A 115,343-nucleotide genomic window follows, 5' to 3' on the forward strand; every position below is an offset into this window, starting at 1 on the left:
GAACTTCCGTCCGCAGAAGCCAGATTGGCAATCACCGTCGTTGTCTGACTGATGACCGTGCCGCCACCGGTTACGGTGAGCTTACCAACGCCTGCTTCGCCAACGACCATATCCCCGGACATGGTCCAGTGGCTGTCTTCACCGGAAACCAGCGCGGTTCCCGTCGTGCCGAGGTCTTCGGCCAGAACGCCTCTCGCGCTGTAAAGCTCGCTGGCGCCGAGCACCTCCAGATTTCCACCGCCGCCAGCTCCTGAAGACGACCCGCTCACAAAAACGGTGTCGGAAGTCGTGAGAGTGGAAGAGTTATCGAGTTTGAGGGAGCCATTTCCAGTCCCGCTTCCGCCAATAAGGACGTTCTTCGACGATGCCGTCGTGCCGTGCAAAAGGGAAAGGTTACCCACGCCGCTGCCACCGATGGAGACATCACCGTCATTCTGCCATTTCGCACCGATGAAACTTGCGGTGCCGGACGCGCCACTGACAGCGCCGAGAAAAACTGAATCTGTCTGCAAGCCGCCCTGCACTACCAGCGTGCCGGCCCCTCGCGCGGTGCCTATCAACAATTCACGGGCTTTGGCGCTCGTCCCTATCGTAATGACCGGGCCGTAGGTATCGATCATCACATCATCGCTGGCACCAGGCACGCGGCGCGACGGACCCCAGTCCGCGTCGGCAAACCAGTCACCCCCATCGGACCCCGTCCAGAGCAACGTTTCGGCGATAGCCTCCGATGTAGCGGCAAGCGAAAATATAAAGAAAAAAAGACCCGCCGTACCGCAGACGAAAAGCCTGCTTGGCGTCAAGGCACGCATTTCCGCTGTCGGACAGGTTTCCCCTTCCGAAACATGGCAGAAACAAGCGGACATTCAGTCTCCCTAACCCGCGCGACGTGCGGTCTTCCTTTGATCGAGCGAATCATTTTGTGAATCAGATCAACTACGCCAGTTTGAAAGATGATTTCCAGTATGAACAGCGCAAAGCGTGGTTTTTACTGACAGACGAAACAAAAACGGAGCACGACAGGCGTGCTCCGTTAAATAAGCAACAGATGGCTGGAGTAAATCTCTGCCGAGATCGAACGGGAAAATCCCGTTCTGCCTACTGCTTTGAAAACCGCCCGAAGGCTCCGCCTGAAAAGCACAGGGGATCGCCATCGCGGTGGGCGGCACGCAGCACTTCGCCGACGATGATGGTGTGATCGCCCGCATCGTGGGCTGCCGCCTGCCGGCATTCGAAACGGGCGAGCGTGCCCGGAATGACCGGAACGCCCTCGTCGTTGATTTCCCAGTCAAGATCGTCAAATGCGCGGCCGTTGCGGGTGAAGCGGGCGCTCAGCACGTCCTGATCTGCGCTCAGCACATGGATGGCGAAATGCGTTGCGCCGCTGAAGGCCGGATAGCGCGATGAATTTTTGGCAGGCGACCACAGCACCAGCGGCGGATCGAGCGATACCGACGCGAAGCTGTTGACCGTCATTCCGATCGGCCCTTCGGGCGTCGTTGCCGTCACCACCGTCACGCCGGTGGTGAAAGCGCCGAGCGCATTGCGAAAGCTGCGGCTGTTTTCGCCGCCGGGAACAAATACATGCTCATTGGGCATTTTGATCGCTTCTGCGACTGTCATCACGGCACCTCGCTTCCAATTGCAAGTGTGTAAAGCTCAAACCAGGTCTGGCGGTCGATGGTGACGCGCAGGGCATCGGCCGCCGTTTTTATGCGCTGAATATTGTTGGTGCCGAGCACGGGCACGATCTTTGCCGGATGCCGCAGCAGCCAGGCGATGGCAACGGCAGTGGCATCGACGCCCTGCTCGTTGCCGATGCGCTGCAGGGCAGCCATGGTTCCACCATGCGCACCGGAAAACAGCGAACCGCCGCCAAGCGGCGACCACGCCATCGGTGAAACGCGCTTTTCCTGCAGGAAGGCCAGATCGCCATTGGTGAAGTTATCGGTCGCAAGCAAGCTCATTTCGATCTGGTTCGTAACCAGCCTATTGCTCATAGCCGATTGCAGCAGGGCGAAATCCCACGGGCGGAAATTGGAAACGCCCACGGCCTTGACCTTGCCGGACGCTACCAGTGCATCGAGCGCCTTGCCGGTTTCTTCGGGATCGATCAGCGGATCGGGCCGGTGGATCAGCAACAGATCGACACGATCTGTGCCCATGTCACGCAAGGAGGCCTCGACTGAAGCGTTGATATGGCCAGCCGTGGTATCGTAATGCTTGACGCGGGCGGATGAGTGACGCCCGGCTGGCGCCACGATGCCGCATTTCGTCACGATCTCGATCTTGTCGCGAAGGGATGGAGCTGCCTTGAGGCCGGCACCCAGAATGGCTTCCGCCGTGTATCCACCGTATATATCAGCCTGATCCATGGTGGTGATGCCCTGCTCCAGGCAGGCTTCGATCTTTGCCTGTACATGGGAAGGCGAAGTATCAGCATCGTCGCCGATGCGCCACATGCCGTAAACGATGCGGCTAAGTTCCAGGTTTTCAGAAAGAGCGATACGTTCCATCAGTGGCGTTCCCCGTTGCCCAGCGGCGTGGCAGGTGTTTCAGAAGGCACCCGGCCGTATGCATGCGGCAGGGAGCAGGTTTTCATTTGCGGCAGGACCTTGGTTCCGAAGTGTTCAGCCTCGTCGAGATGCGGATAACCCGAGAGGATGAAGGCGCGAATACCCATTTTCTGGTATTCCTCCAGCGCCGAAAGGACCTTGTCGGTGGAGCCGACGAGCGCTGCACCACAGCCGGAGCGCGCCCGGCCGATGCCGGTCCACAGGTTTGGTTCGACATAACCGAACTTGTCGGCCAGTTCTCGGGCCCGCGCCTGATGCGATACACCGAGTGAGCCGCTGTCGTGGGCGCGGTTGCGGATCAGCTGGCCATACTCGTCATCGAGCTTCGAAACCAGATGCTCGGCATATTCGCGCGCTTCCTGTTCGGTATCGCGCACGACCATGTGGACTCGCAGGCCGTAATCCAGCGTGCGGCCATGGGCTGCGGCACGCTCATGGGCAGCGCGCATGCGGTCTGCGAGCTGGTCTTTCGTTTCGGGCCACATCAGATACACGTCGCATTGCGCGCCGCACAGCTCCAGCGCATCCGGCGAATAACCGCCGAAATAGAGCAGCGGACCGCCATTCTGCTGGTACGGACGTGCAGGCTCGGTGGAGACACCCTTGAACTGGTAGATCTCGCCGTCATGGTCAATCGTGTCACGGGTCCAGGCCTGGCGCAAAATCTGCACGACTTCATGGCTGCGTTTGTAGCGAAACGCGCTGTCAGCCACCTCGCCGGGAAAATCGGAGCTGATGACGTTGAGCGTCAGGCGGCCCTTCAACATGTGATCGAGCGTCGCCACCGTACGCGCCAGCATGATCGGCTGCATTTCGCCGCAACGGATTGCAGCAAGGAAATTGATGCGGTCACTGATCGGAGCGCAACCCGCCACGAAGCTCAACGTGTCCTGGCCGACCTGATAGGAAGAGGGGCAGAGAATGTTGCGAAAACCGAGTTCCTCGGCCTTTTTGACGATATCCGAGCAATGTTCGAAGCTGGAGCGCAGGCTGCCATCCGGCACGCCCAGATAGGCGTAATCATCGGAACAAAGGGCAGAAAACCAGGAGACCTCGGCAGCATCGAGATCAGCGGATGTAACGGGTACGACGGTCATGCAATTCCTCCTCAAGGCGCTCTCGTTTTTCTTGCATAACATCAAGAAATATGTAAATCAATGATGTATCAATTTTTGTTTTGCGGAGGGGATGGCATCATGAAACACACGGGCGGCAGCCTGCCTATGTATTTGCAGATCGCCGAAATGCTGGTGCGCGAAGTCGCTGCGGGCCGTCTGACAGATGGTGAAAAGCTTGCTCCCGAAAGGGATATGGCAGCCGATCTCGGCATTGCTGTCGGCACGCTTCGCAAGGCGCTTGCGGAGTTGCAGGAGCGTGGACTGCTGGAGCGTGTGCAGGGTTCCGGCAATTATATCCGCGCGGTCAGCGATCCCCAGAGCGTTTATGCCTTCTTCCGGCTGGAGATGATCGAGGGCGGTGGCCTGCCAACGGCGGAGGTGCTGGATGTTGCGCGCCTTGCCAAGCCATCCACCCTGCCCGCCTTTGGCACATCGCCGGAAGGCCACCGCATCCGCCGCCTGAGGCGTATCGCGGGGAAACCGGCGGCAATCGAGGAGATCTGGCTAGACGGTTCCTATGTCGACACGATTACCATCGAGAACCTGTCGGAATCGCTCTATCTCTACTATCGCACCCGCCTCAATCTCTGGATATCGAAGGCAGAAGACCGCATCGACCTCGGGGAAGTGCCAGAATGGGCGCCTGCACAATTCGGCCAGAAACCCGGCGCGTCGGTGCCGCGGGTCCTTCGCCTGAGCCAGGGTCAGGACGGAGCCGTGGCTGAAGTCTCATGGACATGGTTCGACCACACCGTCGCACGGTACGTTTCACGCATACGTTGAAAACGCACGAAATTCGCGTGATCCACATGGACAGAGAAAATTGACCGCAGGCAAGGAAGCCGCGACCTGCCACGCAGGGGTTTTCGTTGAAATATTTCTACAAATCAAAGCTTTGCCGGTTTTTGATTTCTGTCAGAAATAAAATTGATACACTATTGATTTCCTTTTGACGAAAGGTAATATCACGGGCCTAGGGAGACAGGCGTTTGGCCGTCCCACGATATCGCCGGACGATCGGGATGATTTTTTCGAAAAGCGATGCGTGGATTTGAAGGTTGATGCCGGGTTTGCGTTCATCCGATTTTGGACGCCCCGGACGTGAGGAGGAAAAGATGGCTTCAGTCAGCCTGCGCAAGCTGGACAAGAGTTACGGTGCCCTGCGCATCGTCAAGGGTATCGACCTTGAAATCAACGATGGTGAATTCGTGGTTTTCGTCGGCCCCTCCGGCTGCGGAAAATCCACGACGTTGCGCATGGTCGCCGGGCTGGAAAGCATCAGCGGCGGTGAGGTGATGATCGGCGACCGCGTTGTCAACAAACTGCCGCCGCGCGAGCGTGACATCGCCATGGTGTTTCAGGACTACGCGCTTTACCCGCACAAGACGGTGCGTGAAAACATGGGTTTCAGCCTGAAGGTACGTGGTGTAAGCGCCTCGCAGGCCAATGCCAGCATTGATGAGGCAGCGAATATGCTGGGCATCAGCCATCTGCTGGACCGTCGTCCGGGCCAGCTTTCCGGCGGCCAGCGCCAGCGCGTGGCCATGGGTCGCGCCATCGTGCGCCGCCCGCAGGTGTTCCTGTTCGACGAGCCGCTTTCCAACCTCGACGCAAAACTGCGCGGACAGGTTCGCACGGAAATCAAGCGCCTGCACCAGCAGCTCGGCACCACCATCATCTACGTGACGCATGATCAGGTGGAGGCGATGACGCTGGCTGACCGCATCGTCATTCTGCGTGGCGGCGATATCGAGCAGGTGGGCACGCCGGACGAGGTCTATAACCGTCCGGAAAGCGTGTTCGTCGGCGGTTTCGTCGGTGCGCCTGCCATGAATTTCGCCCGCGCCAGAGTGACCGGCGACAGGCTGACATTTACGGACGGCAACTCTCTTCCACTGGCAGCAATCAGACCGTCCCGTGAAACGGCGCTCGATGGACGGGAGGTCATCGTCGGCATTCGCCCTGAACATTTCGGTCCTGCCGGGGGATTTGACACACAGCTCTCCGTCAAGGTGCAGGTGGTGGAGCCTTTGGGGTCGGATACGCTGGTGCATTTCACCCTCGGTGATGCGGCGCTGACAGCGAGAATGCCGCCAGAGATGAAACCGGCTCCGAATGAGGAACTGAAGATCGGCCTCGACCCATCGAAGGTGCACCTGTTCGACGTGACGACGGAACGCTCCATTCAGTGACAGGATCGGGCCGCCACCGGCCCGGCTTCAAGATTTCAATAACGGGAGGAAAACATGAAATTCAAAGCCCTTACGGGAGCGGCGCTCTGCGCAACGATGCTCAGCTTTTCGGGACAGGCCTTTGCCGACGCCGAACTCAAAATCTTCGTTTCCAGCCAGCATCAACCCGACGTGTGGCGCAAGGCGCTCGATCAATATGAGGCGAAGACGCCGGGCGTGAAAGTCGTGATCGAGACCGGCGGTAACACCTCCGAAATGCAGGCGCAATATCTCAACACCGTCATGTCTGCCAAGGATTCGAGCCTTGACGTGCTGATGCTCGATGTCATCCGTCCCGCACAATTCGCAACCGCTGGCTGGACCAGCGATTTCTCCGGCAAGGACTTGTCCGCCTACCTGCCGACCTATGCAGAAGCAAACACCGTGAACGGCAAGATCGTGGCGCTGCCGGCGTTCGCCGATTCCATGTTCCTCTACTATCGCAAGGACTTGCTGGACAAATACGGCATCCAGCCGCCGACCACCTGGGATGAGCTGAAGGAAGCCTCAAAAAAGGTGATGGAGGGCGAAAAGAACCCCGAACTTCAGGGCCTCTCCTTCCAGGGTAAGGCCATCGAAGGTGCGGTATGCACGTTCCTGCTGCCCTACTGGAGCGAAGGCAAGTCGCTGGTTCAAAACGGCAAGCTGAATTTCGACAATCAGGCGGCCGTGGATTCGCTGAAGCTCTGGAAAAGCTTCGTCGACGAAGGCATTTCCAAGAAGAACATTTCCGAAGTTGCGACCGACGACACGCGCAAGGAATTCCAGGCGGGCAAGGTTCTCTTCGCCGTCAACTGGTCCTACGCCTGGACCCATTTTCAGGGCAAGGAATCCCAAGTGAACGACAAGGTTGGCGTCGCCCGGTTGCCGGCCGTCAAGGGCGGAGAGCAGACGACGTGCCTCGGCGGCTGGGAATTCGGCGTTTCCGCCTATTCCAAGCAGCAGGACGAAGCCAAGAAACTGGTGGAATATCTGTCCAGCCAGGATGTTTCGAAGTTCATGGCCATCAATGCCGCGCTGCTGCCCACCTATGCCTCGCTCTACAAGGATGCTGATGTGACCAAGTCCATCCCTTGGTTTGCGGATGCTCTTCCGGTTGTTGAAACGGCAAAGGCCCGTCCGGTCACACCGCGTTACAACGAGGTCAGCGAAACGATCCGCACCACCGTCAATGGCGTGCTTGCGGGCGTGATGTCGCCGGAAGACGGCGCAAAGCAGATGGAAAGCCGTCTGCGCCGCGTATTGCGCTAAGCCCTGTGGCCGGGGGCGGCATGCAGGACATGCCGTTGCCGGCCCGTTTGGCCGAACCAGTGAAAATCGCCTGAACGGCGCGCTAAACGGGCCGGGACTTAACCGGTCTGATCGGGAGACGATGACGTGAATTCAGTTGCGGGAGTGGCAGACGTGACGATGCCGGAGAGAACAATGGTCAGGGTGGACGAGAAACCGCAGCCGCGCTGGACGCGGTGGCTCGATCTCGGTGACCGGTCGCTTGCCGTGCTTTTGCTGGCGCCTGCAGCCATTCTTCTTTCGCTTATCATCGTTTATCCGGTGGCGCGTCTCGTCTACACCTCGTTTTTCAGCCTTTCGCTGACATCGGGCCTGCCGGCGGAATTCATCGGCTTTGAAAACTACACGGCGATGCTCGATGACCCGATTTTCTGGGAAACGACCTGGAATACGGTGCTGATAACGCTGATAACGGTGCCGGGAGCGCTGTTCATGGGCCTGGGCCTTGCGCTCCTCGCAAACCTGCCGTTTTCGATGCAATGGCCGATGCGCCTGTCGCTGCTCATCCCCTGGGCGCTGCCTCTGTCGTTCGCCGGCCTCATCTTCGCGTGGTTTTTCCACTACGAATACGGCGTGGTCAACGATGTGCTGAACCGGCTGGGCTTTGAAGGCATCATCTGGTTCAACTCCCCGAACTGGGCCTTTGCGGCCATCTGCCTGACCATCATCTGGAAGACCTCCTCCTTCATGGCACTGATGATCCTTGCAGGGCTGCAAACCATTCCGCGCTCGCTTTATGAAGCCGCCGATGTGGATGGCGCCGGCAAGCTCAGGCAGTTCTTCGAGATCACGCTGCCGCTCCTAAAGCCCTCGATCGTCGTTGCTCTCATCTTCCGTACGATTACGGCGCTGCAGACCTTTGATATTCCATACATGATGACCGGCGGCGGCCCCGGCACATCAACCACGACGCTCGCCATGTACATTCACCAGAACACCGTTTCCTTCCTCGATCTCGGTTACGGTTCGGCACTGGCGGTCATGATGTTTGCGCTCTCCATGTGCGTCACCGCCGTTTATCTCCGCATTATCAGGACGAAGGACTGATCCCATGAGCACCGTTGCGACCTCCTCCGGTCTGTCCTCCTTCTTCTCCGGCAAGCCGCTGCGCTTCATTGCGGCCTCCATATTGCTGGTCAACGGCCTGTTTCCGGCAATATGGATCCTGTTCACCTCGCTGAAAACCGAAGCGGAACTGACGGTGAAACCGATCACATGGTTTCCGCATGCGCCGACGCTTGCCAATTACATGCAGGCCTTTTCCGACCAGCCGTTGCACCTCTTCCTGTTCAACAGCTTCATGGTCGCGCTGCTTTCCACGGCACTCACAATTCTGATTTCGGTGCTGGCAGCCTATGCGCTGGCGCGGCTCGATCTCAAGTACCGGGCGCTGATCCTCTCGCTCATCATCGCCGTTTCCACATTCCCGCTGGTAACGCTGCTGGTGCCTCTGTTCGAGATCATGCGTGCGCTCAACCTGCTCAATAGCTGGACCGCTCTTATACTGCCTTACACCGTGCTCTCCCTGCCGGTCTGCACGCTGATGCTGGTGTCCTTCTTCGAAAGCATCCCGCGCGATCTGGAAAACGCCGCCATGATTGATGGCTGCACCCGCATCGGCGCGCTGTTCAAGGTTGTCGTGCCGCTATGCGCGCCAGGCGTCTTCACCGCCGGTATTCTCGCTTTCGTGAACGCCTGGGACGAATTCCTGCTGGCGCTTTCCTTCAATTCCAATCCGGCACTGCGCACGCTGCCGGTCGGCATCCAGCTTTACCAGGGTGAGTTCGCTTTCCCCTGGCCCGTCATCTCGGCGGCGCTGGTGGTCGGCATCGTCCCGGTTGCGATCCTGATCGTCATCTTTCAGGAACGCGTCGTCTCCGGTCTCACCGCCGGCGGTCTTAAGGGTTAAACAGGTATAGTCATGCAATTCGAAAAGACCAAAGACGGCTTCACGCTTGCGATTGGCAGCCACACCATTCTTTCTCATTCGCCTGAGAACCCGGCTTTCTTCGCCGGTTTGGGCAAGGAGCGGATGGATATGTATCGCGGCAATTTCGATATCGAGGACTATGTCATCGAACGAACTGCGCTGCGCCACGCCGAAGTCAGTGGCGACAGCGTTACGCTGTCTTCCGCACCCGGGCAGGCCGCACGCCTTCATCTGGCGCTGGATGGAAATGCCATCAGGGTCACGGCGCTGGATGAAACCATCAATCGGCTGTGGCTGCGGATCATCGCAGATGAAGACGAACATGTCTGGGGCGGTGGCGAACAGATGTCCTATTTCGACATGCGCGGCCGCCGCTTTCCGCTCTGGACCTCCGAACCCGGTGTCGGCCGCGACAAGACCGCTGAAATCACCTTCAAGGCTGACGTCAGCGGCAAGGCGGGTGGCGATTATTACAACACCAATTACCCGCAGCCGACCTATCTGTCGTCGCGCAAATATGCGCTGCATGTGGAAACCAGCGCCTATTCGGTCTTCGATTTCCGCGACGAAGATTTCCACGAAGTCGAGATATGGGCGATCCCCGAGAGGATCGAGTTTTTCACCGGCGATCGTTTCACCGATATCGTTTCCGCCCTCTCGCTGCGGTTCGGACGCCAGCCGGAACTGCCGGAGTGGGTCTATGGCGGCGCGATCATCGGGTTAAAGGATGGCGGCAACTCCTTCGCCCGGCTGGAAAAAATCCGCGCTGCCGGAACCAAGGTCTCCGGCCTGTGGTGCGAGGACTGGGTGGGGCTTCGCCAGACATCCTTCGGCGCCCGGCTCTTCTGGGACTGGCAGGCCAATGAGGCGCGTTATCCGCATTTGCGTCAGAAGATCGCCGAGCTTGCCGATCAGGGCATTCGTTTTCTGGGATACGTGAACCCCTATCTCTGCGTCGACGGCCCGCTTTTTCCGGAGGCGGAGGCGGCCGGTTATTTCGCCACCGGCGCGGACGGCAAGACGGCGCTCGTGGATTTCGGCGAGTTCGATTGTGGCGTGGTCGATTTCACCAATCCGGCCGCAGCCGAGTGGTTTTCCGAAGAGATCATCGGCAAGAACATGCTTGATTTCGGCCTTTCCGGCTGGATGGCCGATTTCGGCGAATATCTGCCGATCGACATCACGCTATCGAACGGCATCGACGCCAAGCTGATGCACAATGCCTGGCCGACGCTCTGGGCAGAGGTCAACGCCAAGGCCGTTGAAAGCCGCGGCAAAACCGGCGAAGCGCTGTTCTTCATGCGGGCGGGCTTTACCGGTGTGCAAGCCCACTGCCCGCTGCTGTGGGGCGGCGACCAGTCTGTCGATTTCTCCCGCCATGACGGTCTCGTCACCGTCATATGCGGTGCGCTGTCCTCCGGTCTTCTCGGCAATGCCTATCACCATTCCGATATTGGCGGTTATACCAGCCTGTTCGGCAATGTCAGAACCCCGGAACTCATCATGCGCTGGACGGAGATGGCAGCCTTTACTCCTGTCATGCGCACCCATGAGGGCAATCGCCCGCGCGACAATCTCCAGATCGATCAGGACGAGACGGTTCTTGGCCATTTTGCCCGCATGACGGCGATCTATGTCGCACTCGCCCCCTATCTGAAATCGCTTTCCACTGAAGCGGCCAAAACCGGCCTGCCGGTACAGCGCCCGCTTTTCCTGCATCACGAGAACGACCGGCAGACCTATGCCATTCAGGACAGCTATCTCTATGGGGCCGACATGCTGGTCGCACCAGTTTGGAAGGCGGGGGAGACGCAGCGCACGCTTTACCTTCCGGGCGATGGGGAATGGATGCATCTTTGGAGTGGCGCGCGGTATTTTGGCGGGCACGAGATCACCGTGGAGGCTCCGATAGGCCAGCCGGCTGTGTTCTACCGCGCTGAAACGCCCTTTACTGCGTTATTTGAACAGCTTCGCAATATCGCTTGAAGCATCACCTTCCGGCCATTTCCAAAAAACGCCGCAAATATTGCGGCGTTCAACCGATGCTCTAACAGGCCTCGCTAAACGGCCATCAGCCCGTCAGGCGTGGTGATGTAATGGCTTTCTTGAACAGTACCGTCATCGCGTCGCTGATGCCCTGGGACGGGCTGACTTCGAAGTACAGACCCGGGGAAGCGCAGCTCTGCATGCGTGAGCCGATTTCCGCCTGAAAGGGCTTGATCCAGCTATTATACCAGTCATTCGTCGGCAGCGGCAGATAGGTGGTATAAAGCACCGCGATACGAAAACCCTTTTCCTTCAGTTTCGTACAGTCTTTGATGTCGATCGGCTCCTGACAGCGGCCTCCTGTCAGTTTTTTCGTACAGGAGGACGGCTTGTAACTGTCGCCCACCCCGTCTGAAACAAAGAAAATAACCTTATCCGGATTTGCCGAGCTTGCGCCCGTGCCCGAACTGCCGACCTTATCTCCAATCTGGATCAGTGCCCGGTCGAAATCTGTTTGCTGGTCGTTGTTGTATCCCTGATAGGGGATTGACATCAGGTTGATTTCACCAGCTTTTTTCTTTGCTGCGTCGAGATCCGAGGTTAGCGAAACGACCTCAAGCAGCTTGGTATCTTCCGCCCGTTCCCCAAAGGTATAGACGGCCATGCGATATTGATTGCTGCTTTTGCGCGTGGACTTTGCCGTGTCCATCAGGCTGGCGGTTGCCTTGGCAACCACGTCGATACGCGTTGTAACCCCGAGTTTCTTGGCCTTGAAGTAATAGCTGTTCGGGTCTGCCACGCCGTCCTTCACGATGTGACAGGCAAAAGCGCATTTATCGCCAGTGTTCGCAACCAGGGTGGCAACATCCGTGGGTGTCGCGCCCACTCCCATGGAGGGCGTATTATCAAGCAGAAGATAGAAATCGCTGAAGGTTTCCGTTTCGTATTTGGCCGTGGCCGTGCCGCCAACCGAAACGAAATCCTTCCCCAGAAGCCCTGAGAGGGTCGTGCTGACTGACGCCTTGAAGCTGACGGACGACTCGACCACATTGCCGTGCTTGATCACCGAAACATCGACAGAGGTAATGGTGTAGTCCGCGTCGCCGCGCTGATTGCCATCGAAGAATGCCCGGGCTTCTTCATTGCCGACGGGAATGACACCGTCCCCCGACATCTTCTTTGCCGCCTGAACACTTGCGGACATATCGGCGACTGCCGCCAGAGCCGCGGAATCCGCCGCCTGCTGCAGATCGGCTTTGACCGACATGCCGCGCGTAATATCGAGCGCCACACCGGCAGCCCCGCACAGAGGCACCATGAGCAGCGCGGTCAGAATGCCAAAATTTCCAGATTTCTCTCGCCAGAAGTTTTTCAAGTTCGCCCCCAACCAATCTGGGAGCTGAAGCTAATACAGCGGAATTGAAAAGCGGTTTCAATAAATAACTAATTTTTGATAAACTTAATATAATCAACAACTAATATGTTCGCGGCAAATGCGCCAATATTCTCGTTAACTTTCAACGTTGACATTACTTCAAAACCCTCCTAGCAAAACAGTCTCTTCCGAGGGGAGCACCAGACGGTGCTGAGATGGCGATGAGCCGGACCCTTGAACCTGATCCGGGTCATGCCGGCGTAGGAACGGAAACTGTAGCGCGTTTGCGGTACTGCCCTTTCTCTTCTCCGCTTTGCCCGGATCTCCGTGATCGCCACAGCTGGAGACCGAACGATGATGATGAAACATCCTTCCCTTCGTATACGGTACGGCTGCGTCTGAGCCCCGGCCGATGCGTGCCTCCCATGCGCTGAAGGGCGTCGTCCTTATTCTGATTGTCTGGCAGCTGGGCATCTGGCTGTTTGCACCGCCCCGCTACATCCTGCCCTCGCCCGCCGATGTTGCCGCAGCACTCCTGCGCCAGCCAGCCTTCCTGTTCGGACAGGCCATGGTGACATCAGGTGAAATGGCTGTCGGGCTTGCGGCTGGCATTGCCGCCGGCATTCTCGTTGCCTTTACGATTGCCGCCGTCCCGCGTTTTGGCCGCCTCGTCTGGCCCATGGTTCTCGTGTTGCAGGCATTTCCGGTCTTCGTGCTGGCCCCCATTCTCGTACTCTGGTTCGGTTTCGGCATGGCCTCGAAAGTTGTCATGACGGCGATCATCATCTTTTTCCCCGTCGCTTCAGCCTTCACCGACGGCCTCAATCGCACGGATCGGACAATCCTCGATGCCGCCTCGCTGACGGAGGCGAGCCACTGGCAAATCCTCACCCGGCTGCGTGTGCCGCTGGCGCTTCCCTCACTCATTTCCGGGCTGAGGGTCGCAGCTCCGCTCGCCCCGCTCGGCGCGGTCATTGGCGAATGGGTGGGCGCCTCCGCCGGGCTCGGTTTTGTCATGATCCAGTCCAATGCCCGCATGCAGACCGACACAATGTTCGCCGCCATGACCATTCTCGCCGTCATGGCGGTGCTGCTGCGGCTTGTCGTCGACCGGGCAACGGCCAACCTCGCCCCCTGGGCCAAAGAAACAGACCATCTCATTCCTTTCAAACATTTGCGGAGACTTTCGGCACCATGAAACGAACTCTTCTTTCCCTCGTCGTCGCGGCAGCAAGCGTGCTTTCGCCTGTGCAATCGCAGGCGGCCGACAAGCTTACCGTGTTGCTGGAATGGTTCGTGAACCCGGACCATGCACCGATGGTGATTGCCAAGGAACGCGGCCTGTTCGCAGATGCCGGGCTGGACGTTGAGCTGGTTCCGCCTGCGGACCCATCCGCCGTGCCGCGTCTTGTCTCGGCAAAACAGGCCGATATCGGTGTACACTACCAGCCGAACCTCTATCTCGACCACGATGCAGGGCTGCCGCTCGTCCGTTTCGGCACGCTGGTCGAAACCCCGCTGAACACCGTCACCGTTCTGGCCGACGGGCCGATCAAGAGCCTGAAGGACCTGAAAGGCAAGAAGGTCGGCTTCTCGGTTTCCGGTTTCGAGGATGCGATGCTGAAGCGCATGCTGGAGAAGGAGGGACTGACAAAGGACGATGTTGAACTGGTCAACGTCAATTTCTCACTCTCGCCATCCCTGATCGCCGGCAAGGTCGATGCCACGCTTGGCGGTTTCCGTAATTTCGAACTGACGCAGATGAAGCTTGAAGGCCACGAAGGCCGCTCGTTCTTCCCCGAGGAACATGGCGTGCCCGCCTATGACGAGCTCATCTTCGTCACCCATCGTGATCTCGTGAAAGACAGCCGCCTGCCGCGTTTTCTCTCGGCCGTTGAGCAGGCCGCGATTTTCATCACCAACCACCCGCAAGAATCCTGGCAGCTTTTCATCAAGGCCTATCCGAACCTTGACGACGCGCTGAACAAACAGGCGTTTTTCGATACGCTGCCGCGTTTCGCCAAACGTCCAGCCGCACTCGATCGCGCCCGCTACACACGCTTCGGCACCTTCATGCAAGACATGCAACTGATCAAGCAGGCGCCGGCGGTGGAAGACATTGCCGTGGAGTTGCAATGACCATGGCAAACAGTTTTCCGACTGCGGCGAAGGCCGCAGAGATCCTCGAAAGGGTAAGGCAGACGCGCCCGCGCGTGCATTGCCTGATGAACACCGTGGTACAGAAATTCACCGCGGACGGCATTACCGTTGTCGGCGGCATACCCTCGATGACAACCTCACTCGAAGAAATCGGTGCTTTCGTCACGAAAGCCGATGCGGTGACGATCAATCTCGGCACGCTCGACGCCGACCGGCGAAAAGTCATTCGATTTGCCGTCGAGATCGCCCGCGCGGCTGGCAAGCCGTGGATTCTGGACCCCGTGCATTGCGACTATTCGCCATCGCGACTGGCGTTCGCGCGTGACCTGATCTCGCTTGGACCCACCATCGTGCGCGGCAACAGCGCTGAGATGAGCCTGATCGGTGCTGTTCCGAACGCCATCAGGATAGAGACCGGACCTGTCGATAACCTGCGCGACGCCACAAGGAGCGTCAGAATCGTCAACGGTCACCCGTGGATGGCGAAGGTGACAGGCACGGGTTGCCTATCGGGTGGCGTCATCGCCGCCTTCATGGCGGTGGAAAAAGACGCACTGACGGCCGCCGCCGCCGCCCTCGCCATCACGGGTGTCGCAGCCGAACTGGCAGCGAAAAACGCCAAAGGCCCCGGCACATTCGAGCCGGCATTTCTGGATGTGCTTTCAGAAATTTCCGGCGAAGACATAATAAACCATGCGAGGATTGAGCATGAACAAGGTTGATTACCGTCTCAACGCTTTGGTCGATGCGAGCCTCGGCGATGTTGCGCCCTTGGGCGAGCTTGCTCTGGCGGCCGCACTCAACGGCGCGACCATTCTGCAATATCGCGACAAACACGCCTCCACGCGGGAGATGATCGAAAACGCCCTCGCTATTCGCGAAGCCATTGCCGGCACGGGCGTGCCGCTGGTCATCAACGACCGGGTGGATGTGGCGCTCGCCTCTGGCGCGGACGGGGTGCATCTCGGCGCCGATGATATGGATGCCAAAACCGCCAGACGCATCCTTGGAGATAAGGCGATCATCGGCCTTACCGTCAAGAACCGCGCCGATGCCGAGCGGGCGGCCTCCATGCCCGCCGATTACGCCTGCATTGGTGGCGTGTTCGAAACCGTTTCCAAGGTCAATCCAGACAAGCCTGTCGGCCTTGACGGCTTTACGACGCTCCGCACTCTGCTCCGCGAATTGCGGCCGGGCATGCCGGTGGGCGCCATCGCCGGTATCGATCTTGCCCGGGTGCCGAACGTCATCGCCGCCGGTGCGGATGGTGTCGCCGTCATTTCTGCAATCTTCCGCGCAAACGATATTGCCAGCACAACCAGGGACTTCCGCGCGGCAGTCGATGCAGCGCTGAAAGCGAGACATTCATGACAGCAATCGCATTGACCATCGCCGGCTCAGACAGCGGCGGCGGCGCGGGCATTCAGGCCGACATCAAGACTTTCTCGGCACTCGGCGCCTATGCCGCCAGCGTCATCACCGCCATCACCGCGCAGAACACCAAAGGTGTGACGGCAGTGGAGGATATTTCCGTCGCCACCATCGTCGCGCAGATGGATGCGGTTTTTTCCGATCTTGCCGTCAATGCGGTGAAGATCGGCATGGTATCGCGGATCGAAACCATCGCGGCCATAGCTGCAAGGCTTCGGCAGCAGCCCCAGCCGGTGGTGCTCGACCCCGTGATGGTTGCGACCTCCGGCGACCGTCTGTTGCATGCGGATGCGATCGAGACATTGCGGCGCGACCTGCTGCCGTTCGCCACCATCGTCACGCCGAACCTGCCTGAAGCAGCGCTTCTCACCGGGTTGCCGATTGCAGACACCGAGGCGGAGATCACCCGTCAGGCCGAGATGATCCTGAAGGTGGGCGCGAAAGCCGTGCTCATCAAGGGCGGCCATGGCGACGGGCCACAGAGTACGGATTATCTGTTTGCAGACGGCACCGTGCAGGCGCTTTCCGCTATGCGAGTGGACACGAAAAACGACCATGGGACAGGATGCACGCTGGCGGCAGCGATTACGGCTCATTTGGCCAAGAGTTGTGAATTGCGTGAGGCGGTTGGTCTTGCGAAGGACTATCTGAATGGGGCGCTTGACGCTGGTCGGGGGCTTGCCGTCGGGGACGGTCGGGGACCGGTGCATCATTTTTATCGGTGGTGGGGGTGACATCGACATGCAGAGTGAGGGGCTTACCCCCCTCTGTCCTACCGGACAGAGGGGCAACCGCATATTCCGCTGCGTAATTGTCTTCTCGAAAAAACTACTCACCGCGCCTTCGGCGTCGCCAGCACATTCCTGATCGCAAAACTCGAATGAATCCGCGAAACACCCGGCAGCTTCGACAGAATCTCCTTATGGATGCGCTCGAAATCGCCCGCACTTTCCGCCTCACATCGCAGGAAATAATCCGACCCGCCCGTCATCAGGTAACATTCGCGAATTTCTGGATAACGCCGCACCGCGTTCTCAAACCTGTTGAGAAAATCCTCCGTCTGGCGGTCGAGCGTGATCTGCACGATGACCGAGATCACCTCGCCGCCGGCAAGGCCGCTGGTCAGCGCCGTATAGCCCCGGATGATACCCTCCCGTTCCAGAATATCGACCCGGCGAAGGCAGGCAGAGGCCGAAAGGCCGACTTCCGCAGCAAGTTTCGCATTGCTGATGCGGGCATTGAGCCGGAGCAGGCGGATGATGTGGCGGTCGGTCGCGTCGAGTGACGACATAGAAAATTCCAATATGACAATGAAAGTTGCGTAGTTTGCATTTTTATCGCATCTTATTCGAACAATAGCCAAGAAATTCGACAATCGTTGCAATACTCTCATATGATAAAAATGAGGGTGAACGACCATGGACATGCAGATCAGCCGCCAGCATGCAGCGGGTGGTGCAAGCGGCCATCTGACCATCGATCTTGGCGCATTGCGCGATAATTATCTCGCGCTTGCGGCAATGGCACCCACATCGCAGACGGCAGCGGTCGTCAAGGCTGACGCATACGGCCTCGGCGCGGATATCGTCTCGCAGGGGCTGTTTGACGCGGGCTGCCGGAATTTCTTCGTCGCCCATATCGATGAAGCGCTGGCGCTCCGGCTGCGTCTTTCAGCGGAAGCGCGGATTTTCGTCCTCAACGGGCTTCAGCCCGGTAACGAAACCTCCTGCGCAGCCATGGCCGTCACACCGGTTCTGAATTCGCTCGAGCAGATCGCCCAATGGGCGGCCCACGCCAAAAATCTTGGCAAGACATTACCCGCCGCAGTGCAGATCGACACCGGCATGTGCCGTCTCGGCCTCTCTCCCGAGGAGCTTGAAGTCCTCGCCTCCCGGCCGCAACTGCTTGATGGTATCGACATCGCCTTCGTGATGAGCCACCTCGCCTGCGCCGACGAGCCGGATCACCTCTCCAATGCCGCCCAACTCTCTGTGATGCGAAAAGCCGCTGTCGCTTTTCCTGATGTATCCGTCTGTTTTTCCAATTCCGGCGGCATCTTTCTGGGCAACGACTATCACAACTCCCTGCTACGCCCCGGCATCGCGCTTTATGGCGGCGCGCCCTCCGTTACCCGTCCCAACCCGATGAAACCGGTTGTCCGGCTTGATGTCGCCGTTATTCAGACCCGCGACGTTCCCGCCGGATCGCTGGTCGGTTATGGCGGCTCATTCGAAGCGGCCAGGCCGACGCGGCTTGCGACGATCGCTGCTGGTTATGCCGATGGCCTGCCGCGATCGCTCAGCAATCGCGGTGCGGCATGGTACAATGGCGTTCGCCTGCCCATTGCTGGTCGCGTTTCAATGGACAGCATCATTCTCGACATATCCGCCCTGCCCTTGGGAACATTGACGCAAGGCAGCTTCGTGCAGATGATCGGGCCTGACCAGACGCTGGAAGACATTGCCGAGGACGCGGGCACGATCGCCTATGAAATCCTGACCGGCCTCGGACGCCGTTACCGCCGCAATTATATTCAGCCGGGCGAAACCCCGGCCGTCGCTTCAACATCTGTGAGCCATAAGTGAGACGATCATGAACGTCACTATCCTCGGAGCCGGCGTCGTCGGCGTGACCTCCGCCTGGTATCTGGCCAAAGCCGGACACAAGGTGACGGTGATCGACCGCCAGCCGGCCGCAGCACTTGAAACCAGCTTTGCCAATGCCGGCGAGGTTTCCCCCGGCTATTCCTCGCCATGGGCCGCGCCCGGCATTCCGATGAAGGCCATGAAATGGCTGTTCATGAAACATGCCCCGCTCATCATCCGCCCGACCGCCGATCCGGCGGCGTGGCGCTGGATGAGCCAGATGCTGCGCAATTGCACATCGGCGCGTTATGCCATCAACAAGAGCCGCATGGTGCGCATTGCCGAATATAGCCGCGATTGCCTGATGGCGCTGCGCGACGAAACCGGGATAGAATACGACCAGCGCATGCAGGGCACTCTGGAGGTTTTCCGCACCCAGAAGCAGTTCGATGCCATCGGCAAGGATGTGGACGTGCTGACGGCAGGTGGCGTGCCTTTCGAAATTCTCGACCGCGAAGGCTGCGCCGCCATCGAGCCTGGCCTTTCTCCTTCCAGGGAAAAGATCGTCGGCGGCCTGCGCCTGCCCGGTGATGAAACCGGCGACTGCTTCATGTTCACCACCGAACTTGCGCGCATGGCTGAAGAGGCGGGTGTCACCTTCATCTACGATACCGGCATCATGCGCCCCATCGTCGAGGCAGGCCGTATCAAGGCCGTGGAGACCACCAAGGGGCTGGTGGAAGCCGATATTTTCGTCGCCGCGCTGGGCAGCTATTCCCCGCAATTCGTCCGCCAGCTCGGCCTTACCCTGCCGGTTTACCCGGTCAAGGGCTACTCCATCACGGTTCCGATCGTGAAGGAGGAACGCGCGCCCGTTTCGACCGTGATGGACGAAACGTTCAAGGTGGCGATCACCCGGCTCGGCTCGCGGATCCGCGCCGGTGGCATGGCGGAAATCGCCGGTTTCAGCAAGGATCTGCCCGCAGCAAGACAGGAAACTCTGGCCCATTCGGTGGAAGACCTGTTCGGCGGCGCAGGTGACCAGAGCAAGGCGAAATTCTGGTGCGGCCTGCGCCCGATGACGCCGGATGGTACGCCTGTCATCGGCGCCACCCGCTACAGCAATCTTTATCTCAACACCGGCCACGGTACGCTTGGCTGGACCATGTCCTGCGGCTCGGCCCGTGTGCTTGCCGATCTCATCAGCGGGAACAAGCCCGAGATAGACACGCACGATCTGGCACTCAGCCGTTACGCAGCCTGAAGTGCGACATGGCGCTTATCCCCGTCTTAAGGGCGGGGATGGTGGCCGCTCAAAGTGCCAGTGCATCCTTCAGCGCCAATCCTTCCTTCATGCGAAGGTCGAGATCGGCCTCGATGTGATCGAGGTGCTGCAGCATCAAGGCACGGGCCTTTGCCGCATCCTTCGCCTCCAGTGCATCGAGCAGGTCGGCATGATCGTTGTGGCCGCAGCTTGAAACGCCCGAGCGCCCGTAGAGCGCGATAACCAGCGACGAGCGGGCGACCAGTTCGTCCATGAATTTTTCGAGGATGGCATTGCCGGCAAGCGAGGCCAGCATCAGGTGGAAATCGCCTGATGCCTTGATTTCCGCGCGCCTGGCGTGCGGGCCGCGCTCATGCTGGTGGCGGCTTTCCTGAACCAGATGCTCTCTCAGCTGCTTCACCGCCGCAGGCGTGATCTTTTCGATTGCGGCGTCCAGAACGCCGGGCTCGATCAGCCGGCGCGACGCAAAGACCTGCCGCGCTTCGTCCGGTGTGGGATTGGAGACAAAAGCGCCGCGGTTGCGCTCGGCCTTGACCAGTCCTTCGTAAGCCAGCATCTGAAGAGCCGCCCGCACCACCGTGCGGCTGACATCGAACAGCGTTCCCACTTCCGATTCCGACAGCTTCGTTCCCGGGGCAAGCCGTCGGTCGACAATGGCGTCGCGCAGCGTATCTCGAATAGCCTGGGCACGGTCTTCGTGGGATGAATCGGAATTGACGGTTATATGGGCAAGGCTCATGGAATTGTCCTGTTTGAACTTGAGTTCTAGCGCGAAGCGCGGCTTGCGCAAACAGGAATTGCGAGCTGTCGCCAGCCGCCACAATTCATTCAGCGCCCGTTCAGCAGGCGCGCTATATTTCTTTAACCATCGAATTTGCAACTGGCAGCGCCCTGCCATCCGGATGGAAGAAGATCATGTCGTCCTTTGCAGCTAAAACCGTTCTGGCTATCGCCGCCGCCGCCGCCACCATCGTGCCCTTCAACAGCGCATCCGCCGATGACTGGGGCCGCCGCGACCGTCGCGATGCCGCTATTCTGGGTGGCGTGCTTGGCCTTGCCGCCGGTGTCGCCGTTGGCTCAGCCCTTTCCCGCCCGGCACCGGTAGACGACGAGCGCGTCTATATCGACCCGCCGCGTCGCTATGAACCGAGCTATGTGTACGAAGAGCCGGACTACCGCTATTATCAGCCACAGCCGCAGCCCGTTTATCGACCCGCTCCGGTCTATCGTCCGGCACCGGTTTACCGTGCCCAACCGGTCTATGACAATAATTCCGGCTACTACCAGCAACGCCGTACCTACCGCACCATCGAGCCGTGGACGAACGCCTGGTACGATTATTGCTCGCAGCGTTATCGCAGCTTCAACGGCCGCTCCGGCACTTATGTCGGCAATGACGGCCAGCGTCATTTCTGCGTAGCGGGTTGATCTGGGACAACGTCTGCGCAGTTATCGCTGTTAATAATCAGGCCGCGGACGGAAACGTCCGCGGCTTTTCATTAAGTGTCGCCCCAGATCCTGCGGCACCTCAAGCAGCGCCGCTTTTCACATAATCCGCCCGGTTGATGCCGTGACGTTGCAGCTTGTCGTAAAAGGTCTTGCGGGCAATGCCGAGTGTCGCAATGGTTTCGGCCACGTCGCCATTAGATTGCACAAGCGTTTCGCGAATGATCTGCGCTTCTATTTCATCCATTCGCTCCGGCAGGGTGCCGGAAGCCGGAATGCTCGATTGCGAAACAGTCGTGGTGGCCGCATCCATCTCCAGCCCCAATACTACCCTTTCAGCGAAATGCCCGAGTTCGCGCACATTGCCCGGCCAGTCGTAGTCGTTAAGGCGGCGGGAAACGCCGGCGCTGATCTGCGGCACCGGCATGTTGAATCGGTTGGCGGCCTTGGTGACGAAGTGCGAAAACAGCAGCGGAATATCCGCCTTGCGTTCGCGCAGCGGCGGTATCGACAGCGTCACCACATTCAGCCGGTAATATAGGTCCTCGCGAAACGTGCCACGCTCGGCCGGGTCGCCGAGATCCACCTTCGCCGCCGCCACCACGCGAATATCGACCGGTCGCTCCTCATTTGAACCGAGTGGCGAGACCTCGCGCATTTCCAGAACGCGCAACATCTTCACCTGTACGGCAAGCGGCATGCTTTCGATCTCGTCGAGAAACAGCGTGCCGCCGCTTGAATGTTCGATGCGACCAACGCGTTTTTTCTGCGCACCGGTGAAAGCACCCGGCTCATGGCCGAAAAGCTCGCTTTCGATCACCGTTTCCGGCAGCGCACCACAATTCAGCGCCACAAAATTGCCCCTGGATCGCTTCTTGCTCCAGCGATGCAGCGCCGTTGCCACCACTTCCTTGCCGCTGCCCGTCTCACCTGCCACCAGCACGTCTACATCCGTATCAGCAATGTGCCGGAGCGTGGTGCGCAGGCGTTCCATGGCGGGCGTCTGGCCAATCAGCGGCAAATCGTCCTCGGCTTGAGCACTCGCCCGGCGAAGCGCGCGGTTTTCCAGCACGAGGCGGCGCTTTTCCAGCGCGCGGCGGGCGCTTTCAACCATGCGTTCGGCGGGGAATGGTTTGGCGATGAAATCATAGGCGCCGTTGTGAAGGGCATCGACCGCCATCGGCACATCACCGTGGCCAGTGATGAGGATAACCGGCAGATCGGCATCAATCCTGCGGACATGGTCGAAGAACTCAAGCCCGGTCATGCCGGGCATGCGAACATCGGTGATGACGACGCCGTCGAAATCCTCGTTGAGCGCTGCAAGTGCCTGTTCGGCGCGGGAAAAGGAGGTGACGGGCAATCCGTCGAGTTCCAACGTCTGCACCATCGCCTTGCGCAGCTGGGAGTCGTCATCCACCAGAAATATGGTTCCACCTGCCATCATGTCATGCTCGCTTCAGATATACGGAAAAAGACGTGCCTGCCTCGCTGCTCGTTACCTCAATCCGCCCGCCATAGTCGGAGGCGATATCGTTGGAGATGACGAGACCAAGGCCTAGGCCGCTTTCCTTGGATGTATTAAAGGGCGAAAAAAGTTGGGCGCGGATCGCTTCGGGAATGCCGGTCCCATTGTCGCTGACCGAAAGCAAGACCATGTCCCCTTCCTCGCGCACCCGCACCTCGACACGCGCCGCATCAATCGCTTCAGTGGCTTCCAGTGCGTTTTGCAGAAGGTTGATGAGAATTTGCTCGAGCCGGATGCGGCTGCCAAGCACCTTCAGGTCCTGATCCGGCAACACGATATCAAGTGCATCCATCTGTCCGGAAAAACGACTGCGCAACAGCATCACCGCGCCTTCGATGACCAGTTTGAGACTGACCGGTTCGGCAGCGGTGCGGCCCTTGCGCGCCAATATCTTCAGGTCGCCGGTAATCGTGCCGATGCGATCGGTCAATGCCGCGATGTTTTCGAGATTTTCGTTGGCCTCCGCCATGCGGTCGCGTTTCAGCAGGGTGCGGGCATTGTCGGCAAAGGCGCGAATCGTCGCTACCGGCTGGTTGATTTCGTGGGCAACGCCCGCCGCCACCTGCCCTAGAATGGAGAGACGGTTGGCCTGCACCAGCTCGTGCTGCACGTTGCGCAATTCACCTGTCGTCTTTTCGTGCAGGGCAATTTCCGCCTGAAGATGGTCGCGGGTCCTCGTCAGGTCACGGGTGCGCTCCTGCACCTTCATTTCCAGCTCGGTGCGGGCGCGCTGCTCCTCTTCCTTTTCCCTCAGCGCCTTGTGCCTGCGCCACAGCCACAGAGCCGAAAGCGCCATAAGCGGCATCAGCGTTGCCAGCGCCACCACCCTGCCCTCGCGAATGGCGGCGTTCAGCGCCGGTGCCACCGGCTGCAGATAATGCAGTGTCCATGAGGTCGTCGGCACCGGCGTTTCCAACCGCAGATAATCGCCGCGCTCACTTGCCGGGTCATCGACACGGACGAGCGGAACGCCGTCGCTCGAGAGTCGCGCCATCCGGAACGGCAGCGTCGTAAGCGCCTCGTTACCGAATTGCAGGCTTTCGGAAATGGCTTTGCGTCGCGCCTCGTCAATCGGCGCTACGGTCTTGAAGCGCCAATCCGGCACGCTCGTCATCAGCACGACGCCGTTCCTGTCAACCACATAGACCGGTTTGCCGCCGATGTTCCAATCCGCCTCCAGACGGTTGAACTCCACCTTGGCGATGACGACGCCGAGCGGCCGACCGTCTGCGGCATCGATGCGGCGCGAGATATAAAGGCCCGGCCGGCGGCTGACATTGCCAAGCGCATAATGTTCGGACATGCCGGTATTCATCGCCGCCTGAAAATACTCGCGGAAGGCATAATTGGAGCCGACGAAGCTGTCGGCCTGTCGCCAGTTACTCGAGGCAATTGTCAAGCCGGTCGGTCCGGTCACGTAGATGACAGAGGACTGCGTACCTTCGATCAGCCCCTCCAGCTTGCGGTTCAGCCGGTCAATGGCAGGCGCGCCACCGCCATCCAGCGCAATCGCAAGGTCGGGATCGCCGGACAGAACCAGCGGAATGGCGCGCGGCCGCTCCAGCGCAACATTCAGAAGCGCGATCTTGAGTTCGGCATCGGTGGAGGCCTCGGACGCGGCGGTGCGTATTGCCTGGTTTCGCGCAAAGTCATCGGCAACCAACAGAACTCCCAGGCTGACGAGCAGCCACAAGCCCGCCAACGCCAGCCATTGAGCGCGCCGTCGTGCCTGGGAATAAGAGGCCTGATCTTCTTGGGTCATGCGGCAATTGTGCGGATTTACACACAGACCGCAAGAGGTTTTGTCCGGATATCCGCACATACACCGGCGAGCTGATACGGCGTCAATAAAAAGTACTTTGTAAATCAGCCAGTTACACCAAATAAGCAAGTCTGGCATGCGTATTGCACATGACTCCTCAATCGGCGCGAAGCCGTCAACGACACGGCGATCCCGGGAGGCCAATTAAGGCAGGGTGAGGCCGAGGAGGAAAAAACATGATCGATACAACAACCGTGGCGGCAGGCCACGCCAAGCAGCCATTCTACAAGCACCTGTATTTCCAGGTTCTGGTCGCCATTATCGCCGGTATCGCACTTGGCCATTTCTATCCGGCCTTTGGCGAACAGCTGAAGCCGCTCGGCGACGGCTTTATCCGTCTCGTCAAGATGATCATCGCTCCCGTCATCTTCCTCACTGTCGCAACCGGCATCGCCGGCATGAACGATATGAAGAAGGTTGGACGCGTGGCCGGCAAGGCCATGATCTACTTCCTCGTGTTCTCCACCCTCGCGCTCATTGTCGGCCTCATCGTCGCCAACACTGTGCAGCCGGGCGCCGGCATGAACATCGATCCGGCCACGCTGGATGCCAAGGCCGTCGCGACCTACGCCGACAAGGCCCATGAGCAGACCATCACCGGCTTCCTGATGAACATCATCCCGACCACCATCGTCGGCGCATTTGCCAGCGGTGATATCCTGCAGGTGCTGTTCTTCTCCGTGCTGTTCGGCATCGCGCTCGGTATCGTCGGCGAAAAGGGCAAGCCCGTCACCGATTTCATGCATGCCATGATGTATCCGATCTTCAAGCTGGTCGCGATACTGATGAAGGCCGCCCCCATCGGTGCCTTCGGCGCCATGGCATTCACCATCGGCAAATACGGCATCTCGTCCGTCACCAACCTCGCGATGCTGATCGGCACCTTCTACGTCACATCAGCACTGTTCGTGTTCGTGGTCCTCGGCGCTGTCTGCCGCTATAACGGCTTCTCGATCGTCGCGCTTATCCGCTACATCAAGGAAGAACTGCTGCTGGTTCTCGGCACCTCGTCTTCGGAAGCCGCCCTGCCGGGCCTGATGAGCAAGATGGAAAAGGCGGGCTGCAAGCGCTCCGTCGTCGGTCTCGTCATCCCCACCGGTTATTCCTTCAACCTCGACGGCACAAACATCTACATGACGCTGGCTGCCCTCTTCATCGCACAGGCGACCGGCATCCACCTCTCCTTCGGCGAACAGATCCTTCTGCTGCTCGTGGCCATGCTCTCCTCCAAGGGTGCTGCTGGCATCACAGGCGCTGGCTTCATCACGTTGGCCGCAACGCTCTCCGTCGTGCCGTCGGTTCCGGTTGCCGGCATGGCGCTCATCCTCGGCATCGACCGCTTCATGTCGGAATGCCGCGCACTCACCAACTTCGTCGGCAATGCGGTCGCCACCATCGTTGTTGCCCGCTGGGAAGGTGAACTGGATCAGGAACAGCTCGCCCGCGTTCTCAGCGGCAAGGAAGAATTCACCGGCATCGCCGATGTGGATTCGCTTCCGGGTGCGGTTCAGCCCGCCGAATAACACGACCTCCCAAGGTCCAGCCTGTCCCGGTTCGTCCGGGCAGGCTCTCGAATGAAGGCCGGCGCATCAGATCGATGCTCCGGCCTTTCATCGTTTGAAGCCCTTCCAACCGTCGAAAACGGTTTTTATCGCCGTGCGGATGTTATAGGCCAGATCGAGCGAGAACGAATGCGAAAAACGGAGTAGGCCCTTATGAAGAACCTGTTTCTGGCCTGGCAATTCTGGGCGCTGCTATCGGCGGCCTTTGCGGCATTGACTGCGATTTTTGCGAAAATCGGCATCGAAAACGTCAATTCCGATTTCGCCACCTTCATACGCACCATCGTCATTCTCGCTGCCGCTGGCCTGATGGTTTATGTTACCGGCAACTGGCAGCAGCCCTCCACCATTTCGGCGCGTACCTGGACCTTTCTCGTGCTTTCGGGGCTGGCGACCGGCGCATCTTGGATATGTTACTTCCGGGCGCTGAAAATCGGCGATGCCGCCCGCGTCGCCCCCATCGACAAGCTCAGTGTCGTGTTCGTCGCCGTCTTCGCGGTTCTGTTTCTGGGGGAACGGCTGTCGCTGCCCAACTGGCTGGGTGTGGTGCTAATCGCCTGCGGCGCGGTGCTTGTGGCATACCGGGGATAAGGCAAGCCCACAGCGGTGCCCGGCCGGACGAACCGGCCGGGACATTCGCAAAGTCATCAGGCACGTGCGGCCGCAACCTTGTCCAGTCCCCGCTTAACGCCAGCGAACAGCTCATCAAGCTGCTCGGCCGTGATGATTAGCGGTGGGCAGAAGCAGATCGATTCGCCGATCGGACGAGTAATCACGCCCTCATCCTCAATGCCGGCGGCAATGGCGAGCGTCGCATCGCCCGGCTTCGTACCTTCCCACGGCTTTATCTCCAGCGCGCCAAGAAGACCGACGCCGCGCGAGGAATGTACCAGCGGATGGTCGGAAAGCGCTTTCAGATGATCGAGGAACTTGCCTTCCAGCCTCGCGACATTACCGACCAGATCGCGCTCCTGAATGATCTTCAGGTTTTCGAGACCGACGGCCGTCGCGACCGGGTGGCCGGAGGCGGTATAACCATGACCGAAGGAGCCGATCCGGTCGGATTCGTCTGCGATCGGCTGGTAGAAACCGTCATTCATGATGATCGCCGACAGCGGCATGTAGGATGAGGATATCTGCTTGGAAACAACAAGCACATCCGGCTTGATGCCGTAGGTCTCGCAGGCGAACATCTTGCCGGTGCGGCCGAACCCGCAGATGACCTCGTCCACGACAAGCAGAATGTCGTATTTCTTCAGGATCGCCTGCACACCTTCCCAATAACCTTCAGGCGGCAGAAGAACCCCGCCGGCACCCATCACCGGCTCGCCCCAGAAGGCGGCAACGGTTTCCGGGCCTTCGCTGAGGATCAGATCTTCGAGTTCCTTCAGAATACGCGCGGTAAAATCCGCCTCGCTTTCACCTTGCTTGCCGAAGTGCACATAGGAGGGGCAGGCCGTATGCAGCATGCGGTCCAGCGGCAGGTCGAAGCTTTCATGGTTGCGCGGCAGGCCGGTGATCGAGGCCGAGGCAATCGTCACGCCATGATAACCCTTGATGCGGCCAATGATCTTCTTCTTGTCCTTTTTGCCCAGCGCATTGGAGCGATACCACACCATCTTGGCAACGAGATCGTTCGCCTCCGATCCCGAAGACGTGAAATGGACCTTCGACATCGGCACTGGTGCAAGCTCGATCAGCAACTCGGCAAGATCGACCGACGGGCCGTGCGTCTTGTAGGAAAAGGTGTGGTAATAGGGCAGCTTCTGCATCTGCTTCGTCGCAGCGTCCACCAGTCGCTGTTCACCGAAGCCAAGCGCCACAGACCAAAGCCCTGCCATCGCCTCGATATAACGCTTGCCGCTGCTGTCGGTCACATAGATGCCTTCACCACTTTCGATGACCAGACCACCGGTCTTTTCGAATTTACGCAGATTGACGTTTGGATGCATCTGGTAGGCGATATCGCGTGCCTCGACGGAATTCGGCAGAATGGTCATGGGATAAAGGCTCCGTTTCGGTTGGATGGGCTGAAGCGTCAGACGTGCTGGCCGCCATTGATGAGAATTTCTGCGCCGTTGATGTAGCTCGACTGCTCCGAGCAGAGGAAGTAGATGGTCTGCGCCACCTCCGCCGTGGTGCCTAGCCGCCCGAGCGGGACCTGCGCTTCCACGAGTTCAGCGGTTCCGGGTGAAAGTATGGCGGTGTTGATTTCGCCGGGCGCTATGGCATTGGCGCGCACGCCGCGCGGGCCGAATTCATGCGCCAGCTCCCGTGTCAGAGCTGCAAGTCCCGCCTTCGATGCGGCATAGGCGACGCCCGCGAAAGGGTGCACCCGCGAGCCGACAATGGAGGTAACGTTGACGATGCAGCCTTTTGCCGCCTCCAGTTCCGGCAGAAGCGCACGGGCAAGAAGCGCCGTCGAGACGAGATTGACGTTGAGCACCCGCGTCCAGATCTCCGCCGTTGTGTCGGCAACGCCAAGGCGGCTACCGCCTTCGCCCTTCGGCGAGATTCCGGCATTGTTGACGAGTGCGGCCAGCTTTCCTTCCGGCAGGCGCGAGCGCACCTCGTCGGCCAGATCGTCGATGCGGGACAGGTCCTCCAGATCGGCCTGGATATGGCTTTCGCGCGCAGATGGCCAGCGGCATTCCTCCGAAAAGGGTTGTCGCGATACGGTCAGGATTCTCCAGCCTTTTTCCTGAAACAGCTTGACGGTGGCATGCCCTATTCCGCGGCTCGCACCAGTCAAAAGCATAAAAGGAACAGCCATGAAAGAACTCCTTTGCCATGCGAACCGTTGAGCCGGTCGCGCATTCAGCCCGCATGTTAGAGTGCTGCGACCCGCTGACAAGGGCTATTTTGTCGCGGTGCACGAATGGTTGCCGCGTCACGGGCTAATCCCATTTGATATAGGCCTTTCACCCGAAGGGAATATTTGAAGCCGGCCATTTGCTCATAAAATGCAATCTCCCGAATCTGTGATCCGTATTGGGAGGGGGACGAATGCGTATCGACATCATCGACACCGACGCCGGCTTCGAGGCAATCCGGCAAAACTGGGAAACGGTGTTCATGGCCGATCCCCATTCCCGACACTTCCTGTCCTGGGGCTGGCTGCGGGATTACATGCCGCGCCGCAAGCGCTGGTTCATCCTGGCGCTCAGGGAACGTCCCGAAGGCTCGCCCTATGTGGCATTTTTTCCGCTGCGCATCGTCACCGAACCGGACAAGAGAACCGGCCGCTTCCACGACAGCATCGTCATGGCTGGCAATGCCGCGGCGGATTACACCGGCTTCATTACCCTGCCGGAATATGAAAATAACGCGGTTGCCGGTTTCTGTTCCTATATTCGGCAGCAGAACTGGACCGAACTCAAGCTCGACTATCTTTCCGGCCCACCGGAGCGGCGCGACACGATGATCCGCGCGCTTCAGGGGCCGCTCGTCATGTTTCGCGACAACATGCCGACCAACCCCTATAACATCAACAATTGCATCTGCCCGGTCGTGGCCCTGCCGGACACGTTCGACTCCTATCTCGACAGCCATATGAGCAGCCAGTCCCGGCAAAAGCTCCGGCGCTTCATGAGGAAGGTGGAAGGCGGTGACGAATACCGCATCACCTTCGCAACGAGAGAAACAATCAAGCGGGACATGGGCATCCTGTTCGATTTCTGGCGCATCCGCTGGGCGCCCCACAAGGGCAAGGAGCGCACCGAACTGTTGATCGGTGCAACACGGCAAATGCTGATGGATGTCTATATACGCGGCGATCTGGAAGTGCCGGTCCTCTGGTTCGGCGACCAGCCGCTCGGCGCGCTTGCCAACATCATCGACCGGCAGAAAAAGTCGGTATTGTTCTACATCACCGGTCGTGACGAGAACTGGAAGACCCCCTCACCCGGCCTCGTGCTGCACGGACACTGCATCCGCAGGGCGATCGAACAGGGTTTCAAGACTTATGATTTCCTGCGAGGCAACGAGCCGTACAAATATTTCTTCGGCCCGGAGGAGCACAAGCTCAGCTGCACGCTGTTCCGCACCCGCTCGGGCGACAATCTCGGCGGCAAGCTCCACACGCGCAGCATACGCTTCGTCTACGAAGAGGGCCTCAAACTTTACAAGACGGGCAAGAAGGCGGCCGCCAACATCGCCTTTTCCCAGGTGCTGTCAGCCGCGCCCGATCACCTTGGCGCACAATTCGGGCTGGCCAATCTGACCTTCGACCGCGGTGAATTCCGTGAGGCGGAAATCGCTTTCCTCGGTCTCCTCGGCAGCGGTCAGGACCCGGTTCTGCTGTGGATGCGCATAGGCGAAGCGCGGTTGGCGCAACGACAATATCATGAGGCGTCCGAAGCATTCCGTCAGGTGACCAATCGCGCCCCCTTCCACCGCGAGGCGCTCTACAAATGCGCCGTGGCGCTGATTGCGGCCGAAAGAACGATGGAAGGCGCCGAAATCCTCGACAGATTGCAGCATTACCATTCTGACGACGCTACGCATCTGGAATATGCCGAAAAGGCGCGCGCAGCCCTTGCCCGGCTGGAACTGAGAAAGGCCAGGATTCCGCTGCCTGCCGATGTCATCACGCTGAGCGCCAGGCCAAAATCGACGGGCAAGCGCTGGCGTCCGCCAAAGGTTTTGCATTGAACGTAATGACCTGTAAGTTGCGGCAGAAAAAATCGGCCGGACGACTTGCAAGGGTTTTTTATGTTTCTGACCAACAAGGATATGCTTGACCTCATCGAGCTGCGCCATGATCTGCACCGCCATCCGGAAATTTCCGGCGAGGAGAAGGAAACAGCGCGGCGTATTCGCGATTTCCTCGAGCAGGCAAAACCGGATCGGATGTTCACCGATCTGGGTGGTCATGGCGTGGCAGCGGTCTATGACAGCGGCAAAAGCGGTCCGGTAGTCCTCATCCGCTCGGAACTCGACGCTCTGCCCATTCAGGAAAAAACCGACGCCGAATACCGCTCCGGCACAGATGGTAAGGGCCATCTTTGCGGCCATGACGGTCATTCCACCATTCTGACGGCGCTTGCACTTGGACTTTCCAGAAAGCGCCCGGAAACCGGCAGCGTCGTACTGCTCTACCAACCGGCGGAAGAGACAGGTGCGGGCGCGGGCGCCGTCATCGCCGATCCGCGCTTTGGCGAGATGAAGCCGGATTATTCCTTTTCTCTTCACAATCTTCCAGGCCTGCCATTCGGCCATGTCAGCGTGGTGGAAGGGCCGGTCAACTGCGCATCACGCGGCATCAAAATCCGCTTCTCCGGCAAGACCGCGCACGCCTCCTCACCGGAGCATGGCGTCTCGCCGATGCGGGCGATATCTGAGTTGATGCCGGCTTTGACCGATCTCGGTTCCGGCTTTCCACCGCAACCCGATTTTTCGATGGTGACAATCACCCATGCCGTGATGGGTGAAGCGGCCTTCGGCATTTCTCCGGCAGATGCGGAAATCTGGGCGACGCTCCGGACGCTGACAGACGACCGAATGGAAAAACTCTGCGCGGATGCGGAAGCGCTGGCAGAAAAGGTGGCCGAAGAACAGAAACTGACACTCGATATCGCCTATGACGATGTTTTCCTGCATTGCGAAAATGCGCCGGAAGCCGTCGACCATATCCTGCGGGCGCTGACTGCGGAGAAAATTTCCCACGGGTCGGAAGGTTTGCCGATGCGAGCCTCCGAGGATTTCGGAAGGTTCCGCGCCGTCTCGTCATCGGCCATGTTCTTTTTGGGTGCAGGCAAGGACTATCCCAACCTGCACAATCCCGACTACGACTTTCCGGATGGGCTGATCGATATCGGCGCACGCATCTTCATGCGCATCATCCGCAACCTCACCGACGCGGGGTAAGCAACGGCAGCCCATTGCCGCCCAACGCCATCAGCCGCCCTGGGGCCCTCTGCTCGGCCGGGCGGCACGGACCGCTGCCAGTCCCCTGATGCCCTCCTTATCGCCAATGGACGTCAGACTTTCGAAAATCTGCGCAGCATCGGCGTAGCGGTTCATGGCAAGATAGGAATAACCGCGCAATACCATGAGATCGGTGCGCTCATCGGCAAGCCGCGCACGCTGATCAAGCAGGAGAAGCGTTTCCGCATAACGTTTGGACTGGAAGGCGGAAACCGCCCTGTCGGCCAGGATTGAAACCTGCAACTCAGTCGCGCGCGGGCGGTCCATGCGCGATTTCGTCGCCGAGACAGCGGCATGGTCCGTCAGCCCCATGCGCAGATAGGCAAGGCTCTGGCCATAGGCCGCATCGCTTTTAACAGTCGGCTGGCCGCCGGCAATGGCGGATTCGAAAGCCTTCAGGGCTTCCGCCGGCCGGTTGGTCTCCATCAGGCACCAGCCGAGATCAAGCGCCTGCTGTGCGGGCAGGCGCTGGGGATCGGGATAGACCGCGCAGGAGCGTGGACGTGACGAGGCACTTACGGTCCTCTGCGTCTGCGCTGGCAGACGCGCCTGCTTGCGCGAAGGTTCCGGAGCCGGCTGCTGGACAGACGGCTGGCTATAAGCCACCACTGTCTCAGGCTGCGGCGCATAGGGCGCGGGTGCCGTTGTCTGGGAAGCTGTGGCGACAGGCGGTGCGGTGACGGGCGCTATCTGCTGCGCGGACTGGTCCACCATACGTGCCGTTCCCACATCAGCGATGCGTTGCGAGCGGCTTGCCCATTGCTGCTGTATGCTGCGCAGACCGGCGAGATTGCGCAGATCGTGATAGCTGACTGCCATGCCATAGGCCGACGGTTCGTCATCGGCTTTCCAGCCAAGCGCAGTGCTGAACCATTGCAAGGCGAGCGGCGTCTGCCGGAAAGCAAGCGAATACCAGCCGAACTGCTGCGCGGTCGCCGCATCCTTGCGAGTTATTGTTTCAGCGGCGATGCGCTGCAGCACATCCGGCGGCAGGACCACAGGCGGCTCAAGCGCCAGAAGATTGGCTGTCGCGGCAAGATAGGTCGCAAGCCCGTCGTCCGAAGCGGTGCGCCACTTATACATGACGTCCTCAGCTTCACGTGGCTCGTTGCGGTCGATCAGCGCCAGCGCCAACCCCTGTGATGCAGACGCGCTGTCTTCCTCTTCCCGCGCCTTGCGAAACCACTTTTCCGCCTCCGCCATGTTCTTCTGGCGGATATTGTACCAGCCGAGCAACAAGGCATCGCTTGCAAGCTTGTCGGTCTCGGCAAGCCTTTCAAGCCGCATCAGATAGGCGGAAGGAACGGAAATTCCCTCCTTCTCCCCTGCCTTGGCCACGAACTGGCGGGCGAGATCGTTCTTGACCGGTTCGAATTCCAGCTGACCGTCTGCGTTGGGCTTTTCCTTGGCAAGCAAATCGCCGATCATCTCCGCCGGCAAAAGCGCGGACGCCTTCTGCACCGTGGCGAGCCTGTCGCTTGGCGTCGTGCAATTGTTGAGAATGTAGAGATAGGCGTCGCGCGCCCGTCCCATGCGGTCGGTATTGGCAAACGCATCGGCAACCCGCCACAGGACATCCACCTCGCTACAGGTCAGCAGGCCGGGATTGCTGGCGGCCGCGTCCACCACTGTCGAATATTGCTTGAGATCGGAAGCGTTGACGAGCCGCTGGCGAGCCTCGGCGAGGGAAAGCATGCCGGTCAGATTGTCGGGAGGCTGCCAGCCGGGTTCCGCCTGCTGGCGGTCGGCGATCGCCTTTCTGACCTCGGCGTAACGGCCGTCGCTATAAAGCTGCCACATGGCATCGAGCCGGGGATCGCCGTTAACGGGAATGGCGAGCGGATCGGCAGGCGGTGTCCAGTTGGGATAAAGCGTGCGCAGCCTCGCGATTTCGGCCTGAAGCCGCTGGGTATCGCCCTTGGCCGCGAAATAGCGCAGCGCGCTGAGATCGACCTCGGGCATGTCTGATGACGCCGGCTGGGTCTGGCGGGGTGCGGGCGCCTGCGCCATTTGGGGCTGCGATATCTGTCCACCCGTCTGTGTCTGCGTAACCGGCGGTTGCGGATCAGTCGCCGGCACCGTTACCGCTGGCGTCACGGGTTGGGTTAGCTGCGCCATCTCGCGATTTTTAAGGAACGCGTTGATCTGGGCCGGATTGGCTGCCGCTGGAGAAACGCGCTGCGCCGCACGGTTGTCGCCAACCGCCGAAGTATGAATGTCCGATACACGTCCGAGAATGGTGTCGCGCCAGTGGAAGGCGGCGAGAGCAATCAGAAGCAGGATGAGAGCCGAGGTAGACAGCGGTTTGTTCATCGGCACTCCCCGTTATTCCTTGCCAGAAACGACAATGCCAGAAGATGCAATGTAGAAGGATAATAAAGCGTTGGCTGAAAGCCTTTCAGTTCGGCAGGCACAGCCGGGCCGCCGCCGGCGCAGGCCGCGAGCGCCGGAATGATGCGATAACCGGGATCCGACAGAACGTCCTTGACCGCGCCGCTCTTGAGATCGAAGGTTCCCGCAGCACCGCTTTCCAGCGTCATGCCGTTTTTCAGGCGGTCAAGCAGCTCCGGCGAGCCCATTTTCGCCCTTGCAAGATAAAGCGGAATCCGCACTGCATTGTAACCAAACTCGGGCGGAAACGCCGATGCCGGTTGCGGTTTCGTCTTCATCGACACCCAGTCGGCGGGCAGTTTCCTGTCGCTGAAAGCAAACGTACCGATCTGCGCCACGCCGTCGTCGGCAAGCGCCTTCCAGAGTGGCGATGGTGCGACGAGATTGAGGACCGGAAATGCTTCGAAAATCAGATAGGAAGGATTGACCACCGGGCCGTCGCCCCGGTCAACCTCGCCAAAGCCGCTGGCGGCGGGCAAAAGCAGCGTTCGCCCGCCGCGCTGAACGACAGTTTTCTTGAGGACGGCCGATGCGATGGCCGCCGATGCCTCGGCATAGTCCTGCCGGTTCCACTGCGCGGCAGCCAGCGCCAGCGCGTAGGCAATCAGAATATCGCCATCCGTGGCATTGTTGATGTCAGTCACATGCGGTCTGGTTCGCGGATCCCATTTCCACGCTGAGAGATCGTCGTCGCGCACCAGGAGTTCCGTGCGGGTAAAACTCCATATCAGCTCGAAGTCGGCAATGTTCTCTGAAAGAACGGCAAGCCACATGCCGTAACCCTGGCCTTCGCTATGGCTGATATTGCCGTTACCGGTATCGATGATGCGCCCGCCGGGATCGAGAAACGCACTTTTATAGGCCGACCAGGCCTCAGGCGAGACAGATGCGGCGCGGGCAATCGAGATGCTTGAGATCAACGCCATCAGCGACACGCAGAAAATGCCGGCAAGTCTAAAAATCCCACGCCTCATCGGTGTCGCCCCATCATACGCAGCATCGCGAAGGTGGCAAAGCCCAGGAGCGACACGAACCCGATGAATGCCAGCGAATAGGAAAGAACATTGGAAGACAGCCAATTAGCAGCGATCAACCTCCAGTTCGAGAGGGAAAACGCCCGCGTGACGTAGAAATACGGCTGCCCCACCTCGACCGTTTCGATCTTTTCTGCACCGGCATCGTAAGCTGCGACCCGCCCGGTGACGTCGCGCCAATGGTTTTCACGCACCATCGAAGACATGCCGTCACGAAGCTCCGCCGACGTCGGGGCGGTAGCCAGCGTCCAGACCCCTTCGCCGGAAGGGCTTAGACCCTGCACCAGCATGAAGGAGACATTGCCGGGCGGCGCATAGGGCTGCTCGGCCGCCGGCAGGAAACGCAGCGTATCGGAACTCAGATCAAAATTCCGCTTCATCCACTCCTCAAAGGAGGAAACCTGGCCTTGCCAGATGCCGCCGTCCACCCGCTCTCGCCAGTCATTAAAGAGGGTTTCGCTGTTCTGCGCAGGCGGCTGAACGCCCGTTCCCATTTTCCAGGATATCTGGCTGGAAGGGACAAGATTGAACTGGCTAATCAGCGATTGCGGGAATTGCGAAATCGTCCCGACGAACAGGGCGTCACGGTCCCCGATCACCAGCGGCGATGCGACGGTCTCGACATTGATCGGATATCCAGCGGCGCTTGCCAGCCGGCTGACCAATGTCGCCGCCGCCGACATGGTGTCGGTATCGAAACGATCAAGCGACAATGCGACGGGATTTGCGGCAAACCTGTAGGGCTGCCCGGCACCGGACATCGCGGCGAGATCGGGCTTGCGACCGATCTGCGCGTAATCGGGAATATGGATTTCCGATGTGTCGAACAGGGCAAAACGCGGGGTCGTGCTGGCCGGCGCTCCCGGCGCGCAGACCTGATCCTGCGCCGTCATCAACACGGCCTCGATGGTGATCTTGTTCGGGCCAGGCTTGAAGTGGCGCATCGTCACATTGATGGGCAGATGCCGGAAAATGCCGCCACCATTGTTGGAGATCGGCACGGTCGAGGCGATCTCGTCATTGACGTAGATGTCTATATGGCTACCGGGCAGCACCTGCGAGGAATAGGCGGCATCGAGCAGCATGGCCGCCTCGCCATAGGCCGATGCATAAAAGTCGGCGGGCATGCCGACGTAGAATTCGTTGCGGAAACGCCGTCCACCAAATTCGCTGCTCTCAAGCCCAAGCTCGGAAAGCGCGATGCGACGGTCCGACATGACGAGCGGTACATCCGGCGCATGCCAGCTGCGGGTGGAAAAGGTCGTTCTCTGGGCACCGGGCGTACGCGAGATCGAGGAAAACAGCGTCTCAATCGCCGCCTGTACCGCCTGCGGGGTGGGACCGCTGACGAAGAGCGGCGAGAGGCCACCCGGTTCAGTTGTATCGAAGCCGGCAAAAGCACCCGCCGACGCCTCGGGCGGCACCGCGCCGGTGAAGCCGGCAATCTCGCGTGCGGTGCCGACAAGAACTACCAGCGTTCCCGCCTTGCGTTCGGCGGAGGGTGCTGCCACGAAACGGATCGTCTGGTTCGGCATCTGGGTTCGGAGTGCCAGAGCCTGAGAAAGGCGCAGCAGCGAATCTGCAAATGCCGGATTGCCGAGCGCAGGTGCAACGATCTCGATCGACGTTGCCGCCTTGGCGTCCGGACCGGTTGCCTGGATATCGTCGATATTGGTGAAGTTGCCCGCGACATCGGCGTTAAAGCCGATATAGGTGTTCGCCGGATTAACATCGGTCCACAGATCATAAGTGGACTGGATCGTGCAATCGGTTCTGTGGCGCTGCTGCACGCCAAGCGTCACGACATTCGCGCCCACCTGCAGGACACCGGGTGGAATTTTCAAGGAAACATTGCCCTCACCGTCGGGCGCCTCAATGCGCGCCGTATCCAGCGGAACATTGTTGAGGCTGACCTGGAAATTCGAGTCTTCCGGCGCGACCACGATGGCGTTCTGATAACCGATATTCAGCGAAACGGCGGCATTCACCTGCTCGGGCGTTAGATAAATGCTCCACTGCCGCCGATCCATTTCGCCGGAAAGGCTGAGCTTTTCGTAAGGCAAGATGTACCGGCGACGGCTATCCGCCGCGGGTGACGATGCCTGAACGGGTGCGGGTCTCGCCTGACCCTGCGGCGGCATGGATACGGGTGGCGTCAGCGGCCGCAGCGGCGGTTGCGGCGCAGGTGCGGGCTGCATTACCACAGGAGGCTGGCCCACTGCAGGCTGGGTCGATTGCTGGGCTGGCTGCGGCTGGCGCGGTACAGCTGGGGGAAGTGTCGGCGGCAGCACAGGTGCCGGGGCTGTCTGTGCAGGCTTCTCCGGCGACATGTCGAAAGGTGAGGACTGCGCCATCGCACCGGTTGCGACGACACCCAACATCAGTGCTGTCAGTGAACTCCTGATCGTTTTACCGCCGGTCATTTTACAACTCCGGCAGGTTTGACGGTTTTGGAGGCGGGCCGGAGCGCCTTGGCCAGATAGAACAGGCCGCGCTGCGTCTGGAACAGAGATATCGCCAGAAAGATCGCCGTGCCTCTGATGAGGCCGGGGTTCTTGCGGCGCACGCGCTGGAACTCGCTCCATTGCTCGGAATTGGCGAAGATCAGGTCGGCGATCAGGCGATGATCGATGGCGCGCTGCGGCGAGAATGTGCAGCCTATGGAAATGAAACCGTCGCTCCGGACCGTGCGGACCACATTGATGGCCATGGTTTCCGGCACGCCCTCGCTATGAGGCTTCACCCTAATGATCGCTGTCGTGTTCTTTTCGATAGCGGTGGTGCTGTCGAAAAGATTGATCAGCAGGCCATGCACCGACACGTTGTCGATGGAGGCCGGTACCCATGCGTCGCTACCCTCAAGCTTGACCTCGCAGCGCCGCTTGACGGTGATGCGCCGCGACGCCGATTTTTCGCCGCGCTCGGAGACGACGCCAAGCGCACATCCCGCGAAAATGAGGTTGAGCAGGTTCCACCCGCCGACGACGAGTGTGACGTCCGCCTTGTATGGCTCTGCATAGATGCGCCAAATGGCAAAGGCCATCGCAACCAGCAAAAGTGCGAAAATGACGAAGAACGGGCGGCTGATTTCCGAAAGCCGCGCCTCGGCGATGGATTCGTCCTTCGCCGTCACCTTAAAGGTCGGCTTGCCGGGATTGAAGATCACCGACACGACGGCTGGCAGAAGGTGGACCGTCTGCACATATTCGTAGAGTTCAGAAATCCACGGCCAGCGGAAGCTGCCATAGAGATAGTTCTGCATCATCAGGTTCACGAGCATATACGCGGCCGTATAAGCCAAAAACTCGCCGCCGGAAGCCACGAAAATCTGAAGATCGAAGAACAGGTAGAACAACGGCGCAAACAGGAAGATCGTGCGCGGGAACGGGAAAAGCCAGAACAGCGTCGACGACATGTAGCAAAGACGCTGCGTGAAGGAGAGACCACGGCGGAACAGAGGCTGGCGAAAGATCAGGATCTGCATCATGCCCTGCGCCCAGCGGCTACGCTGGCCGATGAAGCTTGCGAAGGTGGCCGGTTGCAGCCCGGCGATCAGGGGCTTGTCGACATAGACGCTGTTCCAGCCGCGCGAATGCAGCGCGAGCGCCGTTTCGCAGTCCTCGGTGATGCTGACGCCGCTGAACCCTTCTGTATCCAGCAGTGCCTCGCGCCGCAGCACGGCGGCGGAACCACAGAAGAACGCACCGTTCCACTTGTCGAGACCGCGCTGGATGATGCCGTAAAACATCTCGTTTTCGCTCGGCATCGTCTCGAAGGTGCGCAGATTGCGCTCGATCGGATCGGGATTGACGAAGAAGTGCGGCGTCTGCACCAGGAAGAGCCGGGGATCTTCCTCGAAATAGCCCACCGTTTCCAGAAGGAAATCGCGCGCGGGCGCATGGTCGGCGTCAAACACCGTCACCAGTTCGCCGGTGGAATGGGCGAGGCCGTTATTGAGATTTCCGGCCTTGGCGTGGACGTTGCGCTCGCGCGTCAGATAACGCACGTCGAGGTCCTCGCAAAGCTTCTTCAACTCCTCATGGCGGCGCTGTGCCGCCTGCGCCTCGACGATATTGCTGGCATTGCGCTTCTGCACCGAGCCGCCATCGTCCAACAGCCAGACGGTGAACTTGTCGGCCGGGTAATCCATGTTCTTGGCCGCCGCCAGCGTATTGGCGAGAAGCTCCGCGTCCTCGTTGTAACTCGGCACGAAAACATCGACCGTCGGCCGGTAATCGGGCGAGCCAGGCCGAGTCTTTCGGGAAGGCAGCGGCATCGACACGATGACGAGGCTGAGACCCAGCATCACGACGCTGTACATTTCCGCGAGATAAAGCAGAAAGCCGGGAATGAAGTTTTCGAGCTGGTTGACGGGCGGCAGCGTGCTCGTGGTGCGCCAATAGACATAGCGAAGCACGATGGCCGTGCCGAAACCAAGCGCCACGAGCCGCCAGGCTCCCTGCCCGTTGAAACTCTTTATTGTTGCGAGAAGGACAAGCGAGATCGCCGTGGCGACCAGGTGCGTCTGCAGGCTGACCGGCATCGTGACGATGGCCAGAACGCAAAGCGACACAAGAAACCAGACAATGATTGTGATGGCCTTGTTCATCCCGAAACTTTCCGCTCTCTTCCCCGCCCGGAATTTTTACCGGGATCTTTTACAATGCCCTCTTCTGCTGTTGCTCCAGCCATCACCTGCATCCCGGAGGCGCTGTCGAACCGGACAGACATGTGGGCGACGGAATAGCCACCTGCGGAACCTGCGTCGGCTGCTGGCTCTCCACCTGCACGCTGGCCGCGCGCCTGCCGACTACAGCAGGCCTTGCGGGCTGGGCGGGCGCGCCAACGGATGCGGGTGACGGAATACTGACTGCCGCCACCGGCGGTAGCGGCTGCGCCGTCGGCTGAACAGGCGTGACGGGTACGGCAGCACGGCGCACGGGTTGCAATGGTATGCTCGCAGTCACTTCACTGCCGGGCCGCATCGGCACCTCATTGGTCTTCATGGGATAGACCGGATGGCCCAGCCGCCCAAGGTTCTGATCCACCGCCTGCGGCGTGCCATAGGGGTTCCAGCTTTGCGAGGCATAGGTGCCGGTGATCGTGTAATTATACATGACCGTCAGAAGCTGCTCGACGCTTGCCCCCGACTGGCAGAGGCGCAGTCGCACCTTGATACGCCCCAGGTTGCGGAAATCCTGCCGCATGCTTTCGGGCGAGCGGATGTCCTGCCAGCCATAAAGGCAGGTATCGATGCCTCGGCCCTTGCCGGCCGCATAAGAAAAGGCGCCGTAACCGTTCTGCAGATAGTTCGCCGACATGACGATGTTCTCACCCGGAAACTCCGAGCGGATTTCCCGCGCGACGGAGGATGCCTTAAAGCCGGAGAAAGCCAAAGCATCGCGATCGGTGTCGCCGGCTTGCTGCGGACCGAAGAACTCGGCCTTGATGTAGTTCTGTCCGGGCGTAGCGGCTTCGGCGCGCAATACGACCTGCTGTGCCACGGCATTGGAGTAGGTGCGATTGACCACGGTGACGATTTCCGGACCGCCGGGCGGTGGGAAAACCAGTGCTTCGGACGCAGACAACATCTTTGCGCCCCCGAACGACCTGACGCCCGAGGGAGTATTGCAGCCCGAAAGAACTGCAATAGAGAATAGCAATGAAGTAAAGGCAGAAAATTTCACTGCCCCGTGCCCCTTTATTTCCCCAAGCCCTAACAGGTTAAAAGGAGACCGAATCACTAATGACCAGACCATTGTTACGAAATACTGGAGGCAGGCGAATAAGCAATATCAAATTTATATTGTAATTTCTGATGCTTTGTGGCCTCCGAATCGTTTCGGATCCCTTCTTTGCCGGACGAGACGACGGAACCAAATCGCGCTGGTGCGGGTTCGCTCGGCGTGAGTCGATATTTTTACGGTTGCAGCGCAATATGTCCCATGGTCTACTTGCGTTTATAATGACGTATTTTTATTGATCACTTTTTTCATTCAACTGTAAAAACAGAGAGTTGACGCATGACTGTGCAATTTCCGAGTATCTCGCAGGCGCTTGCCGAAGAGATCGGAACCTTACGGAAATGGCTTGAAGAGGACGCACTGCCGCTGTGGTGGGAGGTTGGCTCCGCCCGTCCGGACGGCGGTTTTTACGAGCGCCTCGGCCAGGATGCGAAACCGGTTTTTTCTGATGACCGCCGCGCCCGCGTGCAGCCTCGTCAGGCCTATTGTTTCGCTGCCGCCGGCCAGAACGGCTGGCAGGGTCCGTGGAAGGATGCGTTGCTGCATGGGCTGAGCTGGTTCGAAAAGGTCTATCGCCTCGATAACGGCCTTTACGGCAACCTCGCCGACCAAACCGGCAAGCTGATCGATCCGTCCTTCGATCTCTACAATCAGGCTTTCGCGCTTTTCGCCGCAGCACAGACGGCCGCAGCCCTTCCCGACCGCAAGGACGAGATGCGTGCCCGGGCGCTCGAGATCCTCGCCGTCCTCAATCGCGACTACAAACACCCCGTCGCCGGCTTTGAGGAAGCGAACCCGCCGCGCACGCCGCTGTGCTCCAATCCGCATATGCATCTTTTCGAGGCGATGCTTGCCTGGGAAGTGCAGGACCCCAAAGGTCCATGGATCCCGCTGGCCGACGAGATCGCCGGCCTTGCACTCACCCGCTTCATCGATGGCACCAATGGCGGGCTACGCGAATTCTTCGGCCATGACTGGATGCCGTTTGAAGGCGAGAAGGGCCGCATCATGGAGCCCGGTCACCAGTTCGAATGGGCCTGGCTTCTGGTGCGCTGGGGCAGCCTGCGCAACAATGGCGAGGCAATCGCCAAGGCCAAGCGCATGTTCGAGATCGGCGAAGCGCATGGCATCTGCCCACGCCGCAAGGTCGCGATCATGAGCTTGTACGATGATTTTTCGGTACATGACGGGCTGGCACGGCTCTGGCCGCAGACGGAATGGCTGAAGGCAGCCTTGCGCCTTGCCAGCGTGACCATTGGTGAAGAAAGACAGCGTTATCTTGCCTCGGGCCTGAGGGCCATCGGCGCGCTGCAGCCTTTCCTCGACACACCGGTCAAAGGGCTTTGGTTCGACAAATGGCCGGCCGACAAGCCGATGCTGGACGAACCGGCACCGGCCAGCACTTTCTACCACATCGTCTGCGCCATCTATGAGGCTGAGGCCGTACTCGCCTCCAGCCATTAGAGTCCGGGCGGGCGAGCGGGCCGGGCGTCCGCTCTACCCGCTCCAGCCTCAGTTAAGCCGCGCCGGGCGCACAACGCGCCAGTCGGGCTTGCCGAGATTGTGCGGCCATGGATGCACGTCCTTGTCGTTGAAATAGACGACCTCTTCCAGCTTGGGAAAATCCGCCTGTTTCAGCGTCACGTCGTTCATCCATGGACGGACGTAGGAATCGCCGCCTTCATAACCCAGTTCAGCAACCCAGACCGGTTTATTGAAGGTTTCGACAAGCCCATAGCCCTTGCGCAGGAGATCGGTGAACTTCTGCGGCCCGCCATATTCGATCTTGTCATAGTCCTCTAGACCGAAGACCGAGAGACCGACCAGGTCCGCGTAATTGTCACCAGGATAGTAAGCGCGCAGACCGTCAAGACCTTTCGGCGACCACATCACCTTGACGCCAGGGACCGCCTTGCGGGTCATGTCCACCATGCGTTTGTAGGCCGTGATATAGTCCTGCGGGTTCCAGCCCGACCACGAGAAGCGGCCGGATGTGTCTTCCATTTCCTGTCCCCAACGCAGGATCAGCGGGCTCTTCATTGCGGACATGCGTGCGGCGATCGCCTGCATGTTCTTGTCGTAGTCGCCTCCCATCACCTTGCGGCGCAACTCGTCGGAGGTGAGCCGCCAGTTGACGTCCCATGACCAGGGTTCGACCGTGATCAGCACGTTACGCTTGCGCTCCAGAGCGTAAGCGTCTGCGAGCGCGAGGCTGTCGAGATCCACGTCCTCCCAGGGCAGGAACAGATGTTCCGTCGCCACCCCGGTCTGGCCGGTGAAATCGCCGTGCGGATCGTAGGCGCCGAAGCGTATACCATCCGCGTGCAATGTCGGACGTTTGTCGGCAAGCGTCTTCATGCCCGTGGAGCCCATGGGCGCGACCCCCTGGGCATCCAGTTTGAATATGGGGTACATGCTGGCTGAAGCAGCAACAGCAGCCCCGCTTGCAAAGAGCAGTCTTCTTCTTGTTATTTGCATGACACTTTCCTCCTACCTCGTCGCAGTCATCGCCTTGCCGTAGGCGGCGATTTGCGGGGTGACGTCGTCCTTGCGGACAAGTTTCAGGAATTCATCTCCGGGCCGTGGCGGATTATGCCGGAAGACGTACCAGGGCCCGCCCTGCTTGCGCTGGTAAAGCACCTGACCGATGCGACCGTGGTCGAAACACGTGTCGGCCTTGCCGTTTCCGGCATCGGTTTTCCAGGTAGCGCGCATGCACAGCGTACCTTTGGCATCGACGGTCCAGCGGCCTTCACCGACGGCCTTCTTGCCTTTCTCTTCAGTCAGGGCGATGAACTTGCGGCCATCGGCGATGAAGCGTCCGCCACCAGTCTCCCATTTCCAGGTCTTGTCGTAATACATATCTACGACTTCGCTGGTCCGGAGCGGTTTCGGCGTCTTCGTGCCGCCCGCGGCGTGGACGGCACTTGGCGCGATCACCGCAAGGCAGAGTACGAAAGCGGAGAACCCGCATTTGCTTATTGTTGTTCTCATCACAGCCTCCTCCTTCTATTGTCCGACCCTATTGTCGGCCAGCATGATTTCTCCGGTTGTCATGACCGGTGGCGGCACCATGGGCTCCGCCTGCATGTTTCGAATTCCGGGCATTCCCGGCAGTACGATGCGCAGTTTCAGACGCACCGATCTCGCTCCCTCCACGCCAGCACCGGCCACGGTGAACCGCGTTTCGGTGAAGCTGACATAGGGTTGCCCGTGCGACAGGGCCTCCAGCCCACCAATCGCATGGGAGCTGAGTTCCGCGGCACTACCTGCCACAAGCAGTAACGAACAGGCGGCAACCGTCGCCCCACCGCGCAATGCCGGCAGCCGTGGCAAGCCGTTTTCCATGGTGTGTCGGACGAGAAGAAAAATCGAAAGGCCCGCGTAGATCGCCACATTGATCGCGGCGAAGACGAAGAAACCTTCCGCAGCGTTTTCACGCGGCGCCAGAACCATTGCGAGAAGGCTTAGTGCCGCCAGAACCATGTAAGGCGCGATTACGCGCAGCGGCAGCGGCGGTTTCGCCTGCGTGCCCTTGGGTGTAATGCGAAAGTCGACGAAATCACCACGGATCGTATCGCGTATCGCCGCAAGCACACCCATCAACGACCAGGGCCAGCGCAGGAACAGAAACACGATGGCTTCCCACCCGAAGAGTTTCGCATCATGCGGGCGAAAGGCCCCCGTGGCCCGCCAGAAAAAGGCGAACACGATCATGATGAGTGAAATCGGCAGGAAATGCGCCAGAAACACTGGATAGGAGGCATTGACGAGTACCTGGCCGCTCAACAGTGCAAAAGCGGGAAGCACGAACATCAGTGCCATGAAGCCTGAAAACAGGGGATACCAGAGCTGTGAAAACAGGAACTGGAATTTCAACCGCAAGGGAAGCTTCGGCACGTAATGCCGCGAATATTGCAAGAGGATGGTCATCAGACTGCGTGACCACTGGAATTCTTGCACCACGAGATCGGTAAAAGTCACCGGCCCGTCGCCATGCGCGATTGCGTTGACAGCGTGGACGCCGCGCCAGCCGCCCGCGTTCATCAAAAGCGTGGTGGAATGGTCCTCGGCAAGCTCGGGTCCCAGACCGCCCACCTCACGCAGGGCTTTGGTGCGCACGGCATAATGCGAGCCGATACAAAGCGGCGCCCAGCTGTTGTTGTAACCCAGCTGCAGGGCGCCGTGCAGGCTTGCCTCGGCATAAAGCCTGCCACGCGCAGCCCAGCTCTCCTTTGCATTGGCATCGCAGATGCTTGGTGCGGAGACATATCCAACCGCCGGATCGGCGAAAGGACGGATGATTTCACTCAGATAGTCCGGTTCCGGAACGTGATCGGCGTCGAATTGCGCGACGAAATCATAACGCTCATACCCGTAATGATCGTAGAAATAAGCGAGATTGCCTTCCTTGCAACGGGTGCGGCGAGGCCATGTCTTGCGGTGATAATCGACGACACCCTTCCGGGTCGAAACGAAAACGCCGTGCGCGCCGCACCATTTCAACGTTTGCGCATCCGGGTCCTCATCCGCAAGCCACACGTCAAATTCCAGGCCCTTCTGCTCCAGCATGGCCTGCAGCGTCTTTTGTACTACGGTAAAAGGCTCCGACGGCGCCTTGGTTACAACCATCGCCACCCTGCCTTGCGGCAGAGGAGAGCGCCGGTCGATGACCCTGGCGTTCAGGAAGATGAAGATGAAATAGGACGGCAAAAGCGTGATCCACGCGAGTGTTACCGTAACGATCGTAAAATACGGCCAGTCGATGACCCGATCCCGGTCCAGCCACCAGATCCAGAAATAGGCAAGCGTCACCAGCCAACCGCCAATGCCGAGACGATAGGCCATGCGGTTCCAGCCGGTGAAGACGGGCAGCATTGGCAATTGGCCCGCGACGGGACGCGATGATGGTACGGAAGGGGTAGAGCGAGCTTTCATGACAGCACCTCCAGCCCGAAGCCGGGACCAGCCGTGCGGATGATGGTGTCTATATCGGAGCGCTTCGGCGCAAAGCCGAGGGTCGCCCTCGCTCTTTCTATATCAGCGAACAGGGCGGGCGGATCACCGGCGCGCCTTGCGCCGAAATGCACCGGCACTTCCTGTCCCGTGACGCGATGGATCGCGCGGATGATATCCCCGACCGATGTGCCGTGGCCGGAGCCGAGATTGACACGCAGGGTCTCGCCGCCATCGGCAAGATAGTTGACGGCGGCCACATGGGCATCAGCCAGATCGCTGACATGGATGTAGTCGCGGATACAGGTGCCGTCGCTGGTGTCGTAATCCTGGCCGAAGACGTCAAGTTGCGGCAGCCGTGAGGCGGCAGCCATCAGTGCCCGGGGGATCAGATGGGTTTCCGGCTCGTGGCGTTCGTAAAGTTCGCCATCCGGGTCGGCACCCGCCGCATTGAAGTAGCGCAGAGCGACGAAACGCATGCCATAGGCGGCAGCGTAATCATCGAGCGCCATTTCGAAAATCAGCTTCGTACGACCGTAGGGATTGACCGGCATCTGCGCCGTTTCCTCGCGGATCGGTAATTGCGGCGGCACGCCATAGGTGGCGCAGCTGGAGGAAAATACCAGCCCGCCGATATTCTGGTCGAGACAGGCATCCAGAAGCGCCAGACTGCCGCCGACATTGTTGCGGTAATATTTGCGCGGATCCTCGACGGATTCGCCGACATAGGCATTTGCGGCGCAATGGATGACGAAGCCTGGCGAGAACTCCTTGAGCGTGGCCTTCAAGAGACTACGATCGAGAATGTCGCCTTCAATGAAGGGACCCCAGCGAACTGAATCCGCGTGACCCGTCGAGAGATTATCGTAAGCAATGGGCTTGAAGCCGGAATGCGCCAGCGCCTTGCAGATGTGGCTGCCTATGAATCCGGCCCCGCCCGTGACGAGGATTGTACGGGACATCTCATACGGCCTCCGCAACCTTCTTGCCGGCGAGCAGCGCATCGAAATAGACGATGGTTTTCTCCAGACCGGTTTCGAGCGGTACGCGCGGTTGCCATCTGAGCATTTCCTTGGCACGCGAAATATCGGGACGGCGCTGCTGCGGATCATCGATCGCAGCGGGCAGATGCACGATGCGCGAGCGGGAATTCGTCATGCGGATGACGATATCGGCCAGCTGCCGCACCGGAATTTCGCTCGGGTTGCCGAGATTGATCGGTCCGGTGCAATCCTTCGGCTTGGCTGAAAAACGCAGGAACCCGTCGATCAGATCATCGACGTAGCAGAAGGAGCGCGTCTGGCTGCCGTCGCCATAAATGGTGATGTCCGAACCCTTCAGCGCCTGGACGATGAAGTTGGAAACCACCCGCCCGTCATCGGGGCGCATGCGCGGCCCATAGGTGTTGAAGATGCGCCCAACCTTGATATCGACGCCATAAAAGCGGTGATAATCGAAAAAAAGCGTTTCGGCGCTGCGCTTGCCCTCATCGTAGCAGGCTCGCGGCCCGATTGTATTTACGTTGCCGAAATAGCTTTCCGGCTGCGGATTGACGAGCGGGTCGCCATAGACTTCCGATGTCGAGGATTGCACCACGGTTGCACCGCATCTGCGAGCGACTTCGAGAACGTTGACCGCGCCGAGCACATTGGTAAGCAGGGTGCCGACTGGATCACGCTGGTAGTCCGGCGGCGAGGCCGGCGACGCGAAGTTGAAGATCAGCGAGACGTCGATGTCATAGGGCTTGCGGACATCATGCTCGACCATCAAAAACCGCTTGTTGGCTTGCAAATGCTCAACATTCACGGTCCGTCCAGTCGAAAGATCGTCGAGACAGATCACCTCATGACCGCAAGCCAACAGACGTTCGCAAAGATGGGAGCCAAGGAAACCAGCCCCGCCGTTGACCAGAACGCGCTGGCCTGGCCGCCACTCGGAATAGATTGTAGCGCCGTTGTCATGGTCGTTGGGAACGAAATTACGCATTACACACTCCTCCCAATGAGGAACCAGCCCGGCTGATTCGACTTGAACTAGATCAAACTCCAGATTGCAGGATATTTCGAATATCACCTCCGGTTTTTATTTCTTCTGGAGGTTTTAATATTTGGATTCGGTATATTTCAACTTTTATGATAGGCGCGTCATAAAACAGGTCAACTTTATTTTATCGAAATATTACAATTGATTACCCCGAATTACTCGTATTAATCACTCGATTTAATACTTTTTAACTACGCCTCCATTATGCCTTTCTTATTGAGCATTAGCGCAAGCTTCGCTCAACCAGTCGGGACTATTCTGGTTTTGTAAGGCTCGGTCCACCGGGGCAAAACCACCCGGCGAGATGCGACAGCTAGTCGATTTCAGGGGACATACATCATGAATGAAATGCCTTATTCCCATAACAGCAAAGCGGCCCGCCGCTGTCGTTTTGCACTTGTTGCCGCCGCACTTGCGACGTTCACTTTCGCAACGGCCTCGTGCTCCGTCGTTGAAGATGCCGTTCTGATCAAGACCGCATCTGCTAATACGGCAACGATCAAGAGCCGGGTTGCTCCAGCCAAGGCGTCCTACGGCTATGACAAGACAGGCAACGCAGCCGTCACGCTTGTTGCCGATACTTACGACACACCGACGATATCGCCGCGGCATTCCTATTCCGGTTCGTCTCCCTATATCTGCTCACCGAGCGGATTTGGTCAGAAGTCCCGCTGTTTCCTGAGGCCCTGAGCCTCAGGCATAACCTCTGCTTGAAACTGGCGTCCTTGCGGCATCAGGCCCGCCAGATGTTCAGTTTCTCCAGCCGGAGATAGCCGCGTCGTCGTCCTTGTGAAAGAAGCGCGACGCTGCCTCCGTTCGGTTGCGCACATTCATCTTCTTGTAGATGTTGCGAACGTGCACCTTCACGGTATTCTCGGACAGGTGAAGCCGGTCGGCGATGATCTTGTTTTGCGTTCCCTTGCAAAGCAGGTCGAGGATCTGCACCTCGCGCGTCGTCAGCGCCGCCATTTCACTCTTGCTGACGGCAAGAGCGTCGGCGCGGTTGGCGATCACGGCGTTGCTTTGAACGCTTTTGCCGTTCACGGCCTGGGAATAGGGGGTGAGCTTGCCGAGAAGGGCAGCGGGGAAATGCTCCCCGCCCTTCATGAGGAGATCAACCGCCGCCATGAAAACATCGAGCCGCAGATTAAGCGGCAGCACGCCATCGATGATACGCATCCCCACCAGCTGCTTCAGCGGCTCCTCAAACTTGTCGATGGTTTCGACGACAAGTGCAATTGGGGCATCCGGATGCTTTTCGTGGACTGCCGAAAGAACGCTATGAAGCCGCTCGCCCGACATACGGTACGGCAGGACTAGCCGGACATCGGCGCCATAGTCATCGTCGATCGTTGCCGAGGACATAACGCTCATCACAGCGAATGTAGGGAACTTTTTGCCCAGCGCCTCCACGAGGCACTCGGAAAACAGGTCCGGATCCGCGATGATCAATAAAGTTCCATTTATAGGCGCAACGGCTCCACTTTGTTTTGCCGCATAATCTGAAGTTCCCATGAACATCGACGTCTCCCCTAAAGCGCTACGCATTACGTTCTTTTTGGTTGTGTGCTCTGTCATTCGCCGGGATACCCCTAGAAACAAATGGGGCAACTCCCGCTTCACGCCATGTCAACTATCATTAATTACCCGTTAATTAAGGAGGCTAATACGAAAAGCTGTGCAAAGAAATGGCCCAAATGGGTTATTTCTTGCAATTGACGTACAAAATTGGTTACGCCCGTAATGAATCGTTGAGCCCGGAACCAGTGTAAAAACAAACACATCGGAAAAGCTTTCGCTCCGGTTTTGCAATCCGGGAAAATATAACTTTTGGTTGATATCCCTTTACATACCTGCCCGGCAAACGAGCTTCCGGAATGTGCCATTTCGGGATAGGGACCCTTCTCACCGCCATTGACTATATTTTTAGAAAAAGCAGCTTTTCCCGGCCTGAGCGCAATTATTTGCGTCTGAACCGGCGGCAAATCTCCATGCGACCGCCTTCCGACATATATATTGGTGGTAAGGGTGCCGATATGTTTAGCCCGAATTGATAGCTAGGAAGCGCGATTTTTCTGCTGCACAGTCTGACCGTCGCTGCAAACAGTGACCGATGGAAAGACAACCCCGGCCTTTGACGTGTGTTTGCAAACGCCGGTTCCTTTTCAAGACATAACGAAAGCAAAAAGACGAAGCCACCGCGCTCCCAACGGAGCGAGGAACGGATTTGTGCGCCTTAATACCGAGTAGCGCACAAGGGCTGAACGAGAAGAGCCCGGTTACGGGCCGATGCCAAGCCGCAGATGAGACGTACCGAGTGCATCTGCAGAACATCAATCTTTGTGCAACGCGGAGCAAGCGCGAAAAAATCCCGTTTTAGATGAGAGGGATTTCGAAAGCTGCTCCGAGCTTTTTCGGAGGAAATCGAAATGGGTTACAATCCACAGCCTGCGGGCGACGACATCACCAAGATTGGCGCGCTTTCGGAGGGTTTCGCCAACACCTCGACCAATGACGCGACGGTGGACGACAGCAATGTCGGCACCGCAAACGGTGAAAACCGCAACAACGACAACAGCGATAACAGTGACAACAGCAACAACAGCACCAATGTGGATGTTGATGCCCAAATCGACGTCGCAGTGGGCAACGGCGACAATCGCGACAACGACTATGACTGGAGCTATGACAGCAAGTCCTACAGCGACAACGACACGACCACAAAGACAAGCACCGAAACCAACACCGAAATCAAGTCGGATTACGACTGGAGCTATGAAAGCAAGTCGTACAGCGACAACGACATCAACGTGAAGACGGTCACGGATACGGACACCAAGACCTTCTCATATTCCGACAACGACACATCGACAACAACAACGGCGACGTCCGGCAGCTTCAACTCTGCCGACAGTTTCTACAAGTCGGATGACGACTTCGGCAACATCGCCGGCGTCAAGGATGTCGGCAATCTCGGCATCGCTGGCGGAGACCTCACCTTTAACCTCGGTGACGACTTCTCCTTCACACTTGATGTCGACAATATCCTCAACAGCTCGCTCAACGGCGAAGGCAACGACACGGGCTTCAGCCTTGTGCAGGCCAACCACCTGGCGGATCAGGATCAGGCCTGGGATGTCAGGATGGACAATGGTGGTGCACAGAACCACCTGAGCGCGAATGCCGGCGACGCCTTTGGCGCAGAAGGCATGGACGGCAAGGGATGGGACCTCAAGGCTGGCGACGACGCTGCGGGTACCAGCACTGCAGATGCATCGGCTATCCTTGCAAACTCCGGCTTCCATCTGGAACTGGTGCAGGGCGCCAACATGCTCTCCAATGCCGTTGATGTCTCGGTCACAGGCGGTAACTCGCATGTTTCCGATACCGGCGAGGACAGCGGCTCCTGACGAGTACCTCTCTATGAAAAAAGCTGCACCGGCATTCGCCGGTGCAGTTTGCGGTTGAAGGACCGGGTTTGCGCGAAGACGAAGCACCGCCTCTTGGACGTGTGCCGCCCGCCGCCCAGGCTCTGCCGCGATGATCAGGGAGGGACCTGCAATGCAAATCGACAGAATTTCAGACATGATTGCGCATTTCATCGGCCTGTTCGACACGGTGATCGAGGAAGCGCGTCTAAGAAGCAACTATGCAGAAGGCACGGCACACGCGAACCAAGACCGGTTGTCGGATGATGACGCGGCAAGACTGCTAGACAAGAACTACGACTTGCAGCTTCAGGATTACGATCCCGGCGTTAAATATCGCGCCGGCTATTACGACTTCGACTATCTGCAACCGCATTTCGCTCGCATGGTCGAACACGACATGCAGCAGCTTGCAAATGCGATACCGGTCGATATGTCAGCCGCGCATTTCCGTTTTCCGGGCAGTGTCTCCTTTGAGCAAGAACGCGAACTGGTGGTGCACACCGGCCCTGGCTCGGTTATCGCGCATGTCACGCAGGTCAATATTCTTCAGGACGACGACTATCTGAACATGACGGACGGCCCCAATGTGGCGCGCGACACCAGTTTCGTGACCCAGCGCACCGTCGAGTTCTACAACGAAGCAGCCGTCTTCACGCCCTTTTCCGTTTTCCAGCGCACCGACAGCTACGACGCGTTGCAGGCGCTCGCCAAATCAGCACATGATTATATCGACCATGCACGCGAAAATGACGTGACGTCCCTTGGAACCGGCGCGGAACAGGATTTCGTTCTCGCCGGCAATGACATCAACGGCCTCTACATCAATGGCTCCATGGCAAGCGAAAAGCCAACGCTCGACGACTTCATGCCGGATCGTGGCATTGCCAAGCCCGCTGAAGAGCCGGAAAAGAGCGATGTTTCGCTGCATGAGGATAGTCCCGCCGGAAACAGCCTCGATGTAGCTGCCGGCGCAAATGTCGTCGCCAACATAGCAACGCTGGTCAATACTGCCGTCATGGCCTCCGTCACCACCGTCATGGGCGATTATCACCAGATCGACGCAATCACCCAGGCCTATGTCTATAGCGACCGCGATGAGGTCGATTCCGTTTTCACGCAGTCCCAAGACCATGACGCAACCGCCGCCTACAATATTGCGACCTTCTCACGCAGTGTCTATCCGGGTGCGGAAAGCGCCGACAGCAGCCACGATAGTGGTGAACCACCAATATTTCCCACTGCCTGGCGTGTCAGCGTCCTCGAAGGAGACGTGTCCTTCGTCCACTGGATCGAGCAGTACCAGTTCATCAGCGACAACGACACACTGACGGTTACCTCTTCGGGCGCCAGCGTCAGCTTGCTGAGCGGTGGCAACGCTGCCCTCAACATCGCAAATTTCCTCGGCATCGGCATGCAGTACGATCTGGTCATCGTCGGCGGCAATGTGCTGGACATGAACCTCATCAGCCAGATCGCCGTGCTTTACGACAATGACTGGATCCGCGCCAACCCCGACGCGCCTGAGGGCGCCACCGTTCAGTCCGGCAACAACCTGTTGTGGAACGACGCCAGCATCCACAACGTCGGTAGCAACGACCGTTTCGAAACCATGCCGGACTACATGGCGCAGACGGTGAAAGCGATTAACGAGCGTGATCCGAACATGCCGGACGCGCTTGCCCACGATGCCAATTTTGCGGGCTATCAGGGGATCAACGTCCTTTACATCACTGGCAATCTTTATGACGTCAGCATCATCAAACAGGTGAGCGTGCTGGGCGATTCCGACTATGTGACGCAGGCAGCAGCAAAGATTCTCGAAAACAACGAGAACGTCACGATCCATATCGATACCGGCAGCAACGCCGTCATCAATCTCGCGCAGATTATCGATTACGACAGCTTCGGTTCCACCACCTACGTCGCAGGCGGGCTTTATTCGGATGCTATCCTGATACAGGGCGGCATCATCGAAAATGATGCGTCGCAACCGGGTCACCAAGGCCAGCAGCTGGCAAACGAAGTGATCGCGTTTCTGCACGACGATCCCGCCACCATTCAGAATGAATCCGATGGCGTCATCAACGCCGGTCACGACATGTCGTGGTCGAGCGCGCATTCATCCGACGTCATGCAGGCGGTCACTGCATAGGTTTTGACAGGCGGGGAGAAACACCCGCCGCCAAAGCCGCAGAAACCGCGAGATCACCGAGGGGATTAATAAAAAAATGGATCATATTTCAAGAAAAACCATTACCGCCGGGCACTCGCTGGACTTGCCGCTGGATCAGGATGCGGAAGACAGCAAGCTGACTGATGCCTGCATTTCGGCCATAAACGAGGCCGTCGAAAACCTGCGCCATCTGTCCGGCGCGGAACCGACCGCGAAAGCAGCCCCGCCCTCCCCTGAGATCACACCGGCCCGGCCCCTTCCGCAACATTCCCCATACGCCGAACAACCGCAAATGCGTGACGTTCCGCAGGAAAGGCCAGTGCCGCCGCAGCAAGACCGGCGCACCGCCTCACCGCCGGAGCCGGAAGCAAAGGTGGACAATACCGAGCTGAAAAGCGCACCCGACCTGCCCTTCGTCAAAACAATCGACAATAATGACGGGCCTATCCGTGAAAACGAGCGCCGTCCGGTGACGGGCGGCGGCGGCAACGGCAAGGAGCCGACGGAGAATGGCGGTGGTGGCGGAGGAGGAGGCGGAAGCCAGAGCGGCTTCCACAAGCGCAGTGAACCCGTCAATTTCGCCGCCAGCCTCGCCAAGGGCATCGCCGCGATACGGCGCAACATGGCGATCGTGATGCTGTTCACCATCGCCATCAACGTTCTGCTGCTTGCCATCCCGCTCTATCTGTTCCAAATCTCGGACCGGGTACTGACAAGCCGCTCCATGGATACCCTCGTCATGCTGACGGTCGCCGTTCTCGGCGCGGTTCTGTTGCAAGCCTTCATGGACGCCATCCGGCGCTTCATCCTGATGCGCACCGCTGTCGAGCTTGAAGTGCAGCTTGGAGCGCCGATCCTGTCGGCAGCGGCCCGCGCCTCCCTGCATGGCAGCGGCAAGGACTACCAGATCCTGCAGGACCTGCAGCAGCTGCGTTCCTTCATTACCTCCGGCACCCTGATCGCCTTTCTCGATGCGCCGTTGATGCCCCTCTTCATCGTGGTGGTTTATCTTGTACATCCGCATCTCGGCGTCATCATCATGGTCTGCTGCGCGGTGCTGTTCATCATAGCCTGGCTGAACCAGCGCTTCACCGCCAGACAGTTCGCGGAAGCCTCCGGTTATCTGAGCCGCGCCAATTTCCATCTTGATTCCATGTCGCGCAACTCGCAGATCATCAATGCCATGGCGATGATCCCAGAGGCCGTGAAGATGTGGGGTCGTGAAACAGCCGGATCGCTGAAGTCGCATGTGGCGGCGCAGGATCGCAACATCATGTTCTCAGGTGTTTCCAAAGCAGCCCGCATGATCACGCAGGTCGCACTCCTGGGTTGGGGCGCGCATCTGTCTCTCGCGGGCGAACTGACAGGCGGCATGGTGATCGCAGCATCCATCATTTCCGGCCGCGCGCTGGCGCCCATCGAAGGAGCGATCGAGGGTTGGCATCAGTTCAACAAATCTGCAGCCTCCTATAGCCGTATCAAGCAGCTTCTCATCACCTCACCGCTCAATTTCCCGCGTCTGCGCCTGCCCAATCCGGAAGGGCGTCTGGATGTGGAACGTATCCTTTTCGTGCCGCCGCCGCAGAAGAAGGTGATCTTGAACGGCATTTCCTTTTCGCTGAAGAAAGGGGAATCCCTTGCCATCATCGGCAATTCCGGTTCCGGCAAGACGACGCTTGGCAAGATGCTGGTCGGCTCCATCCTTCCCACTTCCGGCAATGTCCGCCTTGACCTCATGGACCTGCGCAACTGGGACCAGCGGCAATTCGGTGAAAGCATCGGTTATTTGCCCCAGGACGTGCAGCTGTTTCCCGGCACCATCAAGGCCAATATCTGTCGCATGCGTGACGATGTCGAAGACCGGCAGATCTACGAGGCGGCTGTGCTCGCCGACGTACACGAGCTCATCGCCGGTTTCCCGCAGGGCTACGAAACCGTGGTTGCCGCCGATGGCGCACCGCTTTCGGGCGGCCAGAAGCAGCGCATCGCGCTTGCCCGCGCCTTCTTCGGTGATCCAAAATTCGTGGTTCTGGACGAACCAAACTCCAACCTTGATACGCAGGGCGAACAGGCGCTGGCAAAAGCCATTCTGCACGCCAAGAAACAGGGCATCACCACCGTCACCATCACCCAGCGACCCGCACTTCTTCAGTGCGTCGACAAGATAATGGTGCTGAAGGACGGATCGGTCGCCATGTTCGGCGAACGGATGGACGTACTGAAGGCTATTTCCGGCAATGGCCGGCAAAGTAGCCAGTCTCCGCGGATCGAGGGTTGAGGATCGTCATGTTCAAGAAAAAAACCGCCGTTGCCGTCGTAGAGGTAAAACCCCAGGGCCAGCTTGAGTGGTACAGCGAAGTGCCACGTTCCATTCGCCTCCACAGTTCAATCGGTCTTGCCGTGCTGCTCGCCTCCTTCGGCGGTTTCGGGTACTGGGCCGGCACTGCACCGCTCTCCGCCGCCATCATTGCCCAGGGCAGCTTTGTCGCCACCGGCAACAACAAGGTCGTGCAGCATCTGGAGGGCGGCATCATCAAGGAAATGATGGTCAGCGAAGGCGACACCGTCAAGGAAGGCGACGTGCTTCTGACGCTCGACAAGACGACGGCGCTCGCCAACGAGCGCATGTTCCAGCTAAGACGCCTTCGCCTCGAAACCATCGTCACGCGCCTGCGCGCCGAGGCACAGGGCCAAAAAAGCTTCAAGGTGCCTGACATCGTCATGAAGGAAGCCAGCGATCCTGATATCAAATCCATCATCCAGAGCCAGAACATCGTGTTCCACAGCAAGATCGTGAAGCTCGACGAGCAACTGAATCTCATCGAAAAGAACATCAAGTCGCTGGAGTTTCGTTATGCGGGCTATGAGGGGCAGAAGCAGTCCTTCGACCGTCAACTGGCACTTCTGACCCAAGAGCGTGATTCCAAGGAAAGGCTTGCCAAGGACGGTGTCATCCGCAAGACTGACATGCTGGCGCTGGAGCGCGCCATTGCCGATGCCATGGGCGATATCGCCCGACTGACCGGCGAGATGAACCAGAGCGAGGCTGAAATCGCCAAGTTCAAGCAGGAAGCGGTCATTGCCATCAACGCCAACAAGCAGGCTGCTCTCGACGCGCTCGAAACCGCCGAAGCCGATCTGGACAGCGTGCGCGAGCAGGTGCGCGGTGCCGCCGAAGTGCTGGAACGCACAGTCATCCGCTCTCCGGTCAACGGTACCGTGGTGCGCGCCTATTACCACACGGCAGGCGGCGTCATCACCACCGGCAAGCCGATCATGGAAATCCTGCCCGCCCACGTTCCCCTGATCCTTGAGGCGCAGGTTCTGAGAACCTCCATCGACCAGTTGCATGAGGGCCAGACGGCAGCGATCCGCCTTTCGGCACTGAACCGCCGCACCACGCCTGTTCTGAACGGCAAGGTCTTTTACGTCTCCGCCGACAGCATCGAGGAAAATGCAGGCCTGCAGGTTAAGGACGTCTATATCGTGCGCGTGCAGGTTTCAGACGAGGAGATCGCGAAGGTCCATAATTTCCATCCCGTTCCCGGCATGCCGGCGGATGTCCTGATCCAGACTTCGGAGCGAACCTTCTTCGAATATCTTACCAAGCCTATCTCCGACAGCATGTCCCGAGCATTCAAGGAAAGATGAAGAAATACCGCTTTTCCAGGAAGGTTGGACGGCGGTTTTGTGTCTGGAAAATGCGGAACGCAGAATGGACCTACACTGTCAATCCCGTCCAGATCAGCATAGAATGCCAGTATATGTCTGGTGGGGCGGGAGAACAGCATGGCGGCAATGTCGGATATATTGCTGATGGTCGGCAGGCTGAATTACGTGTGGACCAACACCGAAAGCCTGATGATCTATCTGATCGTCCATCTCCTGAAAGTGGAGAAGGAAGCGGCCATCGTCGTGTTTCTGACGCTCAACACCACGCGCGCGCGCATGGATCTCATCGAGCGTCTGGCAAAACTTCCCTCAACGCCAGCGCCGGATCGCAAGACCATTCTCTCCATCATGGCGCGGCTCAAGAAAGAATCGAAAACGCGCAACAAATACAATCATTGCATCTACTCCTTCGACGAAAAGGGCGAAATTGCCAGCACTCAGCTCATGCGACTGGTGGAGGACGAAACCCAGGTCCGTTACGGCAAGGTAGAACGCATGGACGAGAAAGAAATCGAACACCTCGAAAAATCCATCGCCGACATCGTCTCTGTCAGCAAGGACATGTGGAGTTTCATCCACGCCAGCCCGCACGTCTCATCGGATTACCTCTAGGATCGGGCAGAGCGAATGCTCAGGCTCGCGTCTGTAACCGCACGCCAATCGCGGGATGAGTTTCGCTGTTCTGCGTGGCTTTCGCCGGAAGGCACAGTTTTCCGGCGGCGAAATACAGCAGGAACGAACCGATCTGGAATGGGAAGATGATATCGATCTCCACGAAGGAGCGGACGACGAACAGCGCGCAGATGGCAAAGAGAATGACGCCCTGCGGATCGCGCTGGCGCATCAGGACCGAGCGCAGATGGCCGAGCAGCGTTCCGTAAAGCACCATGCCGAGCAGAACCATGCCGACGATGCCATTCTCTACCACCGTCTCGATATAGGTGTTGTGAAAATGGAAGCCGCTGCGTCCGGTAATGAAGAAGTCGTTCCACAGGCGCTCGGCATCGGCAAAACCCACCACCCAGAACCCCTGGTAACCAACGCCGAGGATCGGTGTCTGCTTTGCCGCTTCGATGCCCTGCTGCCAGAGATAGGTGCGTCCTGTCAGTGTCGAATCCTTGCCGAAAAGGCCGAGAATGGCATCAAGCAAGCCGAACTGCAGGGACGCGACCACCAGCAATATGCCAATACCGCCGAGTGCGAAAAAGGTCATCTTGCGGTTGGCCGGTGAAAGCATGCCAATCGGGATGAAACCGATGATGAGGGCGACCACCGCCGCCGTGGTAATGGTGGATGTGGCCGATTGCGAAGCAATTAGGCTATAGGCCGATAAGAGCCCGGTGATGCCCGCGATCGGCAGCCAGATACCTCTTTGCTTGAGGATCAGCACGGACGAGACGGCGAAAATGACGCCGAGCGAGGCGTAAAAGCCAAGCTGGTTCTTCGATGAGAAAGCCCCGACAAAACTGTAGGTTCCATCAAGCGCATCGAAGAGGTGGACACCGAACAGCAGCGAATAGAGCAGAATGACGGTGATGCCGATCAACGCCCCACGTGTCAGCGTGCGGATGGACACCACCCGCATGGCGATAAGTGCGCAGACGATATGCGTCATATACTGGATGGAAGCGCGCATTGTGACCGATGCTGCCTCCGACCAGAAGCTCGACAGCACGGTCAGGATGCCGAAGGCGAATATCCACAGATAGCGCGGATAGTTACCCAGCACGCGCCGGTAATTGACCACTACCAGGGGCAGCCACATGCCATAATAGGCCAGAATCGAGATTTGCCCGAAACGCGACGAATAGGCGAAAACGAAGAATGACAGCGCAATCGCCGCCATTCCGTAGACCTCATTGCGTTCGGGATCGATCAGTGCCGATTTGGCGATCCGCATGAAAACCTCACTGCATCAGGATTTCGGACGAGACCTTGATGACGTCGCCTGGCTGGAGCATGGCGTTTTCATCCACCTTCACCTCCTTCGGCTTGCCGTTTTCCTCACGCACCACGACGTAGCTGATTGTCGCGGATTTTCCCGACGGATCGAAACGGATCGCCTCAGCCGATTGTGCGAGCGCCTCCGACATCAATTCCCGGCTTGTACCCAGTTGCAGATTGAGCTTGTCGAGTTCCGCCTCCGTGTCCTGCAATTCCTTGGAGCGCTGTGCCACCCAGTCATTGCGCAGGTTGATTTCATCCTGGGTCGCCTTGTTGATATCCTGCTTGGCACGCAATGACTGCGTGTCGATATCAAGCAGCGCGGCTTCCACCTCCGCTGCACGTTCTTCCGCGGAAATACGCCGTTGCGATAGTGCAAGGCCCTGCTCGTTCAGCCGGTTGACGCGGTCTCGGTCCTCATTGGCAAGCTCGAGCTGGCGGTTTTGCGTTTCCGATTTCTTTTTCAGCGATTCGACTTCGCTTTCCAGAAGCGCATGCAGATCCGTCAGTGCCTTGAGCTGCAAAGTGTAACGCTCGGTGCGCGATTTCATCAGCGCGCTTTCGCTGGCGAGAAGCGCGTCGATCTCGGCAATCTTTTCCATCTCCGGCGTCTTGGCGATGACCGTGTCACCCTTGACCTCGGCGATCAACCGCGCCTGACGGGCAAGCAGCCTTGCGCGCTGGTTGTCGTAAACGGCTGCGTCGCCGCGGGCATTTATGAAGTCGCGGGCAAAACGCTGCCCGGCATCGGAGCGCCGCAACCCGCCGGCAAGGCTTACCGCCTTCAACACCGTGAGATTGGCAGCATAGGGATATTCGCCGGGCGTCTGTACATCTCCGCTGAGGAAGATCGGCCGGAACTGGGCGATTTCGACAGAAGCCGACGGCAGGTTGCGAAGGGCGAACTTGCTCTGAAGCTGGGCTCCAATCGCCTCACCGACCTCTGCGGACGTCTTCCCCGCCACATCCAGCTGGCCGATGAAGGGCAGCGACAGCGCGCCGGATGGGCCGACGGAATAATCGCCGTTGATGACATCCCAGTTGCGGATGCTGCCATCGGCCGGCTGCCATTCGGCAACGCGGATGCGCAGCTTGTCGGCGGTGCCAAGCTTGTATTGAGCGCCTTCCGCAGCCATTGCGGAAAGCGGCGCTCCGAATGCGACGGATGCAACAAGCAGAAGGGCGGAGAAAGTGCGTCCGGCGGTTCTTTTTGCAAGCGGACGGCTAGCGACGGCAATAGGACCGTTCATCGGGAAACTCCCTGTTTGCGGATCGCCGCGCGGGCGATCAGGCGATAGAGCAGCCGGACGGTGCCGGCTGCACAGCGCCGCAAAAAGCGGCCATTATGATTTGCACCAATGACGCACCCAAAGACCGGACTTGGGATCCCGGTCAGGGTGCGTGGCAAAACAAAGATCGATAAAGCCAAACTCAATATCGGTTTTCAGTAGCTTCCGCGTGAAAGGCACACGGCGGGAATGGTCTTGACGATGATGAAGACGTCCTGTCGCATCGACCAGTTCTGCACATATTGCGTGTCGAAAGCCACGCGGGTCTTGTAGCTGACGTCATTGCGGCCGCTGATCTGCCAAAGGCCGGTCAGGCCCGGACGGGTGCTGAGGTAATAGGCGGCATCGCTTTCGTAGTAGCTCAGCTCCTCGTCGACGACGGGGCGCGGGCCAACGACGCTCATTTCGCCGCGGATGATGTTGAGAAGCTGCGGCAGCTCATCAAGGCTGAGCTTGCGCAGCACGGCACCAACTGCGGTTACGCGCGGATCATTCTTGAGTTTGCGGGTCGCACGCCATTCCTCGGCGGCCTCCGGATTGGCGGCAAGATATTGCCGCAACATTTCATCACCGTTCATCGCCATCGTCCTGAATTTCAGGCAATGGAAATAGCGGCCATTATGTCCCACACGCCGGTGCCCATAAAAGATCGGGCCGGGATCGGACAATTTCACCAGTGCGGCGATCAACAGAAAAATCGGGCTGAAGATGAGCAGCGCAAGCAGGGCCGATGTCATATCGAAGCTGCGTTTTGCGATGCCCCCGATAGGGAAACTGACATCGAAGTCTTCGGAACTGCTGAGTGTCTGTTCAGCCGATTGGGTCGCGGACTTCATAGAGAGAACTCCATTTATGTTTTGCGATTGGTCGGTGCCCGGAGGCGTGTCTTTCCGTCTAAAAGAGATAACAAGTCTGTGTTCTGAATTTGATGCTAATGGATTTTTTGTAAGGCACATTGCCCCTGACCGTCTATGCGATTTCTTGCGAGAGCGGCCGATCAACGTCAGGGCAATATTAACGGTTGCATAAAAAAGCAACAAATGTGCCGGCGGCCATGTGTTGAGAGCATGGGTGCCGCTCCCGCATGTATTGCGTTTTCGACAACAGATAGTCTTTTCTTATATGTTTCTTGTGACTTAATCAGGTGAGACAGGAACGCCAAGAACAGCCATGTGTCAGGAAGAATATTAAATTTTTTTGCAGCGCAGCAAGATTGTGGCAATGCATATAAAATTTGACATATTAACCGGGATTTTTTTGCCGGCACGCCAACTTCGCCAAGAAAAAGCGATGGAAAAATTGCAAAAGCGGCGCAAAAGCGGCAAAATAATGGCAGGAACCCGTATCAAAGTTCGGTCGGATCGTAGAAAATCTCTCCGGCTGGACCAAATTATCTCCGGCTGGAACGGTCCGACCACCATTCCGGCGTGACTTTACCCGAAAGCCATAGAATCAGAAGGTGGGTGGTGTGCAGGCGCTGATGACCTCGCACGGCACTGGACCAACGCAGCGGAAGCGGTGCGGCCTGCGGCTTTCGAAATAATAGGCATCCCCCGGACCGAGAACCCGCCGCTCCTCGTCGACCGTCACCTCCAGACGCCCGGAGAGGATGATACCCCCCTCTTCTCCATCGTGGACCAGTGGCACCTTGCCGGTATCGGCACCCGGCTGGTAACATTCCTTCAAGATTTGCAGGCTGCGGCCGAAAACATTTTCGCCCACCTGCCGGAAGGATATCGGTCCTTTGCCGATTTCGACAAGTTCATCCGCGCGGTAAAATGCCTTGCGGCTGGTCTCCGGCTCGTAGGCGAAAAATTCGGCAAGGCCGATCGGTATACCGTCGAGAATGCGCTTCAGCGCGCCGACGGACGGGTTGGAGGTGTTGGATTCGATCAGGGAAATCGTCGAATTGGTAACACCAGCACGTCTTGCCAGTTCACGCTGGGAAATATTGTGACGCAGCCGCAAATGGCGCAAACGCCCGCCTATATCCACCGACATGCGTGATCCCCCGTTGCCGTTGTTCGAAATATCGAAAACTACCTTTCCCGCCTATAACATTTTCAATGACTTGGCCACAGCGAGAAAAGGGCTTGTTCAGCCCGGAAAATAGCTTTCAATCACCGGCACCGAACAGGAGAACCGTTATGGACAACCCCAACCGATCCAACTCCACCTCACTCGACAGCTACTGGATGCCATTCACCGCCAACCGGCAGTTCAAGGCCAATCCCCGCCTGCTGACGAGCGCGGAGGGCATGTATTACACCAGCAATGACGGTCGTCAGGTTCTCGACGGCACAGCTGGCCTGTGGTGCGTCAATGTCGGCCATGGCCGCCACCAGATTGCATCCGCCGTCAAACACCAGCTTTCGACCATGGATTATGCGCCCTCGTTTCAGATGGGCCATCCCGTCGCCTTCGAATTCGCCGAGCGGCTGGCGGAAATCGCGCCCGGCCCGGAAGGCGCGAAGCTCGACCGCGTTTTCTACACCGGCTCGGGTTCTGAATCAGTCGATACGGCGCTGAAGATTGCCATCGCTTATCAGCGCGCCATTGGTCAGGGCACCCGCAGCCGTCTGATCGGCCGTGAGCGCGGTTATCATGGCGTCGGTTTCGGCGGCATCTCCGTTGGTGGCCTTGTCAACAACCGCCGTGTTTTTCCGCAAATCCCGGCCGACCACCTGCGTCACACCCACGATTTGGCGAAAAACAGCTTCGTAAAGGGCCAGCCCGAGCATGGTGCCGAACTGGCAGACGATCTGGAACGGCTGGTTGCTCTGCATGGGGCCGAAACAATCGCCGCCTGTATCGTTGAACCCGTAGCCGGCTCCACCGGCGTGCTGGTGCCGCCGAAGGGTTATCTGGAGCGCCTGCGGGCCATCTGCGACAAGCACGGCATTCTGTTGATCTTCGATGAGGTTATCACCGGTTTCGGCCGTATGGGCTCGTCCTTTGCCAGCAACTACTTCGGCGTGACGCCTGACATCGTTACCACCGCCAAGGGGCTGACCAACGGCGCAATCCCGATGGGTGCGGTTTTTACCAGCCGCAAGGTGCACGATGCGTTGATGCATGGGCCGGACAACCAGATAGAGCTGTTCCACGGCTATACCTATTCCGGACATCCGGTTGCCTGCGCCGCCGGCATCGCCACGCTCAACATCTACCGCGACGAAGGGCTGTTTACCCGCGCGGCAGAAATGCAGGATGTCTGGCACGACGCCATCCATTCGCTGAAGGGCCTGCCCAATGTCATCGACATCCGCACCATCGGCTTCATCGCCGGCATCGAGCTGCAATCGCGTGATGGAGCTATCGGCGCACGCGCCTATGACGTTTTCGTGGATTGCTTCGAGCGCGGTCTGCTCATTCGCGTCACGGGCGATATCATTGCCCTTTCGCCGCCGCTTATCGCCGAAAAATCACATTTCGACGATATCGTCTCGATCTTGGGCGACGCGCTGAAAAGAGCGGATTAAAAGTATAAATCACTAATAAATAAAAGGCTGCAATTTCTATTGCAGCCTTTTTTGCATTTATCAAGACCGCAACAAAAATAGATCATTTCTTAAGCATATTCTATTAATTTCCCGTAGTATAACCAACCGAGCGGGAATGGCCTCATGGCGTCGATTCAGAAAAAAATTATATTTGCAAGCATTGCAATCTTTTCCATCACCGGAAGCGCGGCGGGGGTCGGTATCTGGGCGACGCATACGCTCAATCGCAATAGTACGGATGTATCGCGGTCCGCCGAGATACTTCACAATCATATGCGAGCCGACATGATGCACGATGCGCTGCGCTCAGACGTGCTGGCAGCCATTCTTTCCACGAATGATACGATGGGCCTGTCGTTCGACGCGGTAAAGGCCGACCTTGCCGAACATGAAGCCACTTTCCTTGAAGCATTGAAGCTAAACAAGGCGCTTACCGAAGGTACGAACGCCAAAGCCGTTATCGAGAGCGTTGAAAAACCGCTTCAGTCCTATCTTGAAAGCGCCAAAACGGTGGTTGGCCTCGTCAACGCCGATCCGGGCGCGGCGACAAAAATGATTCCGGACTTCATGCGCCAGTTCACCACTCTCGAAACCGCGATGGAAACGGCGAGCGAACAGATCGACGCGCTTTCCGAAGCAACTGTCGCGGAAAGCCAGGAGACGAAGGCGGTAATCGAGCTCGTATTAGAAGGGCTGCTGGTTCTGGCGACACTCTTCTGCGTAGGCCTCTTTATCCTCACCCGCAAAACGGTAACGGGTCCAATCCTGCGCCTGTCGAAGACGATGGAAATCCTTGCCAGCGGCGACACGTCACAGCCTCCTTCCGGCATGGACCGGAAGGATGAGATCGGCTCCATGTCCGGCGCGGTCGAAATATTCCGGCAGGCGGCGATTGCCAATCGGGCGCTCGAAGAACAGGCAGCAGCAGCCAGACTGCAGGCAGAAGCCGATCAGGCGGCCGCGCGACAGCAAGCGGAGGACGATGCGTCTGAGCGGCTGCGCATCGCCACTTCCGGCCTTGCGACAGGACTGAAGCGGCTGGCATCGGGCGATCTGGCCTTTCAGCTCGATCAGGCCTTTGCCCCTCAATTCGAGGCCTTGCGTCACGATTTCAACAGCTCAGTGCGTCAACTCGGCGAAACGCTGTTCGCCATTTCCGATGGCATCAGCACGATTGACGGCAGCAGCCGGGAAATCGCCGCAGGTGCCGGCGATCTTTCCCGCCGCACGGAAAATCAGGCAGCGTCTCTGGAACAGACCGCAGCAGCGCTCGATGAAATCACGGTCAATGTTTCAAACGCCAACAAGCGTGCCGCCGAAGCGCGGCTCGCCGCCACCGATGCCAACCACAGCGCACTGAAATCTGTGGAGGTTGTCAGCCATGCGGAAGAGGCGATGCGCCGCATCGAAACCTCGTCCCGGCAGATCACCGGCATCGTCGGCGCCATAGACGAGATCGCCTTCCAGACAAATCTTCTGGCGTTGAATGCAGGCGTGGAAGCCGCACGCGCCGGTGAAGCCGGCAAGGGATTTGCGGTAGTGGCGCAGGAAGTGCGCGATCTCGCCCAGCGCGCAGCAAAGGCCGCAGGCGAAATCCGCGATCATATCCGGCAATCCTCGACGGAAGTGGAAAGCGGCGTGAAACTGGTTCTCGACACCGGCACGGCGCTGAAGGAGATTGGCGAGCGTATCGCCGGCATCGATCGCCATATGAACGCCATCGCCACATCGGCGACCGAACAATCGACCGGTCTTGCCGAAATCAACGCGGCGGTAAACTCCATGGATCACGCCACCCAGCAAAATGCGGCCATGGTGGAGCAGTCCACCGCGGCTTCTGCAATGCTCGCCGCCGAAACGGCAAAGCTGCGCTCGCTTGTATCGCGGTTCCGTCTGGAAATGGAAAGTGCCGGTAGCCGCGACGTTACCCGTCGCGTTGCCTGAGGTTGCTGCCGCAGATCGAGCCGGCAGCAGCAGTATCGAAGCGCTTTGATTGCGCCTTCATTCATTAGCCATTTCCAGCCGCCCTCTCAGGCGGCTGGAAATTTTGTCTATCAATAGGTCTGCATTGGTTGCGACAGGCCGTCGCCGACCACGCCGCCGCCATACTGCGCCACGGGCACGCCCGCCTGCCCGATAGGAACACCCTGCTGTGCCGGCCCGAGCGCCGTCACCACAATCGGCGTACCATCAGGCACACGGTTATAGAGGTCGACAATATCCTGGTTCAGCAGACGCACGCAGCCGGAGGAAACCGACTTGCCGATCGTCCACCATTCCGGCGAGCCGTGCAGACGGTAGATCGTGTCCTTGCCGTCCTTGAAGATATAAAGTGCACGCGCACCGAGCGGGTTCTTGAGGCCCGGCTCCATGCCGCCATTGCGGCCGCTATAGGGTTCCAGCTCAGGCTGGCGGGCAATCATCTCGTCGGGCGGCGTCCAGCGCGGCCATTGACGCTTGTACTGGATAACGCCGCGTCCGGCCCATTCGAAGCCCGCGCGGCCGAGACCGACGCCATAACGCATGGCCTGGTTGTTCTCGTAGGTGAGATAAAGGAAATGGTTGGCGGTATCGACCACAATGATGCCGGGACGCTCACCGGTGGGATTTTCCACCATTTGACGCAGGAACTGGCGCGGGATCCGCTTGTAGGGAATTTCCGGCAACGGAAACTGCTCGTCGGGCTTCGGACCGTACATCAAGGCATACATCGGGTCGTCGGCGGGGGCTGGTGGCCGTGTGGCCTCACGCGCGGTGGTGTTACAGCCTGCAAGGCCGGCCAGCGCTAATCCGCCCGCTCCAAGCAGGAAACCTCGCCGGGTCGTTGTCGTGTCGTTCAATTGAAAAACCTCATCTGCGTCATCTTGCGCTGGCAAAGGGATCTGCCAGCGCCGCCTCGGGGCGGCTTATAGGGTACTTCGTGCCGGAGACCTGCGATGCCATGGCCTTTGCGCCACTGGATTTCAGGATGGCACGGAAGCTTGGGTGCATGCCGCCGTCTACATACGCGCTGACCGGGGCAGAAGTTCCCTCGTTCATCGCGGCGGCAAATTTCTGTTGCTCTTCGGCCATTTTCGACGCCACCAAGGGGTCCGGCTGGTTTATCGCAGGTGGGCAGGCCGCCAGCGGATCGGCAGGCTCACCGCCGGCAAATTCGCTGTTAAAAACGTATCGCCGGCCGCAAACGGAAACCTTTGGCTGGCGGCGCGTCACCTCGAAATAGTCATAGCCTTCCTTGAGCGTCTTCCAGAAGGGCATATTGGGATCGTCCCGATTCGCCACCATGTTCCGCGCGCTCATGCGGAAGGGATAGGCCTGAACCTGAAAGCGGTCCTGCCCGCCCTGCAGTGCGCGCGCCACGACCGCATAAATCTCGCCGACCTGTTGATCGGTCATCGCGTAACAGCCCGACGAAGAACAGGCGCCATGCACCATCAACGCTTCGCCGGTGTAACCAAGCGCCGATTCCAGCCGGTTGGGATAGCCGAGATTGAAGGAGACGTAATATTGCGAATTGGGGTTCAGCATGCCTGCGGAGACATGATAAAATCCTTCCGGCGCCTGCCGGTCGCCCGTCTTCGTCTTCGGGCCAAGTTTTCCGGACCAGCGGCACATGGGATAGGTCTTGAGCAGCGCATAATTACCGGTCTTGTCGATCTTCCAGACCTCAAGCTCGCTTTCCTGCTTGAAAATGCGAACGAGAACCGGGCTTTCCGGGCGCATGCTCTTGGCAGACATCTGCGCCATCATCTTGGATGACAGCTTCGGCGGGTCCTTTTTGACGCTGTCGAGACCCATTGAGGTGCACGCGGCGAGACCGCTGCCGATCGCGACGACCGCAGCTATTCTCATTCCCGCTTTTACCCTGCGCCGCAGCCCCGCACTTGCGAAGTTCAGCAATGCATTCATACCCATGGATCGTTCTGCCCGCCCGATTTGCCCGCCTTTGTGGCAGAGGCTTAACTAGCGAAGGTGGCCATATGGCGGCAACCTCCCGCAAGGACAAAGTCTCGTGAACAGACGTTACCCATTCGTTAATCATACGCACACAAGCCTGTGATGGAACTGCCGCTACCGAAGAAGCCCCTGCCCGCCATCGATCCATACCGGCGTTCCGGTGATATGGCGCGACTGGTCCGATGCCAGAAAACCGATCAATGCAGCAACATCCTCGCTCGTCCCTGCAACCCCGCCGGTGACCGGAATGTCACCCGCCGGGAAACGGACTGGCACTTCGGTCCTGTCGCGCCCGCGTATGTCCGTATTTTCGTCAATCGCCGTTTCAATTTCGCCCGGACACACCGCGTTGACACGGATGCGATGACGCCCGAGCTCCAGCGCCAGTTGCTGGGCCATGGCAAGCTGCCCGGCCTTCGTCACCGAATAGGCGGTAGCGCCCGGCGAGTTGAAAGTGCGTGTGCCGTTGATGGAAGAGACGATGATGATGGAGCCGCCACCTGCCGCCTTTAGATGCGGCACACTGGCATGGATAGTGAGATAGGTGCCTCGCAGGTTGATGCGGATCGTATCGTCCCACTCCGAAGGCGTCAGCTCGTCAATCGGTGCCCAGACGCCGTTGACGCCCGCATTGGCCACCACGACATCCAGACGGCCGACAGCATCCACAAGCTCTGCAACGGAGTGTCGCATAGCTGCCTCTTCCGCCACATCGGCGACGAGGACCTTAGAAGCGCCGGATAAGGCGGAAATCTCATTTTTCACTGCCTGCAATTCAGATTCGGTACGGCCGAGAAGGCCTACGGAAAAGCCTTCGGCAGCCAGATGAAGGGCAGCAGCCCGGCCAATGCCGGAGCCAGCGCCGGTGACGAGGGCGACTTTACCATTGGCCAAGGTCACAGCCCTCCTTTTCTCGACGCGATCGAGGTGACCGTTGCCGAGACGGGGTCGCTCGCCGGAAAACTGTCTTCCAGCCCCTCTTCCAGTTCCTCTTCAAGAATGTCGCGATCCTTCGATGTGCGGGCGCTCGCCTGACCGTGCGGGACTCGATCCTGCGCCGTGCCGAGAGCGGAAAACTGCGACGGCGCATCGGCACCTTGACGCGTTCCGAATGCCGTCAGTTGAACCATCACCGCGCTTGCGCGTTTGATGGCCTCCGCATCGTCGATGCCATCAAGACCGTCGGCAAGGCGGACCGAGACCTGATCGCCGTCGCTGCCGACAAATTCCACGGAAATCACTCCGTTATCCCGTTTTACATAGGTCGTAGAAAGTTGCATGACATGCCCTCCGATTTGAAAAAGCATCGGCGTAATCCGATGCGACAACACACTGAAACCTGAATTCACAACGATGGCAGAGCAGAAGGGGTTCCAGATGGATCAGGCCTTGGGCCCGGAAATGCAGGAGCGCTTCTTTCAGCGCGATCCCGTTGACGTTGCCCGCGCCCTCATCGGCGTGGAATTCCGCGTTGGCAATACCGGCGGCATTATCGTGGAAACCGAAGCCTATCATCCTGATGATCCGGCATCCCATAGTTTCAATGGGCAGACCCCGCGCACCAAGGCGATGTTCGGCCCGGCCGGCCGTCTCTATGTCTACCGGTCCTACGGCATTCACTGGTGCGCAAACTTCGTATGCGCTCCGGGCTCCGCCGTGCTTCTGCGCGCCATCGAACCCCTCACCGGCATAGACATGATGAAACTGCGGCGAGGAACTGACAAACTGAAACTGTTATGTTCCGGCCCCGGCAGGCTTTGTCAGGCCTTGGCCATTACCGGAGAAATGGACGGAGCACCGCTGGACCGCCCGCCGTTTTTCCTACGTCTGCCAAAGGACGCCGCTGCCGTTACCACCGGCAGACGCATCGGCATAAGCCGCGCGCAGGACTATCCTTGGCGCTTCGGGCTTGAAGGCTCGGCCTTCCTCAGCAGGAAATTCGAACAAGCCTGAAACCTAAAAGACCTTGGGCGGTCCGTCGTTTTCATCTGGATTGGGGTTTGGCGCCTCGTCCGGCAGCCTGTCGGGCTCCGGCTCTTTGACCGGCGGTATATCCGGCTGTGGCGGCACCGGCATTGGCGGGTCTGGATAGGGTTCAACGGGAACAGTTGGCATTGCAGCTCCTGGATATAAGCGCTTCGTCCAATGCGGAATCGAAATGCGCTTTCATCTGCTGAGACAACGCGAGCGCGCGGCCCCTCCTCAGGCGGCGCAACACCCAATTCGCCCATCGGTCAAATGCCGATCAGGTCCCTTCGGTTTCATTGCGCCGCCCTGCGGATTGTACAGGGCAAACGCAGGAAAACGCCGGTCAGTTCCGTTTTTTTGGGAAGCTTTTGCGAGTGGTCAGGCGAAACCCAGCGAGCTGCGGGAAATATCGCGGTTTTCGCAATAGTCGCGGGAGTGGGCCTCATGGCCGTGTTCGCGAGCGGTGGAACGGGTCAGTTCCGGGCTGGGTACGTTGAGCAGCGCATCGGCATAGGTACCGGTTGCCTCCACATCATCGATCACAGTCTGTTGTTGCGGCTTTAAAAATTCAAACATCGGTCACCTCCTTCAACACGTCCCCTCAACGCGCTGGCCCAGGTCCTGTTCCAAAAGGCCTGTGCAGCTTCGATTATACACGAGATGACGCTGCCGTATAGGCGATGAAAGACGAACGGCAATCAATTGACGTTCACAAAATGGAATGGAATCAGTGAGCTATGGCGACGAGGTCAGGCTGGACCGACCGATTCCCGCAAGATCAGTTCGACCGGCCACAATTCCTGAACCTCGCGGACGGGACGGCCGCCGACGATCTGCAGAAGCAGGTCCGTAACCCGCATGCCAGCCATGCGCATGGGCGAGCGGGTGGTGGAAAGCGGCGGCATCATGCTTTCCGGAGTGAGGTAAGGAAACACGTCGTCATGGGCGATGACGGATACGTCCTTGCCGATCACCAATCCCAGTTGGGTTGCCGCGCGATAGACGCCCTGCGCCGTCATCATCGCGCCGGCGACGAAGGCGGTCGGGCGCGGCGTCTGCTCCAGCAGCGAGCGGGCGAAACGGAAGGCGGCATCTTCGCTGAAATGCTCGCTCATCATGAGGCGCGGATCAGGCGTGATGCCATGGGTCGCGAGCGCATCACGAAAACCCTGTTCGCGGTCCTGCACGAATGTACGGCCTGTCGGGCCGTTGATCATCGCGATGCGACGGTGGCCACGTTCCAGAAAATGGATTGTCGGACGATACGTCACATCATGATTGTCGATATCGAGCCAGGCGTGCTCGAACGCCGTCTTCGAGCGGCCATGCACGATGAAAGGCACGCCCAGCCGATTGAGCAGCGCGATGCGCTCGTCCTCCGGACGCGGCGAATGCACGATTATGCCATCCACCCGTCCGCTCGACGCCAGCCGGCTGAAAATCGCGAGCTCTTCCTCAATGTTATTGTCGACGGTGACGCTGACGAGAATGTCGGTCTCTTCGCCTTCCAGCCGCGTCGCCATGCCGCCCATGAATTCCGAAAAGAAATGCCCGCCGCCCGAACGGCCCATCACGACACCGATGGCGCCGGCCCTGCCTGTTGCCAGCCTGACCGCGTTGGCATTGGGCCGGTAGCCGTATTTCAGCGCAGCATCCATCACCCGCTGGCGCGTCTCTTCACGCACCTCGGGATAGCCGCCAAGCGCACGGCTGACGGTGGTGGGCGACAGCCCGACCTTTTCTGCGAATTCCTTGAGCTTCATGTTTTCTGCCAATTTGCTCCTGCATGCGTCGCCGCCGCAGATTTTTCAAGCGGACAAAAATTGAAATCGCTTTCAATTTATTCCCACCTGAAACCTTACAGTTCGCCGTTTCGAAAGGCAAACCCTCCGTGGCAACATGCGAAGATGCCCAATTTCCACGCCATAAGAAAGAGTATTGACAGATTTGTCGGCTTTTGCGAACTTCACATCAGTCAAAAGCGCTTTCAATTTTGAGGATGATTGGAAGCGTCAACGGAGGAGTTTGACAATGAATATTTCCATGAAGACTTTGTTGCTGTGTGGCAGCGTGCTGTCTGCGGCAGTTTCCGCGCAGGCGGCCGAACTTTCCATCGCCGCCAACTCGACCGGCAAGAACATTGCATTTTTCAAGGAGCGGATCGCCGCCTTCGAAAAAGAGACCGGCCACAAGGTCAATCTCGTCACCATGCCGTCATCGTCCAGTGAGCAGTTCAGCCAGTACAGGCTATGGCTTGCCGCGGGTAACAAGGATGTTGACGTCTACCAGACGGACGTGATCTGGGCGCCGCAGCTCTCCGACCAATTCGTGGACTTGACCGAAGCGACCAAGGACGTCATCGGCGATCATTTCCCCTCCATCGTGGCGTCGCAGACCGTGGACGGCAAGCTGGTCGCGATGCCGATGTTCACCGACGCGCCCGCTCTGTTCTACCGCAAGGACCTTCTGGAAAAATACGGCAAGCAGCCGCCGAAAACCTGGAAGGAACTGGGCGAGACCGCCAAGGAAATTCAGGACAAGGAACGCGAAGGCGGGCAGAAGGACCTCTGGGGCTTCGTCTTCCAGGGCAGCGCCTATGAAGGTCTGACCTGCAACGCGCTGGAATGGATTGCATCAGCCGGTGGCGGTCATATCGTTGAGACCAACGGCGACATCTCCATCAACAACGAGAAAGCCGCAGCCGCGATTGAAGCCGCCAAGGGCTGGGTCGGCACCATCGCGCCGCAGGGCGTGCTTGCCTACAAGGAAGAGGAAGCACGCGGCGTCTGGCAGACCGGCAATTCTGTCTTCATGCGCAACTGGCCCTATGCCTATGCGCTTGGAAACGGTGCCGACAGCGCCATCAAGGGCAAATTCGGCGTCACGCCCTTGCCGGCCGGTGAAGAGGGTGCGGCACCCGCCTCAACGCTCGGCGGTTGGAACCTCGCCGTTTCGAAATATTCCGACGATCAGGAAGCTGCCATCCAGCTCGTGAAGTTCCTCGCATCGAAGGATACCCAGAAGATGCGTGCGATCCAGCTTTCCAACATGCCCACGATCGCCTCGCTTTACGACGACAAGGATGTCGCGGACGCACAGCCTTTCATGCCGACATGGAAGCCGATTTTCCAGACCGCCGTTCCACGCCCCTCTGCCTCGGCGAAGGTGAAATACAACGAGGTTTCGGCCAAATTCTGGGGTGCCGTGCACACCACGCTCTCCGGCAACGGCACGGCGGCGGAAAACCTTGAGCTCCTTGAAGTCGAATTGACCGATCTCAAAGGCAACGGCTGGTAATCCGGCCCGTGTGGGAAGCGGTCTCGCCTGAGCGTTTCCCACACCCCAACTGCGAGATATCCCCATGAACGATACCGCCCTTCAAAGACCGGCCGCGGCATCCGGCACCGGCTCCGACCTTCAGTCGGAACGCCTGAAATCCGCATGGCTGTTCCTTGCCCCCACGTTTCTGGTACTTGCGATGGTGGCCGGCTGGCCGCTGGTGCGCACCGTCTGGTTCAGCCTCACCGACGCGTCGCTGACCAATCTCGACGGCGCACAATTCGTTGGCTTCAAGAACTACCTCACCTGGATCACGCTCAGCAGCGGCCGCACCATCTATCGCGGCCTGTTGGCTGATCCCGCCTGGTGGGGCGCGGTTCTCAACACGCTGAAATTCACCATCCTTTCGGTCAGCTTCGAAACCGTTCTCGGCCTTATCGTTGCGCTGGTGCTGAACGCGGAATTCAAGGGACGCGGCCTCGTGCGCGCCGCCATCCTCGTTCCATGGGCCATTCCCACCATCGTTTCGGCGCAGATGTGGGCGTGGATGCTGAACGACCAGTTCGGTATCTTGAACGACCTGTTCCTCAATCTCGGGCTGATCTCCCACAAGATCGCATGGACCGCCAATCCGGACACCGCAATGGTCGCCGTTCTTATTGTTGATATCTGGAAGACGACGCCCTTCATGGCGCTGCTCATTCTCGCCGGCCTGCAAATGGTGCCGAAGGACATGTATGAGGCGGCGAAGGTGGACGGTATCCACCCCGTCAAGGTGTTCTTCCGCGTCACCCTGCCAATGATCCGGCCAGCGCTCATGGTTGCCGTCATCTTCCGTATGCTGGATGCGATGCGCGTCTTCGACCTCATCTACATTCTGACGCCGAATAACGCCCAGACCCGCACGATGTCGGTGCTGGCGCGTGAGAACCTGTTCGATTTCGACAAGTTCGCCTATGGCGCAGCCGCTTCCACCATGCTGTTCCTCATCATCGCCTCGATAACAGTCGTTTATATGTGGCTCGGGCGCGTCAACACAGATGGAGCTTCGCGATGACCCTGCCAAGCATCCTGAAAACCACCGCCTTTTATGCGCTGGTCGCCGTCATCATGGTGATTTCGGTATTCCCGTTCTATTACGCGATACTGACCAGCCTGAAATCCGGCTCAGCGCTGTTCCAGGTGAATTACTGGCCGCGTGAATTCTCGTTGACCAATTACAACTTCGTCATCGGCAACGGCACGTTCCTGCGCAATCTCGGCAATTCGCTGTTCGTTGCATCTTCAGTCGTCGTACTGTCGCTGTTCCTTGCGGTAACGGCGTCCTATGCCCTGGCCCGTGTCCGTTTCCGGGGCCGCTCGCTGCTTCTGCTCACCATCCTCTCGGTCTCGATGTTTCCACAGATCGCCGTTCTCGCCGGCCTGTTTGAACTTATCCGCTGGGCTGGCATCTTCAACACGCCGATCGCGCTGATCTTTTCCTACATGATCTTCACCCTGCCCTTCACTGTCTGGGTGCTGACGACATTCATGCGCGACCTGCCGATCGAAATCGAGGAAGCGGCAATCGTCGATGGCGCAACGCCATGGGTCATCATCACCCAGGTCTTCATGCCGCTGATGTGGCCGGCGCTCGTCACCACAGGGCTCCTCGCCTTCATTGCGGCATGGAACGAGTTCCTCTTCGCGCTCACCTTCACCTCATCGAACGAACAGCGCACGGTGCCGGTCGCCATCGCACTTCTTTCGGGCGGTTCGCAGTTTGAAATCCCCTGGGGAACGATCATGGCGGCCTCCGTCATCGTCACCGCCCCGCTCGTCGTCCTCGTTCTTATCTTCCAGCGACGCATCATTTCCGGCCTCACCGCCGGCGGCGTCAAAGGCTAGGAGAAAACTTATGACCACCATTCAACTGCGCAATCTTCGCAAATCCTTTGGCGCCTTCGATGTCATCAAGGGCATCGACATGGACATCCGCTCCGGCGAGTTCATGGTTTTCGTCGGCCCTTCCGGTTGCGGCAAGTCCACGCTGCTACGCCTCATCTGCGGGCTCGAGGAAATCACTGGCGGCACGCTCTCCTTTGACGGAGAAGCCGTCAACCGCCTGCCACCCGCCAAGCGTGGCGTCGCCATGGTCTTCCAGTCCTATGCGCTTTATCCGCATATGACCGTATTCGAAAACATGGCATTCGGCATGAAACTCTCAGGCGCCGACAAGGAGCAGCGCCGCAAGCGTGTAGAGGCGGCAGCGGAAATGCTGCAGCTCACGCCCTATCTGGAACGTCTGCCGAAGCAGCTTTCCGGCGGCCAGCGCCAGCGTGTCGCCATCGGCCGTGCCATCGTGCGTGATCCGAAAGTGTTCCTGTTCGACGAACCGCTCTCCAACCTCGATGCGGCGCTTCGCGTCGCAACCCGTCTCGAAATCGCCAAGCTGCACCGGGAGATGCATGACACGACGATGATCTACGTCACCCACGACCAGGTGGAAGCCATGACGCTTGCCGACCGCATCTGCGTTCTGCGCGATGGCCGCGTCGAACAGATCGGCACGCCGCTCGAGCTTTACGAAAGCCCGGTCAACACCTTCGTTGCCGGCTTCATCGGCTCGCCGAAGATGAACTTCCTTGCCGGCAAATATGCGGAAGTCGAAGGTGCCGCGACCATCGGCATCCGCCCCGAACACCTTGCGATCGGTGCCGGTGAGACCGGCTGGAACGGCGAAATCATCCATTCGGAAATGCTGGGATCGGACAGCTACATCTATGTCGAGATTGGTGCTGGCGAACCCATCGTCGTTCGTGAGGAAGGCGTGACCGACCGCAAGCCGGGAGAAAAAATCGTTCTCGTGCCGGATGCGGCGCAGATCCACCGCTTCGACGCGCAGGGCCAGGCCCTTGCCCGCAATCCCGTGCGCGGCGCCGCCTGAACAGTTAACTTTCGCCGGATCACCCAAGCTTCCGGCCTTCACCAAGGAGCAAGAAAATGACCATCAACACCGTTGTATGGGGCGAAAATATCCACGAACACATCAACGAGACGGTGCGTTCGATCTACCCTGATGGTATGCACAACACCATCGCCGATGCGCTGAATACCAACCCTGAGATCAGCGCCACCACCGCCACGCTTCAGGAACCGGAACACGGCCTTTCGCAGGAGCGTCTGGACAAGACCGACGTTCTGGTCTGGTGGGGCCACAAGGACCACGGTGCGGTTCAGGATGAAATCGTCGAGCGCGTTGCCAAGCGTGTCTGGGAAGGCATGGGCCTCATCGTCCTGCATTCCGGCCACTTCTCCAAGCCTTTCAAGCGACTGATGGGTACGCCCTGCGCGCTTAAATGGCGTGAGGCGGGCGAACGCGAACGCCTGTGGACGATCAATCCGCGCCACCCGATCGCAGCCGGCCTGCCCGAGCATTTCGAGCTGGAAAACGAAGAGATGTATGGCGAGCAGTTCTCTGTGCCGGAGCCGCTGGAAACCGTCTTCATCTCTTGGTTCCAGGGCGGCGAAGTCTTCCGTTCTGGCCTCACCTGGCGCCGTGGCGCAGGCAACATCTTCTATTTCCGCCCCGGTCACGAGACTTATCCGACCTATCACGACGCCAATGTACAGAAGGTCATCAGCAATTCGGTGAAATGGGCCTATAATCCGGTCGGCGCGCTGAAAAGCATTCATGACGCCCCCAACGTTCCCGTCGACAAGGCGCTGGAGCCTATCGAAGAACGCGGCCCCAAGCTGCACAAGGCAGGCGAAGCAGGTTACAGGTAAACAGCCATGAGACTTCTCATTCTCGGAACCGGCGGCATGGCTAACAACCATGCCACATATTTCTCGCAAATCCCCGGCGTCGAACTGGTGGCTGCGGTGGATGTGGATGATGTGGTTGTGCGGGGCTTTGCGCTTCGCCACAACATTCCACTCTCCTTTACCTCGCTGGATGACGCGATTGCCTGGGGCGAGTTCGACGCGGCGGCAAACGTCACGCCGGATGCCATCCACCACCCGACCAGCCTCAAGCTTCTGGCGGCGGGCAAACATGTTTTCTGCGAAAAGCCGCTGGCGGAAAACTACGCCAAGGCCGCCGAAATGGCCGATGCCGCAGAAAAAGCAGGCCTTGTTGCCATGGTCAACCTCACTTATCGCAATGTCGCCCCCTTGCAGGCGGCACGCGAAATGGTGCTGGCCGGCAAGATCGGCAAGGTGCGCCATCTGGAAGCCTCCTATCTCCAGAGCTGGCTCGTTTCCAAGGCCTGGGGAGACTGGATGACGGAGAGCAAGTGGCTCTGGCGGCTTTCCACCAAGCACGGCTCAAACGGTGTTCTGGGTGATGTCGGCATCCACATTCTCGACTTCGCCTCCTATGGCGCGGGCAGCGATGTGGAGCGGATCTTCACGCGCCTGAAGACGTTCGACAAATATGAAGGCAACAAGATCGGCGCCTACGATCTCGACGCCAATGACAGCTTCACCATGACCGCCGAGTTGGAAAACGGCGCCATGGGCGTCATTCACGCCAGCCGCTGGGCAACGGGCCATCTCAACGAACTGCGCCTGCGCATCCACGGCGACAAGGGTGCGCTGGAGGTGATCCACACGCCTGACTATTCCAGCCTGCGAGCCTGCATCGGCGACGATGTGGAAAAGGCGATCTGGAAGACAATCGATGTCGACCCGGTGCCGACGAATTACGAAAAATTCGCCAAGGCCGTCATGGAAGGCGGCATTGCTGACCCGGACTTCCGCCACGCCGCGAATTTGCAGAAGGTGCTTGATCTCTCGATCATCGCCGACCGCGAACGGCGGGAGCTGGCCGTCTCTGCTTGAATTGCAAGGGCGCGGCGGCGTAAGCCGCCGCTTCCAATACTGCAGCGTGTACCGTTATCTCCCGTCACCCCGAATCTAGCGCTGCATGACGGAGGTACTACCTCAAACGCCTCGCCTATTCCCCCACAAGAGCACATGCAACTGCGGTAGCACCCGGGCGGAAAACCAACGGTCTTCGCTGACCTTGTCCACCAACCACAACATGCGATCCATGATTCCATCGATATCCACACGCGCGTCGTCGTCATCCGGCGGCGGCGGGGTGTGGTTGCCGGGCTGGAGGTAAATCGGCAAATGCGGGAAACGGGCTGATGCAGCCTTGGCATAAGCATAGTCCGCATCGTCAAACACCACGATCTTCAGCGCCACCTGCGGTCCATCGCCGGCGGCGGCAAGACAGTCTTCAAAGGCCCGCCAGTCGGTTTCCATGCCGCTCGATGGTGGCTTCGGGCTCAGCACCAGATGATCGAGATCGCCAAACCAGTCTTTTGCGATGCTGCCCTGCGTTTCCAGCGCGAACCTATAGCCCTCGCCCTGCCCCTTCGCGATTAGTTGCCCAAGGGGCTGGATGGCGGGATTGCCGCCCGAAAGCGACACCGTCAGCGGCACACCGCCGGAAAGCCGTCGCACCTCCTGCCAGATCGCCTCGACGGACATCGGTTTCCATGTGTCGCGATACTCGCTGTCGACGGCATGCAGCGTATCGCACCAGGAGCAGCGGTAATCGCAGCCGCCAGTGCGAACGAAAACGGTAGGCAGACCAATCAGCAAACCCTCGCCCTGAATGGTCGGGCCGAAGATTTCGCTGATGCGGATCGCTGTTTCCTTCGCTGCAACTTTCTGTGCAGCCGCCGTCATGGCCGGTATTCCGCCCAGGTCTTGGCGGTTTCGCTCACTCGCACGGCGCTGGTCTCTGGCAGGCTCGTCTTGCACCAATCGTAAAAGTGCTTCGCCAGACATTCCGCGGTGACCCGGTCATGGCCGAGAACGTCGTTCAGGTGGCGATGATCGAAATGATCGTCGATGTAGCGCTTCAGCGGCGCGAGTTCGTGGTAATCACGCACGAAACCGTGCTCGTTCAGCTCTTCGCCTGATAGTTCGACCTCAACGATGTAATTATGCCCGTGCAGGCGGGCGCACTGATGGTCGGCGGGCAGGCTTTTCAGTTGGTGAGAGGCGGAGAAATGGAACTCCTTGGTGATGCGAAACATCAACGCACCTCCTGTGCCGTATAAGCATGGGTGGCCGCCACCCAGAAATCCGGGTCCTCATAGTCCGTCGGATCGGTAACACCTGCCAGATGGAAGGCCTCGCGCCGCTCCACGCAGGTGCCGCAACGTCCACAATGGCGAGAGCCGCCCTTGTAACAGGACCAGGTTTCGCCAAATGGGGTGCCGTATTTCACCGCGTCAGTCACAATCGCCGCTTTGGAGACGGTGACATAGGGCGCAAACAAGGTGACGTCTGCGTAGCCTTCCAGCGCATGCGCCTGCATGGCATTAAAGCTGTCGATGAAGCCCGGCCGGCAATCGGGATAGATAAAATGGTCGCCGCCATGCACGGCGATCGCCACCGCATCCGCCTGCTGGGCGGCGGCAAGGCCGAAGGCGATGGTCAGCATGATGGCGTTGCGGTTCGGCACCACCGTGGAGCGCATGGTCTCTTCCGCATAATGTCCGTCCGGCACTTCGATATCGTCCGTCAGCGCGGAACCGGTGAGGTGCGCGCCGATGGTTGTGATGTCGATGACATGATGCGGCACGCCGAGACGTTTTGCGCAGTCGGCTGCGAAATCCAGCTCCTTCTTGTGGCGCTGGCCGTAATCGAAGGAGACAAGAGCGAGAAGTTCATGTTCCGCCGCGATTTTGTGCGCAAGCGAAACGGAGTCCAATCCGCCGGAGCAGATGACGATGGTTTTCATACGTTGGGATCCCTTGTTTTGACCGGGTGGGCTGCGACCGGATTACGGGGGCGGCTTTAAACCAAAGCGAAGCGATTGTGAAGGGCTTTGCGGAAATAGCGGAAATTCCACGCAATCCACGAAATTGCCCCGCCGCAGCAACAAGACGAAACAATCGCGACATAAGCGGGAAACCGGCTTGATCTAGAACGGATTAAACGTTGCAGTTCTTGAAGGGTGTTGCCGATGACGTCCGGTTCTATGTTCCTCTTTTCGCTAAGCGATCTCAGCTCCATCGGCTCTGGCATTTTGATGGCGTTGGCAGGCACGCTTTATGTCACCCTTACCATTCGTGGGCTGATGGCCACCGTGCGTCATGGATAAGGCACTCGGCAACAGGCGCCCAGGGCTCAGGCGCAATCTTGCAGTCTTACTTTTCGTGGCCTCCGCGACGCTCGTCGCCACGATAGGGATCGCCCCGTTCGTTTTCCTGATCTGGATGGTCACGACCGTCGCACGATGGCTTGGTTTTTTCATTGGCTTTTGAGACACGAAGCTCGCCATGATGCGGCGGAGCGGTGGGAGCCCGGCAAAACGGCAGTGCGCCGGGCTCTTTTTTTCGATAAACCGGGCTCAGCGCAGCAGCGCCTGCGCCTCCTCGATGCCAAGTGCTGCCGGCTGCGTGCAGGTTGTGGTCATCTCGATGAAGCGGCCTTCTTCCCCGGATTTGAGGATGGAGGTCATCACGTCTATACCGTGCAGGGAGCGATCCAGCGAGCAGCGGGCATCGCGGCCTTCAAGGATAGCAATCGCCATATCGGCCAGGCCTGCCGTGCGATAATTGGCGCGCGGGCCATTCGGGCTTTCCTGGTTGGCCATGCCGAAGGGATGCGCCCAGTCTTCCAGCGGCTGGATATTTTTGTCGCGTCCGCTCGCCTCCACCACACCGCCGAAGAAGTTGGGGTCCGGCACGTAGATCGATCCTTCCGTACCGTAAAGTTCCATATTGGCGTGGCGATGCGACCACACATCCCAGCTGGCCGAAAGTGTGATCGTTGCTCCGTTCACGAATTCCAGAAGCGCATGGATGTTGGTAGGCGTTTCAACCGGGATGATCTCGCCGTTCAGCGGCTGGCTGGTCACCGTTCGGGTGGGGTTGGCCATTGATGTCAGTGCGCCAACGCGCTTGACCGGGCCGATGAGGTTGATGAGGTTCGCCACATAATAGGGGCCAAGATCGAGGATCGGCCCGCCCCCCTTCAGGAAGAAGAAGCCCGGATTGGGGTGCCACATCTCCATGCCGGGGCTCATCACATGGCAGGTGCCGGAGGTGATGCGTCCTACCTTGCCCTCGTCGATATATTGCCGGGCAAGCTGATGCGCGCCGCCAAGGAAAGTATCAGGCGCGCAGCCAACGGAAAGGTTCTTCTCGCGGGCGATGCGCCGCAACTCCTCGCCTTCCTCCAGCGAAAGCACCAGCGGCTTTTCCGAATAGACGTGTTTACCCGCCTCGAGTGCCGCTTTCGACACGGGAAAATGCGCGGCGGGAATGGTGAGGTTCACCACCACGTCGATGTCCTTGTTGGCGAGGAGTTCCTCGATCGACTGCGCCGTGACACCAAATTCTTCTGCCCTCAGTTCCGCCGCATTGCGGTTAAGGTCGGCGCAGGCCAGCACCTTGATGCCCTTGAAGAGCGGTGCCAGCGAAAAGTAAGCAGACGAGATGTTGCCGCACCCGATGATGCCGACGCCCAGTTCCCTTTGCATGATGAAAACTCCGGATTGATGCTCAATAGGTTTTGAAGGATGCGATGGAGCGAGTGATCAGCCGATCGATATCCTTGGGATTGTCGTGTTCGACCACGAAATGTTTCGTGGCGGATTTTGCCCTCAGTGCTGCCACGAGGGCCTTCCAGTCCACCGTGCCGTGGCCGACATCCGCCCAGCCGTCCTCATCCGTATTTTCGCCTGATGGTGCGATGTCCTTCACGTGCACGGCGGTAATGCGCTTGCCGTAGCTTTCGATCCAGGCGAGCGGATCGGCATTGCCTCTGATAATCCAGGCGATATCCGCTTCCCATTTCAGGTCCGGTCCGCCGGCAAAAATCTGCTCCTGCGGGGTGGAGCCGTCCGGGAGCACCTTGAACTCGAAATCGTGGTTGTGCCAGCCGAAGGTCAGCCCGGCATCCACGAATGGCTTACCCGCTTCCTGCAGGCGCTTGCCGAAGGCGAACCAACCAGCCGCGTCCGCCGGGCGCTGGTCGGGCATCAGGTAAGGGCAATAAATCGCTTCCACGCCCAGAACCTTGGCGATGTTCAGAGCCTTTTTCGGATCACCCTCGAGAAGGTCGAGGCCGAAATGGCCGGTCGGCATGGCAAGACCATTGGCATCGAGTTCGGAGCGCAAGCTGTTCAGCCCGGCGTCATCAAGCGAGGCGTACATGGCGCCGTAACCTTCGACCTGTTTGTAACCAGCCGCCGAAAGCTTCTTCAAAATATTGGAAAACGGCTGGAAATTGCGGGCGCTGTAAAGCTGGAAACCGAGTTCTGTCATTATCTCCTCCATAGAGATGTGGGTGCTTGGGATGGTGTTGGGGGTAAAACGGGGCCCTTCCTAAAGCCGCTCTTCGCTCTGTGCGTCGAACAGCGAGGCCATGGTGAGGTCTAGGCCGAGGCGAACCCGGGTGCCCGGCGCAAACCGCCTGTGGCCGCCAACGCGCACGGACAGGGTATGACCGGCATGTTTGAGCCAGATCAGATTGTCGGCGCCCATCGGCTCCTCGATGTCAACGATCGCCTCATGCACCTCGCCGCTGACGATGTCGGCATCGACGCGCACATGTTCGGGACGCACACCGAGAACCACGGCACGACCGGCGACAAGCGGCGCCTCCGGCTGATAACCATCCAGTGAGAAGGTGACGCCGTTGGTGGTGAAGACCACCTTGCCGTCCTTCTCGATCAATTCGCCACGCAGGAAATTCATCGAGGGCGAACCGATGAAGCCCGCGACGAAGAGGTTCCTTGGCTTGTTGTAGATAGTGACGGGATCGGCAAGCTGCTGGATGACGCCGCTTTTCATAATGGCGATACGATCAGCCAGCGTCAGCGCCTCGATCTGATCATGCGTCACGTAGATCATGGTGTTTTTCAGCGCCTGGTGCAGCCGTTTGATCTCGACGCGCAGTTCCGAGCGCAGCTTGGCATCGAGGTTGGAAAGCGGTTCATCGAACAGGAACACATCCACATCGCGCACCAGCGCCCGGCCGATCGCCACGCGCTGGCGCTGGCCGCCGGAAAGCTCGGCGGGCTTGCGCTTCAGGAGTGGTTCGATCTGCAATATGCCCGCCGCCCTTTTGACGCGCCGGTCGATTTCCTCTTTCGGAACCTTGGCGACCTGAAGGCCGAAGGAGAGGTTCTTCTCCACCGTCATCTGCGGATAGAGCGCATAGGACTGGAACACCATGCCGATGCCACGATCCTTCGGCTCCTCCCAGGTAACGTTGCGGTCCTTGATGAAGATTTGCCCGTCGGTTGGCTCCAGAAGGCCCGCGATGCAATTGAGAAGTGTCGACTTGCCGCAGCCGGAAGAGCCGAGCAGCACGAGGAACTCGCCGTCGTAAATATCGAGATTGAGGTCTTTCAGGACGGTAACGGCACCGAAGGACAGGGAAAGATCGCGAATGGAAACGCTTTTGTTCATATAACTCAACCTTTTACTGCGCCTGCGGCGATGCCACGGACGAAAAGCCTGCCGGAGACGAAATAAACGATCAACGGCACGGCCCCGGTGAGAAGGGTTGCAGCCATGTTGACGTTGTATTCCTTCACGCCCTGCACGGAGTTGACGATATTATTGAGCTGCACCGTCATCGGGTAATATTCCGGCCGCGTGAACACGACACCGAACAGGAAGTCGTTCCAGATGCCGGTGACCTGCAGGATCATCGCCACGACAAAGATCGGCAGCGACATGGGCAGCATGATGCGAAAATAGATCTGCCAGAAATTGGCTCCATCAATACGTGCCGCCTTGAACAATTCCTCCGGCAGCGACGCAAAATAGTTGCGGAAGAGCAGCGTCAGGATCGGCATGCCGAAAATCGTGTGCACGATCACGAGGCCGGTCAGCGTGCCATAAATGCCCAATTCGCGCAGCACGATGACGATCGGGTAGATCATTACCTGATAGGGGATGAAGGCGCCGATGATGAGGATCGAGAAGAACAGTTCCGAACCCTTGAACTTCCAGTTCGCGATAGCGTAACCGCTGACGGAAGCCACGATGATCGAGATCACGACCGACGGTATGAGGATGCGTACCGAGTTCCAGAAGCCGCGTGAAAGCCCGTCGCAGTTCAGCCCGGTGCAGGCATTCGCCCAGGCTTTCACCCAGGGTTCGAAGGTGATTTCCACCGGCGGCGCGAAAATGTTGCCGAGCCGTATTTCCGGCATGCCCTTCAGAGAGGTGACGACCATCACGTAAAGCGGCAGCAGGTAATAGGCGGCAGCGACAAACAGCGTGCCATAGAGAATGATGTTGCGGCGGGAAAACGTTTTTTTCGGCTTCTTGCCGCGGGGACCGGAAAGGTCCGTGGCAACCGCATCGGTTGCGGCGGCGACCGTGTTCAATGTGCTGATATTAGCCACGTTTCTTGCCTCCGAATTCGAGGTACGCCCATGGAATGACGATAATGGCGACGGTCAGGAGCATCATGGTGGAGGCGGCAAAGCCCTGCCCCAGGTTCTGCGCCTGGAACATGTAGTCATAGACATATTTCGCCGGCACTTCGGATGCGATGCCCGGTCCGCCACTGGTCTGCGCCACCACCAGATCGTACACCTTGACGATGCCGCTCGCGATAATGACGAGCGTGGTGATGAAGACCGGCCGCATCATGGGAATGATGATGAGGATATAGGTCTTCCACATCGGAATGCCGTCGACGCGCGTCGCCTTCCAGATATCCTCGTCTATGCCGCGAAGACCGGCCAGCATCAGGCACATGACGAGCCCCGTGCCCTGCCAGAGCGCCGCGATCAGGATTCCGTAGATAACGATCTCGGAATTATAAAGCGGATCGAAGGTGAAGCTTTCCCACCCCATCGAGCGGACCACGGACTGAATGCCGAATTCCGGGTTCAACAGCCATTGCCAGACAAGGCCGGTTACGATGAACGACAGAGCAAAGGGATAAAGGAAGATGGTGCGGAAGGTGTTCTCGAAACGGATCTTCTGATCCATCAGCGCCGCCAGCACGAAGCCGATCACCAGACTGAAGATCAGCGACAGAATGCCGTAGATCGCCAGATTCTGGATGGAAATGATCCAGCGCGGCGCGGCCCACAACCGCTCATACTGGTCGAAACCGATGAAGCTTGCACGTGGCAGAAGCTTGGAATTGGTGAATGAATAAATCACCGTCCAGACCGTTCCGCCGAGAAAAATCACGACGGCGGTCAATATCATGGGAATGGAAGCAATCTTCGAATTGAGATTGCGGAAAAGCTGGTTGGGGCGGCCGGAGCGCGCTAGACCCGCCATGGATGACCCTCCTGTAACGTTGCCGTTGATAGCCAGGCAAGGTCTCAAAGACCTTGCCCCAATCCTCCGGGCTTGCGCGTTTACGCATCCCGCAGGGAGCTTGCGGCGGATGGATGCCACCCGCCGCACAAGAGGTTGCGGTTAGTCAGCGGAACCGATGATGCCGGCGAAGCGCTTCTGTGCATCTTCTGCAGTCATCGCGCTGGCAAAAAACTCTGCCATCAGGTCTTCTTTCTGCTTCTGCGTATCAGCAGAAATCAGCTGGTCTGTGCTGGTCAGCGCATTGCCCTTGGCCAGAATTTCCAGACCCTTCTTCATGCAATCATTGGCCGCATTGAGGTCGACGTCGCCACGAATCGGCAGCGAGCCTTTCTTAAGGTTGAAAGCCACCTGCGTTTTAGGATCGACGATGGTTACAGCCAGAACGTCCTGCGCCTTGGACTTTGCTTCATCCTTCAGCAGCGGGAAATAAAAGGCGTCGCCGCCGGTGGTGAGATAGTCGTTAAGGCCGAGACCCGGCAGGCAAGTGTAGTCGGTACCCGCCTTCTGGTTGGCAAGCTGGAACTCGCCCTGCGCCCAGTCACCCATGATCTGGCCGCCAGCCTTGCCTGTTATGACCATGTTGGTGGCCTGGTTCCAGTCCTGAACATTGGTGCCCTTGGCCATGTCGCGGGCCTCGACGGCGGCCGCAAAAATCTTGGCCATGTCGGGACCGGCCGCAGCTTCGGCATCCTTGTCGCCATAGACCTTCTGATAAAGATCCTTGCCGCCGATCGAAAGCGTCAACGTGTCGAACAGGCCATTGGCCTGCCATGCCTGACCGCCGAGCGCGAGCGGCTGGATACCGGCTTTTTTCAGTGCCGGTGCTGCGGCAGCAAATTCAGTCCAGTTCTTGGGAACTTCGACGCCCGCTTTCTTGAACGCTTCGTTGGAAAGCCACAGCCATTGCCAGGAATGGATGTTGACCGGCGCGCAATAGATCTTGCCGTCGATGGTGCAGCTGTCGAGCAGGCTTGCCGGCTTTATGACGTCTTTCCACTTGCCCTTTTCGGCAACGTCGGTCAGGTCGCGCATCAGGCCGGCCTGCACCAGCTCTTCCGCCTGTCTGCCATGGTTGAACTGGGTGGCACCCATCGGGTCGCCGCCGGTGATACGGCTGATCATGATCGGACGGGCGGTGCCGCCCGAACCGGCAATAGCGCCGTCTACCCACTTGTTGCCTGTGGCATCAAAAGCCTTGGCAAGTTCGGCAACGGCAGCGGCTTCACCGCCCGATGTCCACCAATGGGTAACTTCAAGATCGGTAGCCCCAGCGACACCCGCCGGAATCATAACACTGGCCAAAAAGGCCGCAGAAATAAAGCGCATTCGCATGAGTCTCCTCCCTCACTGAAACGTTGCAGTTGGAACGTAAGCGAAGATTTTTGATTAGGCAACCGCTTAAAAATGAATCTCGCCGCAGCTCGCCGCGCTGTTTCGAGCCGATACAAAACGTGCCGAACGGCTAGATTTTGTTGAGAAAGAAGATTGGGAAATTGAAAGGATGCCGAATGGCGCGACAAAGACTGCGCACCGGTAATCTGCAGGCAACGTAGTATCTTCATAGTCTCCCGACTTTGGCGTCGGTTCCTGCGCACAGAGTGCCAAGCCCGCATGGACGGGCAAACATAAGGTGAGCGATCGTGAAACGTTGGCACATTCTTTTGATGATCGGTCTGGCGGGCGTGTTATCGCTTTTGCTCGCGCCGTTCGAACGACTGGCGTCGGGACAGGATCTTTCTTTCACGATACGGGTTGTGATGCTCGTCCAGCCGGCAGTCCTGATCATTGCTGCGGTGGCGACGGGTCAAGCGCTCGCCGGCAAACTCGGGCTCGGCACTCCGCTGATCGATGCCTGGCTGAAAGGAACCGGGTTCGGGCCAGTCTTGCGCAGGCAAGCCCCAGCAGCTTTGCTGACGGGTCTTATCGTCGGCCTGTTGATGGTCGCTTATTCGTCTGTGATCCTGCCTGCCTTCACCGATACGGCAACCATGGAAAAAATGGCGGCGTTTGAAGTCCCACTTGTCACCCGGCTTCTCTATGGCGGCATAACGGAGGAGCTGCTGACCCGATGGGGCTTGATGGCATTATTCGCATGGGCGCTCTGGCGAATAGTGGGCAAGGGGCAAGTCCAGCCGGTCATGATGTGGACTGCCATTGTCATCGCAGCGGCCCTTTTTGCCTTGGGCCACCTGCCCTTTCTGTTTGCCATTACCGTTCATCCGCAACCATTGCTGATTGTCTGTGTCATGCTCGGCAATTTTATCCCCGGACTGATGTTCGGGTGGCTGTTCTGGCGTCGCGGGCTGGAAGCAGCGATGCTTTCCCACGCTTTCGCCCACTGCGTGAATGCAACTGTCGCCTGACCCGTCGAACCGACAGATAAGTCAGGGGTTTATCATCCCGGCCTCGCCGGCCGGGATAAAATGCCGCTTCGGTGCGGGCAGCAGTCCTAATGCCTCTTATAATCATCCTCGATGCGGATGACGTCGTCTTCGCCAAGATAGGCGCCGGTCTGGATTTCGACCAACTCAAGTGGAATCTGCCCCTCATTGGCAAGCCGGTGCGGTTGACCAATCGGGATATAGACGGACTGGTTTTCCGTCAGCAGCCGGGTTTCGTCGCCAATCGTTACGGTTGCCGTGCCCTTGACGATGATCCAGTGCTCCGAGCGGTGATAGTGTTTCTGGAACGAGATGCGGTGGCCAGGATCAACCGTGATGTGGCCCACGCGGTAGCGCTCGTCCACATACATATGTTCGATGTAACCCCATGGACGATACACTCGCCTGTGCGCTTGCGTCCGCGGCGCGTGTTCGCCATCCTTCAGTGTCTCCACCAGGCCCTTCACGTCCTGCACCCGGTTTTTCGGCACCACCAGAACCGCATCCTTGGTGGCCACCACCACCAGATCCTTTGCCCCCACCACGGTCGTCAGCAATTGCGTGGAATGGATCAGGCAGCCCTCGGAATCGATGAAGACGCCGTCGCCCTCGAGCGCATTGTCGTTGCCGTGCTTGTCGGCGATTTCCCAGATCGCGTCCCAGCTGCCGATATCCGACCAGCGGAAATGGCCGTGCACCACCGCCATGCGCTTGGTCTTCTCGATCACCGCATAGTCGATGGAGTTTTTCGGCGAGGCTTCGAAGCTCGCCTGATGCAGGCGCACGAAGCCAAGGTCGCTTTCATATTGTTCGACCGACTGCGTTACTGCCGCAAGAATCTCTGGCGCGAATGCCTTGAGTTCGGCAATCATCACGTCGGAACGAAACAGGAAGTTGCCGGAGTTCCAGAGATACCCCTTCTCCAGATAGGAGATTGCCGTCTTCACATCCGGTTTTTCCACGAATGCCTCGACGATGCTCAGGTCAGCCTCACCATCAATTGCTTCACCAGGCTTGATGTAGCCGTAAGAGGTGCGCGGCTCGGTTGGCACCAGACCGAAAACGACGATATTGCCCTGATCGGCGGCCTTGGCGCCAAGCCTCACGGACTCTGAAAATTTGTCGGCATCCAGCACCACATGGTCGGCGGCGAGCGCCAGCACCAGGCATCCCGGCTCCCGGCGCTCGGCCAGCACGGCGGCAGCGGCCATGGCGGCGGCACTGTCGCGGCGGGCGGGTTCGAGAACCACCGTCGCCGGAAGATCGATCTCCTCAGCCTGGCGGCGGGCGAAGAAGCGGAAATCCTCGTTGGTGATCACCAGCGGCTCGGCATAAAGCGCCTTGTCGGCCACGCGCGTCAGTGTCTGCTGATAGGTCGAAAGATTGCCGACCAGCGGCTGGAACTGCTTGGGCAACTGATCGCGCGATACCGGCCAAAGCCGTGATCCCGCCCCACCAGCAAGAAGAACCGGCGTGATCTTTCGAGATTGTTCCGTCACAATAAAAACCTTTCCAACTTTAAAAAATTCCCGGCGGGCCGGACAATATACATATTTACCAATGCTGCCATCATCGATTCACGGGCGGATAAGCGCAAGCTCATAAGTTCGCCTTGTGAAAGCTTGGTGAATGTCGGACCCGTTTTGCTAACGCAACCCACAGGGTGAGGTTCCGCGCAAAGGTAGTTCAGTGGCTTTGACAGGCCGCAAAGAAAAACCCGGGCGAATGGCCCGGATTTCCGTTTTCAGAGCGATGACCTGTCAGGATCAGTTCGGCAGCGCGTAAGCGATCACGTAGTCGCCACGGTCAGGAGACTGACGTGCACCGCCGGCCGAGATGACGACATATTGCTTGCCTGTCTTCGGAGACTTGTAGCTCATCGGGCCGCCCTGGCTGCCGACAGGAAGGCGGGCCTTCCAGACTTCCTTGCCGGTCGCCGTATCGAAGGCGCGCAGATAATAATCCTGGGTGCCGGCGATAAAGACGAGACCGCCCTGGGTGGCAAGCGTTCCGCCGAGCGTAGGCATGCCGATCGGGATCGGCAGACCCATCTTGATGCCAAGCGGACCGGTATCCTCAACGGTGCCGACAGGAACCTGCCACTTGATCTGCTGCGTCTTCATGTCGATCGCAGTCATCGAGCCATAGGGCGGAGCCTGGCAGGGAATGCCAAGAGCAGACAGGAAACGGTTCTTGTTCACCGCATAGGGCGTGCCCTTCATGGGAACGACGCCCATGCCGGTATTGACGCTTTCGCCGCCGCTTGCCGTTGCCTTGGTGGGAGCAGCTTCCTTCATCTCAATCCACAGGCCGAGGCGCATATCGTTGATGAAGATTGTGTTGGTCGTCGGGTCAGTCGAGATGCCGCCCCAGTTCATGCCGCCGAGCGAGCCCGGGAAGGCGAGGGAGAGGTCCGTGCCCGGCGCCGTATAGAGGCCTTCATAACGCATGCCCTTGAAAGCGATACGGCACAGAAGCTGATCGAAAGGGGTGGCACCCCACATATCGGCTTCCGTCAGCGTCTGCGCGCCGATTTGCGGCATGCCCACCGAACGCGGCTGCGTTGGTGCATATGGCTCGTTCGGAATGTTGCCGGCCTTGACCGGAACGTCTTCCACCTTGGTCAGCGGCTGGCCAGTCGCCCGGTCCAGCACATAGATCTGACCGGCCTTGGTGCCGAAGACCAGAGCCGGAACGGTCGTTCCATCAGCCTTCGGGAAATCGATGAAGCTCGGCTGCATCGGCACGTCGAAGTCCCATAGGTCGTTATGAACCGTCTGGTAGACCCACTTTTCGCGGCCGGTCGTGGCATCGAGCGCCAGCATGGAAGCGCCGTATTTATGATCGAGCGGTGTGCGCGTCGCGCCATAAAGATCGACCGAGGGGCTGCCCACCGGCATGAAGACCGTGTTCAGCTCCGGATCGTAGGACATGGATGCCCAGACGTTCGGCGTGGAACGGGTGTAGGTCTGGCCCTCGGGCGGCAGTTTGGTGATTTCAGGGTTGCCGGGATCGAAAGCCCAGCGAAGCTCACCCGTCACCACGTCGAAACCGCGCATCACGCCGCCAGGCATATCCACCTGTACGTTGTCAGCGATACGTCCGCCGACCACGACGGTGGTGCCGGCCAGTGTGGGGGCCGATGTCAGCACATATTGCGGGTCCGGCGCATCACCAAGACCGATCTTCAGATCGACGCGGCCATTGGTGCCGAAATCCGGGCAAAACGCGCCGGTGTCGGCATCGAGCGCGATGAGTTCCGCGTTGATGGTGTTCATGAGAATGCGGCGCTGGCAAAGCGCGCCGTCGGCTACGATCGCCGGGGTGACAGGCGTTGCGCCCGGAGCGGTCGGCTGCTTCAGCGGCGCCTTGGCATCGAAATAGGCGAGACCACGGCAACGCATCCAGACGGTGGATTTGGCGTTGATTTCGGTCTTCCACTTCTGCGCGCCGGTATCGGCGTCGAGCGCGATGACATTGTTGTGCGGTGTGCACACAAACACGGTGTCGCCGACCTGAAGCGGCGTTTCCTGATCTTCCGCACCGTTCGCGCCGGGGCTGATCGGGATGTCGCCGGTCCGATAGGTCCATGCCACCTCAAGGTTCTTGACGTTATCGCGGTTGATTTCGTCAAGCGCAACAAAGCGGCTGCCGCCCGCCGTATTGCCGTAATGTTCCCAGTTCTTCTGCTCTTTTTCCGGCGTTACCGGCGTCAGTGCAGCAACCTCACCCTTGAAGGCGACGGTCGGATGCGGCACGAACATGCCGGCAAAACCGGCAGCGGACGCGATGGCCAGAACGCCAGCAAGGGCAAAGGAAGCGCCGTAAGCGGGCGTCTTGCCAGCCGCGCGCCGCAGCAGCGGATAGGAGAGCGCAACCACCGTGGCGCCCACGCCCAACGCCAGCAGGCGGGAGATGAGCGGCCAGAAGTGCAGTCCGGCTTCCCACACTGCCCAAACACCGCTAACGATGAAGACAAGGCCGAACAGAAGCGCGCCGGCAGGCTTGCGCAGGAGAATAAGCAAGCCGGAGACGATCAGCGCGATACCCGCCAAGACGAAATAGAGGCTGCCGCCGAGTGTTGCGAGCTGCCCGCCGCCAATGGCGAAGAACAGTCCCGCAGCGACAATGACAGCGCCGAGCACGAAGAGCCATAATCTGGCTGCAAGCGACGTTGAGGTTGCTGGTTTACTCATGAAATTAAATATCCGGTTAGGAGAGCCGCCGCGAAGGCTGACGCCCTATGATCTTTCAATGCCCGGCCCAGGCCAGACAGTCCGCCGCACTTACGGCTGAGCGAAGATGCGCTGAAGGCGACGAGGCGAAATGGGGAACAATGGTGGGGGAGACTTCCGTGGTGACTGTCATTTTGACCCATTCACTGCAGTTTATCGCCGGCCCCAATGGACGGCGGACAATGTGCTCGAACAAATCCTCCCAAGTTCGTATCGCAGAGGCCCGCATGCGGGCACTGGGCGACCGAAACCTCGGTGCGGTATAACGTCGCCTGCGACAAGATGACAATGCGCAAGACGGGCATTTTTGATAAGCTGCGCTTATACCATATCAACACCTACAACACAAAGACCTCTCCGCCGATGGATATTCGCCAGCTCGCCATTTTTGTGGAAGCCGCAAGGGCCAAAAATTTCCGCGCGGCCGCTTTGCAGCTGGGCATCGCCCAACCGGCCGTAACGCAGCGTATCCGGCAACTGGAAGAGAATCTGGGCTTCAAGCTTTTCCTCCGTGTCAACCGTGGTGTGGAACTTACGCCGGCTGGGCAGTCGATGCTGCTCGATGCGGAGGAAATTCTTGCCCGCACCAAGGGCGCGCTGGAAAAGGCACACCAGATCAGGCGCGGCCAGCTCGGCACGCTGCGCATCGGCTTCGGCACCAGCGTGATGGCGGAACGAAAATTGCCGGCGCTGATCACCCGCTATGGCAACGACCACAGGGAGGTGACGCTTGAACTCCTGCCCGGCATGACGATGGAACAATTGATCGAGCAGGTGGCGACGCGCAAGACAGACGTCGCTTTCATTCGCGCACCCCTGCCCCAATTGCCGCAGAGCTTGCGGGCCATGCCCTTCGACCGCTCCAAACTGTGCGTCGCCCTGCCGGAGCGCCATCCGCTCGCCTCCCGCCCCAGAGTTTCGGTTGGCGATATCGTGCAGGAAAAACTGCTGCTGCCGGTGGACGAGATCGGCCTGGGGCTCAGCAGCAGCGCGCTTTCCCTTTTCGAGGATGCAGGCTGTGAGCCGGAAATCGGCATGCGCATCGCCAACGTCAACACCATCCTTGCCCTCGTGGAAGCTGGCGCAGGAATTTCCATTCTGCCGGAAAGCACCGTGCGCTCCACAAGGGGCATCACAGGTGTGCCGCTCGAAAGCGCCGATGCCTGGTCAGATAGCGTGCTGGTCGTCAGACGCGGTCCGCTTGCCCTCCACGTGGAGGCCTTCGTGAATATGGTACGGCAGGCCTACCAGTCCCACCTATAATGCCGACAATACGCACTTAATCGATTGAATCGGCCACAAATTTCGCCACGGCTAAATTTGCTGCACTGAACAACATTCAACGCTTGGCACGCGCGCGAAAAATACAATAACAACGACGGATATTTTTGCACTGTTATCGACACGAAAGCACACTCAGCCCATGTCCGACACGACGAAGCCCGCCAGCCCCAGAACATCGGTTACAGATCAGGAAGCACTGGATTTCCACGCGCAAGGCAGACCGGGGAAACTGGAAATCACCCCGACCAAGCCGATGGCGACTCAGCGGGATCTGTCGCTTGCCTATTCGCCTGGAGTGGCCGTGCCGGTGAAAGCCATCGCCGAAAATCCGGCGACCGCTTACGATTATACGACACGCGGCAACATGGTGGCAGTGATCTCCAACGGCACGGCGATCCTCGGTCTCGGCAATCTCGGTGCGCTCGCCTCCAAGCCTGTCATGGAAGGCAAGTCCGTTCTGTTCAAGCGCTTTGCGGATGTGGATTCCATCGATCTCGAGGTTGATACCGAAGACGCCGACGAATTCATCAATTGCGTGCGTTACCTTGGCCCCTCTTTCGGCGGCATCAATCTGGAAGACATCAAGGCGCCGGAATGTTTCATCATCGAAAGCCGCCTGCGCGAGCTGATGGACATTCCCGTTTTCCATGACGACCAGCACGGAACCGCCATCATCGCCGCCGCCGGTCTCATCAACGCCATCGAACTGACAGGCCGAGACTTCAAGACGACGAAGCTCGTCTGTAACGGCGCAGGTGCTGCTGCCATCGCCTGCATGGACCTCATCAAGGCCATGGGTTTCAACCCCGAAAACATCACGCTTTGCGACACCAAGGGCGTGATCTACCAGGGACGCACCGAAGGCATGAACCAGTGGAAATCCGCCCATGCGGTAAAGACTGACAACCGCACGCTGACTGAGGCCATGAAGGGCGCGGATGTCGTCTTCGGCCTGTCGCAGAAGGGTGCCTTCACCGAAGAGATGATCCGCTCAATGGCGCCAAAGCCGATCATTTTCGCAATGGCCAACCCTGACCCGGAAATCACCCCGGAAGAAGTCGCCCGCATCCGCGATGACGCCATCATGGCGACCGGGCGTTCGGATTATCCGAACCAGGTCAACAACGTCCTCGGGTTTCCCTATATCTTCCGCGGCGCGCTCGATGTCCGTGCAAGCCAGATCAACGACGCAATGAAGATTGCCGCGGCACAGGCGCTGGCCGATCTTGCCCGCGAGGATGTGCCGGATGATGTGGCCGCCGCCTATCAGGGCAACCGCCCGCGCTTCGGATCGCAATATATCATTCCCGTTCCCTTCGATCCGCGCCTGATCTCGGCAATTCCGGTGGCCGTGGCCAAGGCCGCCATCGAAACCGGCGTCGCTCGCCGCGAACTGCCCGATCTCGATGCCTATGCCCGCGAGCTTTCCGCCCGTCGCGACCCCATGGCGTCGACCACGCAGCGCCTTTACGAGCGTGTGCGCCGCTCTCCGAAGCGGGTCGTTTTCGCCGAAGCGGAAGAAGAACAGGTGATGCGCGCAGCGATCTCGTTTACCGCGCAGGGGCTTGGCTCCGCCATCCTGCTCGGCCGTGACGACATCATCAAGGCCAATGCAGAGCGTGCCGGCATCGATCTCGACCGCGCCAATATAGAGATCACCAATGCCCGCCTTTCCAGCCGCGTCGATGCCTATGTCGATTATCTCTATGCGCGGTTGCAGCGAGGCGGCTTCCTGCTGCGCGACGTGCAGCGCCTGATCCACAACGACCGTAACCATTTCGCCGCCTGCATGGTGGCGATGGGCGATGCGGACGCCGTAGTCACCGGCGTTACCCGCAACTATTCCACGGCGCTCGAGGATATCCGCCGCTGCATCAACACCAAACCCGGCCACCGTGTCATCGGCGTTTCGCTGGTCGTGTCGCGCAACCGAACGGTCTTCGTGGCAGATACCGCCGTGCACGACATGCCGTCTGCCGAAGACCTTGCCGATATCGCCGAAGAAGCAGCCGGTCTCGCCCGCCGTTTCGGCTACGAACCGCGTGTAGCGATGCTCGCCTATTCCACCTTCGGCCAGCCGGTTGGCGAACGCTCCGACAAGGTGCGCGAAGCGGTGAAAATCCTCGACAAGCGCAACGTCAATTTTGAGGTCGACGGGGAAATGTCGGCCGATGTGGCGCTGAACCATCATCGCATGCAGAGCCAGTATCCCTTTGCCCGCCTTTCCGGTGCGGCCAACGTGCTGGTCATGCCAGCCATCCATTCCGCCTCGATCTCCACCAAGATGCTACAGGAACTGGGCGGCGCGACCGTCATCGGCCCGCTTCTCGTCGGCCTCGACAAATCGGTGCAGATCACCTCGATGGGTGCCAAGGACAGCGACATCGTCAATATGGCGGCGATCGCGGCCTATAACGCCGGTCGGTAACGATATGGGAGCGCTCTTCGGGAGAAGGGCGCTCAAAATGCCCAAGCATAGCCAGCATATCCTCGCCTCGTGGCGAGGATATGCCAAAGCGCCGAACCCCGGCACCGTAAGAACAAGATTCTACGATTTCAAATTATTAGGTTATTTTTTCTCACCAGAGAACTTATTGGAACACGATTTTATTTATACGATTTTTTGCGCAACGCCAATTCTCGCTCTCGACGGACGCCTCATGTAGTTTCCACCCACAACCAAAAGGAAATACCCATGGCCCTCTCCTTCTCCAGATTTGCCGCAAAACTCATCGCCGGAACCGTCGTCATCGCTTCGATGGCCACCGCCGCTCACGCGGATGCGACGCTCGACCGTATCAAGGGTCGCGGCAAGCTCACCGTCGGCGTCATCCTGTCCGGCGCGCCTTTCGGCTTCATCGATCCGAAGACGCAGGAGCAGAAGGGCCTCAACATCGACGTCGCCAAGGCGCTGGCCGCCGGTCTCGGTGTGGAGCTGGTGACCGAAACCGTGACCCCGCCCAACCGCGTGCAGTTCCTGCAGCAGGGCAAGGTCGATATTCTGATCGCCAACATGCAGTACACGGAAGAGCGCGCCAAAACGCTCGATTACGTGCCCACCCCCTATGACCGCCAGGGCGGCGCAGCCATTGGTCGAAAGGACTCGGGCATCAAGGACTGGCCGGACCTGAAGGGCAAGATTGCCTGCGTATCGCAGGGCTCCAACTACACCCAGCCGCTGATCGAGCAATATGGCGCGCAGGTAAAGGCGTTGCCGAGCCAGCCGGAATCGCTGCTCGCGCTGAAGGGCGGCAATTGCGATGTCTCCGTGCACGTCAACGGCACGCTGAGCCTAATGCTTCAGGACCGCGCCGATGAGTGGAAGGATTACGGCATCCTGATCCCCACCGACCTTATCCCTTCTGACTCAGTCATCTGGCTGCGCAAGGGCGAGGCCGACACGCAGGCTGCGCTCGACAAGATCGTCAAGGAGCTGCACGCTTCCGGCAAAATGATCGAATTCGCGAAGGCCAACCGCCTGCCGAGCATCGGCTTCATGGAAGAGCAGAAGACGAAGCTCTCCGCGGCGCAGTAAAGGCTGGGCAATCCCGCTTGCTTCGTCACCCCGGACCTGGTCCGGGGGACCGGCATGTCGTAGGGGCATCTGCCATCACGGAGATTTCCCCTCACCACTGAGAACGGCCGGTTTCGCCCGCCGTTCTTTTCTGCTTTATAGCAAGACAGGTCATTCTGGCACCGCCTGCCGGGCGGCAGCCGCGACAACAGCATGGATATCCGATGCAGGATGGATTTACAGCGCGTTTCATAGAGTTGGCCGCGCATATAGGCCTCAACTATGACTTTCTGAACAGCGGCTACGAGGTTCAGATCTGGCTCGACGGCATGAAGATGACGCTCATCCTCGTCGCCGTCACCCTGCCGCTCAGCCTCGTTTTCGGCTTCATTTTCGCCGCCATGCTCACGTCAGGCAAAGGCTGGCTCGCCGGTCCGGTGCGCGCCTATGTGGAACTGACGCGCAACACGCCGACGCTGGTGCAGCTGATGTGTGGTTTCCTTGTGCTCAACATGTTGATTTCAAACGCGCTCGGCGGTGCGCAGAACAATCCGCTCACCCCGTTCTTCTGGGTCGTCGCCATCACCGGCCTGCACGTTGCCGCTTTCCACGCGGAAGCCTTGCGCGGCGGTATCGAGGCGGTGCCGGCTACCACCATCGAGGCGGCACGCGCCATCGGTTTCAGCTCATTCGAGATTTTACGTTACGTGGAATTTCCGCTGGCAATTCGCACGGCACTTCCTTCCATCATCAACAATCTCATCAATCTGGTGAAGCTCACCACCGTCGGCTCGGCGATTGCGGTCGGTGAAATCACCTATGCCTCGATCCTGATCTGGACGCAGCGCGACAATGTGGTCGAACTGATGCTGGTGATCCTCATCTTTTTCAGTGTCATCAATTTCATCGTCGCAAGGGCGGGCCTGTGGCTTGAGCGGCGTCTTGCGGTTCCGGGGTTCGGTCAATGAGCGCGGTGGTCTCTCCAACACAGGCGGCGAAGAAGCTGCCTTTCGGCACCATTCTTCTGTGCGGCGTGCTGGTTGCTGTCGTGCTGTGGCTGGTTCTCGATCCCTCGCTCGGACAGGTGCTGCTGGAATGGCTGCCCTATCTCGGCAAGGGTTTTGCCATGAATGTGCTGATCAGCATCCTGGCGATTGCCATCGGCACCATCATCGGCGTCGTGCTAGGCATCATGGAGCTTGCACCCTATCGCCTCGTGCGGGCGCCGGCGCTCACCTACGTGCAAATCTTCCGCAACGCCCCGCATCTGGTGCTGATTTTCGCCGCGACCTACATCTTCCCCTTCGAGATCGTCGCCTTCGGCAACTACATTCCGTTTCCAGACTGGATCAAGGCCGTGGTCGGGCTTGCGATTCCGGCCAGCGCCCACATCGCCGAAATCACCCGGGGCGCCATCCAGTCCATTCCCACCGCACAATGGGAAGCGGCGCAGGGCCTCGGGTTTTCGCGCAACCAGACGCTGCGCTGGATCATCCTGCCGCAATGCGTGAAGCGCTCGCTGCCGCCGTGGATGAACCTTTACGCCTCCATCACCATGGGCACGGCGCTTGCCTCGCTGGTGGGCGTGCATGAGCTTCTCCACGCCGCAACCGATGCCAGCACCGCCGTGCAGCGCAACGATTTCACCGTCGTGGTCTATCTCACCGTCCTGATGGCGTTCTTCCTGTTCTGCTATCCCGTGTCCCGTTTCACGCAGCGCCTTGAACGGCGCTTCGCTTCCCGCTGATTGGAATACACCATGTCCGCATCCGCCCCCCAAACCGCCGCCAAAGCTCTGGTTGAACTGGAAGGCGTGCACCTGTCTTTCGGCGACAATCAAGTGCTCAAAGGCATTGATCTCACCGTCAACAAGGGCGACGCCGTCTCCATCATCGGCCCTTCCGGCTCGGGCAAATCCACGATCCTGCGCTGCATCAACGGCCTGCTCATTCCGCAATCTGGCAAGATCACCGTGGGGGGCACCCGCGTCGATCAGCTGAAAACGGAAGCTGAGCGCATAACGCTGCGCAAGCGCATCGGCATCGTCTTCCAGCAGTTCAACCTCTTCCCGCATCTGACTGTCATGGAAAATATCACCATCGCGCCGATTAAAATCCTCGGCACGCCGAAGGCGGAAGCCGAGCGTCATGCCCGCGAATTGCTGGAAAAAGTCCGCCTGTCGCAGAAGGTGGATGCCTATCCCGGTCAGCTGTCCGGCGGCCAGCAGCAGCGTGTGGCCATTGCCCGCGCGCTTGCCATGCGGCCTGAACTGGTACTGTTCGACGAAGTTACCTCCGCACTTGATCCGGAAACCGTGGGCGAAGTGCTCGCCGTCATCCGCGATCTCGTCAATGACGGCATGACCAGCATTCTCGTGACCCATGAAATGCGCTTCGCCGAGGAAATCAGCGACAATATCGTCTTCACGGAAAACGGCCTGATCGTTGATCAGGGCACGCCGGAGCACATCTTCTACAAGTCGACCAATCCGCGTATCAACGCCTTCGTAAAGGGTCTCGGCGGACAGGTGGCACGGGTCGCCGACGGCGAAGGGATCTGACGCCATGCCCGCCGACGAAAAACTCACCCTTCATCTGGCAGAAGCCATCGCCGCCTCTGATCCGCTCCGCGACGAAGAGGCTGTGACGATCGCCCGCACGGCGCTGATCGACTTTTTTGCCTGTATGCTGGGTGGCGCTTCCGACCGAAGCACGAAAATCCTCATCGACAGCTTTACGTCAGGCACATCCGGCACGGCGGGCATTGTCGGCCATGATCTGCGCACGGATGCATTCACCGCCGCACTCATCAATGGTCATGCGGGGCACGTGCTGGATTATGACGACGTCCATGGCAGCGTGCGCGGCCACCCCACCGTCGCCATCGTTCCCGCTCTATTGGCTGTTGCGGTCGAGGAAGGCTCTACGGCGGATGCATTTATCGCCGCCTATATTGTCGGGCTGGAAACCATGGCGCTGCTTGGCCTGTCGCTCGGCACCAAGCATTACGAAAATGGCTTCCACGCCACCGCGACCCTCGGCCCCATCGGTGCGGCGGCGGCCATTGCCCATCTTCTGAAATTCACCCCGCAGACGACCGCTATCTCACTCGGCCTTGCCGCCACGCAGTCTGCGGGACTTCGCCTGCAATTTGGTTATGATGCGAAGCCACTGCATGCCGGGCTTGCGACACGCGCTGGCCTCACCGCCGCGCGGCTGGCAAGATCAGGTTTTCAGGGTGCGCCGGATTTTCTGGAAAACCCTATCGGCTTTTATTCCGCCTTCGCCTTTGGCGCGGAACAGCCGAAACGGCTCCTGTCCGGCTGGGGTACACCCTGGCAGATCGTCTCTCCCGGATTGACGCTCAAGGCATTTCCCTGCTGCACCGCCAGCCACCCTGTTGCCGTTGGTGCGCTTGCACTGCGCAGCGCCAATGATCTGGCACCAGATGAAATCGAAACTGTCGTCATCACCTTTCCCCCGGGAGGCGATGCCGCTCTTGTGGGTTCGGCCACACCCGCCACGGGCATCGATGCGCGTTTCAGCGCCGAATATGTCTTCGCCGCCGCACTGACGGATGGCGCACTCGGCATCAGCCATTTCGACGAACGCCCTGCACGCGCCGACCTGCTTGGACTTTCCGCAAAAGTCTCGCGCCGGCACGACGAGACCGCCCGCCGCCTCTCGCCGGATCCTACCACCCGTTTCGTGGTCATCGACGTGACGAAGAAGGATGGCACAGTGCTGTCGCGCCGTATTGACGGTCTTCCCGGCATTGATGACCCCACGGAAAAATTTGCCGACGCCACCGGCGGCAATGAAAAATTCGCCGGAATTCCGGCACTGGTGCGGACCATGAAAACCGCAACCGACCTCAAGAAGCTAGAAGCGCTTCTGGCAACGCAAATATAACACGACCGAAATAAAGGCATGATCACCATGACCACGAATACCCGCAAAAGACAGATGCATCTTGGCCTGTTCCTGCAAGGAGCCGGCCACCACGTTTCCGGCTGGCGTCACCCGGATGCGGAAGCCGGCAGCGAGAATTTCGACCTGTTGACCCGTGTCACGAAAATGGCCGAAGATGCCAAGTTTGACATGGTCTTTCTGGCAGATGGCCTCACAAGCGGCGTCGACGCCCATCCCTCGATGATCGCCCGTTTCGAGCCGCTTACCCTGCTTGCGGCGCTTGCCATGGTGACAAACAAGATTGGACTGGCCGCCACCGCCTCCACCACCTATGGTGAGCCCTACCACACCGCACGCGCCTTCGCCTCCATCGACCATCTCAGCCACGGGCGTGCGGCGTGGAACATCGTTACCACCTCCTATGCCCGCACGGCGGCGAACTTCTCCAAGAGCCATCCCGAGCATGACGAGCGTTATGCCGTTGCGGAAGAATATGTGAACGTCGTGCGTGGCCTGTGGGACAGCTGGGACGACGACGCCTTCGTCAAGGACAAGGAAGGCGGCCGCTACGTCGATCCGCAGAAGGTCCATATTCTCGATCACGAAGGCAAATATTTCACGGTGAAGGGTCCGCTGAACATTCCGCGTTCGCCGCAGGGTCACCCGGTTCTCATTCAGGCCGGCTCCTCCGGCCCGGGGCAGGATCTCGCCGCCCGCACTGCCGATATCGTCTTCACCGCCCAGCAGGCCATTTCCGAGGCGCAGGCCTTCTACACCAGCCTAAAGGCGCGAGTGGAGAAATTCGGCCGCGATCCATCAAGCGTCGCCGTGATGCCCGGTTTCATGCCCATCATCGGCAAGAGCTTCGAAGAGGCCGGCGAAAAGCTGAAGGAGCTGAACCGTTGGACCGATATCAAGAGCGCCATGCCGTTGCTTGAGGAACGCATCGGCCATAGCCTTACCGAGTATGATCTCGACGGCCCGCTGCCGGACCTCCCTATTTCAGACCAGTTGCGCAGCCGCGCCGAACTTTTGACCGAACTGGCGCGCCGCGAAAAGTTGACGATCCGGGAACTGGCGCTGCGCGTTGCAGCTGGTCGTGGCCACCATATCGTCATGGGCACGGCCAAGGACGTGGCGGATCGCATGCAGGAGTGGTTCGAGAACGGCGCGGCCGACGGCTTCAACGTCATGCCGCCCTTCTTCCCCGGCGGGTTGGAAGAATTCAACCGCGAAGTCGTGCCGCTCTTGCAGGAACGTGGCCTGTTCCGCAAGGAATACGAAGGCTCGACGTTGCGCGACCATCTCGGCATCAACAGGCCTGCCCTGCGGGCATAAAAACGGATGCCCGGCGACGGGCATCCGCATGACAAGAGGCTCACGTGGAAGCAGGCTGTCGCCGATCCGTCAGGCTGCTTTCCTTCCCGACAGTTTCACACTGTGGCTCGTCCGCGACGAGTTGGATGAAATGGATGCCCCGTCGTCGCGCTGGGTCGCGCGGCGGTTCAGTTTGAACAGGCTGACCAGTTGCGCCAGCACATCCGCACCCTGGGCAAGGGTAGCGCTAATGGCGGTCGTGCGCGCGCTCATCGCCGCGTTTTCCTGCGTCATCCGGTCGAGCTGGTTGACTGCACGGTTGATTTCGCTGATGCCTAAGGCCTGTTCATCGGCGGCCTTGGCGATCATATCGACATTGCCGTCAATGTGCTTCACCAGCGCATCGATCTGCTTCAGCGCCTCACCCGTCTCGCCAACAAGCCGCACGCCTTCCATAACCTCGGTGCCGGAATTGTTGATGAGCGCCTTGATTTCCTTGGCGGCACTGGCGGAGCGTTGCGCAAGTTCGCGCACCTCCTGTGCCACGACCGCAAAACCCTTGCCCGCATCGCCCGCGCGCGCGGCTTCGACGCCCGCATTCAGGGCAAGAAGGTTGGTCTGGAAGGCGATTTCGTCGATAACGCCGATAATCTGGCTGATTTCCCGCGATGCCGTCTCGATGCGCTGCATGGCGTTGACGGTACGCCCAACGACTTCGGTGGAAGCCGCCGTTGACGTCCGCGCACTCTGAACGAGTTTTCGGGTTTCCTTGGTGTTTTCCGTCGATGCCCGTACGGTCGCGGTGATTTCTTCCAGCGCCGCCGAGGTTTCCTCCAGCGCCACGGCCTGCTCACGCGATCTTTCGGCGAGATGAACAGAGGCTTCGCTGACTTCCTGGCTGCTTCTGGTCAGGTCATCGGTCTGCCCAAGAACATTTTCCAGGGTTTTCTGGAATTCGGCGATGGACTTGTTGAAATCCCGTCTCAGCCCCTCGAACTCACCCACGAAAGGCTTGTCGAGCGTGACGCGGATGTTGCACTGGGAAAGACGCTCAAGCGCAGCGCCCAGTTCTTCCACCGCATGCACGCGGTCCGTTACATCGAAGGCGAATTTCACCACCTTGACGACTTTTCCCCGCTCGTCGATGATCGGGTTGTAGGACGCCTGGATGAAGACGCGTTTTTCGTTCTTGCCAAGCCGCATGAACTGACCGGTCGAGAACTCTCCCTTACTAAGATCTTTCCAGAAATTGCGGTACTCTTCGGACTGCACGTAGCCACGCTCACAAAACATCGAATGATGGTTGCCGATGATCTCTTCCGCCGTGTAGCCGAGTGCTGTCAGGAAGTTTTCATTCGCGGAGAGAATTTTCCCCTCGGGCGTAAACTCGATCATCGCCTGCGCACGCGAAAGCGCTGCCAGCTTGCCGTTATCCTCGGTGCTTCGGCGCTTCGTCGCCGTGATATCGGAAGCGATCTTGACCACCTTGTAAGGTTTGCCGAAACGAAAAACCGGATTGTAGGAGGCTTCAATCCAGATGTCGTCGCCGGTTTTCGACCGCCGCCGATATTGGCCCTGATCGTATTCGCCGCGTGAGAGTTTCGCCCAGAAGGCCTTGTATTCGGGTGACGCTGCATCTTCGGGAGACAGGAACATGCTATGGGGGCGTCCGATGATTTCTGATTGCTGATAGCCGACCGCCTTGCAGAAATTGTCGTTCGCTTTCAGAATTTTGCCAGTCAGATCGAACTCAATGATGGCTTGCGAGCGGCTTAGGGCATCAAGTACCGCAGATGCGTCCGTACCGAGTTTGAAAAATTGAGACATGTCTTTGAACTCCCAACAATAACTTGTATGCGGACCTTTCCTCCTCGATGCCAAAGAGATGAAAATAAAGGATCGGTCTGCGTGTACGCGGAACCTAGCCGGACACCGTTAAATAGCAATTAATGATGACCCATAACTATTGGTCCAATGACCGAAACTGTTGGCAAGAATACTTCAGACCGAGCTGCCTTTACCAACCCGTCCTCACCGGATGAGAACCGCTTATTTGCCACAGTGCTGATATTTCTGCCGCCGCAGAGCGATACGGGCTTTCATCGGTACGGCATTCATTGTTATGGCGGGCTTGAAAGATTTGTGTTGCAGGAGCGCCGATGACCAAAACCCTGAAATGCGACGTGCTGGTGATCGGCACCGGCATTATCGGTTCCATGGCGGCGCTTTACCTGCAAAATGCCGGGCGTGAGGTCTTTCTTCTGGAGCGCGGTGAAGTTGCCCGGGGCGCAAGCTCCGGTAATGCCGGTATCCTCGCCTTTCCCGAAATCATCCCCATTCCCGCCCCCGGCATCATGAGAAAAGCACCGCGCTGGCTTTTCGATCCGCTTGGCCCGCTCAGTGTGCCGCCTGCTTATGCGCCGAAGATCGCGCCGTGGCTGTGGCGTTTCTGGCGCGCCAGCGCTGAGCGCAACTTTCGCCACGGCCTGAGAACGCTCAGCGAGATCAACCGGCTGTCTGCCACCGAAATGGCCCATGTCGCCGCCATGCCGGAGCTCTCGCACTTTGTCGCGAAAACCGGCACGCTCGATCTTTACGACAGCGAAGCCAGCCTCAACGCTGCCCGCAAGGACTGGGATGAAAAGGAACAGGCAGGCTTCTCTTCCAAGCGTGTCGCCCGCAACGAGATAGACGAATTGCAGCCGGGTCTTGCCCCGCAATTCCGCCACGCCATGTTCTCGCCTGATGGCTTGCAGGTCTCCGATCCCTACGACTTCACCCGTGCCATTTTCGACCTGGTGATCGCCCGTGGCGGAAAGCTGCGCAAGGGCGAGGCAGAACGCATCGACGCCGTCGGCGAAAGTACGATCGTGACCCTGGAAAACGGCGACAAGATTGACGCCGACAAGGTGGTGATCGCCTGCGGCGCGTGGTCCAAGCCGCTTGCCGCAACACTTGGCAACATCGTGCCGCTGGAAACCGAACGCGGCTATAACACCACCCTGCCCGCCGGCGCCTTCAACCTCACGCGCCAGCTTTATTTCAACGACCACGGTTTTGTCGTTACACCGCTATCTTCCGGCATCCGCGTTGGCGGCGCAGTCGAGTTGGGCGGTCTGGAGTTGAAGCCGAATTTCAAGCGATCCGAGGCCATGCTCAAAAAAGCCGGTCGTTTCCTGCCCGGTCTCAAGGTTGAAGGCGGCCAGCAATGGATGGGGTTCCGCCCTTCGATGCCGGACTGTCTTCCCGTCATCGGCACGGCGCGCACCACACCTTCCGTCATCTATGCCTTCGGCCATGGTCATTTGGGGCTGACGCAATCGGCAGCTACCGCCCGCCTCGTGACGCAACTGGCAAACGGCGAGGAGACCGCAATATCGGTCGATCCGTTCCGTCCGGGGCGTTTTTCCTGACAATGCGGAAATCCGGTTTCAAGCCGGTTAGAGTTTCTACGGTTTAGCGGACGCCTGCACGCTATTTCACCTGCTGTACGGAATCTTCCGGAAACTCCACCGTGGCGAAGGATGGATAGACCTTTCGCAGGATCGTCACCTGCTGCTGATCGCTCACGCGCAGCAAATACCATTGCGTACCGTCTATAAGCGCCAGGGTATGGGATTTCGCTTCGATCGTCTGGCCGCCAGTTTCCATTACCGTTTTCGTCGGAACGAGCGCATAGGGTGTTCCATCAGGCGTCTGCTGCACACTGATCGCCGCCGTGTCCATGGTGAATTCGGTAATCTTGACTGCTGCAAGCGCCATTTGCATCTGCGTGGTCAGAGCGCTACGCAACTGCCCGACGGAAACACCCGCGTCGTTTGCAATGAATTCAAAGATTTTCGGCGGCACCGTCCGGCCGACAAAATCAAAATCCTGCGCATTCAAGGCGGCGCTGAACCGCTCTATCTGTGTTTGCAGCTTGTCTTGCTCAGACGGCAAAAGATCGCGCGACAAAGCGGTATGCGACATAACCGCCAGCAATAACAGCCAGGCAAACAGGCGTTTCATTGCTTCGCCTTTCCGGGTTTGGGCTTGCCGGTAGCAAGGCATCGCAGCGTCCGCGCCGCGACACGCTTGTGAACAGCGTTGTTCAGCGCAGCAGAATGAAACCCGCAGCCGAAAGCACGAGGAAAACGATAAGGCCGCCAAGGAAACCCACGGACGTGAAGAAACCCGCGACCATGGCCAGCATCAGCACGCAGACCAGCATCGTGCCATACTTCGTCATGGCAAGAAAAGCGTTGTAGGTCTTTTCATGCTCGGCGTAGTTCATCTCGGCGCCAACTTCGACCGGACCTGTGTGGTGTTCGCTCATTCCGCTTCCCCTTCTGCTCCATCCGCCATACCCGCCGCACAAGACAATTTGCCCTGCGGACGATAACGGGCCCATGCCGGATTCTCCGGGGCCAGAGGTAACATGAAGTCGGCGAAAAGTGCAATGCGTTCCACACGAAAGAACATCGATGACAAGCGGGGCAAACGGTATGCCGTGCAAAGCGTGCCGTCGTGCAACATTCTTTTGTAAACGGTTGAAAACGGCGGCCATACGGCCGGTTTAATAGTGGTTTCGGTTGCTTTTCGGACAGCCTGCCCATACACGGGATTCTGTGGGGAGGAACGCCGGAATTTGGCTGTGCGGATACGCGTGGAGGCGTGCCCGTCACGATGGCCGACCGGCTTGCTTGCCACCATAACCCGCAAAGGGCCCGGCAAGGGAAGAGGGGAAAGTCATGAAACCGCTTTTGAAATTAAGTGCGCTGATCGACCTTGTCAGCGAAGCTCTGGGCAAGGTCGCCGGTTATCTGGTGCTTGTCTGCTGCCTCGTCAGCGCCGGAAACGCCATGGTGCGTTATACCTTCAACTATAGTTCAAACGGCTGGCTCGAAATCCAGTGGTACATGTTTGCCTTCATCGTGCTGGTGGGTGCCTCCTACACGCTGCGCATGAATGAACATGTGCGGGTGGACATCATCTACGGGGCTATCTCGTCTCGCACGCGCCTGTGGGTGGACATCATCGGCATCGTACTTTTTCTTATGCCCGCCTGCTTTTATCTGGCCTGGCTTTCCTGGCCGATGTTCATGCTTTCCTGGCATCAGAACGAAATGTCCTCCAATGCCGGCGGGCTCATCCGCTGGCCGGTGAAACTCATCATCTTCGCCGGTTTCGCCCTTCTGGTTCTTCAGGGATTTTCCGAACTCATCAAGCGCATAGGCGCCCTAAACGGGCTTTATGCGCTCGATACGAAGTACGAAAAACCCCTGCAATGATCGCCGCGATCTGAACCTTCAGGATATTTCCCATGTTCGAATATGGAATTCTTCCGCCACTGATGTTCCTCGGCATGATCATCTTCATGCTCTACGGATTTCCGGTTGCTTTCTCTCTTGCCACCGTCGGTCTGGTTTTCGGCGTCATCGGCATCTTCACCGAGCATTTTTCGCCGGCCTTCCTTCAGGCCTTGCCGCTGCGCATCTTCGGCATCGTCTCGAACGACCTGCTGCTCGCCATTCCGTTCTTCACCTTCATGGGCGCGATCCTGGAGCGATGCGGGCTTGCCGAAGATTTGCTTGAAGGCACGGGCAAGCTGTTCGGCGCCATTCCAGGCGGCCTCGCCTATGCCGTCATCATCGTCGGCGCAATCCTTGGCGCGATCACAGGCACGGTTGCCGCCTCCGTCATCACCATGGGTGTCATCTCGCTGCCAATCATGCTGAAATACGGTTACAATCCGCGCCTCGCCACCGGCGTCATCGCCGCATCCGGCACCATCACGCAGGTCATTCCGCCTTCGCTCGTGCTGATCGTTCTTGCCGACCAGCTCGGTAAATCCGTGGGCGACATGTATCTCGGCGCGATTGGCCCGTCGATCCTGCAAGTCGCCATCTTCATGCTCTTCATCCTGTTCATGTCGATCGTGCGGCCGAAGGATTTGCCTGCTTTGCCGCCAGAAGCGCGGGGCGAACTCAACCGTGCACTGGTATTTCGCGTGCTGGCGGGCATGGTGCCCTCCATCGTGCTGATCTTTCTCGTGCTCGGCACCATCTTCCTCGGCCTTGCAACACCAACGGAGGCCGGCGCGCTCGGCGTCGTCGGCGCCATGGCGCTGGCCGCAGCCCACCGCCGCCTCACCTGGGATCTCGTCAAGCAGGGCATGCATTCCACCATGCACATCACGTCCATGGTGGTGTTCATTCTGGTAGGCGCCACCTGCTTTTCCCTCGTCTTTCAGGGCATGGACGGTTCGCTGTGGATCGAGCACATGTTGTCGGGCATTCCGGGCGGCCCGATCGGCTTCCTGATCTTCGTCAACATCTTCATCTTCTTTCTCGCCTTCTTCCTCGATTTCTTCGAGATCGCCTTCATCGTCATCCCGATGCTCGCACCCATCGCGCAGGCGCTCGGCATCGACCTGATCTGGTTCGGCGTGCTGATCTGCATCAACATGCAGACCAGCTTCATGCACCCGCCCTTCGGTTTCGCGCTGTTCTACCTGCGCTCAATCGCGCCGCGCACGGTCAAGACCTCGGATATCTACATGGGTGCCATTCCCTGGCTCGGCATGCAGCTCATCCTCGTCGCCATCGTGATCTTCTGGCCGGAATCCGTCACCTACTGGTTGGACAAAGCACCCCAGGTGGATCTCAACTCCATCAAGATCGAAGTGCCTGCCTTCGGCAATCAGGGCGGCAACACCATGCCCAATTTCGGCCTTCCAGGAGGCCAGCCGGGTGGGTTGCCAGGCATGCCTAACCTCGGTGAACCACCGAAGATCGGGCCTTAACCGGCGTCTTTTGCGGATTTTTCGGAGAACTTATCATTGCTGTGTGGAAGACAGGGTTGCACCCCTGCCTTCCATTTACTCTGTGTGGAAATTGAACCTGACAGTCATCGACCAGCCTGTCCGGTTTTTCCGAGGTCAGCGTGGCCAATCCTTGCCGAGACTGCGCCTGGTCACTGAGCCTGCTGCTTTTGCTTCCGACAGCCCCAATCGTCAATCGCCCTTTCCTGGCGGGCGGATGCAGGCGCGACGGCACAACAAAAACCCCGGGGACCGAAGTCCCCGAGGCTTTTGTCCGGTCCGCCGCACCGAATAATCAGAGCTTGCCGTTACGCTGCTGGATCATCATGAAAGTATCGAAAGTATATTCCGCAAGCTGCATCCACAGGTAACCCTCGCGCTTGAAGGCAACCTGATCCTCGTAGATCTTCTTGAAGTCCGGGTTGGTTGCTGAAATATTGGCATAGACTTCCAACGCCGCCTTATAGCAGGCCTCGAGGATTTCCTGGCTGAAGGGCCGCAGCACGGCACCTTCCGAAACCAGCTGCTTGATGGCGATCGGGTTTTTCGCGTCGTATTTCGCCATCATGCTGGTATTGGCGAAAGCGCAGGCATCCTGGAGCACCGTCTGGTAGTTCTTCGGCAGGCTGTTCCACTTGTCCAGATTGACGAAGGAATGGATGACCGGGCCGCCTTCCCAGAAGGCCGGGTAATAATAATATTTCGCCACCTTCTGGAAACCGAGCTTGTGGTCGTCATACGGACCAACCCATTCCGCAGCGTCGATGGTTCCTTTTTCCAGCGCCGGATAGATATCGCCGCCGGCGATCTGCTGCGGGACCACGCCGAGTTTTTCCACCACTTTGCCGGCAAGACCGGCAATGCGCATCTTCACGCCCTTGAAATCGTCGACGGTGTTGATTTCCTTGCGGAACCAGCCGCCCATCTGGGCGCCGGTATTACCTGATATCATGCCGTAGAGATTGTGCTTGGCGTAGAACTCGTTGAGCAGCTTGTTGCCGTTGCCTTCGTAGAACCAGGAATTGGTCAGGCGGGCATTAAGACCGAACGGTATCGCCGTGCCGATAGCGAAGGTCGGATCCTTGCCGACGTAATAATAGGAGCAGGTATGGCACATTTCCACCGTACCCGATGATACGGCATCGGCTGCTTGCAGGCCGGGCACGATTTCGCCAGCCGCAAAGGGCTGGATGGTGAAATTGCCGTCGGTAGCGGCCGCCACATGTTTGGCAATATCCTCGGCGCCGCCATAGATTGTATCGAGAGACTTCGGAAACGACGACGTCAGTCGCCAGGTGATCTTGGTATTCTGTTGTGCAATTGCGGGCGCAGCCAAGGCTGTCGCAGCAGCCCCCGCCAGCGCACCTTTTTTCATAAAGGAACGGCGATCCATCTATATCCTCCCAGATATCAACGCTGCCCGCAGCTTGAATTCCCCTCGTGCTGTTCAGGCATCGCAGCAAAGTAAGCACGGTTACCGCCCAGCTGACAAGCACCCGCGCCAAGAATTAATTGCCGGAAAACCAGCCATATCAGGATTTTTTCGGCGGCCTCTTCGCTATTTTATTTGCAACTGAAATATCGCGACGCCGCCTTATACTTTAGCCGCATATATTGCGTTCCGAGGACGAAACACATGCTTGACTTGGCCCGCTGGCAGTCGCACAAATTTTCGAAGATTCGCCCCCGGAGCCACCATGCCAAAACCGATTATCGCCGTCCCCGCCGACATCCGGCATTTCACCGGAGCCGACTGGCACGCCGCGCAGAACCAGTATCTTTCCGCGGCGCTGAAGGTGGCTGATGTCATGTCCTTCATCGTTCCGGCCTTTGAGGACGGCAATGAGGTCGATGCCATCCTCGACCGGGTCGATGGCCTGCTCGTCTCCGGCTCGGCCACCAATGTCCACCCTTCTCTTTACGGAAAAGAGGCACAGGAGAGTGACGGCCCGTTCGATCCAGCCCGCGACGCCACCAGCCTGCCGCTGATCCGCCGGGCGTTGGAACGCGGCATTCCGATGCTTGCCATCTGTCGCGGCATTCAGGAGCTGAACGTCGCGCTGGGCGGCACGCTTGCTTCCGAAATTCAGGAACAGCCCGGAATATGGGACCACCGAAAGCCGGAACATGAAGACCGCGACGTGGCCTTCGCCATCCGCCAGCCGGTGCATGTGCGCGAAGGCTCCTGCATTGCGCAGCATCTTGGCGTGTCGGGAGAAATCCAGATCAATTCGCTGCACCGGCAGGCAATTGCCGAGACCGCGCCACGCCTGCAGGTGGAGGCGACAGCGGCAGACGGCACGATCGAGGCCGTTTCCGTCATCGATGCCAAGGGCTTTGCCGTCGGTGTGCAATGGCACCCGGAATATTGGGCCGAGACAGACGCACCCTCGCGCGCTTTGTTCGAAGCTTTTGGCAAGGCAGTTCACGAGTACCGGAACAGCAAGACCTGAAACCGACCCCTCCCCTCCAAGGCCATTCAGGTCCTTGTCGATAGGACAAAAAAAGGGGCAAGCCTGAAAGCCTGCCCCAGGTCCGGGAGGAGAAGTGCTTAGCGTTTTGCGCGTTTCTTCTGGCGGTAGACGTCAGCGACGACCGCAGCCACGATGATCAGTCCCTTGACGATCTCCTGGTAATAGGCATCGACCCTGAGGAACGTGAAACCGGATGTCATGACACCGAGAATGATGGTGCCGATCACTGTGCCGGTAATACGGCCAGCACCGCCGGCGAGCGAAGTGCCGCCGATAACGGCAGCGGCGATGGCGTCGAGTTCATACATCACACCCATGCCGGCCTGCGCCGTCTGTGCACGGGCGGCGGTGACGACGCCTGCAAGACCGGCCAGCATGCCGGCAATGGCATAGACCTTGATCAGATGCGCCTCGATATTGATACCGGAAACGCGGGCGGCCTGCTGGTTGGCGCCGATGGCATAGGTGAACTTGCCGTAACGGGTGTAACGCAGCGCAACGTGGAAAATAACCGCGACGACGAGGAAAACCACGACCGGCCAGACACCTGTACCGATGAAGGTGAAACCGTCGGTCAGACCGGAAATCGGCTGGCCCTTGGTGTACCATTTGGAAAGGCCGCGCGCCGTCACCATCATGCCGAGGGTTGCGATGAAGGGCGGGATTTTCGTACGCGCTATAAGCTGCCCGTTGATGAAACCGGCCAAGGCGCCAGCCAGAATGCCGACAGCCAGCGGCATGAAGAAAGGCAGATCGGTCAGACCCGGGTAAAGCGCCCGCGGCCATGTGGAGGCCTGCCCCACGCTGGCGGACAACATCGCCGTCAGACCGACGACCGAACCGGAGGACAGATCGATGCCGCCGGTGATGATGACCTGCGTGACGCCGACGGCGATGATGCCGATGACCGACACCTGCAGGATCATGATCGTCAGGCGCTGCTGGTTAATCAGAAAGCTCTGGCCGATGAAAATCCAGCCAAGAATTTCGTAAACCAGCGCGATGCCAATCAGCACGAAAAATATATTTGCTTCGGGCGGTATGCGCCTGTGCGGCTTGCGTCCGGATTTTGCATCCAACTCTGCGTTGGCGGCGGCGTTCGTATTCATAGTCATTCCTCCTCGAGAAATCCCGGCGCGCCTCACCGCGATGCGAGATCCATCACTTTCACCTGTGTGGCTTCACTTCTGTCAAGGAAGCCCGTCACGCGACCTTCATGCATGACCATGATACGGTCGCTCATGCCCAGAACCTCCGGCATTTCGGAGGAAATCATGATGACGGCGACGCCATTGCGCGCCATCTCGCCAACCAGCTTGTGGATTTCGGCCTTTGCGCCAACATCGATCCCGCGCGTCGGCTCATCCAGAATGAGGATGCGTGGCTGTGTCAGCATCCAGCGCCCGATCAACACCTTCTGCTGATTGCCGCCCGACAGGTTTTCGATGCGCTCGTAAAGATTGGGCGTCTTGACCCGGAGCTTGCGGCACATGTCGTCGCAGGCTTCCGAAAGCGTCTTTTCCTGCACGAAGCCGTTGGCGACATATTTGTCCTGTAGAACCGCGATCTGCATGTTCTCAAGAATATTTAGGATCAGCAGGCAGCCGGTATCCTTGCGGTCTTCCGTCAGGAACGCCATGCGGTGACGGATCGCCTCTGTTGGACTTGCGATCGACACAGGCTTGCCGTTGATTTCCACAGTGCCCGAAGACGCCGGCGTAACGCCGAACACCGTTTCCGCCACGTTCGAGCGGCCAGAACCGACAAGGCCGGCGACACCTAGAATTTCCCCGGCGCGAACATCAAATGACACGTCATGGAAGACGCCGTTCAGCGTCAGGTTCTTGACCGACAGCACCACATCGCCGATCGGAACCTCTTCCTTCGGGAACATCTGGGTAATTTCGCGCCCCACCATCATGCGGATGATGTCGTCTCGCGTCACATCGGTGGACGCGTGGGTGCCGATATATTTGCCGTCGCGAAAGACGGAAAACTCATCGGCGATCTCGAAAAGCTCATTCATCTTGTGAGTGATGTAGACGATGCCGATACCGCGGTCCCTGAGGTCGCGGATGATGCGGAACAGATGTTCCACCTCGCGCTCAGTCAACGCTGACGTCGGTTCGTCCATGATGAGAACGTCGGAGTCGTAGGAAACCGCCTTGGCGATTTCGACCATCTGCCGGCTTGCGACCGATAGTTCGCCGACACGCATTTCCGGATCGAGATCGATACCGAGCCTTTCGAGCAATGTCTGGGTGCGGCGATACATTTCGCCATGGTCGATAAAGCCCAGTCGGTTTTTTGGCTCGCGGCGAATCCATATATTCTCCGCCACCGTCATATAGGCCATCAGGTTGAGTTCCTGATGGATCATCGCAATGCCGTTTTCGAGCGCATCAAGCGGTGAATCGAGGCGTATCGCAGCGCCCTTCAGCCGAATTTCTCCGACATCCGGCTGGTAGATACCTGCCAGAATCTTCATCAGCGTCGATTTACCGGCGCCATTCTCACCCATCAGCGCATGCACGGTGCCGCGCTTGAGGTGGAACGAAACGTCATCCAGCGCGACAACGCCGGGAAATTCCTTGCGTATGCCGTCCGCTGCGAGAAGATATTCTGCATTGGGCACGGCGCCGCTGGCGCGCACGGCGGCCATTGTCGATGGGCTGACGACCATCTTATCCTCCACGATAGACAAAAATGACCGGGGAAGAGGTTTCGCCAAAAGGCGCCCATCCTCCGGGGAGGCTTACAGCGCCGTGCCGATCAAGACACACAAGAGCGCTGTAACACTTTAAATTCACTGAAATACTATTCTAGCCTGGTTCAACTCGGCGTCTGACGCGCCGACTGCCGTCCAGAACCGGCATTTGCTTCCGATATTGCTTGAAACGGTCGCAAATGCCGGTAAAGGGTCGTCAGTTCTTGGCTACGTAGTCCTTGACGTTTTCCGGGGTAACGAGCTGGAAGGGAATGTAGACCTTCTTGTCAACCTTGTCGCCCTTGACGAGCTTCAGTGCGGCATCGAGAGCACCCTTGCCCTGGCCAGCCGCATCCTGGAAGACCGTCACGTCGAGATCGCCTGCCTGCATGGCGGCAAGAGCGTCCTGCGTGGCGTCCACACCGGCAACGACATATTCCTTCATGTCCTTGCCCGCGGCCTTCAGAGCCTGGATAGCGCCGATCGCCATTTCATCGTTATTGGCGATGACAGCATTGAACTCGATACCGCCGGACAGCCAGTTGGTGACGAGGTCGGAACCCTGCGTGCGCTGCCAATTGGCCGTCTGCTCTTCAACCACGGAAATGCCCTTGCATTCATCGGTTTTCAGAACATCGTGAACGGCCTGCGTGCGCATGCGCGCGCCCTGATTGGACAACTCGCCCATCATGATCACGGCCTTGCCCTTGCCACCGAGAAGGCGGCAGACTTCCTTGGTTTCAAGCGTGCCGGCCACAGTTTCTTCCGAT

At 58.9% G+C, this 115,343-nt stretch carries 99 protein-coding genes, 1 pseudogene and 1 riboswitch (1 of these 101 running past the window's edge); of the genes and pseudogenes, 49 read left to right on the plus strand and 51 right to left on the minus strand.

Going from position 1 to position 115,343, the window contains the following annotated elements; translation table 11 throughout:
* The 4 genes and pseudogenes from AB4Z23_RS04805 to AB4Z23_RS04820 all read right to left on the minus strand — a co-directional run.
* Window positions 1-866 (minus strand): annotated as a pseudogene (locus tag AB4Z23_RS04805) (autotransporter domain-containing protein); the annotation flags it as partial.
* Between the two features lie 232 nt (window positions 867-1,098).
* A complete protein-coding gene (locus tag AB4Z23_RS04810) occupies window positions 1,099-1,623 on the minus strand; it encodes a flavin reductase family protein (protein ID WP_013761544.1) in 525 nt (174 codons plus the stop codon).
* The gene (locus AB4Z23_RS04815; protein ID WP_035199429.1) at window positions 1,623-2,516 is read right to left on the minus strand and encodes an aldo/keto reductase; all 894 of its coding nucleotides are present in this window, start codon (window positions 2,514-2,516) and stop codon (window positions 1,623-1,625) included. The genes AB4Z23_RS04810 and AB4Z23_RS04815 overlap by 1 nt, the downstream gene beginning before the upstream one ends.
* Window positions 2,516-3,673 carry an LLM class flavin-dependent oxidoreductase gene (locus AB4Z23_RS04820; protein WP_003510817.1) on the minus strand — a complete coding sequence of 386 codons (1,158 nt, stop codon included), beginning with the start codon at window positions 3,671-3,673 and terminating at the stop codon, window positions 2,516-2,518. The genes AB4Z23_RS04815 and AB4Z23_RS04820 overlap by 1 nt, the downstream gene beginning before the upstream one ends.
* Before the next feature lie 99 nt (window positions 3,674-3,772).
* Here AB4Z23_RS04820 and AB4Z23_RS04825 point away from each other — a divergent pair, with 99 nt between their 5' ends.
* From AB4Z23_RS04825 to AB4Z23_RS04850, 6 genes are all read left to right on the plus strand, one after another.
* Window positions 3,773-4,477 carry a GntR family transcriptional regulator gene (locus AB4Z23_RS04825; protein ID WP_003510818.1) on the plus strand — a complete coding sequence of 235 codons (705 nt, stop codon included), beginning with the start codon at window positions 3,773-3,775 and terminating at the stop codon, window positions 4,475-4,477.
* A 332-nt stretch (window positions 4,478-4,809) separates the two neighbouring features.
* Window positions 4,810-5,886, plus strand: a complete 1,077-nt coding sequence (locus tag AB4Z23_RS04830; protein ID WP_003510819.1) for an ABC transporter ATP-binding protein — start codon at window positions 4,810-4,812, stop codon at window positions 5,884-5,886.
* A 54-nt stretch (window positions 5,887-5,940) separates the two neighbouring features.
* Window positions 5,941-7,176, plus strand: coding sequence for an ABC transporter substrate-binding protein (locus tag AB4Z23_RS04835; RefSeq protein ID WP_013761547.1), 1,236 nt, complete (start codon window positions 5,941-5,943; stop codon window positions 7,174-7,176).
* 174 nt (window positions 7,177-7,350) lie between these two features.
* Complete coding sequence (locus AB4Z23_RS04840; RefSeq protein WP_003510821.1) at window positions 7,351-8,262, plus strand: carbohydrate ABC transporter permease; 912 nt, start codon at window positions 7,351-7,353, stop codon at window positions 8,260-8,262.
* A gap of 4 nt (window positions 8,263-8,266) precedes the next feature.
* On the plus strand, window positions 8,267-9,124 hold the full coding sequence (locus AB4Z23_RS04845) for a carbohydrate ABC transporter permease (protein ID WP_003500737.1): 858 nt from the start codon (window positions 8,267-8,269) through the stop codon (window positions 9,122-9,124).
* Window positions 9,125-9,136: 12 nt separating this feature from the next.
* On the plus strand, window positions 9,137-11,131 hold the full coding sequence (locus AB4Z23_RS04850; protein ID WP_113291557.1) for an alpha-glucosidase: 1,995 nt from the start codon (window positions 9,137-9,139) through the stop codon (window positions 11,129-11,131).
* Between the two features lie 85 nt (window positions 11,132-11,216).
* On the opposite strand, the gene AB4Z23_RS04855 is transcribed toward AB4Z23_RS04850, so the two are convergent.
* Entirely contained in the window at window positions 11,217-12,506 is a 1,290-nt protein-coding gene (locus tag AB4Z23_RS04855) for a TadE/TadG family type IV pilus assembly protein (protein WP_174027165.1), read from the minus strand.
* A gap of 181 nt (window positions 12,507-12,687) precedes the next feature.
* Window positions 12,688-12,790, plus strand: a riboswitch (TPP riboswitch).
* 128 nt (window positions 12,791-12,918) lie between these two features.
* Here AB4Z23_RS04855 and AB4Z23_RS04860 point away from each other — a divergent pair.
* Genes AB4Z23_RS04860 through thiD form a run of 5 tightly spaced genes read left to right on the plus strand, consistent with a single transcriptional unit; the run spans window position 12,919 to window position 16,831 of the window.
* On the plus strand, window positions 12,919-13,704 hold the full coding sequence (locus AB4Z23_RS04860; RefSeq protein ID WP_112152950.1) for an ABC transporter permease: 786 nt from the start codon (window positions 12,919-12,921) through the stop codon (window positions 13,702-13,704).
* Entirely contained in the window at window positions 13,701-14,645 is a 945-nt protein-coding gene (locus AB4Z23_RS04865) for an ABC transporter substrate-binding protein (protein ID WP_162696085.1), read from the plus strand. The genes AB4Z23_RS04860 and AB4Z23_RS04865 overlap by 4 nt, the downstream gene beginning before the upstream one ends.
* 2 nt (window positions 14,646-14,647) lie before the next feature.
* The gene (locus AB4Z23_RS04870; protein ID WP_019564651.1) at window positions 14,648-15,388 is read left to right on the plus strand and encodes a hydroxyethylthiazole kinase; all 741 of its coding nucleotides are present in this window, start codon (window positions 14,648-14,650) and stop codon (window positions 15,386-15,388) included.
* Entirely contained in the window at window positions 15,375-16,037 is a 663-nt protein-coding gene (thiE, locus tag AB4Z23_RS04875; protein ID WP_113291559.1) for a thiamine phosphate synthase, read from the plus strand. The genes AB4Z23_RS04870 and thiE overlap by 14 nt, the downstream gene beginning before the upstream one ends.
* Entirely contained in the window at window positions 16,034-16,831 is a 798-nt protein-coding gene (gene thiD, locus AB4Z23_RS04880; protein WP_113291560.1) for a bifunctional hydroxymethylpyrimidine kinase/phosphomethylpyrimidine kinase, read from the plus strand. Before thiE ends, thiD begins: the two co-directional genes overlap by 4 nt.
* Window positions 16,832-16,929: 98 nt before the next feature.
* Here thiD and AB4Z23_RS04885 read toward each other — a convergent pair whose 3' ends face one another.
* Window positions 16,930-17,388: an Lrp/AsnC family transcriptional regulator gene (locus tag AB4Z23_RS04885; protein WP_003500727.1), complete on the minus strand. Its 459-nt coding sequence runs from the start codon at window positions 17,386-17,388 to the stop codon at window positions 16,930-16,932.
* 127 nt (window positions 17,389-17,515) lie between these two features.
* Between AB4Z23_RS04885 and alr the strand changes: the two genes are divergently transcribed.
* Together alr and AB4Z23_RS04895 are read left to right on the plus strand one after the other, a co-directional pair.
* The gene (alr, locus tag AB4Z23_RS04890) at window positions 17,516-18,682 is read left to right on the plus strand and encodes an alanine racemase (protein ID WP_065687749.1); all 1,167 of its coding nucleotides are present in this window, start codon (window positions 17,516-17,518) and stop codon (window positions 18,680-18,682) included.
* A gap of 7 nt (window positions 18,683-18,689) precedes the next feature.
* Window positions 18,690-19,946, plus strand: coding sequence for a D-amino acid dehydrogenase (locus AB4Z23_RS04895; protein WP_065687750.1), 1,257 nt, complete (start codon window positions 18,690-18,692; stop codon window positions 19,944-19,946).
* 49 nt (window positions 19,947-19,995) lie between these two features.
* On the opposite strand, the gene AB4Z23_RS04900 is transcribed toward AB4Z23_RS04895, so the two are convergent.
* On the minus strand, window positions 19,996-20,706 hold the full coding sequence (locus AB4Z23_RS04900; protein ID WP_025595694.1) for a GntR family transcriptional regulator: 711 nt from the start codon (window positions 20,704-20,706) through the stop codon (window positions 19,996-19,998).
* A 176-nt stretch (window positions 20,707-20,882) separates the two neighbouring features.
* Here AB4Z23_RS04900 and AB4Z23_RS04905 point away from each other — a divergent pair, with 176 nt between their 5' ends.
* Window positions 20,883-21,395, plus strand: coding sequence for a BA14K family protein (locus AB4Z23_RS04905; RefSeq protein ID WP_065687751.1), 513 nt, complete (start codon window positions 20,883-20,885; stop codon window positions 21,393-21,395).
* A 100-nt stretch (window positions 21,396-21,495) separates the two neighbouring features.
* On the opposite strand, the gene AB4Z23_RS04910 is transcribed toward AB4Z23_RS04905, so the two are convergent.
* Window positions 21,496-22,860: a sigma-54-dependent transcriptional regulator gene (locus AB4Z23_RS04910; RefSeq protein WP_065687752.1), complete on the minus strand. Its 1,365-nt coding sequence runs from the start codon at window positions 22,858-22,860 to the stop codon at window positions 21,496-21,498.
* A 1-nt stretch (window position 22,861) separates the two neighbouring features.
* Window positions 22,862-24,703 carry a sensor histidine kinase gene (locus AB4Z23_RS04915; protein ID WP_035199441.1) on the minus strand — a complete coding sequence of 614 codons (1,842 nt, stop codon included), beginning with the start codon at window positions 24,701-24,703 and terminating at the stop codon, window positions 22,862-22,864.
* A 236-nt stretch (window positions 24,704-24,939) separates the two neighbouring features.
* Between AB4Z23_RS04915 and AB4Z23_RS04920 the strand changes: the two genes are divergently transcribed.
* Window positions 24,940-26,286, plus strand: coding sequence for a dicarboxylate/amino acid:cation symporter (locus tag AB4Z23_RS04920; RefSeq protein ID WP_013761559.1), 1,347 nt, complete (start codon window positions 24,940-24,942; stop codon window positions 26,284-26,286).
* A 192-nt stretch (window positions 26,287-26,478) separates the two neighbouring features.
* Window positions 26,479-26,916 carry an EamA family transporter gene (locus AB4Z23_RS04925; protein ID WP_019564660.1) on the plus strand — a complete coding sequence of 146 codons (438 nt, stop codon included), beginning with the start codon at window positions 26,479-26,481 and terminating at the stop codon, window positions 26,914-26,916.
* Between the two features lie 56 nt (window positions 26,917-26,972).
* On the opposite strand, the gene AB4Z23_RS04930 is transcribed toward AB4Z23_RS04925, so the two are convergent.
* A complete protein-coding gene (locus AB4Z23_RS04930) occupies window positions 26,973-28,325 on the minus strand; it encodes an aspartate aminotransferase family protein (RefSeq protein ID WP_003510848.1) in 1,353 nt (450 codons plus the stop codon).
* Window positions 28,326-28,363: 38 nt separating this feature from the next.
* Window positions 28,364-29,098 carry an SDR family NAD(P)-dependent oxidoreductase gene (locus AB4Z23_RS04935; RefSeq protein WP_003510849.1) on the minus strand — a complete coding sequence of 245 codons (735 nt, stop codon included), beginning with the start codon at window positions 29,096-29,098 and terminating at the stop codon, window positions 28,364-28,366.
* 233 nt (window positions 29,099-29,331) lie between these two features.
* Here AB4Z23_RS04935 and AB4Z23_RS04940 point away from each other — a divergent pair, with 233 nt between their 5' ends.
* Complete coding sequence (locus tag AB4Z23_RS04940) at window positions 29,332-30,978, plus strand: GNAT family N-acetyltransferase (protein WP_113291561.1); 1,647 nt, start codon at window positions 29,332-29,334, stop codon at window positions 30,976-30,978.
* 60 nt (window positions 30,979-31,038) lie between these two features.
* Window positions 31,039-32,193, plus strand: coding sequence for an amidohydrolase (locus AB4Z23_RS04945; RefSeq protein ID WP_112391221.1), 1,155 nt, complete (start codon window positions 31,039-31,041; stop codon window positions 32,191-32,193).
* A 30-nt stretch (window positions 32,194-32,223) separates the two neighbouring features.
* On the opposite strand, the gene AB4Z23_RS04950 is transcribed toward AB4Z23_RS04945, so the two are convergent.
* From AB4Z23_RS04950 to bcsN, 5 genes are all read right to left on the minus strand, one after another.
* On the minus strand, window positions 32,224-34,566 hold the full coding sequence (locus tag AB4Z23_RS04950; RefSeq protein ID WP_441360013.1) for a cellulose synthase: 2,343 nt from the start codon (window positions 34,564-34,566) through the stop codon (window positions 32,224-32,226).
* Window positions 34,563-35,618, minus strand: coding sequence for a glycosyl hydrolase family 8 (locus AB4Z23_RS04955; protein ID WP_441360014.1), 1,056 nt, complete (start codon window positions 35,616-35,618; stop codon window positions 34,563-34,565). Before AB4Z23_RS04955 ends, AB4Z23_RS04950 begins: the two co-directional genes overlap by 4 nt.
* Entirely contained in the window at window positions 35,615-38,101 is a 2,487-nt protein-coding gene (locus AB4Z23_RS04960) for a cellulose biosynthesis cyclic di-GMP-binding regulatory protein BcsB (protein WP_113291562.1), read from the minus strand. Before AB4Z23_RS04960 ends, AB4Z23_RS04955 begins: the two co-directional genes overlap by 4 nt.
* Window positions 38,098-40,287 (minus strand): UDP-forming cellulose synthase catalytic subunit, encoded by a 2,190-nt coding sequence (gene bcsA, locus AB4Z23_RS04965; RefSeq protein ID WP_038494060.1) that lies wholly within the window; start codon window positions 40,285-40,287, stop codon window positions 38,098-38,100. The genes AB4Z23_RS04960 and bcsA overlap by 4 nt, the downstream gene beginning before the upstream one ends.
* Window positions 40,288-40,369: 82 nt before the next feature.
* Window positions 40,370-41,269, minus strand: a complete 900-nt coding sequence (bcsN, locus tag AB4Z23_RS04970; protein WP_441360015.1) for a cellulose biosynthesis protein BcsN — start codon at window positions 41,267-41,269, stop codon at window positions 40,370-40,372.
* A 432-nt stretch (window positions 41,270-41,701) separates the two neighbouring features.
* Between bcsN and AB4Z23_RS04975 the strand changes: the two genes are divergently transcribed.
* Window positions 41,702-42,886, plus strand: a complete 1,185-nt coding sequence (locus AB4Z23_RS04975) for an AGE family epimerase/isomerase (RefSeq protein WP_413373070.1) — start codon at window positions 41,702-41,704, stop codon at window positions 42,884-42,886.
* 48 nt (window positions 42,887-42,934) lie between these two features.
* On the opposite strand, the gene AB4Z23_RS04980 is transcribed toward AB4Z23_RS04975, so the two are convergent.
* From AB4Z23_RS04980 to AB4Z23_RS05000, 5 genes are read right to left on the minus strand one after another with little or no spacing between them, the layout of a single operon-like run.
* Window positions 42,935-43,900: a glycoside hydrolase family 26 protein gene (locus AB4Z23_RS04980; protein WP_003510877.1), complete on the minus strand. Its 966-nt coding sequence runs from the start codon at window positions 43,898-43,900 to the stop codon at window positions 42,935-42,937.
* Window positions 43,901-43,912: 12 nt separating this feature from the next.
* Window positions 43,913-44,416, minus strand: a complete 504-nt coding sequence (locus AB4Z23_RS04985; RefSeq protein ID WP_003510879.1) for a DUF995 domain-containing protein — start codon at window positions 44,414-44,416, stop codon at window positions 43,913-43,915.
* Between the two features lie 15 nt (window positions 44,417-44,431).
* Window positions 44,432-46,360 carry a glycosyltransferase family 2 protein gene (locus AB4Z23_RS04990; protein WP_112201059.1) on the minus strand — a complete coding sequence of 643 codons (1,929 nt, stop codon included), beginning with the start codon at window positions 46,358-46,360 and terminating at the stop codon, window positions 44,432-44,434.
* The gene (galE, locus tag AB4Z23_RS04995) at window positions 46,357-47,340 is read right to left on the minus strand and encodes a UDP-glucose 4-epimerase GalE (protein WP_065661611.1); all 984 of its coding nucleotides are present in this window, start codon (window positions 47,338-47,340) and stop codon (window positions 46,357-46,359) included. Before galE ends, AB4Z23_RS04990 begins: the two co-directional genes overlap by 4 nt.
* Before the next feature lies 1 nt (window position 47,341).
* Complete coding sequence (locus tag AB4Z23_RS05000; protein ID WP_019564672.1) at window positions 47,342-48,364, minus strand: UDP-glucuronic acid decarboxylase family protein; 1,023 nt, start codon at window positions 48,362-48,364, stop codon at window positions 47,342-47,344.
* A gap of 396 nt (window positions 48,365-48,760) precedes the next feature.
* Between AB4Z23_RS05000 and AB4Z23_RS05005 the strand changes: the two genes are divergently transcribed.
* Window positions 48,761-49,111: a hypothetical protein gene (locus AB4Z23_RS05005; RefSeq protein WP_013761572.1), complete on the plus strand. Its 351-nt coding sequence runs from the start codon at window positions 48,761-48,763 to the stop codon at window positions 49,109-49,111.
* A 60-nt stretch (window positions 49,112-49,171) separates the two neighbouring features.
* On the opposite strand, the gene AB4Z23_RS05010 is transcribed toward AB4Z23_RS05005, so the two are convergent.
* The gene (locus AB4Z23_RS05010) at window positions 49,172-49,942 is read right to left on the minus strand and encodes a helix-turn-helix domain-containing protein (RefSeq protein ID WP_003510893.1); all 771 of its coding nucleotides are present in this window, start codon (window positions 49,940-49,942) and stop codon (window positions 49,172-49,174) included.
* A gap of 908 nt (window positions 49,943-50,850) precedes the next feature.
* Between AB4Z23_RS05010 and AB4Z23_RS05015 the strand changes: the two genes are divergently transcribed.
* The 5 genes from AB4Z23_RS05015 (at window position 50,851) to AB4Z23_RS05035 (ending at window position 58,309) form a co-directional block, all read left to right on the plus strand.
* Window positions 50,851-51,831, plus strand: a complete 981-nt coding sequence (locus AB4Z23_RS05015; RefSeq protein WP_112152962.1) for a fibrinogen-binding protein — start codon at window positions 50,851-50,853, stop codon at window positions 51,829-51,831.
* A 151-nt stretch (window positions 51,832-51,982) separates the two neighbouring features.
* Complete coding sequence (locus AB4Z23_RS05020) at window positions 51,983-54,004, plus strand: hypothetical protein (protein ID WP_113291564.1); 2,022 nt, start codon at window positions 51,983-51,985, stop codon at window positions 54,002-54,004.
* 76 nt (window positions 54,005-54,080) lie between these two features.
* Window positions 54,081-56,303, plus strand: coding sequence for a type I secretion system permease/ATPase (locus tag AB4Z23_RS05025; protein WP_112391226.1), 2,223 nt, complete (start codon window positions 54,081-54,083; stop codon window positions 56,301-56,303).
* An 8-nt stretch (window positions 56,304-56,311) separates the two neighbouring features.
* A complete protein-coding gene (locus AB4Z23_RS05030; RefSeq protein WP_112391227.1) occupies window positions 56,312-57,676 on the plus strand; it encodes an HlyD family type I secretion periplasmic adaptor subunit in 1,365 nt (454 codons plus the stop codon).
* A gap of 138 nt (window positions 57,677-57,814) precedes the next feature.
* The gene (locus AB4Z23_RS05035; protein WP_013761578.1) at window positions 57,815-58,309 is read left to right on the plus strand and encodes a hypothetical protein; all 495 of its coding nucleotides are present in this window, start codon (window positions 57,815-57,817) and stop codon (window positions 58,307-58,309) included.
* A 19-nt stretch (window positions 58,310-58,328) separates the two neighbouring features.
* Here AB4Z23_RS05035 and AB4Z23_RS05040 read toward each other — a convergent pair whose 3' ends face one another.
* The 3 genes from AB4Z23_RS05040 to AB4Z23_RS05050 form a co-directional block, all read right to left on the minus strand.
* Window positions 58,329-59,597: an O-antigen ligase family protein gene (locus tag AB4Z23_RS05040; RefSeq protein WP_003510903.1), complete on the minus strand. Its 1,269-nt coding sequence runs from the start codon at window positions 59,595-59,597 to the stop codon at window positions 58,329-58,331.
* Window positions 59,598-59,604: 7 nt separating this feature from the next.
* Window positions 59,605-60,891 carry a polysaccharide biosynthesis/export family protein gene (locus tag AB4Z23_RS05045; RefSeq protein WP_013761580.1) on the minus strand — a complete coding sequence of 429 codons (1,287 nt, stop codon included), beginning with the start codon at window positions 60,889-60,891 and terminating at the stop codon, window positions 59,605-59,607.
* Between the two features lie 194 nt (window positions 60,892-61,085).
* Complete coding sequence (locus tag AB4Z23_RS05050; protein WP_003510909.1) at window positions 61,086-61,766, minus strand: sugar transferase; 681 nt, start codon at window positions 61,764-61,766, stop codon at window positions 61,086-61,088.
* A gap of 385 nt (window positions 61,767-62,151) precedes the next feature.
* On the opposite strand from AB4Z23_RS05050, the gene AB4Z23_RS05055 reads away from it, so the two are divergent.
* Window positions 62,152-62,361 carry a hypothetical protein gene (locus tag AB4Z23_RS05055; protein ID WP_149916022.1) on the plus strand — a complete coding sequence of 70 codons (210 nt, stop codon included), beginning with the start codon at window positions 62,152-62,154 and terminating at the stop codon, window positions 62,359-62,361.
* A gap of 21 nt (window positions 62,362-62,382) precedes the next feature.
* Here AB4Z23_RS05055 and AB4Z23_RS05060 read toward each other — a convergent pair whose 3' ends face one another.
* Complete coding sequence (locus tag AB4Z23_RS05060) at window positions 62,383-62,931, minus strand: cupin domain-containing protein (RefSeq protein WP_003510910.1); 549 nt, start codon at window positions 62,929-62,931, stop codon at window positions 62,383-62,385.
* A gap of 146 nt (window positions 62,932-63,077) precedes the next feature.
* Between AB4Z23_RS05060 and AB4Z23_RS05065 the strand changes: the two genes are divergently transcribed.
* Entirely contained in the window at window positions 63,078-64,412 is a 1,335-nt protein-coding gene (locus tag AB4Z23_RS05065; RefSeq protein WP_003510911.1) for an aspartate aminotransferase family protein, read from the plus strand.
* A 144-nt stretch (window positions 64,413-64,556) separates the two neighbouring features.
* Complete coding sequence (locus AB4Z23_RS05070) at window positions 64,557-66,377, plus strand: methyl-accepting chemotaxis protein (RefSeq protein ID WP_113291566.1); 1,821 nt, start codon at window positions 64,557-64,559, stop codon at window positions 66,375-66,377.
* Window positions 66,378-66,487: 110 nt separating this feature from the next.
* On the opposite strand, the gene AB4Z23_RS05075 is transcribed toward AB4Z23_RS05070, so the two are convergent.
* The 4 genes from AB4Z23_RS05075 to AB4Z23_RS05090 form a co-directional block, all read right to left on the minus strand.
* Window positions 66,488-67,273 carry a L,D-transpeptidase gene (locus AB4Z23_RS05075; RefSeq protein ID WP_025595664.1) on the minus strand — a complete coding sequence of 262 codons (786 nt, stop codon included), beginning with the start codon at window positions 67,271-67,273 and terminating at the stop codon, window positions 66,488-66,490.
* Between the two features lie 19 nt (window positions 67,274-67,292).
* Window positions 67,293-68,348, minus strand: coding sequence for a L,D-transpeptidase family protein (locus tag AB4Z23_RS05080; protein WP_013761584.1), 1,056 nt, complete (start codon window positions 68,346-68,348; stop codon window positions 67,293-67,295).
* Window positions 68,349-68,504: 156 nt separating this feature from the next.
* Window positions 68,505-69,290 carry an SDR family oxidoreductase gene (locus tag AB4Z23_RS05085; RefSeq protein ID WP_112192071.1) on the minus strand — a complete coding sequence of 262 codons (786 nt, stop codon included), beginning with the start codon at window positions 69,288-69,290 and terminating at the stop codon, window positions 68,505-68,507.
* Entirely contained in the window at window positions 69,287-69,670 is a 384-nt protein-coding gene (locus AB4Z23_RS05090; RefSeq protein WP_162685974.1) for a hypothetical protein, read from the minus strand. Before AB4Z23_RS05090 ends, AB4Z23_RS05085 begins: the two co-directional genes overlap by 4 nt.
* Window positions 69,671-69,767: 97 nt before the next feature.
* Here AB4Z23_RS05090 and AB4Z23_RS05095 point away from each other — a divergent pair, with 97 nt between their 5' ends.
* A complete protein-coding gene (locus tag AB4Z23_RS05095) occupies window positions 69,768-70,343 on the plus strand; it encodes a DNA-3-methyladenine glycosylase (RefSeq protein ID WP_112192102.1) in 576 nt (191 codons plus the stop codon).
* Between the two features lie 3 nt (window positions 70,344-70,346).
* Here AB4Z23_RS05095 and AB4Z23_RS05100 read toward each other — a convergent pair whose 3' ends face one another.
* From AB4Z23_RS05100 to AB4Z23_RS05110, 3 genes are all read right to left on the minus strand, one after another.
* The gene (locus AB4Z23_RS05100) at window positions 70,347-70,505 is read right to left on the minus strand and encodes a hypothetical protein (protein WP_112192072.1); all 159 of its coding nucleotides are present in this window, start codon (window positions 70,503-70,505) and stop codon (window positions 70,347-70,349) included.
* Window positions 70,506-70,736: 231 nt separating this feature from the next.
* The gene (locus AB4Z23_RS05105; protein WP_003510923.1) at window positions 70,737-70,934 is read right to left on the minus strand and encodes a hypothetical protein; all 198 of its coding nucleotides are present in this window, start codon (window positions 70,932-70,934) and stop codon (window positions 70,737-70,739) included.
* A 173-nt stretch (window positions 70,935-71,107) separates the two neighbouring features.
* Entirely contained in the window at window positions 71,108-72,121 is a 1,014-nt protein-coding gene (locus AB4Z23_RS05110; RefSeq protein WP_003510924.1) for a substrate-binding domain-containing protein, read from the minus strand.
* Between the two features lie 268 nt (window positions 72,122-72,389).
* On the opposite strand from AB4Z23_RS05110, the gene AB4Z23_RS05115 reads away from it, so the two are divergent.
* From AB4Z23_RS05115 to AB4Z23_RS05140, 6 genes are all read left to right on the plus strand, one after another.
* Window positions 72,390-73,655 (plus strand): ABC transporter substrate-binding protein, encoded by a 1,266-nt coding sequence (locus AB4Z23_RS05115; protein ID WP_113291567.1) that lies wholly within the window; start codon window positions 72,390-72,392, stop codon window positions 73,653-73,655.
* Between the two features lie 64 nt (window positions 73,656-73,719).
* Window positions 73,720-74,694 carry a carbohydrate ABC transporter permease gene (locus AB4Z23_RS05120; RefSeq protein WP_003510926.1) on the plus strand — a complete coding sequence of 325 codons (975 nt, stop codon included), beginning with the start codon at window positions 73,720-73,722 and terminating at the stop codon, window positions 74,692-74,694.
* Window positions 74,691-75,524 carry a carbohydrate ABC transporter permease gene (locus AB4Z23_RS05125; protein ID WP_112192073.1) on the plus strand — a complete coding sequence of 278 codons (834 nt, stop codon included), beginning with the start codon at window positions 74,691-74,693 and terminating at the stop codon, window positions 75,522-75,524. The genes AB4Z23_RS05120 and AB4Z23_RS05125 overlap by 4 nt, the downstream gene beginning before the upstream one ends.
* A gap of 10 nt (window positions 75,525-75,534) precedes the next feature.
* Window positions 75,535-76,563: an ABC transporter ATP-binding protein gene (locus AB4Z23_RS05130; protein WP_013761592.1), complete on the plus strand. Its 1,029-nt coding sequence runs from the start codon at window positions 75,535-75,537 to the stop codon at window positions 76,561-76,563.
* A 56-nt stretch (window positions 76,564-76,619) separates the two neighbouring features.
* Window positions 76,620-77,405, plus strand: coding sequence for a ThuA domain-containing protein (locus AB4Z23_RS05135; protein ID WP_003510932.1), 786 nt, complete (start codon window positions 76,620-76,622; stop codon window positions 77,403-77,405).
* 6 nt (window positions 77,406-77,411) lie between these two features.
* Window positions 77,412-78,461 carry a Gfo/Idh/MocA family protein gene (locus tag AB4Z23_RS05140; protein ID WP_003510934.1) on the plus strand — a complete coding sequence of 350 codons (1,050 nt, stop codon included), beginning with the start codon at window positions 77,412-77,414 and terminating at the stop codon, window positions 78,459-78,461.
* A gap of 102 nt (window positions 78,462-78,563) precedes the next feature.
* On the opposite strand, the gene queE is transcribed toward AB4Z23_RS05140, so the two are convergent.
* The 3 genes from queE to queC are packed head-to-tail and all read right to left on the minus strand — an operon-like array spanning window position 78,564 to window position 80,382.
* Window positions 78,564-79,319 (minus strand): 7-carboxy-7-deazaguanine synthase QueE, encoded by a 756-nt coding sequence (gene queE / locus AB4Z23_RS05145; RefSeq protein ID WP_112192074.1) that lies wholly within the window; start codon window positions 79,317-79,319, stop codon window positions 78,564-78,566.
* Window positions 79,316-79,672 (minus strand): 6-carboxytetrahydropterin synthase QueD, encoded by a 357-nt coding sequence (gene queD / locus AB4Z23_RS05150; RefSeq protein WP_003510937.1) that lies wholly within the window; start codon window positions 79,670-79,672, stop codon window positions 79,316-79,318. Before queD ends, queE begins: the two co-directional genes overlap by 4 nt.
* Window positions 79,672-80,382, minus strand: a complete 711-nt coding sequence (queC, locus tag AB4Z23_RS05155; RefSeq protein ID WP_112192075.1) for a 7-cyano-7-deazaguanine synthase QueC — start codon at window positions 80,380-80,382, stop codon at window positions 79,672-79,674. The genes queD and queC overlap by 1 nt, the downstream gene beginning before the upstream one ends.
* Window positions 80,383-80,607: 225 nt before the next feature.
* Here queC and AB4Z23_RS05160 point away from each other — a divergent pair, with 225 nt between their 5' ends.
* Window positions 80,608-80,745, plus strand: coding sequence for a hypothetical protein (locus AB4Z23_RS05160; RefSeq protein WP_174060881.1), 138 nt, complete (start codon window positions 80,608-80,610; stop codon window positions 80,743-80,745).
* Between the two features lie 249 nt (window positions 80,746-80,994).
* Here AB4Z23_RS05160 and AB4Z23_RS05165 read toward each other — a convergent pair whose 3' ends face one another.
* The 6 genes from AB4Z23_RS05165 to AB4Z23_RS05190 form a co-directional block, all read right to left on the minus strand.
* Window positions 80,995-82,128, minus strand: coding sequence for a Gfo/Idh/MocA family protein (locus AB4Z23_RS05165; RefSeq protein WP_113291568.1), 1,134 nt, complete (start codon window positions 82,126-82,128; stop codon window positions 80,995-80,997).
* 22 nt (window positions 82,129-82,150) lie between these two features.
* A complete protein-coding gene (locus tag AB4Z23_RS05170) occupies window positions 82,151-82,915 on the minus strand; it encodes a sugar phosphate isomerase/epimerase family protein (protein WP_013761597.1) in 765 nt (254 codons plus the stop codon).
* Window positions 82,916-82,975: 60 nt separating this feature from the next.
* Window positions 82,976-84,064, minus strand: coding sequence for an ABC transporter ATP-binding protein (locus AB4Z23_RS05175; protein WP_003510949.1), 1,089 nt, complete (start codon window positions 84,062-84,064; stop codon window positions 82,976-82,978).
* A gap of 5 nt (window positions 84,065-84,069) precedes the next feature.
* Window positions 84,070-85,011, minus strand: coding sequence for a carbohydrate ABC transporter permease (locus AB4Z23_RS05180; protein WP_003510950.1), 942 nt, complete (start codon window positions 85,009-85,011; stop codon window positions 84,070-84,072).
* On the minus strand, window positions 85,004-85,906 hold the full coding sequence (locus AB4Z23_RS05185) for a carbohydrate ABC transporter permease (RefSeq protein ID WP_003510951.1): 903 nt from the start codon (window positions 85,904-85,906) through the stop codon (window positions 85,004-85,006). Before AB4Z23_RS05185 ends, AB4Z23_RS05180 begins: the two co-directional genes overlap by 8 nt.
* Before the next feature lie 141 nt (window positions 85,907-86,047).
* Window positions 86,048-87,280, minus strand: coding sequence for an ABC transporter substrate-binding protein (locus AB4Z23_RS05190; RefSeq protein ID WP_441360016.1), 1,233 nt, complete (start codon window positions 87,278-87,280; stop codon window positions 86,048-86,050).
* 332 nt (window positions 87,281-87,612) lie between these two features.
* On the opposite strand from AB4Z23_RS05190, the gene AB4Z23_RS05195 reads away from it, so the two are divergent.
* Window positions 87,613-88,311: a CPBP family intramembrane glutamic endopeptidase gene (locus AB4Z23_RS05195; protein ID WP_236759152.1), complete on the plus strand. Its 699-nt coding sequence runs from the start codon at window positions 87,613-87,615 to the stop codon at window positions 88,309-88,311.
* 86 nt (window positions 88,312-88,397) lie between these two features.
* Here AB4Z23_RS05195 and AB4Z23_RS05200 read toward each other — a convergent pair whose 3' ends face one another.
* Both AB4Z23_RS05200 and AB4Z23_RS05205 read right to left on the minus strand, forming a co-directional pair.
* Window positions 88,398-89,828 carry a mannose-1-phosphate guanylyltransferase/mannose-6-phosphate isomerase gene (locus AB4Z23_RS05200; RefSeq protein WP_025595636.1) on the minus strand — a complete coding sequence of 477 codons (1,431 nt, stop codon included), beginning with the start codon at window positions 89,826-89,828 and terminating at the stop codon, window positions 88,398-88,400.
* Window positions 89,829-90,095: 267 nt separating this feature from the next.
* A complete protein-coding gene (locus AB4Z23_RS05205) occupies window positions 90,096-92,525 on the minus strand; it encodes a glucose/quinate/shikimate family membrane-bound PQQ-dependent dehydrogenase (RefSeq protein WP_111795337.1) in 2,430 nt (809 codons plus the stop codon).
* A 327-nt stretch (window positions 92,526-92,852) separates the two neighbouring features.
* On the opposite strand from AB4Z23_RS05205, the gene AB4Z23_RS05210 reads away from it, so the two are divergent.
* The 8 genes from AB4Z23_RS05210 to AB4Z23_RS05245 all read left to right on the plus strand — a co-directional run bounded on the left by AB4Z23_RS05210 (window position 92,853) and on the right by AB4Z23_RS05245 (window position 102,611).
* The gene (locus AB4Z23_RS05210) at window positions 92,853-93,827 is read left to right on the plus strand and encodes a LysR family transcriptional regulator (protein ID WP_025595631.1); all 975 of its coding nucleotides are present in this window, start codon (window positions 92,853-92,855) and stop codon (window positions 93,825-93,827) included.
* Between the two features lie 160 nt (window positions 93,828-93,987).
* The gene (locus AB4Z23_RS05215; protein ID WP_441360017.1) at window positions 93,988-96,276 is read left to right on the plus strand and encodes an NADP-dependent malic enzyme; all 2,289 of its coding nucleotides are present in this window, start codon (window positions 93,988-93,990) and stop codon (window positions 96,274-96,276) included.
* Between the two features lie 267 nt (window positions 96,277-96,543).
* Window positions 96,544-97,383, plus strand: a complete 840-nt coding sequence (locus tag AB4Z23_RS05220; RefSeq protein ID WP_003510963.1) for a transporter substrate-binding domain-containing protein — start codon at window positions 96,544-96,546, stop codon at window positions 97,381-97,383.
* 203 nt (window positions 97,384-97,586) lie between these two features.
* On the plus strand, window positions 97,587-98,330 hold the full coding sequence (locus tag AB4Z23_RS05225) for an amino acid ABC transporter permease (RefSeq protein ID WP_003510965.1): 744 nt from the start codon (window positions 97,587-97,589) through the stop codon (window positions 98,328-98,330).
* The gene (locus AB4Z23_RS05230) at window positions 98,327-99,109 is read left to right on the plus strand and encodes an amino acid ABC transporter permease (protein ID WP_013761604.1); all 783 of its coding nucleotides are present in this window, start codon (window positions 98,327-98,329) and stop codon (window positions 99,107-99,109) included. The genes AB4Z23_RS05225 and AB4Z23_RS05230 overlap by 4 nt, the downstream gene beginning before the upstream one ends.
* 12 nt (window positions 99,110-99,121) lie before the next feature.
* Window positions 99,122-99,922, plus strand: coding sequence for an amino acid ABC transporter ATP-binding protein (locus tag AB4Z23_RS05235; RefSeq protein WP_013761605.1), 801 nt, complete (start codon window positions 99,122-99,124; stop codon window positions 99,920-99,922).
* A 4-nt stretch (window positions 99,923-99,926) separates the two neighbouring features.
* Window positions 99,927-101,273: an MmgE/PrpD family protein gene (locus AB4Z23_RS05240; protein WP_441360018.1), complete on the plus strand. Its 1,347-nt coding sequence runs from the start codon at window positions 99,927-99,929 to the stop codon at window positions 101,271-101,273.
* Window positions 101,274-101,291: 18 nt separating this feature from the next.
* Window positions 101,292-102,611 carry an LLM class flavin-dependent oxidoreductase gene (locus AB4Z23_RS05245; protein ID WP_162685975.1) on the plus strand — a complete coding sequence of 440 codons (1,320 nt, stop codon included), beginning with the start codon at window positions 101,292-101,294 and terminating at the stop codon, window positions 102,609-102,611.
* Window positions 102,612-102,680: 69 nt separating this feature from the next.
* On the opposite strand, the gene AB4Z23_RS05250 is transcribed toward AB4Z23_RS05245, so the two are convergent.
* Window positions 102,681-104,417: a methyl-accepting chemotaxis protein gene (locus tag AB4Z23_RS05250; protein WP_065659559.1), complete on the minus strand. Its 1,737-nt coding sequence runs from the start codon at window positions 104,415-104,417 to the stop codon at window positions 102,681-102,683.
* Window positions 104,418-104,749: 332 nt separating this feature from the next.
* Between AB4Z23_RS05250 and AB4Z23_RS05255 the strand changes: the two genes are divergently transcribed.
* Window positions 104,750-106,003, plus strand: coding sequence for an NAD(P)/FAD-dependent oxidoreductase (locus AB4Z23_RS05255; protein ID WP_003510975.1), 1,254 nt, complete (start codon window positions 104,750-104,752; stop codon window positions 106,001-106,003).
* A 61-nt stretch (window positions 106,004-106,064) separates the two neighbouring features.
* Here the strand turns inward: AB4Z23_RS05255 and AB4Z23_RS05260 are convergent, their stop codons facing one another.
* Both AB4Z23_RS05260 and AB4Z23_RS05265 read right to left on the minus strand, forming a co-directional pair.
* Window positions 106,065-106,598, minus strand: a complete 534-nt coding sequence (locus tag AB4Z23_RS05260) for a hypothetical protein (RefSeq protein ID WP_413373049.1) — start codon at window positions 106,596-106,598, stop codon at window positions 106,065-106,067.
* Window positions 106,599-106,680: 82 nt separating this feature from the next.
* Window positions 106,681-106,905, minus strand: a complete 225-nt coding sequence (locus AB4Z23_RS05265; protein WP_003510978.1) for an aa3-type cytochrome c oxidase subunit IV — start codon at window positions 106,903-106,905, stop codon at window positions 106,681-106,683.
* 415 nt (window positions 106,906-107,320) lie between these two features.
* Between AB4Z23_RS05265 and AB4Z23_RS05270 the strand changes: the two genes are divergently transcribed.
* Window positions 107,321-107,860: a TRAP transporter small permease subunit gene (locus tag AB4Z23_RS05270; RefSeq protein ID WP_003510982.1), complete on the plus strand. Its 540-nt coding sequence runs from the start codon at window positions 107,321-107,323 to the stop codon at window positions 107,858-107,860.
* 32 nt (window positions 107,861-107,892) lie between these two features.
* Window positions 107,893-109,374: a TRAP transporter large permease gene (locus tag AB4Z23_RS05275; protein ID WP_003510985.1), complete on the plus strand. Its 1,482-nt coding sequence runs from the start codon at window positions 107,893-107,895 to the stop codon at window positions 109,372-109,374.
* Between the two features lie 313 nt (window positions 109,375-109,687).
* Here the strand turns inward: AB4Z23_RS05275 and AB4Z23_RS05280 are convergent, their stop codons facing one another.
* The gene (locus AB4Z23_RS05280; protein WP_003510986.1) at window positions 109,688-110,785 is read right to left on the minus strand and encodes a TRAP transporter substrate-binding protein; all 1,098 of its coding nucleotides are present in this window, start codon (window positions 110,783-110,785) and stop codon (window positions 109,688-109,690) included.
* A gap of 304 nt (window positions 110,786-111,089) precedes the next feature.
* Between AB4Z23_RS05280 and AB4Z23_RS05285 the strand changes: the two genes are divergently transcribed.
* Window positions 111,090-111,845, plus strand: a complete 756-nt coding sequence (locus tag AB4Z23_RS05285) for a gamma-glutamyl-gamma-aminobutyrate hydrolase family protein (RefSeq protein ID WP_080801247.1) — start codon at window positions 111,090-111,092, stop codon at window positions 111,843-111,845.
* 98 nt (window positions 111,846-111,943) lie between these two features.
* Here AB4Z23_RS05285 and AB4Z23_RS05290 read toward each other — a convergent pair whose 3' ends face one another.
* The 3 genes from AB4Z23_RS05290 to AB4Z23_RS05300 form a co-directional block, all read right to left on the minus strand.
* Complete coding sequence (locus AB4Z23_RS05290) at window positions 111,944-112,975, minus strand: ABC transporter permease (protein WP_113291570.1); 1,032 nt, start codon at window positions 112,973-112,975, stop codon at window positions 111,944-111,946.
* A gap of 32 nt (window positions 112,976-113,007) precedes the next feature.
* Window positions 113,008-114,549 (minus strand): sugar ABC transporter ATP-binding protein, encoded by a 1,542-nt coding sequence (locus AB4Z23_RS05295; protein ID WP_003510992.1) that lies wholly within the window; start codon window positions 114,547-114,549, stop codon window positions 113,008-113,010.
* A gap of 241 nt (window positions 114,550-114,790) precedes the next feature.
* A protein-coding gene (locus tag AB4Z23_RS05300; RefSeq protein ID WP_003510994.1) for a sugar ABC transporter substrate-binding protein crosses the window boundary here: on the minus strand, window positions 114,791-115,343 show its 3' portion. Its footprint extends 377 nt past the window's final position; only the last 553 of its 930 coding nucleotides appear in the window; its start codon lies off the right edge, out of view — the gene reads right to left on this strand; its stop codon occupies window positions 114,791-114,793.

Origin of the sequence: Agrobacterium sp. MCAB5 (assembly GCF_052114365.1) — a bacterium.
Taxonomy (GTDB): domain Bacteria; phylum Pseudomonadota; class Alphaproteobacteria; order Rhizobiales; family Rhizobiaceae; genus Agrobacterium; species Agrobacterium tumefaciens.

Bases quoted from the DNA above. Each gene is read 5' to 3' on its own strand.
- queD (WP_003510937.1), bottom strand. From the start codon at position 79,672: ATGTTTCGCATCACCAAGGAGTTCCATTTCTCCGCCTCTCACCAACTG.
- AB4Z23_RS04835 (WP_013761547.1), top strand. From the start codon at position 5,941: ATGAAATTCAAAGCCCTTACGGGAGCGGCGCTCTGCGCAACGATGCTC.
- AB4Z23_RS04945 (WP_112391221.1), top strand. From the start codon at position 31,039: ATGTTTCTGACCAACAAGGATATGCTTGACCTCATCGAGCTGCGCCAT.
- AB4Z23_RS05120 (WP_003510926.1), top strand. From the start codon at position 73,720: ATGAACGATACCGCCCTTCAAAGACCGGCCGCGGCATCCGGCACCGGC.
- AB4Z23_RS05290 (WP_113291570.1), bottom strand. From the start codon at position 112,975: ATGAATACGAACGCCGCCGCCAACGCAGAGTTGGATGCAAAATCCGGA.
- AB4Z23_RS04850 (WP_113291557.1), top strand. From the start codon at position 9,137: ATGCAATTCGAAAAGACCAAAGACGGCTTCACGCTTGCGATTGGCAGC.
- AB4Z23_RS05105 (WP_003510923.1), bottom strand. From the start codon at position 70,934: ATGTTTGAATTTTTAAAGCCGCAACAACAGACTGTGATCGATGATGTG.
- AB4Z23_RS04935 (WP_003510849.1), bottom strand. From the start codon at position 29,098: ATGGCTGTTCCTTTTATGCTTTTGACTGGTGCGAGCCGCGGAATAGGG.
- AB4Z23_RS04830 (WP_003510819.1), top strand. From the start codon at position 4,810: ATGGCTTCAGTCAGCCTGCGCAAGCTGGACAAGAGTTACGGTGCCCTG.
- AB4Z23_RS04895 (WP_065687750.1), top strand. From the start codon at position 18,690: ATGAACGTCACTATCCTCGGAGCCGGCGTCGTCGGCGTGACCTCCGCC.
- AB4Z23_RS04845 (WP_003500737.1), top strand. From the start codon at position 8,267: ATGAGCACCGTTGCGACCTCCTCCGGTCTGTCCTCCTTCTTCTCCGGC.
- AB4Z23_RS04930 (WP_003510848.1), bottom strand. From the start codon at position 28,325: ATGACCATTCTGCCGAATTCCGTCGAGGCACGCGATATCGCCTACCAG.
- AB4Z23_RS05070 (WP_113291566.1), top strand. From the start codon at position 64,557: ATGGCGTCGATTCAGAAAAAAATTATATTTGCAAGCATTGCAATCTTT.
- AB4Z23_RS04980 (WP_003510877.1), bottom strand. From the start codon at position 43,900: ATGCAAATAACAAGAAGAAGACTGCTCTTTGCAAGCGGGGCTGCTGTT.
- AB4Z23_RS05160 (WP_174060881.1), top strand. From the start codon at position 80,608: ATGACGTCCGGTTCTATGTTCCTCTTTTCGCTAAGCGATCTCAGCTCC.
- AB4Z23_RS05270 (WP_003510982.1), top strand. From the start codon at position 107,321: ATGAAACCGCTTTTGAAATTAAGTGCGCTGATCGACCTTGTCAGCGAA.
- AB4Z23_RS05185 (WP_003510951.1), bottom strand. From the start codon at position 85,906: ATGGCGGGTCTAGCGCGCTCCGGCCGCCCCAACCAGCTTTTCCGCAAT.
- AB4Z23_RS04925 (WP_019564660.1), top strand. From the start codon at position 26,479: ATGAAGAACCTGTTTCTGGCCTGGCAATTCTGGGCGCTGCTATCGGCG.
- AB4Z23_RS05055 (WP_149916022.1), top strand. From the start codon at position 62,152: ATGCATATAAAATTTGACATATTAACCGGGATTTTTTTGCCGGCACGC.
- AB4Z23_RS04955 (WP_441360014.1), bottom strand. From the start codon at position 35,618: ATGAGGCGTGGGATTTTTAGACTTGCCGGCATTTTCTGCGTGTCGCTG.
- AB4Z23_RS04870 (WP_019564651.1), top strand. From the start codon at position 14,648: ATGGCAAACAGTTTTCCGACTGCGGCGAAGGCCGCAGAGATCCTCGAA.
- AB4Z23_RS05135 (WP_003510932.1), top strand. From the start codon at position 76,620: ATGACCATCAACACCGTTGTATGGGGCGAAAATATCCACGAACACATC.
- AB4Z23_RS05030 (WP_112391227.1), top strand. From the start codon at position 56,312: ATGTTCAAGAAAAAAACCGCCGTTGCCGTCGTAGAGGTAAAACCCCAG.
- AB4Z23_RS04960 (WP_113291562.1), bottom strand. From the start codon at position 38,101: ATGACCGGCGGTAAAACGATCAGGAGTTCACTGACAGCACTGATGTTG.
- AB4Z23_RS04950 (WP_441360013.1), bottom strand. From the start codon at position 34,566: ATGAACAAACCGCTGTCTACCTCGGCTCTCATCCTGCTTCTGATTGCT.
- AB4Z23_RS04975 (WP_413373070.1), top strand. From the start codon at position 41,702: ATGACTGTGCAATTTCCGAGTATCTCGCAGGCGCTTGCCGAAGAGATC.
- AB4Z23_RS05100 (WP_112192072.1), bottom strand. From the start codon at position 70,505: ATGCCAACTGTTCCCGTTGAACCCTATCCAGACCCGCCAATGCCGGTG.
- queC (WP_112192075.1), bottom strand. From the start codon at position 80,382: ATGAAAACCATCGTCATCTGCTCCGGCGGATTGGACTCCGTTTCGCTT.
- AB4Z23_RS04915 (WP_035199441.1), bottom strand. From the start codon at position 24,703: ATGACCCAAGAAGATCAGGCCTCTTATTCCCAGGCACGACGGCGCGCT.
- AB4Z23_RS05015 (WP_112152962.1), top strand. From the start codon at position 50,851: ATGGGTTACAATCCACAGCCTGCGGGCGACGACATCACCAAGATTGGC.
- AB4Z23_RS04940 (WP_113291561.1), top strand. From the start codon at position 29,332: ATGCGTATCGACATCATCGACACCGACGCCGGCTTCGAGGCAATCCGG.
- AB4Z23_RS05025 (WP_112391226.1), top strand. From the start codon at position 54,081: ATGGATCATATTTCAAGAAAAACCATTACCGCCGGGCACTCGCTGGAC.
- AB4Z23_RS05090 (WP_162685974.1), bottom strand. From the start codon at position 69,670: ATGCAACTTTCTACGACCTATGTAAAACGGGATAACGGAGTGATTTCC.
- AB4Z23_RS05215 (WP_441360017.1), top strand. From the start codon at position 93,988: ATGTCCGACACGACGAAGCCCGCCAGCCCCAGAACATCGGTTACAGAT.
- bcsN (WP_441360015.1), bottom strand. From the start codon at position 41,269: ATGTTGTCTGCGTCCGAAGCACTGGTTTTCCCACCGCCCGGCGGTCCG.
- AB4Z23_RS05115 (WP_113291567.1), top strand. From the start codon at position 72,390: ATGAATATTTCCATGAAGACTTTGTTGCTGTGTGGCAGCGTGCTGTCT.
- AB4Z23_RS05210 (WP_025595631.1), top strand. From the start codon at position 92,853: ATGCGCAAGACGGGCATTTTTGATAAGCTGCGCTTATACCATATCAAC.
- thiE (WP_113291559.1), top strand. From the start codon at position 15,375: ATGAACAAGGTTGATTACCGTCTCAACGCTTTGGTCGATGCGAGCCTC.
- AB4Z23_RS05195 (WP_236759152.1), top strand. From the start codon at position 87,613: ATGATCGGTCTGGCGGGCGTGTTATCGCTTTTGCTCGCGCCGTTCGAA.
- AB4Z23_RS05285 (WP_080801247.1), top strand. From the start codon at position 111,090: ATGCCAAAACCGATTATCGCCGTCCCCGCCGACATCCGGCATTTCACC.
- AB4Z23_RS05165 (WP_113291568.1), bottom strand. From the start codon at position 82,128: ATGCAAAGGGAACTGGGCGTCGGCATCATCGGGTGCGGCAACATCTCG.
- AB4Z23_RS05250 (WP_065659559.1), bottom strand. From the start codon at position 104,417: ATGTCTCAATTTTTCAAACTCGGTACGGACGCATCTGCGGTACTTGAT.
- AB4Z23_RS05245 (WP_162685975.1), top strand. From the start codon at position 101,292: ATGATCACCATGACCACGAATACCCGCAAAAGACAGATGCATCTTGGC.
- AB4Z23_RS05050 (WP_003510909.1), bottom strand. From the start codon at position 61,766: ATGAAGTCCGCGACCCAATCGGCTGAACAGACACTCAGCAGTTCCGAA.
- alr (WP_065687749.1), top strand. From the start codon at position 17,516: ATGGACATGCAGATCAGCCGCCAGCATGCAGCGGGTGGTGCAAGCGGC.
- AB4Z23_RS04825 (WP_003510818.1), top strand. From the start codon at position 3,773: ATGAAACACACGGGCGGCAGCCTGCCTATGTATTTGCAGATCGCCGAA.
- AB4Z23_RS05040 (WP_003510903.1), bottom strand. From the start codon at position 59,597: ATGCGGATCGCCAAATCGGCACTGATCGATCCCGAACGCAATGAGGTC.
- AB4Z23_RS04815 (WP_035199429.1), bottom strand. From the start codon at position 2,516: ATGGAACGTATCGCTCTTTCTGAAAACCTGGAACTTAGCCGCATCGTT.
- AB4Z23_RS05220 (WP_003510963.1), top strand. From the start codon at position 96,544: ATGGCCCTCTCCTTCTCCAGATTTGCCGCAAAACTCATCGCCGGAACC.
- AB4Z23_RS05255 (WP_003510975.1), top strand. From the start codon at position 104,750: ATGACCAAAACCCTGAAATGCGACGTGCTGGTGATCGGCACCGGCATT.
- galE (WP_065661611.1), bottom strand. From the start codon at position 47,340: ATGTCCCGTACAATCCTCGTCACGGGCGGGGCCGGATTCATAGGCAGC.
- AB4Z23_RS04840 (WP_003510821.1), top strand. From the start codon at position 7,351: ATGGTCAGGGTGGACGAGAAACCGCAGCCGCGCTGGACGCGGTGGCTC.
- AB4Z23_RS05060 (WP_003510910.1), bottom strand. From the start codon at position 62,931: ATGTCGGTGGATATAGGCGGGCGTTTGCGCCATTTGCGGCTGCGTCAC.
- AB4Z23_RS04905 (WP_065687751.1), top strand. From the start codon at position 20,883: ATGTCGTCCTTTGCAGCTAAAACCGTTCTGGCTATCGCCGCCGCCGCC.
- AB4Z23_RS05175 (WP_003510949.1), bottom strand. From the start codon at position 84,064: ATGAACAAAAGCGTTTCCATTCGCGATCTTTCCCTGTCCTTCGGTGCC.
- AB4Z23_RS05170 (WP_013761597.1), bottom strand. From the start codon at position 82,915: ATGACAGAACTCGGTTTCCAGCTTTACAGCGCCCGCAATTTCCAGCCG.
- AB4Z23_RS05095 (WP_112192102.1), top strand. From the start codon at position 69,768: ATGGATCAGGCCTTGGGCCCGGAAATGCAGGAGCGCTTCTTTCAGCGC.
- AB4Z23_RS05225 (WP_003510965.1), top strand. From the start codon at position 97,587: ATGCAGGATGGATTTACAGCGCGTTTCATAGAGTTGGCCGCGCATATA.
- AB4Z23_RS05140 (WP_003510934.1), top strand. From the start codon at position 77,412: ATGAGACTTCTCATTCTCGGAACCGGCGGCATGGCTAACAACCATGCC.
- AB4Z23_RS04820 (WP_003510817.1), bottom strand. From the start codon at position 3,673: ATGACCGTCGTACCCGTTACATCCGCTGATCTCGATGCTGCCGAGGTC.
- AB4Z23_RS05280 (WP_003510986.1), bottom strand. From the start codon at position 110,785: ATGGATCGCCGTTCCTTTATGAAAAAAGGTGCGCTGGCGGGGGCTGCT.
- AB4Z23_RS05080 (WP_013761584.1), bottom strand. From the start codon at position 68,348: ATGGGTATGAATGCATTGCTGAACTTCGCAAGTGCGGGGCTGCGGCGC.
- AB4Z23_RS04910 (WP_065687752.1), bottom strand. From the start codon at position 22,860: ATGATGGCAGGTGGAACCATATTTCTGGTGGATGACGACTCCCAGCTG.
- AB4Z23_RS05190 (WP_441360016.1), bottom strand. From the start codon at position 87,280: ATGCGAATGCGCTTTATTTCTGCGGCCTTTTTGGCCAGTGTTATGATT.
- AB4Z23_RS05010 (WP_003510893.1), bottom strand. From the start codon at position 49,942: ATGTTCATGGGAACTTCAGATTATGCGGCAAAACAAAGTGGAGCCGTT.
- AB4Z23_RS04885 (WP_003500727.1), bottom strand. From the start codon at position 17,388: ATGTCGTCACTCGACGCGACCGACCGCCACATCATCCGCCTGCTCCGG.
- AB4Z23_RS04920 (WP_013761559.1), top strand. From the start codon at position 24,940: ATGATCGATACAACAACCGTGGCGGCAGGCCACGCCAAGCAGCCATTC.
- AB4Z23_RS05000 (WP_019564672.1), bottom strand. From the start codon at position 48,364: ATGCGTAATTTCGTTCCCAACGACCATGACAACGGCGCTACAATCTAT.
- AB4Z23_RS04810 (WP_013761544.1), bottom strand. From the start codon at position 1,623: ATGACAGTCGCAGAAGCGATCAAAATGCCCAATGAGCATGTATTTGTT.
- AB4Z23_RS05005 (WP_013761572.1), top strand. From the start codon at position 48,761: ATGAATGAAATGCCTTATTCCCATAACAGCAAAGCGGCCCGCCGCTGT.
- AB4Z23_RS05235 (WP_013761605.1), top strand. From the start codon at position 99,122: ATGTCCGCATCCGCCCCCCAAACCGCCGCCAAAGCTCTGGTTGAACTG.
- AB4Z23_RS05125 (WP_112192073.1), top strand. From the start codon at position 74,691: ATGACCCTGCCAAGCATCCTGAAAACCACCGCCTTTTATGCGCTGGTC.
- AB4Z23_RS05230 (WP_013761604.1), top strand. From the start codon at position 98,327: ATGAGCGCGGTGGTCTCTCCAACACAGGCGGCGAAGAAGCTGCCTTTC.
- AB4Z23_RS04860 (WP_112152950.1), top strand. From the start codon at position 12,919: ATGCGTGCCTCCCATGCGCTGAAGGGCGTCGTCCTTATTCTGATTGTC.
- AB4Z23_RS05240 (WP_441360018.1), top strand. From the start codon at position 99,927: ATGCCCGCCGACGAAAAACTCACCCTTCATCTGGCAGAAGCCATCGCC.
- AB4Z23_RS05020 (WP_113291564.1), top strand. From the start codon at position 51,983: ATGCAAATCGACAGAATTTCAGACATGATTGCGCATTTCATCGGCCTG.
- AB4Z23_RS04990 (WP_112201059.1), bottom strand. From the start codon at position 46,360: ATGAAAGCTCGCTCTACCCCTTCCGTACCATCATCGCGTCCCGTCGCG.
- AB4Z23_RS05110 (WP_003510924.1), bottom strand. From the start codon at position 72,121: ATGAAGCTCAAGGAATTCGCAGAAAAGGTCGGGCTGTCGCCCACCACC.
- AB4Z23_RS05130 (WP_013761592.1), top strand. From the start codon at position 75,535: ATGACCACCATTCAACTGCGCAATCTTCGCAAATCCTTTGGCGCCTTC.
- AB4Z23_RS04900 (WP_025595694.1), bottom strand. From the start codon at position 20,706: ATGAGCCTTGCCCATATAACCGTCAATTCCGATTCATCCCACGAAGAC.
- thiD (WP_113291560.1), top strand. From the start codon at position 16,034: ATGACAGCAATCGCATTGACCATCGCCGGCTCAGACAGCGGCGGCGGC.
- AB4Z23_RS04865 (WP_162696085.1), top strand. From the start codon at position 13,701: ATGAAACGAACTCTTCTTTCCCTCGTCGTCGCGGCAGCAAGCGTGCTT.
- AB4Z23_RS05265 (WP_003510978.1), bottom strand. From the start codon at position 106,905: ATGAGCGAACACCACACAGGTCCGGTCGAAGTTGGCGCCGAGATGAAC.
- AB4Z23_RS05045 (WP_013761580.1), bottom strand. From the start codon at position 60,891: ATGAACGGTCCTATTGCCGTCGCTAGCCGTCCGCTTGCAAAAAGAACC.
- AB4Z23_RS05065 (WP_003510911.1), top strand. From the start codon at position 63,078: ATGGACAACCCCAACCGATCCAACTCCACCTCACTCGACAGCTACTGG.
- AB4Z23_RS05205 (WP_111795337.1), bottom strand. From the start codon at position 92,525: ATGAGTAAACCAGCAACCTCAACGTCGCTTGCAGCCAGATTATGGCTC.
- queE (WP_112192074.1), bottom strand. From the start codon at position 79,319: ATGACGGCGGCTGCACAGAAAGTTGCAGCGAAGGAAACAGCGATCCGC.
- AB4Z23_RS05275 (WP_003510985.1), top strand. From the start codon at position 107,893: ATGTTCGAATATGGAATTCTTCCGCCACTGATGTTCCTCGGCATGATC.
- AB4Z23_RS05295 (WP_003510992.1), bottom strand. From the start codon at position 114,549: ATGGTCGTCAGCCCATCGACAATGGCCGCCGTGCGCGCCAGCGGCGCC.
- AB4Z23_RS05260 (WP_413373049.1), bottom strand. From the start codon at position 106,598: ATGAAACGCCTGTTTGCCTGGCTGTTATTGCTGGCGGTTATGTCGCAT.
- AB4Z23_RS05035 (WP_013761578.1), top strand. From the start codon at position 57,815: ATGGCGGCAATGTCGGATATATTGCTGATGGTCGGCAGGCTGAATTAC.
- bcsA (WP_038494060.1), bottom strand. From the start codon at position 40,287: ATGAACAAGGCCATCACAATCATTGTCTGGTTTCTTGTGTCGCTTTGC.
- AB4Z23_RS04985 (WP_003510879.1), bottom strand. From the start codon at position 44,416: ATGAGAACAACAATAAGCAAATGCGGGTTCTCCGCTTTCGTACTCTGC.